Raw genomic sequence first — 112237 nt, 5'->3', positions numbered from 1 at the left:
AATCTGCTGACCCGCATAAAAATAAATAGTGGGAGTACTTTTACATGCAAGCGACCAAGCCGACTCACGTCCGCTATTTGATCCTGCTCATGCTGTTCCTGGTGACGACGATCAACTACGCCGACCGCGCCACCATCGCCATCGCAGGCTCCAGCCTGCAAAAAGACCTCGGCATCGATGCCGTGACCCTCGGTTACATCTTCTCCGCCTTCGGCTGGGCCTACGTGGCCGGGCAGATTCCCGGCGGCTGGCTGCTCGACCGGTTCGGGTCGAAAAAAATCTACGCCCTGAGCATTTTCACCTGGTCGTTGTTCACCGTGCTGCAAGGCTATGTCGGTGAATTCGGCCTATCCACGGCCGTGGTAGCGCTGTTCATGCTGCGCTTTCTGGTGGGGCTGGCCGAAGCGCCGTCCTTCCCGGGCAACGCACGTATCGTCGCCGCCTGGTTCCCGACCGCTGAACGCGGCACCGCCTCGGCGATCTTCAACTCGGCGCAGTACTTTGCCACCGTGTTGTTCGCACCGCTGATGGGCTGGATCGTCTACCGTTTCGGTTGGCAGCACGTGTTCATCGTGATGGGTGTGATCGGCATCGTGTTCTCGCTGGTCTGGCTGAAAGTGATCTACAGCCCGCGTCAGCACCCGATGATCAACGAGGCCGAGTTCAACCACATCGCCGCCAACGGCGCGATGGTCGATATGGACCAGGACAAGGGCAAGAAGGCCAAGGGCGACGGTCCGAAGTGGGATTACATCCGCCAACTGCTGACCAACCGCATGATGCTCGGCGTCTATCTGGGCCAGTACTGCATCAACGGCATTACCTACTTCTTCCTGACCTGGTTCCCGGTGTACCTGGTGCAGGAGCGCGGGATGACCATCCTCAAGGCCGGTTTCATTGCGTCCTTGCCGGCGATCTGCGGGTTCATCGGCGGCGTCCTCGGCGGGGTGATTTCCGACTACCTGCTGCGCAAAGGCCACTCGCTGACCTTCGCCCGCAAGGCGCCGATCATTGGGGGCTTGCTGGTGTCCAGCAGCATCGTGGCCTGCAACTACGTGGACATCGAATGGATGGTGGTAGGCTTCATGGCCCTGGCCTTCTTCGGTAAAGGCGTTGGCGCACTGGGTTGGGCAGTGGTGTCCGACACGTCGCCAAAACAGATCGCCGGCCTGAGCGGTGGCCTGTTCAACACCTTCGGCAACCTGGCATCGATCACCACGCCGATCGTCATCGGCTACATCATCAGCGCCACCGGTTCGTTCAAGTGGGCGTTGGTGTTTGTCGGTTGCAACGCGTTGGTGGCGGTGTTCAGCTACCTGGTCATCGTCGGGCCGATCAAGCGTGTCGTGCTCAAGGAACCGACGGCCAAGGACGCCGGCGTCTCCAGTCTGTCCGAAGCGAAATCCTGAAGGAGCGGCGTCAATGCAACTGATTGAACATGCCGATTCGCCCCGTTACATCCGCTTGCACGAGCGCGATAACGTGGTGATCGTCGTCAACGACCAGGGCGTACCGGCCGGGACCGAATTCCCGGACGGCCTGGTCACCGTGGACTTCGTGCCACAGAGCCACAAGGTCACCCTGCAGGACATTCCCGAGGGTGGCGAGGTGATTCGCTACGGCCAGGTCATCGGCTACGCGCTGCAACCGATCCCCCGTGGCAGTTGGGTCAAGGAAGACCAGCTGCGCATGCCCACCGCGCCGCCACTGGACAGCCTGCCGCTGTCCACCGACGTGCCGGCGGCCGATGCGCCGCTGGAGGGCTACACGTTCGAGGGCTACCGCAACGCCGACGGCACCGTCGGCACGCGCAACATCCTGGGCATCACCACCACGGTGCAGTGCGTGACCGGTGTGCTGGACCATGCGGTCAAGCGCATCAAGGACGAATTGCTGCCCAAGTACCCGAACGTCGATGACGTGGTGGCGCTGACCCACAGCTACGGCTGTGGCGTGGCGATCACGGCGACCGATGCGTACATCCCGATCCGCACGGTGCGCAACTTGGCGCGTAATCCGAACCTGGGGGGCGAAGCCCTGGTGATCAGCCTGGGCTGCGAGAAGTTGCAGGCCGGGCAGGTAATGCATGAGGGCGACAGCTCGGTGGACCTCAGCGAGCCGTGGTTGTATCGCTTGCAGGACGCCAGTCACGGCTTCACGGAAATGATCGAGCAGATCATGGAACTGGCCGAGACCCGCTTGAAGAAACTCGACCAGCGCCGTCGCGAAACCGTGCCGGCGTCGGAGCTGATCCTGGGCATGCAGTGCGGCGGCAGCGATGCGTTTTCCGGCATCACCGCCAACCCGGCCCTGGGCTATGCCTCGGACCTGTTGTTGCGCGCGGGGGCGACGGTGATGTTTTCCGAAGTCACCGAAGTGCGCGATGCGATCTACCTGCTGACCTCCCGGGCGCAAACCCGGGAAGTCGCCGAGGAACTGGTGCGCGAGATGGACTGGTACGACCGTTACCTGGCCAAGGGCGAGGCGGACCGCAGCGCCAACACCACACCGGGCAACAAGAAGGGCGGGTTGTCGAACATTGTCGAAAAATCCCTGGGCTCGATCGTCAAGTCGGGTAGCAGTGCGATCAACGGCGTGCTCGGCCCGGGCGAGCGTTTCAAGCAAAAGGGCCTGATCTTCTGCGCCACGCCGGCCAGCGATTTCGTCTGCGGCACGCTGCAACTGGCGGCCGGGATGAACCTGCACGTGTTCACCACCGGTCGCGGCACGCCGTACGGTCTGGCGATGGCGCCGGTGGTGAAGGTCTCGACCCGCACCGAACTGGCCCAGCGCTGGCCGGACCTGATCGACATCGACGCCGGGCGCATCGCCACCGGGCGCGCGTCCATCGAGGAGCTGGGTTGGGAGCTGTTCCACTACTACCTGGACGTGGCCAGCGGCAAGAAAAAGACCTGGGCAGAACAGCACAAACTGTTCAACGACATCACCCTGTTCAACCCGGCGCCGATTACCTGAGCCGGCGTTCATCATGTGGGAGCGGGCTTGCCCGCGAAAGCGGCGGCTCAGCTTGCGTTAATGTTGGATGTGCCGATGTCTTCGCGAGCAAGCCCGTTCCCACATGAATCACCAGACGCCAGTGCCGTGAGTGGCTTATCATTAGCCACCTAACGACACCCCCTCGAAAGGTCCCCGGCATGCTGGCAATTTTCCTCGAAACCCTGAACATCACCGCGCCGGTGTTTGCCATGTTGTTTCTGGGGGTGTTGCTCAAGCGCGTCTATTGGATCAACGACAACTTCATCCACATCGCCTCGTCCCTGGTGTTCAACGTCACCATGCCGGCGCTGTTGTTCCTCGGCATCCTCCACGCCGACCTGCACGCGGCGTTGCAGCCGGACCTGCTGATCTATTTCTCCATCGCCACCCTGGTGAGTTTCGCAATGGCCTGGGGCTGGGCGATCTGGCGTTGTCCGCGCCAGGATCGCGGCATCTACACCCAGGGCGCCTTTCGTGGCAACAACGGTGTCATCGGCCTGGCATTGGCGGCGAGCATGTATGGCGACTACGGGATTTCCCTGGGTGCGATTCTCGCGGCGTTGGTGATCCTGTTCTACAACACCCTGTCGACCATCGTGCTGGCGGTCTACAGCCCGGTGATCAAGTCCGACCCGTGGAGCATCTGCAAGAGCGTGATCAGCAACCCGCTGATCATCAGCGTGATCAGCGCCGCGCCATTCGCCTATTGGCAGATCGGCCTGCCGACCTGGTTCGAGACCTCAGGCAAGTACCTTGCGCAGATGACCTTGCCCCTGGCGCTGATCTGTATCGGCGGCACCCTGTCGCTGGCCGCCCTGCGCAAGAGCGGCAGGATGGCCATGAGTTCGAGCCTGGTGAAGATGGTCGGCCTGCCCGTTCTGACCACCCTGGGCGCCTGGCTCTGGGGCTTTCGCGGGGCGGAGCTGGGGATTCTGTTCCTGTACTTCGGCAGCCCCACCGCGGCGGCCAGCTTCGTCATGGCCCGGGCGGCCGAGGGCAATCATGAGTTGGCGGCGGCGATCATCGTCATCACTACGCTGATGGCGGCGATCACCACCAACCTGGGGATCTTTGTATTGCAGTGGGGTGGGTGGATCTGACGCTGTTTTTTTGAGGGCTCGCCAGATCCCATCAAACGGTCACTCAGGTTTCTGATAACTGTCGATCACTTCCTGCGCTGCCCGGAACGCATCGATCGCCGCCGGCACGCCTGCGTACACCGCACAATGCAGCAACGCCTCGCGAATTTCCTCCACCGTGCAGCCATTGTTCAGCGCGCCGCGCACGTGGCCCTTGAGTTCCTGCGGGCACTTGAGGGCGGTGAGGGCGGCGAGGGTGATCAGGCTGCGGGTTTTCAGCGGCAGGCCTTCACGGCTCCAGACACTACCCCAGGCATGTTCGTTGACGAAGTCCTGCAACGGCTGGGTGAATTCGGTGGCGTTACCCAGGGCGCGGTCGACGAATGCGTCGCCCATCACTTGTCGACGCATGTCCAGGCCGGTCTTTGGCGTGTCGGTCATGGCAAATCCCTCTTGTGGTGTTGGCGGCGCCAGGCGCGCACGGAGGTGAACAACAAGTACGTGAGCAACACCGGCAGCACATAGAACAGCATCAAGCGTTCCAGTTGGCTGGCCAGTGGCATGCCGGTGGTGAACGACATCACGTGTAGCCCATACGCCACATACAAGCCCAGCAACAGCAGGCCTTCGGCACGGGTGACGCGGTAGCCGGAATAGAACACCGGCAGGCACAGCACCGCCACGCCGAGCATCACCGGCAGGTCGAAGTCCAGCGCGTTGGGTGAGACCGAAAGTGGCGTGGGTGCGGCGAGGGCGGTGACGCCGAGCACGCCCAGCAGGTTGAACAGATTGCTGCCGATCACGTTGCCCACGGCAATGTCCCGCTCGCCGCGCAGGGCAGCGATCAGCGAGGTGGCGAGTTCCGGCAGCGAAGTGCTGACGGCGACGATGGTCAGGCCGATGATGCGCTCCGACAGCCCCAGGTCCATGGCCACTTCCACCGCCGCACCCAGCAGCAGGTGCCCGGCGAAAATCAGCATGGCCAGGCCCAGCAGGATCATCGCCACGCTCTTGAACCAGGACGCCCGAAAGCCCTCGACCGCCACGGCGTGCGGGCGAGCGCGATGCCGCGACTGACGCAGCAGCAGGCCCAGGTACACCGCCAGGGCGATCAGCAGCCACACGCCGTCGAGTCGCGTCAGCTCTTCGTTCCAGGCCAGCACGAACACCAGCAGGCTGGCGCCGATCATCAGCGGGATGTCCAGGCGCACCAGTTGGCGCGAGACGCGCAACGGAATGATCAGCGCCGACAGCCCGAGGGTGACGAGGATGTTGAAGATGCTGCTGCCGATCACGCTGCCCACGGCAATGTCGGCGTTCTGCGCCAGGGTCGCTTGCAGGCTGACGACCATTTGTGGCGCGCTGCTGCCGAAGGCGACGACGCTCAGGCCAATGATCAACGGCCGTACCTGCAAGCGCGCCGCCAGTCCCACGGCGGCACGTACCAGCAGCTCGGCGCCGGCGATCAGCAACAGCAGGCCGCCGGCCAGTTCGATCAGGCTGAGCAGCGGTAGGGCGCTAAGGAGAGGAATGGCCGGGGCTCCGTCTGTCAGTCGTCGAGGGCTTGCACGCGCACTCGCGCGGTGCCGCTGCGCAACATGCCCAGTTGTTCGGCTGCTTCGCGGGATACGTCGATCAACCGGCCTCGAGTATAGGGGCCGCGGTCGTTGATGCGGACCACGACACTGTCGTTGTTGCCCAGGTTGGTGATCTTCACCCGTGTGCCGAACGGCAACTGGCGATGGGCGGCGGTCAGGCTGTGCTGGTCGAAGCGCTCGCCACTGGCAGTGCGCTTGCCGTGGTGCCTGGCACCGTAATAAGAGGCGATGCCGGTCTGATCATAGCCGTGTGGATCGACCGTCCCGCTCTGGCTGGCGCAACCGGCCAGCAGGGACAGCAGGGCGCAGGCGCCGAGGAGACGCTTCATGTTGGATTTTCCAGATGCAAATGTGGGGGCAAGGTCTGTGGGAGCAAAGCTTGCTCGCGGCGAACGATCACGCGGTCCACTGATGGATTGAGGTGCCTTCATCGCGAGCAAGCTTTGCTCCCACAGGTTCCCACACAGGGGAATGGAGCCAGGCTTGATATCTGGCTCCATGGCCATCAGCCCTCGAGCTTGCTTTTGAGCAGTTCGTTGACCTGTTGCGGGTTGGCCTTGCCCTTGGAGGCTTTCATGGCCTGGCCGACGAAGAAGCCGAACATCTTGCCGCGCTTGGCTTCGTCTGCCGCGCGGTACTGCTCGACCTGCTCGGCGTTGGCCGCGAGCATTTCATCGAGCACGGCGCTGATGGCACCGGTGTCGGTGACTTGCTTCAAGCCGCGCTTGTCGATGATCTCGTCGGCGCTGCCTTCGCCATTGGCCATGGCTTCGAAGACCATCTTGGCGATCTTGCCGGAGATGGTGTTGTCCTTGATCCGCAACAGCATGCCGCCCAGTTGCTCGGCCGAGACCGGCGACGCGTCGATTTCCAGGCCCTGCTTGTTCAGCAGGCTGCCCAACTCGACCATCACCCAGTTGGCCGCCAGCTTGGCGTCGCCGCCGATGCTCACGACTTTCTCGAAGTAGTCGGCCTGCTCGCGGCTGGTGGCCAGGACGTTGGCGTCATAGCTCGACAGCCCGAACTGTGCCTGGAAGCGCTCGCGTTTTTGCGGCGGCAGTTCCGGCAGGGTCGCGCGCACCTCGTCGAGGAACGAGTTCTCGATGACCACCGGCAACAGGTCCGGGTCGGGGAAGTAACGGTAGTCGTTGGCTTCTTCCTTGCTGCGCATCGGACGGGTCTCGTCCTTGTTCGGGTCGTACAGGCGGGTCTGCTGGATGACCTTGCCACCGTCCTCGATCAGTTCGATCTGGCGCTGGATCTCGCTGTTGATCGCCTTCTCGATGAAGCGGAACGAGTTGACGTTCTTGATCTCGCAGCGGGTGCCGAACTCGGCCTGGCCTTTCGGGCGGACCGACACGTTGCAGTCGCAGCGCAGCGAACCTTCGGCCATGTTGCCGTCACAGATGCCCAGGTAGCGCACCAGCGCATGGATGGCCTTGACGTAGGCCACGGCTTCCTTGGCACTGCGCATGTCCGGCTCGGAGACGATTTCCAGCAGCGGCGTGCCGGCGCGGTTCAGGTCGATGCCGGTGGCACCGTTGAATTCCTCGTGCAGGCTCTTGCCGGCGTCTTCTTCCAGGTGCGCGCGGGTGATGCCGACGCGCTTGACCGTGCCGTCTTCGAGGGCGATGTCCAGGTGGCCCTTGCCAACGATCGGCAATTCCATCTGGCTGATCTGGTAGCCCTTGGGCAGGTCCGGGTAGAAGTAGTTCTTGCGGGCGAACACGTTGTGCTGGCCAATCTCGGCGTCGATTGCCAGGCCGAACATCACCGCCATGCGCACCGCTTCGGCGTTGAGCACCGGCAGCACGCCGGGCATGCCCAGGTCGACCAGGCTGGCCTGGGTGTTGGGCTCGGAACCGAAGGTGGTCGAGCTACCGGAAAAGATTTTCGACCGGGTGGTGAGCTGGGTATGAATCTCCAGCCCGATCACGACTTCCCATTGCATGTGTTTCTCCTCAGAAGCCGGTTGGGGTGCGGGTGTGCCAGTCAGTGTTCAACTGATACTGGTGGGCAACGTTCAACAGGCGGCCTTCCTGGAAATATGGCGCGAGCAACTGCACGCCCACCGGCAGGCCATCGACGAAACCGGCCGGCATGGACAGGCCCGGCAAGCCGGCGAGGTTGGCGGTGATGGTGTAGACGTCTTCCAGGTACTCGGCGACCGGGTCGCTGGTCTTGGCGCCGAGTTTCCAGGCCGGGTTCGGCGTGGTCGGGCCGAGGATGATGTCGACCTCATTGAAGGCGGCCATGAAGTCGTTCTTCACCAGGCGACGGATTTTCTGCGCCTTGAGGTAGTAGGCATCGTAGTAGCCAGCGGACAACGCGTAGGCACCGACCATGATCCGGCGCTGCACTTCGGCACCGAAGCCTTCGCCACGGGAGCGCTTGTACAGGTCCGTCAGGTTTTCCGGGTTTTCGCAGCGATAGCCGAAGCGCACACCGTCGAAGCGCGACAGGTTCGAGGAGGCTTCCGCCGGGGCGATCACGTAGTACGCAGGAATGGCGTGCTGCATGTTCGGCAGGCTGATTTGCTTGATGATCGCGCCGAGTTTTTCCAGCTCTTTGACGCTGTTATGCACCAGCTCGGCGATGCGCGGATCGAGGCCGGCGCTGAAGTATTCCTTCGGCACGCCGATGCGCAGGCCTTGCAGCGAGCCGTTGAGGCTGGCGCTGTAGTCCGGCACCGGTTCGTCGATGCTGGTGGAGTCATTCGGGTCGAAACCGGCCATGCCTTGCAGCAGGATCGCGCAGTCTTCGGCGGTGCGGGCCAGCGGGCCACCCTGGTCGAGGCTGGAGGCGTAGGCGATCATGCCCCAGCGTGATACACGGCCGTAGGTGGGTTTCAGGCCCGTGAGGTTGGTGAATGCCGCCGGTTGGCGAATCGAACCGCCGGTGTCGGTGGCTGTGGCGGCCGGCAACAGGCGCGCGGCCACGGCAGCGGCGGAACCGCCGGACGAACCGCCCGGTACGTGTTCCAGGTTCCACGGGTTCTTCACGGCGCCGTAGTAGCTCGACTCGTTGGCCGAGCCCATGGCGAATTCGTCCATGTTGGTCTTGCCCAGGGTCACGGTGCCGGCAGCGGCCAGCTTGGCGACCACGGTGGCGTCATAGGGCGCCTTGAAGTTGTCGAGCATCTTCGAGCCGCAGCTGGTGCGGATGCCCTGGGTGCAGAACAGGTCCTTGTGGGCAATCGGTGCGCCGAGCAGGGCGCCGCTCTCACCGCCTGCGCGACGGGCGTCGGCGGCCTTGGCCTGGCTCAGTGCCAGCTCTTCGGTGAGGCTGATGAAACTGTTGAGCTGTGGGTCGAGCTGGGCGATACGCGCCAGCAGAACCTTGGTCAGCTCTTCGGAGGAAAATTTCTTGTCGGCGAGTCCGCGGGCGATCTCGGCCAGGGTCATGTGATGCATGAGAGGCTCTTTCCCTTTAGTCGATGACTTTCGGAACCAGGTACAGGCCGTTTTCGACCGCCGGTGCGATGGACTGGTAGGCCTCGCGATGATTGGATTCGGTCACGACGTCTGCGCGCAGGCGCTGGCTGGCTTCCAGTGGGTGGGCCAGCGGTTCGATACCGTCGGTATTGACCGCCTGCATCTCGTCGACCAGGCCCAGAATGCTGTTCAGGGCAGCGGTGATTTGTGGAAGATCGGCTTCATTGAGGCCCACGCAGGCCAGATGAGCGATTTTTTCCACGTCGGAGCGTTCAAGCGCCATGGGATTCTCCAGTGGAAAACAAAACGGACGCTGTCTGTCCGTGAGTTGGATTATCGGAACACTACCGCAGTTTTACGGTCCTACGGCCGCATTTGTAGGGTTTGGTGCACAGAAAAGCGGCCAATTTACCATATTGGCGCCTTGCCCAAAATCCCTGTCGTTGTTAGAGTTTGCCGCACTTTTTTACCCACGCGTTGCCTAGGGTCCCTTTCCCATGTTCAAGAAACTGCGTGGCATGTTTTCCAGCGATCTTTCCATTGACCTGGGCACTGCCAACACCCTTATTTACGTGCGCGAGCGCGGTATCGTCCTGAATGAACCCTCGGTCGTGGCCATCCGCACCCACGGCAACCAGAAGAGTGTCGTGGCCGTCGGTACGGAAGCCAAGCGCATGCTGGGCCGTACGCCGGGCAACATCGCCGCCATCCGCCCGATGAAGGACGGCGTGATCGCCGACTTCAGCGTCTGCGAAAAGATGCTGCAATATTTCATCAACAAGGTTCACGAAAACAGTTTCCTGCAGCCCAGCCCTCGTGTGCTGATCTGCGTGCCATGCAAGTCCACCCAGGTAGAGCGTCGCGCCATCCGTGAGTCGGCCCTCGGTGCCGGTGCCCGTGAAGTGTTCCTGATCGAAGAGCCCATGGCGGCTGCCATCGGTGCCGGCCTGCCGGTAGAGGAAGCCCGTGGCTCGATGGTCGTCGACATCGGTGGCGGTACCACCGAAATCGCCCTGATCTCCCTCAACGGTGTGGTCTATGCCGAATCCGTGCGTGTGGGCGGCGACCGTTTCGACGAAGCGATCATCACCTACGTGCGTCGCAACTACGGCAGCCTGATCGGCGAATCCACCGCCGAGCGCATCAAGCAGGAAATCGGCACGGCCTATCCGGGCGGTGAAGTGCGCGAAGTCGATGTTCGCGGCCGTAACCTGGCCGAAGGCGTACCACGTGCTTTCACCCTCAATTCCAACGAAGTGCTCGAAGCACTGCAAGAGTCGTTGGCGACCATCGTCCAGGCGGTCAAGAGCGCCTTGGAACAGTCGCCGCCGGAACTGGCGTCGGACATCGCCGAGCGCGGCCTGGTGCTGACCGGTGGTGGCGCGTTGCTGCGTGACCTCGACAAGTTGCTGGCCCAGGAAACCGGGCTGCCGGTGATCGTTGCCGAAGACCCGCTGACCTGCGTTGCCCGCGGCGGTGGTCGTGCATTGGAAATGATGGACAAGCACACCATGGACCTGCTCTCCAGCGAATAAGCCTGTCGAGCCCATGTTGTTCGCTCCCGGGCAGCACTTTGCAGTGCTGCCCGTTGGCGTTTATCTTCTGTCATTCGTATCCAGGCCGGTTCGATACCGTATGAATAAAGAGAACGTTTGCCTGGGAGGAGCGGCTTATTAAACCGCTTTTCGCCAAGGGCCCCTCACTGGGTGTGCGCCTGCTGGTGCTGGCCGTGCTATCGGTCGCGCTGATGGTGGTCGATGCCCGCTTCACGCTGCTCAAACCCGTGCGCAGCCAGATGTCGCTGGTATTGATGGAAGCCTACTGGATCACCGACCTGCCGCAACGGTTGTGGCAAGGTGTGGCCAGTCAATTTGGCAGCCGGACTGAACTGGTCGCCGAAAACGAAAAACTCAAGACCGAAAACCTGCTGTTGCAGGGGCGCATGCAGAAACTGGCGGCCCTCACCGAGCAGAACGTGCGGTTGCGCGAGTTGCTCAATTCTTCCGCGCTGGTCAACGAGAAGGTCGAAGTGGCCGAGTTGATCGGCATGGACCCCAACCCTTTCACCCACCGCATCCTGATCAACAAGGGCGAGCGCGACGGCGTCTTCCTCGGCCAGCCGGTGCTCGACGCCCGTGGCCTGATGGGCCAGGTGGTGGAGTTGATGCCCTACACCGCCCGCGTGCTGTTGCTGACCGACACCACCCACAGCATCCCGGTACAGGTCAACCGTAACGGCCTGCGCGCGATTGCCAGCGGCACTGGCAACCCGGAACGCCTGGAGCTGCGGCACGTGGCCGACACCGCCGACATCAAGGAAGGCGACCTGCTGGTCAGTTCCGGTCTCGGCCAGCGCTTCCCAGCCGGTTATCCGGTGGCGACGGTCAAGGAAGTCATCCATGACTCCGGCCAGCCGTTTGCCATCGTGCGCGCGGTGCCCACGGCCGCGTTGAATCGCAGTCGCTACCTGTTGCTGGTGTTCAGCGACAACCGCACGCCCGAGGAACGCGCCAACGACGCCGCCGTGGCCCAGGAAGCGCAGGACCGGCAAGGTGCCGAGTCGGCTGCTCCGGCGCCCGCGGCCCCCGTTCCAGCCATCGTGCCCAAGCCTCAAGCGCCTGCGCCGGCCACCGCGCCAGCGCCAGCCGCTGCACCCGCCACACCGGCTGCGCCGCCGGCTCGCTCGGCCACTCATGCCCCGGCCACCACCCAGCATGCCCGGCCCGCCGCCAAGCCGCCTGCCGCGCCAGCCAACAGGGGAGAACGAGAAGAATGAGCACCACTCACTCGGGTAACGGCTGGATGGTTTGGCTGACCTTTGCCCTCGGCCTGCTGCTGAGCGTTTCGCCGCTGCCGCAGTTCATGGAGATCCTGCGGCCGTTGTGGCTGGCCTTGCTCCTGGCCTTCTGGGCGCTGGCCTTGCCGCACAAGGTCGGCATGGTCACCGCGTGGTGCCTGGGGCTGGCCGAAGACGTGCTCTACGGCACGTTGCTGGGACAGAACGCGCTGATCCTGACGCTCATTACCTTCCTGGTGCTGTCGCTGCAACAACGCCTGCGGATGTTCCCGATGTGGCAGCAAAGCCTGGTGATCCTGGTGATTTTCGGCCTGGCGCAATTGGTGCAGTTGTGGCTCAGCGCGCTGACTGGTAACCGTCAGCCGACCCTGGCGCTGGTACTCCCGGCCTTGGTCAGTGCCTTGCTCTGGCCTTGGGTCAGCTTCGGTTTGCGCGGCTTGCGCCTGCGATTCAAAATCAACTGATTCGGTCAGGCATTGACCCGCACCTTGAGAGGGACATGTCTTGATGAAACCGCTTTACCTCGCCTCCGGTTCGCCGCGTCGGCGTGAATTGCTCACCCAGATCGGCGTGCCGTTCACCACCGTCAGTGCGGACATCGACGAAACTCCCCTGGCTCACGAGACCCCTTCGGCCTATGTCGAGCGCTTGGCGCGTGGCAAGGCCGCGGCTGGGCGTCGCGCCTTGAGCGCCGCCCAGCAGGCTTGCGTGCTAGGCGCTGACACGGCCGTGGTGCTCGAGGGACGGATTCTCGGCAAGCCGCTGGACCAGGCCGATTCCCTGGCGATGCTCTCGGCCCTGTCGGGGCGTGATCACGAAGTGCTGACCGCCATCGCCGTACTGGACGGCCAGCGTTGCGAATCCCTCGTGGTGCGCAGCCGGGTGCGTTTTCGCGCCATCTCTGAACAGGAAGCGCTGGCCTACTGGGCCAGTGGTGAACCCCGGGACAAGGCGGGCGGCTATGGCATCCAAGGACTCGGGGCGGTGTTCGTCGCCGGGCTTGAAGGCAGTTATTCGGCCGTGGTCGGTCTACCGCTGTGCGAAACCGCGCAACTGCTGGGCCATTTCGGCATACCCTGTTGGCAAACCTCGAGCGCGCTAAGCGCTGTCTGACAGATGCGGCCATAATCGTGAACATGCCTGAACGAGACCCTGCCATGAGTGAAGAGATCCTGATCAACATCACGCCGATGGAATCGCGCGTGGCGGTGGTTGAAAACGGTGTGTTGCAAGAAGTGCATGTCGAGCGCACGCAAAAGCGCGGCATCGTCGGCAATATCTATAAGGGCAAGGTGGTACGGGTCCTGCCGGGCATGCAGGCGGCGTTCGTCGATATCGGCCTGGATCGCGCGGCGTTCATTCATGCCTCGGAAATCTCCATGCGCGAAGGGCCGGCCGTGGAGAGCATCGGCGCCTTGGTCCACGAAGGCCAGAGCCTGGTGGTGCAGGTCACCAAGGATCCCATCGGCTCCAAGGGGGCGCGGCTGACCACGCAGTTGTCGATTCCGTCGCGCTACCTGGTGTACATGCCGCGCACCGCCCATGTCGGTATATCGTTGAAGATCGAAGATGAAGCCGAGCGCGAGCGCCTCAAGCAGGTGGTCAGCGACTGTGTGGAAAAAGAAGGCATCAAGGAGGCCGGCGGGTTCATCCTGCGCACCGCCGCCGAAGGGGCCGGGGCCGATGAAATCCTCATGGACATCCGCTACCTGCGCCGGCTTTGGGACCAGATCGCCGCACAGATAAAGACCATCGCCACCCCCAGCGTGATCTATGAAGACCTGGGCCTGGCGCTGCGCACCCTGCGCGACCTGGTCAGCCCGAAGATCGAGAAAATCCGCATCGACTCGCGGGAAACCTTCCAGAAAACCACGCAGTTCGTGGCCGAGCTGATGCCGGAAATTGCCGACCGCCTCGAGCATTACCCCGGCGAGCGACCGATCTTCGACCTGTACGGCGTCGAGGATGAAATCCAGAAGGCCCTCGAGCGCAAAGTGCCGCTCAAGTCCGGTGGTTACCTGGTGGTGGATCCGGCCGAGGCCATGAGCACCATCGACGTCAACACCGGGGCGTTCGTCGGGCACCGCAACCTGGAAGAAACCATCTTCAAGACCAACCTGGAGGCGGCCACGGCCATCGCCCGCCAACTGCGCCTGCGCAACCTGGGTGGGATCATCATCATCGACTTCATCGACATGGAAGATGAAGAGCATCAGCGCCAGGTGTTGCGCACCCTGGAAAAACAACTGGAGCGCGATCACGCCAAGACCAACATCATCGGGATTACCGAACTGGGCCTGGTGCAGATGACCCGCAAGCGCACTCGCGAAAGCCTGGAGCAGGTACTGTGCGAGCCGTGCGTCAGTTGCCAGGGCCGGGGCAAGCTCAAGACCCCGGAAACCGTATGTTACGAAATCTTCCGGGAAATTCTCCGGGAAGCGCGCGCCTATCAGGCCACCGGCTATAGAGTGTTGGCGAACCAGAAAGTGGTGGATCGCCTGCTTGATGAAGAGTCGGGCAATGTCGCTGAGTTGGAGGCTTTTATCGGACGCACGATACGTTTCCAGGTCGAAACCATGTATTCCCAGGAACAATACGACGTGGTGCTGCTCTGAAGGGCTCGGGAAGCGGAGAGTCCGCAGTTTTGATCATTTTTGCCGGGGGAGGCCACTGACATGGAGCGTCTGATACGCTTTTTGGCTGCGCTGACCCGCTGGGGGCTGGGCCTGTGTGCATTGCTGCTGGTGCTGGTGGCGTTGTACGTCAGCCTGGGGCGGGAGTTGGTCCCGCTGGTGGCGGAATACCGCGTCGAGGTCGAGAGCCGGGCCGCGCAAGCGCTGGGCCTTCCCGTGCATATCGGCAGCCTCGACGGTGGCTGGAGTGGCCTGGCGCCGGTGTTGGCAGCGCGTGACGTGGTGGTCGGCGACGACGCCAATGCCCTGCACCTGGATCAGGTGCGGGCCGTGCCCGACCTGTGGCAAAGCCTGTTGGCGCGCCAGGTGCGCATTGCTCACCTGGAACTCAGCGGCTTGAAGATCAGCCTCAAGGAGGGCGCCGATGGCAAGTGGGCGCTGGAAGGCCTGCCGGTGCAGGGGGATCAGCCGCTCGACCCGCAACAATTGTTCGATCGCATGCAAATGGTTGCCAAGCTGTCGGTGCTCGATAGCCAGGTCACCTTGCAGCCGCAGGATCAATCACCGCTGACCCTGACCTACGTTGGCCTGAGCCTGCGCACCGGGGTCACGCGCCAGCGCCTGGACGCCCGCTTGACCTTGCCGGACGGCCAGCCCGTGGCGCTGAACCTGCGCACCCGCGTCCGCGCCAGCGACTGGCAGAACGGCGAGGCCGAGGCCTATTTGAGCCTGCCGCAGAGCGACTGGTCCAAATGGCTACCGAAACGTCTGACCCAGCAATGGCATTTTTCCCAACTCCAGGCCGGCGGCGAGTTTTGGTTGAGTTGGGGGCAGGGCGTATTGCAAAGCGCCGCCATGCGTTTGAATGCGCCGCAACTCCAGGGAGGTTACGCCGAGCGTAAACCGGTGCAGATCCATAACCTGGCGCTCAACGGGTACTTCCAGCGCAGCAGCGAAGGGTTCACCGCGACGTTCGATTCCCTGGCGATGAGCCTGGGGGAAACCCGCTGGGAATCGCGTCTGCAACTGCAGCAAAGCAACGCCAGCGAGAAGACCGAAGAGCGTTGGCATCTGCAGGCCGATCGCCTCGACCTGACACCGATCACCCCGCTGCTCAACGCCTTGGCGCCGCTGCCCGAAGGCGTCGCGACGGCCATCGAACGGCTCAAGTTCACCGGCGCCCTGCGTAACGTCCTACTGGACTACCGGCCGCAGAACAGTGGCGACCGGAAAGTCAGTTTCGCCACCAACCTGGACACCGTGGGCTTCGATGCCTATCACGGTGCCCCGGCCGCCCGCAACGTCTCCGGCAGCTTGAGTGGCGACCTGGGGGGCGGTGAGCTGCGCATGGACAGCAAGGATTTCTCCCTGCACCTGGACCCGATTTTCGCCAAGCCCTGGCAATACCTGCAGGCTAACGCCCGGTTGACCTGGAAGCTGGACCAGCAAGGGTTCACCCTGATCGCGCCGTACCTGAAAGTACTGGGCGAAGAAGGGCGGATTGCCGGCGATTTCCTGATCCGCCTGCATTTCGACCACAGCCAGGAAGACTACATGGACCTGCGGGTCGGCCTGGTGGATGGCGACGGCCGCTACACCGCCAAGTACCTGCCGGCGGTCCTCAGCCCGGCGCTGGATGAGTGGTTGCGTACGGCCATCGTCAAGGGCGCGGTGGACCAGGGCTTTTTCCAGTACCAAGGGTCGTTGAACCACGGTGCCGAGGAAACCGCGCGCAGCATCAGCCTGTTTTTCAAAGTGCATGACGCCGAACTGGCGTTCCAGCCGGGCTGGCCTTCGGTCGGCAAGGTCAGTGGCGATGTCTTCGTCGAGGACAGCGGCGTGCGCATCTTCGCCAGCCAGGGCCAATTGCTGGACACGCAGGTCAAGGATGTCTCGGTGAACATTCCCCGTGTTCCCAGCGGGCAGAGTTCCCACCTGTTGCTCGAGGGTGGCTTTGTCGGCGGGCTGGGCGACGGATTGAAAATCCTCCAGACGGCACCGATCGGTACGGCCCAGACATTTGCCGGGTGGGAAGGCGAGGGTGGCCTGCAAGGTAGCGTCAAGCTCGACATCCCGTTGGTCAAGGGCGAACAGCCAAAGATCCTGGTGGATTTCGCCACCGACAAGGCCCGGCTCAAGCTCAGCGAGCCCGTGCTGGAGCTGACTCAACTCTCGGGCAATTTCCGCTTCGACAGCGGCAAGGGCTTGAGCGGCAAGGGCATCACCGCCCAGGTATTCGAGCGACCCGTAACCGCGCAGATTTTTGCCGAAGGCCGTGCCGGCGCGCTCAATACCCGTGTCACCGCTTCCGGGCGGGTGGAAGCCAAGAAGCTCGCCGATTGGCTGAATGTCACTCAACCGCTGCCGGTGTCCGGCGTCCTGCCGTACCAATTGCAAGTGATCCTCGATGGCGCCGACAGCCAGTTGTCGGTCAGCTCCAACCTCAAGGGGGTGGCGGTGGACCTGCCTGCGCCCTTCGGCATGGCCGCCGATGCGGGGCGCGACACGGTGTTTCGCATGACCCTGCAAGGGTCGGAGCGACGTTACTGGGTCGATTATGGCGACCTCGCCAGCTTCACTTACGCCGCGCCGGGCGGCAAGGTCGCCGAGGGCCGCGGTGAGCTGTTGCTGGGCACAGGTGATGCGGTGCTGCCAGGGGCCAAGGGGTTACGGTTACGCGGCGAACTGTCGGAATTGGACGTGAGCCCCTGGCAGGACTTGGTGAACAAATACGCTGGCCAGGATCCGGGGGGCAGTGCCAAGCAATTGCTCAGCAGTGTCGACCTGACCGTTGGCAAGCTTACCGCCCTGGGCACGACCCTGGAGCAGGCCAAGGTGCAACTGGACCGCAAGCCGGATGCCTGGGCGTTGCGGCTCGACAGCCAGCAGGCCAAGGGTAATGTCAGCCTGCCGGATGCGAAGGCCGCACCGATTGGCATCAAGCTTGACTATGTCCGCCTGCCGGCCACAGACCCGACGGTCCAGGCGGATGAGAACTCACCGGACCCGCTGGCCTCGGTCGACCCGACCAAGATCCCGGCCATGGATATCGCCATCGACCAGTTGTTCCAGGGGCCTGATCTCATCGGTGCCTGGTCATTGAAAGTGCGTCCGACCGCCAAGGGCATCGCGTTGAACAGCCTGGACATGGGTCTCAAGGGCATGGTGTTGAATGGCAGTGGCGGCTGGGAAGGCGTGCCCGGTTCCACCAGCAGTTGGTACAAGGGCCGTATCGGCGGCAAGAACCTGGGCGATGTGCTCAAGGGCTGGGGATTCGCCCCCAGCGTGACCAGCCAGGAATTTCGCATGGATGTCGACGGTCGCTGGCCCGGTTCGCCAGCGTGGGTCGCCACCAAGCGGTTTTCCGGCAGCCTCGATGCGTCCCTGAGCAAAGGCCAGTTTGTCGAGGTCGAAGGCAGTGCCCAGGCCTTGCGGGTGTTCGGCCTGCTGAATTTCAACTCCATTGGCCGACGCTTGCGCCTGGACTTTTCCGACCTGTTCGCCAAGGGTCTGAGCTATGACCGGGTGAAGGGGCTGCTGGTGGCGAGCGAAGGCGTGTACGTGACCCGCGAGCCCATTACCCTGACGGGACCGTCCAGTAACCTGGAGCTTAACGGAACGCTGGACATGGTGGCCGATCGGGTCGATGCCAAGTTGCTGGTGACGTTGCCGGTGACCAACAACTTGCCGATTGCCGCACTGATCGTCGGCGCGCCGGCGGTGGGCGGGGCATTGTTCCTGATCGATAAACTGATCGGCGACCGCGTGGCGCGTTTTGCCAGCGTAAAATACGACGTCAAGGGGCCGTGGAAAGAGCCGAAGATCACCTTCGACAAGCCCTTCTGACAGCCAACGGCGGGAGCGAGCCTGTGGGAGCAAAGCTTGCTCGCGATACTAACGACACGGTCCATCGTTCGTCGCGAGCAGGCTTTGCTCCCACAACCGCCACGGACGAGGATAGAGAACGGAGGGAAGCACTATGCCAGTCGCAGTGATTCAAATGGTCAGCCAGAGCGATGTGCTCGCCAACCTGGCTCGTGCCCGGGTGCTGCTGGAACAGGCCGCTGCCGGCGGCGCAAGGCTGGCGGTGCTGCCCGAGAATTTCGCGGCCATGGGCCGGCGGGACATTGCCGACATCGGTCGTGCCGAAGCCATTGGTCAGGGGCCGATCCTGCCCTGGTTGAAACAGGTGGCCCGCGACCTCAAGTTATGGATAGTGGCCGGCACGCTGCCGTTGCCGCCTGTGGACCAGCCCGAGGCCAGGGCCCATGCCTGCTCGTTGCTGGTGGACGACCAGGGGCAGGTCGTGGCGCGTTATGACAAGCTGCACCTGTTCGACGTGGACGTGGCGGACAATCGCGGACGTTATCGCGAGTCCGATGACTATGCTTACGGTGCCAATGTAGTGGTAGCCGACAGCCCCGTGGGGCGTGTTGGCCTGACGGTCTGTTACGACTTGCGTTTCCCGGAGCTCTACAGCGAGCTGCGGGCCGCCGGGGCCGAGCTGATTACGGCCCCCTCGGCGTTTACGGCGGTGACCGGGGCGGCCCATTGGGACGTCCTGATTCGCGCCCGGGCCATCGAGACCCAGTGCTATGTGCTGGCGGCCGCCCAGGGTGGCGTGCATCCGGGGCCTAGGGAAACCTTTGGCCATGCCGCGATCGTTGACCCTTGGGGGCGCGTGCTGGCACAACAGGAACAAGGTGAGGCGGTGCTGCTGGCCGAGCGCGACAGCAACGAACAGGCGTCCATCCGGGCGCGCATGCCGGTGGCCAGCCATCGGCGCTTTTTCTCGCAGGGCGCCCGACAGCGGCCTGTCCAAGATGACGAATTCAAGGCGTAGAACATATGAGCGGGTTGTTGTCCTCAGTCAGTGAACACCTCTTGGCCCCCGGTGGCGTCACCCTCGAAAGCCTGCAAGGCGTGCTGGGTGATCTGGCCGGCCCCGGCATCGACGCCGCCGACCTGTATTTCCAGGGCCAGATCTCCGAGTCCTGGTCGCTGGAGGACGGTATCGTCAAGGAAGGCAGCTTCAACCTCGACCAGGGCGTCGGCGTACGGGCCCAGTCGGGCGAGAAAACCGGTTTCGCCTACAGCAACGCCATCACCCTCGAAGCCCTCGGCGCTGCGTCCCGTGCCGCCCGCTCGATCTCCCGGGCCGGGCAGAACGGTACGGTCCAGGCCTTCAGCAGCCAGGACGTGGCACAACTCTATGCCCCGGATAACCCGCTGGAAGTCATGAGCCGTGCCGAAAAAGTCGAACTGCTCAAGCGGATAGATGTGGCGACCCGCGCCCTCGACCCGCGTATCCAGCAGGTGTCGGTGAGCATGGCCGGCGTCTGGGAGCGAATCCTGGTGGCCTCCACCGACGGCGGCCTGGCGGCGGATGTCCGGCCGCTGGTGCGTTTCAACGTCAGCGTGATCGTCGAGCAGAACGGACGTCGTGAGCGCGGTGGCCATGGCGGTGGCGGGCGTACCGACTACCGCTACTTCCTCAACGAAGACCGCGCCATGGGCTACGCCCGCGAAGCGCTGCGCCAGGCGCTGGTCAACCTCGAAGCCATCCCCGCTCCGGCGGGCACGTTGCCGGTGGTGCTGGGTTCGGGGTGGTCCGGCGTGCTGCTGCACGAGGCGGTGGGTCACGGCCTGGAAGGCGATTTCAACCGCAAGGGCAGTTCGGCCTACAGCGGACGGATGGGGGAAATGGTTGCCTCGAAACTCTGCACCATCGTCGATGACGGCACCCTGGCCGGGCGACGCGGCTCCCTGAGCGTCGACGATGAGGGCACTCCGACCGAATGCACCACGCTGATCGAGAACGGCGTGCTCAAAGGCTACATGCAGGACAAGCTCAACGCCCGATTGATGGGTGTGGCCCGCACCGGTAACGGTCGTCGCGAATCCTATGCGCACCTGCCGATGCCGCGCATGACCAACACCTACATGTTGGGCGGCCAGAGCGATCCGGCGGAAATCATCGCGTCGGTGAAAAAAGGCATCTATTGCGCCAACCTCGGCGGTGGCCAGGTGGACATCACCAGCGGCAAATTCGTGTTCTCCACCAGCGAGGCCTACCTGATCGAGGACGGCAAGATCACCGCACCGGTCAAGGGCGCGACCCTGATCGGCAATGGGCCGGAGGCGATGAGCAAGGTGTCGATGGTCGGCAACGACCTGGCGCTGGACAGCGGTGTGGGTACTTGCGGCAAGGACGGGCAATCGGTGCCGGTGGGCGTCGGCCAGCCGACCCTGAAGATCGATGCGATTACCGTGGGTGGCACAGGCGCATAAAAGAACTGATTCAAATCATTGTGGCGAGGGAGCAAGCCCTCTCGCCACAGGGGATTAGAGGCTGTGAGGATCAGCGCAAACCGCGTTGAGTCTCGTCCAGCTCACGGATGTACTTGAAGATTTTACGGCTCGAGGCCGGTGGCTTGTTATGCGCCAGTTCGTGCTGGGCCTGACGGATCAGGGAGCGCAGTTGCTGGCGATCGGCCGCCGGGTAGTCGATGACGAATTTTTCCAAAGTGCCGTCGTCGCCTGCGATCAGGCGATCGCGCCAGCGTTCCAGGTTATGGAAGCGTTCGTTGTACTGCCGGGTGGAGGCATCGAGTTGATCGAGCAGGACCAGGATGGCGCTGGTGTCCTGGTCGCGCATCAGTTTGCCGATGAATTGCAGGTGCCGTTTACGCGCGATGTTCGCGGTGTGCTTGGGCGCATCGGCCAGGGCCCGGCGCAAGGCGTCGGTCAAGGGCAGTTTGGCCAGCAAGTCAGGCTTGAGTGTCGTCAGGCGCTCGCCGAGGTCTACCAGAGCATGCAGCTCGCGTTTGACCTGGGATTTGCTTTTTTCACCCTCGTAGAGGGAGTCGTCGTAAGAATCAACCATGGGGGCAGTCCGCAAAGAAACGCCGCCATGATAACCAGTCGGGGGCCGCTTGTCCGGCCCGGTCGCTAGAAGGCCGAGGGTTTGTACGAAAAATGCCGCAGGCCATTTTCGTATAGAACCCGACCGAAAGCAGAATTTGAGTGGAGATCACCATGAGTGCAGTTCAGAGCGTCGGCCCGCAAGCGTTGCCGGCACTGCAGGAACAAGTCGAGCAGATCCTCGCCGAGGCCAAGCGGCAGGGCGCTAGTGCGTGTGAGGTGGCGGTGTCGCTGGAGCAGGGCCTGTCGACGTCGGTACGCCAGCGCGAGGTGGAAACCGTCGAATTCAATCGCGACCAGGGGTTTGGCATTACCTTGTACGTAGGCCAGCGCAAGGGCTCGGCCAGCACCTCGGCCAGCGGCCCGGAGGCCATTCGTGAAACTGTCGCCGCCGCACTGGCGATTGCCAAGCACACCTCCGAAGACGAAGCCTCGGGCCTCGCCGATGCTGCGCTGATGTGCAAGGAGCAGAAAGATTTTGACCTGTTCCATGCCTGGGACATCAGCCCCGAACAGGCTATCGAGCAGGCGCTGCGCTGTGAAGCGGCGGCTTTCGACGCCGACAGCCGGATCAAGAACGCCGACGGCACGACGCTCAACACCCACCAGGGCTGTCGGGTCTACGGCAACAGCCACGGCTTCATCGGCGGTTATGCGTCGACCCGCCACAGCCTCAGTTGCGTGATGATCGCCGAAGCCGACGGCCAGATGCAGCGCGATTACTGGTACGACGTCAATCGCCAGGGCGCGTTGCTGGCCGACCCGATCAGCATCGGCCAGAAGGCCGCACAACGGGCCGCCAGCCGCCTGGGCGCGCGACCGGTGCCGACCTGCGAAGTGCCGGTGCTGTTTTCCGCCGAGCTGGCCGGTGGCCTGTTCGGCAGCTTCCTGTCAGCGGTGTCCGGCGGCAACCTGTACCGCAAATCGTCGTTCCTCGAAGGCGCCCTGGGCCAGAAGCTGTTCCCGGAATGGATGACCATCGACGAGCGTCCGCACCTGATGCAAGCCATGGGCAGCTCGGCGTTCGATGGCGATGGCCTGGCCACCTATGCCAAGCCGTTTGTCGAGCGCGGCGAGCTGGTGTCCTACATCCTCGGCACCTATTCGGGCCGCAAACTGGGCATGCCAAGCACCGCCAATGCCGGTGGCGTGCATAACCTGTTCGTGACCCATGGCGAAGAAGACCAGGCCGCCCTGTTGCGGCGGATGGGGCGAGGCTTGCTGGTGACCGAACTGATGGGCCATGGCCTGAATATGGTCACCGGGGATTACTCCCGTGGCGCCGCGGGATTCTGGGTCGAGAACGGCGAGATCCAGTTCCCGGTCCAGGAAGTGACCATTGCCGGTAACCTGCGCGATATGTTCAAGCAGATCGTGGCCGTGGGCAGCGATCTGGAACTGCGCAGTAACATTCGCACCGGTTCGGTGTTGATCGAGCGGATGACGGTGGCGGGTAGCTGACTCGACTGCAATGAAAAAGGCGCGCCATCCCTTGGGTGGCGCGCCTTTTTTGTGCCCGCTGAACCTCTTGTGGCGAGGGAGCCTATCAACCGCCCTCGTCGAAGTAGTTGTTGATCAGTGCCACCAGGGCATCCATCGCTTCCTGCGCCTGTTCACCTTCGGTTGCCAGGTGGATCTTGGTGCCCTTGCCGGCGGCCAGCATCATCATCGCCATGATGCTTTTACCGTCGACCGTGGTCTCGGGCGTGCGGCCGACCCTGATGGTGGTGTCCTTGAACTGACCTGCAACCCCGACGAACTTGGCCGACGCCCGGGCATGCAGACCCAACTTGTTGATGATTTCAATTTCCCGAGCAGGCATCGCGATGTGGATCCTTTAGCTGAGGTCGCGGTGGCGAACCTGGACGTTCTTCAGGGACTGTTGCAGGAGCTGACCCAGGCGTTCGGTCAGGTAGACGGAGCGGTGATGACCCCCGGTACAACCGATGGCGATCGTCACGTAGGCGCGGTTGCTCGCGGCAAAGCGCGGCAGCCATTTGAGCAGATAGTTGGAAATGTCCTGGAACATCTCTTCGACATCCGGCTGGGCGGCCAGGTAGTCGATTACCGGCTTGTCGAGTCCGGACTGCTCACGCAATTCCGGCTTCCAATAAGGGTTGGGTAGGCAGCGCACGTCGAACACCAGGTCGGCGTCCACCGGCATGCCACGCTTGAAACCGAACGACTCCACCAGAAACGCCGTGCCCGGCTCCGGTTGGTTCAACAGGCGCAGCTTGATGGTGTCACGCAACTGATACAGGTTCAGGTTCGTGGTGTTGATCTTCAGGTCCGCCAGGTCCGCGATGGGGCCCAATAATTGGCTTTCGTCATCGATGGCTTCGGCCAGGGAGCGGCTGGCGTTGCTCAGCGGGTGGCGGCGACGGGTTTCGGAAAAACGCTTGAGCAGGGTTTCTTCGTCGGCGTCCAGGTACAGCACGTCGCACTGGATATGCCGGCTACGGACTTCTTCGAGCAATTGCGGGAAGCGCGACAGATGGCTCGGCAGGTTGCGGGCATCGATGGACACCGCCACCAGCGGTTGCGCCAGCTCGGTGTGGATCAAGGCGCGTTCGGCCAGCTCCGGCAGCAAGCCGGCCGGCAGGTTGTCGATGCAATAGTAGCCGTTGTCCTCGAGGACATTGAGGGCGGTACTTTTACCGGAGCCGGAGCGGCCGCTGACGATGATCAGGCGCATGTTCAGTGACCGTTCTGCTCGTCCAGGACAACCTGGTACAAGGCTTCGTTACTCGCTGCGCTGCGCAGTTTTTCACGCACTTCCTTGCGGTCCAGCATGCTGGCAATCTGGCGCAGCAGCTCAAGGTGCGCATCGGTCGCCGCTTCCGGGACCAGCAGTACGAACAGCAGGTCGACCGGTGCGCCGTCGATGGCGTCGAAATCTATGGCGGCTTCAAGGTGCAGTAGCGCACTGATCGGCGCGGTACAACCCTTGAGGCGGCAGTGGGGAATGGCGATGCCGTTGCCAAAACCGGTGGAACCGAGTTTTTCACGGGCAACCAGGGCCTCGAAGACATCCTGCATTCCCAGATCCGGTACTTCCCGGTGGATCAGGTTGGCGATTTGTTCGAGGGCTTTTTTCTTGCTGCCTCCCGGCGCGTTCACCTGGGAACGGCCGGGGGTCAGGATGGTTTCTAGTCGGATCATGGATTGAGGGGGTTAACGACCGGTCGCGCCCTGAAGGAGGCTCTGGGTCTTTTCCTTATGCTTTTTAAGTTGGCGATCCAGCTTGTCGGTCAGCAGATCAATCGCGGCATACATGTCTGTGTGCTCTGCGTTGGCAACCACTTCTCCGCCGGGGATATGCAGCGTGGCTTCGATTTTCTGCAGCAGCTTCTCGACGTTCATCGTGACTTGCACATTGGTGATCTTGTCGAAATGCCTTTCCAATCGGTCGAGTTTTTCGCCGATATAGGTGCGCAGGGGTTCGGTCACTTCCAATTGGTGTCCACTGATGTTGACTTGCATACAGCTTCTCCTTCGTTGCCAGTGCATAAAGCGGCAGGCAGAAATGCCTGCCACTGGAACGCTGTGGCGGGGCCCGTTACATCAACCGCTTGCGTTCGCTCGAAGGCGCGATCCCGAGGGATTCACGGTACTTGGCGACGGTACGGCGGGCCACCTGAATGCCTTGTGCCTCCAGTAAACCAGCGATCTTGCTGTCGCTCAACGGCTTTTTCTGATTTTCCGCCGCCACCAGTTTCTTGATGATCGCGCGGATGGCCGTGGACGAGCATTCGCCGCCTTCGGAGGTACTGACGTGGCTGGAGAAAAAATATTTCAGCTCATAGATACCACGGGGGGTATGCATGAATTTCTGGGTGGTCACCCGGGAAATCGTCGACTCGTGCATGCCCACCGCTTCGGCGATGTCATGCAGGACCAGCGGTTTCATCGCTTCGTCGCCGTACTCCAGGAAGCCGCGCTGATGCTCGACGATCTGGGTGGCCACTTTCATCAGGGTTTCGTTGCGGCTTTGCAGGCTCTTGATAAACCAGCGTGCTTCCTGCAACTGGTTGCGCATGAAGGTGTTGTCGGCGCTGGTGTCGGCGCGCCTGACGAAGCCTGCGTACTGGGCGTTGACCCGCAGCTTGGGCACCGACTCCTGGTTGAGCTCCACCAGCCAGCGGTCGTTGTGCTTGCGCACGATCACGTCGGGAACCACGTATTCGGGTTCGGTGGACTCGATCTGCGAGCCCGGACGCGGGTTGAGGCTCTGGACCAGTTCGATCACCTGGCGCAGTTCGTCTTCCTTGAGCTTCATGCGCCGCATCAGCTGGCTGTAGTCGCGGCCGCCCAGCAGGTCGATGAAGTCGGTGACCAGTCGCTTGGCTTCGGCCAGCCACGGTGTCTTGGTGGGCAATTGGCGCAATTGCAGCAGCAGGCATTCGCCCAGGTTGCGGGCTGCGACACCGGCCGGTTCGAACTGCTGGATGCGGTGCAGGACGGCTTCGATCTCGTCCAGCTCGATATCCAGTTCGGGGTCGAAGGCTTCGAGGATTTCCTCGAGGGTCTCGTCCAGGTAGCCCTGGTTGTTGATGCAGTCGATCAGGGTGACGGCGATCAGGCGATCGGTATCGGACATCGGCGCCAGGTTCAATTGCCACAGCAGGTGGCTTTGCAGGCTCTCGCCAGCGGACGTGCGGGTGGTGAAGTCCCACTCATCGTCATCACTGCTCGGCAGGCTGCTGGCGCTGGTCTGGTAGACGTCTTCCCAGGCCGTGTCCACGGGCAGGTCGTTGGGGATGCGCTCGTTCCACTCGCCATCCTCGAGGTTGTCCACCGTCGGGGCGGCTTCCTGGTAGGACGGTTCCGGCGTTTCGGTATTGGGCTTCTGCTCGACGTTATCGGCCAATGGGTCGGAGTTGTCGAAGTCGTCGCCTTCTTCCTGGCGTTCGAGCATCGGATTGGACTCCAGCGCCTCCTGGATTTCCTGTTGCAGGTCCAGGGTCGACAATTGGAGCAGGCGGATGGCCTGTTGCAGCTGCGGTGTCATCGTCAGCTGCTGGCCCATTCTCAAGACTAGCGATGGTTTCATGGCAGGGGCTTAACACCTTATTCGCCGGCGCACATGCGCCATCCACTACAGGGCGCCGGGGCGCCAAACTTAAGCAAATTATATGCCTGAAACTGAAGTGTTTGCCTAGGGCGCCGCCATAATAAAATTTAGCGGCGCCGGGACGATTTGCCAGACACTTTGCGCTTACAGGCGGAACTCATGGCCCAGGTACACTTCCTTGACCAGGTCGTTGGCCAGGATGGTTTCGGCATCGCCTTCGGCGATCAGTTGGCCGTCGTTGACGATGTAGGCGGTTTCGCAGATATCCAGCGTCTCGCGCACGTTGTGGTCGGTGATCAGCACACCGATCCCCTTAGCCTTGAGGTGGTGGATGATCTGCTTGATGTCGCCCACCGAGATCGGGTCCACGCCGGCGAAGGGTTCGTCGAGCAGGATGAATTTCGGTGCGGTGGCCAGGGCCCGGGCGATCTCCACTCGACGTCGCTCGCCACCGGACAGGCTCATGCCGAGGTTGTCACGGATGTGGCTGATGTGGAATTCCTGCAACAGGCTTTCCAGTTCCTGGCGACGACCGGCCTTGTCGAGTTCCTTGCGGGTCTCGAGGATGGCCATGATGTTGTCGGCGACCGACAGTTTGCGGAAGATCGACGCTTCTTGCGGCAGGTAGCCGATACCCGCCTTCGCCCGGCCGTGCATCGGCTGGTGGCTGACGTCCAGGTCGTCGATCAGCACGCGACCCTGGTCGGCCTGGACCAGGCCGACGATCATGTAGAAGCAGGTGGTCTTGCCCGCGCCGTTGGGGCCGAGCAGGCCGACGATCTGGCCGCTGTCGATGGACAGGCTGACATCACGTACGACTTGACGGCTCTTGTAGCTCTTGGCCAGGTGCTGAGCTTTCAGAGTTGCCATTACTGGGCCTTTTGCTCGGTTTTCTTTTTAGGCTGGATCACCATGTCGATCCGTGGACGCTGCTCGGTCACCTTGTTGCCGGTGGCGCGACCGGCGCTGGCCAGTTTCTTGTTGGTGTCATAGACGATTTTCTCGCCCTGGGTCACGTTGCCGTCCTTGTCGACGACCTTGGCGCGGTCGATCAGTACGACGCGGTCCTGGGAGGCGTGATACTGGATGGTCACCCCGTAACCCTGCACTGGCTTGGTGTCGCCTGCGGTTTGCAGTTGTTCGAAATAGGCCAGGTTGCCCACCGAGGTCACCACGTCGATGTCGCCGGACTGGGTGCGGGTGATGGTCACGGTATTGCCGGTCACCTTCATTGAACCCTGGGTGATGATCACGTCGCCCTTGTACGTGGCTACGCCGTTCTTGTCGTCCAGTTGCGCGTCGTCGGCCTGGATGCGGATCGGTTGGTCGCGGTCGGTGGGAAGAGCCCAGGCGCTCGCGCTTCCCAGTGCTGCGCCCAGACTGAGCAAAATAGGGAGGGTTTTAGCGAGCTTCATACTGTCCTCTTACGTTCGATAGCAGGTGTATCCTGCTTTCCTTCAAATACGCCTTCATTCCCGTGCCGGTCGATACCCCCCCGGCGCCGTCGATTCTAACGGGTTGCTGGGTCTGCGCATATTGCTGCTGTGGGAACACGGTCATGCGCGTGCTGGTGATGATGGTCGTGCGGTTTTTCTCATCGGTTCGCGCAACGCGCACCGAGTCGATCAGCTCCACCTCGGTGCCGCCGGAATTGACTTCGGCGTGCTCGCTCTGCACGTGCCACGGGAATGCGGTGCCGCGGAACATGTTCAGGTCCGGCTTGGTAACCAGGGTGATGTCGGTGGCCTTGACGTGATCGACCTTGTCGGACGTCATTTCGTACTGCACCTTGCCATCGGGCAGGTATTGCAGGGTATGGGTGTTGGTCGCATACCAGTCGATGTGCTCCTCGACCGTGGCTGCCGGCTGGTCGAGAAAGCGTTCCGGGCTGATGTTCCAATAGCCGACCGCCGCGAATATCGCCGCGATACAACCGAACACCACGAGGGTGCGAATCTTTTTGCTCAGCATAAATGGCTCACAGGTACGCGGCGTTGGCCGCTTCGAGGCGGCCCTGGGCGCGCAGGATCAGTTCACAGAATTCACGGGCCGCACCTTCGCCGCCTCGTGCCGTGGTGACGCCGTGGGCGTGTTCGCGTACGAAACCGGCCGCGTTGGCGACCGCCATGCCCAGGCCGACCCGGCGAATCACCGGCAGGTCCGGCAGGTCGTCACCCAGGTAGGCGACCTGTTCATAGCTTAGATTGAGCTGCCCCAGCAGTTCGTCCAGCACCACCAGTTTGTCCTCGCGACCCTGGTAAAGGTGGGGGATGCCGAGGTTCCTGGCGCGCCGCTCGACCACCGGGGTCTTGCGGCCGCTGATGATGGCTGTTTGCACGCCAGCGGCCATCAGCATCTTGATGCCCTGGCCGTCGAGGGTGTTGAACGTCTTGAATTCGCTGCCGTCTTCGAGGAAATACAGGCGGCCGTCGGTCAGCACGCCGTCCACATCGAACACCGCCAGCTTGATCGCCTTGCCGCGTTGCAACAGGTCTGTGTTCATTTACATCACTCCCGCACGCAGCAAATCGTGCATGTTCAGCGCGCCTACCGGCCGGTCCTCTGCGTCGACCACCACCAAGGCGTTGATCTTGTGGTCTTCCATGATTTTCAAGGCCTCGGCGGCGAGCATTTCTGCGCGGGCGGTCTTGCCGTGGGGGGTCATGACCTGGTCGATGGTCGCGCTGTGGATGTCGATGGTGCGGTCCAGGGTGCGGCGCAGGTCTCCGTCGGTGAAGATCCCGGCGAGCTTGCCGTCGGCTTCGAGGATCACCGTCATGCCCAGGCCCTTGCGGGTCATTTCCATGAGCGCGTCCTTGAGCAGCGTGCCGCGTTGCACCTGCGGCAGTTCCTGGCCTGCGTGCATGACGTTCTCGACTTTCAGCAGCAGCCGACGACCCAGTGCTCCACCGGGGTGGGAGAAGGCGAAGTCCTCGGCGGTGAAGCCCCTGGCTTCCAGCAGGGCCACGGCCAGGGCGTCGCCCATGACCAGGGCGGCGGTGGTGGAGGAGGTCGGCGCCAGGTTCAATGGGCAGGCTTCATGCTCGACATGGACGTTGAGGTTCACCTCGGCGGCCTTGGCCAGTGGCGAATCCGGATTGCCAGTGATACTGATCAACTGGATGCCCAGGCGCTTGATCAAGGGCAGCAGGGTGACGATCTCATTGGTCGAGCCGGAGTTGGACAGGGCCAGGATGACATCCTCACGGGTGATCATGCCCATGTCCCCATGGCTGGCTTCGGCCGGGTGGACAAAGAACGCCGTGGTACCGGTGCTGGCCAGGGTGGCGGCGATCTTGTTGCCGATGTGCCCGGACTTGCCCATGCCGACCACGACTACGCGGCCCTTGCTGGCCAGAATCATCTCGCAGGCACGTACGAAATCAGCGTCGATATGGGGCAGCAAGCCTTGCACGGCTTCGAGTTCGAGGCGGATGGTACGTTGTGCCGATTGAATCAGGTCGCTGGATTGGCTCATGTCAGAAGTCGTATAGCCTGATGAAAAGGCGGCGATTATAGCGGCAATGAACGATTCCCTCACGTAAGTTCGTCATGGGGTTGCCCGAAGGGCGCGCAGGGGCCGACATAGAATGTTGCTTTTTACCTTAAACCAGGCTTAACAGGCGCGGTGGTGGCCTTGGGCGCAGGGCTGTTGCAGTGATATAGTTCGCCGCCGGTTCGCGTGCCCGGCGGTACCGTCGTATGTCGGCTGGCCAGGGCACTCGAACGTGAGGCTGCATCGCAAGGAGTTTAGATGAGTGCCGACAACGCCTACGCGGTCGAGCTGAAGGGATTGTCCTTCAAGCGAGGGACGCGCAGCATTTTCAATGACATCGATATTCGCATCCCCCGCGGCAAGGTGACCGGCATCATGGGGCCTTCCGGGTGTGGCAAGACCACCCTGTTGCGGCTGATGGGTGCCCAGTTGCGCCCCAACGCCGGTGAGGTCTGGGTCAACGGCCAGAATCTGCCCACGCTGTCGCGCGGTGACCTGTTCGACGCGCGCAAGCACATGGGCGTGCTGTTCCAGAGCGGTGCGCTGTTTACCGACCTCGATGTCTTCGAGAACGTGGCGTTTCCCCTGCGGGTCCATACCGACCTGCCGGAGGAGATGATCCGCGACATCGTCCTGCTCAAGTTGCAGGCCGTCGGGCTGCGTGGCGCCCTCGACCTGATGCCGGACGAACTTTCCGGTGGCATGAAGCGCCGGGTCGCCCTGGCGCGGGCGATTGCCCTGGACCCGAAGATCCTCATGTACGACGAGCCCTTCGTCGGCCAGGACCCGATCGCCATGGGCGTGCTCGTGCGCCTGATCCGCCTGCTCAACGATGCGTTGGGCATCACCAGTATCGTGGTCTCCCACGACCTGGCCGAGACCGCCAGTATTGCCGACTACATCTATGTGGTAGGCGATGGCCAGGTGCTGGGGCAGGGCACGCCCCAGGAATTGATGAATTCCGACAACCCGCGCATCCACCAATTCATGAAGGGGGATCCGGACGGCCCGGTGGCGTTCCATTTTCCGGCCACGGATTACCGCACCGACCTGCTGGGGAAGCGCTGATGCGCAAGAAATCACTGATAGAAAGAATCCGCCTGTTCGGTCGCTCCGGTATCGACGTGCTGGCCGTGCTGGGCCGTTCCTCGCTGTTCCTGATGCACGCCTTGCTGGGGCGCAACTCGACGGGTGGAGGTTTTGGCCTGCTGGTCAAGCAATTGCACTCGGTGGGTGTGATGAGCCTGGTGATCATCGTGGTCTCCGGGATCTTCATCGGCATGGTGTTGGCGCTGCAGGGGTTCAACATCCTGTCCAGCTACGGTTCGGAGCAGGCGGTCGGGCAGATGGTTGCGCTGACGTTGCTGCGTGAGCTCGGTCCGGTGGTGACCGCGTTGCTGTTCGCCGGCCGTGCCGGTTCGGCGCTAACGGCCGAGATCGGCAACATGAAGTCCACCGAGCAGTTGTCCAGCCTGGAAATGATTGGTGTCGACCCGCTCAAGTACATCATCGCCCCACGCCTGTGGGCCGGTTTCATTTCCTTGCCGGTGCTGGCGATCATCTTCAGCGTCGTGGGGATCTGGGGCGGTTCCTGGGTGGCTGTCGACTGGCTGGGGGTCTATGAAGGCTCCTTCTGGTCCAACATGCAGAACAGTGTCGATTTCCTCGACGATGTACTCAATGGCGTGATCAAAAGCGCCGTATTCGCCTTCGTGGTGACTTGGATCGCCGTGTTCCAGGGTTATGACTGTGAACCCACGTCAGAGGGGATCAGCCGTGCCACAACCAAGACCGTGGTGTACGCCTCGCTGGCAGTGCTGGGCCTTGACTTTATTCTGACCGCCTTGATGTTTGGAGATTTCTGATGCAAAACCGCACCCTGGAAATCGGTGTCGGCCTTTTCCTGCTGGCTGGCATCCTGGCTTTGCTGCTGCTGGCCCTGCGGGTCAGTGGACTGGCGCCGACCGCGAGTACCGATACCTATAAACTTTATGCCTATTTCGACAATATCGCCGGTTTGACTGTCAGAGCAAAGGTGACCATGGCCGGCGTGACCATTGGCAAGGTCACGGCAATCGATCTGGATCGCGACAGTTTCACTGGCCGCGTGACGCTGCAGTTGGAAAAGCGCGTGGATAACCTGCCGACCGACTCCACTGCATCGATCCTCACGGCCGGCCTGCTGGGCGAGAAGTACATCGGCATCAGCGTGGGCGGGGAAGAAACCCTGCTCAAGGACGGTGGGACCATCCACGACACGCAGTCGTCGCTGGTGCTCGAGGACCTGATCGGTAAATTCCTGCTCAATACCGTTAGCAAAGACGCCAAATGAGGAGCTTTCGAATGATCTCTATCCTGCGACGTAGCCTGCTGGTGTTGCTCGCGGTGCTGCCGATGATGGCCAATGCCGTGGCCGCGCCGTCGGCCCACGACATCATCCAGGACACTACGACCCGGTTGTTGGCAGACCTTTCCGCCAATAAAGAGCGTTACAAACAGGACCCGGGCGCGTTCTATGACGCGCTCAACGGTATCGTGGGGCCCGTGGTGGACGCCGACGGCATCTCCCGGAGCATCATGACCGTCAAGTTCTCGCGCAAGGCGACCCCAGCGCAGATGACCCGTTTCCAGGAGAACTTCAAGCGCAGCCTGATGCAGTTCTATGGCAACGCCTTGCTCGAATACAACAACCAGGGCATCACCGTTTCGCCGGCCAAGGATGAAAGCGGCAGCCGTACCAGTGTCGACATGCAGGTCAAGGGCAACAATGGTGCGATCTATCCGGTGTCCTACACCCTCGAGAAAGTCAGCGAAGAGTGGAAGGTCCGCAATGTGATCATCAACGGCATCAACATTGGCAAGTTGTTCCGTGACCAGTTCGCCGATGCGATGCAGCGCAATGGCAATGACCTGGACAAGACCATCGATGGTTGGGCCGGGGAAGTCGCCAAGGCCAAGGACGTCGCCAAGGATGCCCAGGAGAAGCAGGCGCAATGAGTGACTTGGCAAGTGAGTCGGCTGTACGCCTGGGCGAGGCCGGCGAATTGTTGCTCAGTGGCGTGCTGGATTACCGCACCGGCCCGGCCCTGCGCAAGCAGGGCCAGGCGCTGATCAAGTCCGCGCGCGCCGCCGAAGTGGTGATCGATTGCTCGGCGGTGCGCAAGTCCAGCAGCGTCGGCCTGTCGTTGCTGCTGTGCTTCATGCGTGACGCCAAGGCTGCGGGCAAGACCTGGAGCATCCGAGGGATGCCCGAAGACATGCGCGAAATTGCCCAGGTCAGCGAACTGACCGAGCTGTTGGCGCATCCCTGACCCACGTCCGTTGCAAAGCCCTCTGTCAGAGTCCTGCTGCGCGGGGTTCGCAGTCGCGGGGCTTTTTTGTATGATGTGCGACCCGTGCGCACAGGGCGCCGATTGAGGTTGAGCATGCAGGCCAACGAAGTAAAGAGCTTCCTTGAAGCAAATTTGCCCGGAGCTCAGGTAGAAGTTGAAGGCGAAGGCTGCAACTTTCAGCTGAACGTGATTAGCGACGACCTGGCGGCATTGAGCCCGGTCAAGCGTCAGCAGAGCATCTATGCCCATTTGAACCCGTGGATCGCCGATGGCAGCATCCATGCGGTCACGATGAAATTTTTCAGCCGCGCGGCCTGGGCCGAGCGCACCTGAGCCCAAGGGCCTCGAGATTCTTATGGATAAACTGATTATTACCGGCGGCGCTCGTCTTGATGGCGAAATCCGTATTTCCGGGGCAAAGAACTCCGCCCTGCCGATCCTGGCCGCGACCCTGCTGTGCGATGGCCCGGTGACCGTGGCCAACCTGCCGCACCTGCACGACATCACCACGATGATCGAGCTGTTCGGCCGCATGGGCATCGAGCCTGTGATTGACGAGAAGCTCAGTGTCGAGATCGACCCGCGCACCATCAAGACTCTGGTCGCCCCGTACGAGCTGGTGAAAACCATGCGCGCATCGATCCTGGTGCTGGGCCCGATGGTCGCCCGTTTCGGTGAAGCCGAAGTCGCGTTGCCAGGCGGTTGCGCCATCGGCTCGCGTCCGGTGGACCTGCACATCCGTGGCCTGGAAGCCATGGGCGCGGTGATCGATGTCGAAGGCGGCTATATCAAGGCCAAGGCGCCTGAAGGCGGCCTGCGCGGTGCGCACTTCTTCTTCGATACCGTCAGCGTGACCGGTACCGAGAACATCATGATGGCTGCGGCGTTGGCCCGGGGGCGTAGCGTGCTGCAAAACGCCGCCCGCGAACCTGAAGTGGTCGACCTGGCGAACTTCCTGATTGCCATGGGCGCCAAGATCAGCGGTGCCGGTACCGACACCATCACCATCGATGGCGTCGAGCGCCTGCATTCGGCTACCTACAAGGTGATGCCGGACCGGATCGAGACCGGTACCTACCTGGTAGCCGCTGCCGTGACCGGTGGCCGCGTGAAGGTCAAGGACACCGATCCGACCATCCTTGAAGCCGTCCTTGAGAAACTCAAGGAATCCGGCGCCGAAGTCACCTGCGGCGAAGACTGGATCGAAGTGAACATGCACGGCAAGCGGCCAAAAGCCGTCAACGTGCGGACCGCTCCGTACCCGGCGTTCCCGACCGACATGCAGGCGCAGTTCATCTCCCTCAACGCCATTGCCGAAGGCACCGGCGCCGTGATCGAGACGATCTTCGAAAACCGCTTCATGCACGTCTACGAGCTGCACCGCATGGGCGCCAAGATCCAGGTCGAAGGCAACACCGCCATCGTCACGGGCGCGGACAAGCTCAAGGGTGCTCCGGTGATGGCCACCGACCTGCGGGCCTCGGCCAGCCTGGTGATCTCGGCCCTGGTTGCTGAAGGCGATACCCTGATCGATCGCATCTACCACATCGACCGTGGCTATGAGTGCATCGAAGAAAAACTGCAGATGCTGGGCGCCAAGATCCGTCGCGTTCCGGGCTAGTTGATGCAGGGAAAAGTTGCGCAGGCACTTTTCGTTGGACGCAGGGAGGCGTCCGTTGATTTCGTTCCAGGTCGAGGGTGGTTGCACCCTCGATGCGTGTCTGGCGCCATTTGCGACCAGGCATGAGTACCTTGATAAGGACTGACGTTACCCATGTTGACCATCGCACTGTCCAAGGGCCGCATCCTTGACGACACCTTGCCGCTTCTGGCCGAAGCGGGCATCGTGCCGACCGAGAATCCGGACAAGAGCCGCAAGCTGATCATCCCCACGACCCAGGCCGACGTCCGTTTGCTGATCGTGCGTGCCACCGACGTGCCAACGTATGTCGAACATGGCGCCGCCGACCTTGGCGTCGCCGGCAAAGACGTGTTGATGGAATACGGCGGCCAGGGCCTGTACGAGCCCCTGGACCTGAAGATCGCCCGCTGCAAGCTGATGACCGCCGGTAAAGTCGGCGCGCCAGAGCCCAAGGGGCGCCTGCGGGTGGCGACCAAGTTCGTCAACATTGCCAAGCGTTATTACGCCGAGCAGGGCCGTCAGGTCGATATCATCAAGTTGTACGGCTCGATGGAGCTGGCGCCGCTGATTGGCCTGGCGGACAAGATCATCGACGTGGTCGACACCGGCAACACCCTGCGGGCGAACGGCCTGGAACCCCAGGATTTCATCGCGGACGTCACCTCCCGGCTGATCGTCAACAAGGCATCGATGAAAATGCAGCACGCCCGCATCCAGGCTCTGATCGATACCCTGCGCCAGGCAGTGGAATCGCGACACCGCGGCTGATACACCCGCGCGACCTTGCGTCGCGCCCGTCTATCCGTGTCATAGCCAATTTTCTCAGGTGCCCACGCGAATGGACTGGTAGCTTAGGGCGCCTGAGCATTTGCCATTAATGAGGCCCTCGCTATGACCGCTCCCACTTCGATTCGCCGACTCAACGCTGCCGACCCGGATTTCGCACATCATCTGGATCATCTGCTGAGCTGGGAAAGTGTGTCTGACGACTCGGTCAACCAGCGGGTACTCGACATCATCGACGCCGTGCGCGAGCGTGGCGACGAAGCCCTGGTGGAATTCACCCAGAAATTCGACGGCCTGCAAGTGGCGTCCATGGCCGACCTGATCCTGCCGCGCGCGCGCCTGGAGCTGGCCCTGACCCGCATCACCGTGGCCCAGCGCGAAGCTCTGGAAAAGGCTGCTTCCCGGGTGCGCAGCTATCACGAAAGACAGAAGCAGGACTCCTGGAGCTACACCGAGGCCGACGGCACGGTGCTGGGCCAGAAAGTCACGCCGCTGGATCGCGCAGGCCTGTACGTGCCGGGCGGCAAGGCGTCCTATCCGTCCTCGGTGTTGATGAATGCGATCCCCGCCAAAGTGGCTGGCGTGACTGAAGTGGTCATGGTGGTGCCGACGCCGCGCGGTGAAATCAACGAACTGGTGCTGGCCGCTGCCTGCATCGCCGGCGTGGACCGGGTGTTCACCATCGGTGGCGCCCAGGCCGTGGCCGCACTGGCCTACGGTACCGAAAGCGTCCCGAGGGTCGACAAGGTGGTCGGGCCGGGCAATATCTACGTGGCCACCGCCAAGCGCCACGTGTTCGGTCAGGTTGGCATCGACATGATCGCCGGGCCTTCGGAGATCCTGGTGGTGTGCGATGGCCTGACCGACCCGGACTGGATCGCCATGGACCTGTTTTCCCAGGCCGAGCACGACGAAGACGCCCAGGCGATCCTGGTCAGCCCGGACGCCGAGTTCCTCGACAAGGTCGCCGCCAGCATCGACAAGCTGCTGCCGACCATGGACCGCGCCGCGATCATCAACACCTCGATCAACGGCCGTGGCGCGCTGATCAAGGTCGATGACATGGCCCAGGCCATCGAGGTCGCCAACCGCATTGCGCCGGAACACCTGGAGCTGTCGGTCGCCGACCCGCAGGCCTGGCTGCCACAGATCCGCCATGCCGGGGCGATCTTCATGGGCCGCCACACCTCCGAGGCCCTGGGCGATTATTGCGCAGGCCCCAACCACGTGTTGCCGACTTCCGGCACCGCGCGCTTCTCGTCGCCGCTGGGGGTGTATGACTTCCAGAAGCGTTCGTCGATCATCTTCTGCTCCGAGCAGGGCGCGTCCGAACTGGGCAAGACCGCTTCGGTGCTGGCCCGTGGCGAATCGTTGAGCGGCCACGCCCGCAGCGCCGAATATCGCATTCTCGATGAGCAATCCAATGCAGGGCAGGGGAACTGAAATGAGTAAATTCTGGAGCCCGTTCGTCAAGAACCTGGTGCCCTACGTACCGGGTGAACAGCCGAAACTGACCCGGCTGGTCAAGCTCAACACCAACGAGAACCCTTACGGCCCGTCGCCCAAGGCGCTCGCGGCGATGCAGACCGAGCTGAACGACAACCTGCGCCTGTACCCGGATCCCAACAGCGACCTGCTGAAAAGCGCCGTGGCCCGGTATTACGGCGTGCAGGCCAACCAGGTGTTCCTGGGTAACGGTTCGGACGAGGTGCTGGCGCACATTTTCCACGGCCTGTTGCAGCACGACCAGCCGCTGTTGTTCCCGGACATCAGCTACAGCTTCTATCCGGTGTATTGCGGGTTGTACGGCATCCAGTTCGACGCGGTGCCGCTGGATGAGCAATTCCGGATCGACCCGGCGGATTATGCCAAGCCTAACGGCGGGATCATTTTCCCCAACCCTAACGCGCCGACGGGCTGCCTGCTGGCGTTGGAGGCGGTGGAGCAGATCCTCAAGGCCAACCCGGATTCGGTGGTCGTGGTCGACGAAGCCTACATCGACTTCGGCGGCGAGACGGCCATTGGCCTGGTGGACCGTTACCCGAACCTGCTGGTGACCCAGACCCTGTCCAAGTCCCGTTCGCTGGCGGGGCTGCGGGTGGGCCTGGCGGTGGGGCATCCGGACCTGATCGAGGCGCTGGAGCGGATCAAGAACAGCTTCAACTCCTACCCACTGGATCGCCTGGCGAATGTCGGCGGCGCGGCAGCGTTCGATGACCGCGAGTACTTCGACAAGACCTGCCGGTTGGTCATCGAGCACCGCGAGTGGGTGGTGGCGCAATTGCAGGCCAAGGGCTTCGAAGTGCTGCCTTCGGCGGCGAACTTCATCTTTGCTCGCCACCCCGGGCACGATGCGGCCGTTCTGGCGGCGAAACTGCGGGAGCAAGGCGTGATCGTGCGGCACTTCAAGCAGGAGCGGATTGCCCAGTTCCTGCGGATCAGCATCGGTACGCCGGAGCAGAACCAGGCGCTGATCGACGCCCTCGGCGAACTCTGAAGCCCGGCGCTGGCTCTCGTGCCGACGAGAGCCAGCGGCCAGGCTCAGACACGCTTGCGTTTGCCATCCAGCGGATCGACGTCCGCCATTTCCGCTTCGTCCAGCCCGTCGCCACCGCCAATATCGTTTTTACCCACTACGCTCAGGTCCCAGTCCGCCCGCTCGTCGGCACCCGCTTCGTGGGCGTCCCTGGCGCCGTCTTCGCGGATCAGGGTCTCGGGGCTCAAGTCGTCTTCGGTCGATTGATGATCGTCCATGGACCCGCCCGTCATGCCCGCTTCGCGGACCCGTTCGCGCGGGATCAATTGCTTGCGTTCCTTCTCTGGCAGTTCGTCGCCGATTCGCGCGCCGGGCTCTTCGTCGAACTCCAGCTCGCGCATCGAGCCCATGCGGTCTTCGTTGTCGTCGATGGGTTCCGGTTGTGTTGCGTTGAAGGGGCGTCGTGAATCATTCATGGTCATTCCTCATACTGTGGGCTTACTCATGTCCGACATAGGGTGGACCGGTAGCCACGCCGAGAATTCCAGCGGCTTTGCCGAAGTGACCTCGGCGAGCGGTCTGTTGTCAAAGTGGGGCACTAATCTCGAGGGCAAGACGGCATGAACGAATTACAAGATCTGATTGAGAACAACGCGCGCTGGGCCGATGCAATCAAGCAGGAAGATCCTGACTTCTTCGCCAAGCTCGCTCGTCAACAGACCCCGGAATACCTGTGGATCGGCTGTTCCGATGCGCGGGTGCCGGCCAACGAGATCGTTGGCATGTTGCCCGGCGACCTGTTCGTGCACCGCAATGTGGCGAACGTTGTGCTGCACACCGACCTCAACTGCCTGTCGGTGATTCAATACGCGGTGGACGTGCTCAAGGTCAAGCATATCCTGGTCACCGGTCACTACGGTTGTGGCGGCGTGCGAGCAGCCATGCAGGACCGTCAGCTGGGCCTGATCGATGGCTGGCTGCGCTCGATTCGCGACCTCTACTACGAACACCGTGAAGCGCTGGGGCAATTGTCGAACGAAGAGGAACGGGTGGACCGCCTGTGCGAACTCAACGTGATCCAGCAAGTGGCCAACGTCGGCCATACCAGCATCGTGCAGAACGCCTGGCACCGTGGGCAGAGCCTGTCGGTCCATGGCTGCATCTACGGCATCAAGGATGGTCGCTGGAAGAGCCTGGACACCACGATCAGTGGTTTCGAGCAGTTGCCGCCGCAGTATCGGCTGCGTCCGGTCGGCGCGCCTTGATCGGGTTCCTCCCTCCCTGGTGACAGCCATGGCGCCAGGGAGGGAGGACAGCAGCCTTTTTATCCGGTGAGGATCGCCGAGGCCTGAGGCGCCTCCCGCGTCAACGCAAGGTTGCGCAAGAAGGCGCCTCAGGGGTCAGGCGTGCTCGGCATGCTCGGCCGGTAGCGGCATGGGTGTTTTCAGTTGCGGCAATTGCGACTTGATCTCCGGCGTTGCGCATTTTTTCGCCGCTTCATCCGGCGTCAATTTGCGAACCGAGGTGTAGAACAGTTCGCAAGTCTGCTCTTTCTGCGTGACCTGCCAGGTTTGCGTGCATTGGTTCAACTGCTGGGTCGGATCGGTGCCCGGCTTGCTGCCCATGCCGGCTTGCCAGCACGCCGCACTGAGGTCCTGGCCCATGACTTTCAGGCCGGCCGCATCGGCCTTGGCCTGGTCGCCGTCATAGTTTTCCGGATCCGCGGCGTACCAGATGTAGCTAGGGTGGTTGGACCCCAGGACCGGCACCTTGAGCCCCGCTGCCGGGGTGATCGTCGCCAGGCCCAGCACGCCGACGGTCTGGCCATACTGCGTCTTGATCCAATTGCGGACGGGGGCGCCGAAGGCCACCATCGGCAAGGCGGCTCCGCTGGCCGTCTGGCTGACTTGCTTGACCATGGTGGTCTGGTAATCGTTGAAGTAATCGTAGACGCCTTCCAGCGCCTGGCCGGCATTGGACGGGGCGGCAATCGGGGCGATGTCGATGATGGTCTGGTAGGCCGGCGTCTGAGTGGCAGCGATGCCGTTGACGGTCAGCAGCGTGGCCCAGCGATCGGTGGTGGCCGATTCCAGGTAATCCTGGGCCTGGGTCAGGGAATAATCCGGCGGGAAGTGCAGCAACTCGACGCTCTTGCGGTTTTCCAGGGCCATCCCCAGCGGTAGGAACAGGTACCAGTTGTAGGCCCATTTTTTATCGCTATTGAGCTTGCTGGCGCCGTTGTAGGCTAGGTCACCGGCGTTGAGCAGGGCGCTCAGCGGTTGGCCGTAGCTCTTCGGTACGCCGCTGATGTGGGCATGGACGATGTTCTTGGTGCTTTTGACGCTGACCTTGGCTGTGCTGTAACCGTCGCGCTGCACGCTTTGGGTCAGGTAATGCTCGACGGTTTGTTCCAGCGTCCAGTTGCGAAAACAGATGACATTGCAGTTGTTGGGGTAGGCGAAGAGACGGGTGACGCGTTCTTTACTGCCCAGTTGGACGTCGATGTCGGCGGCGTGGGCTGCGGCACTGAAGGCCAGGGCGGCAAGAGGAAGTACGGCGAGTTTGGACATGCTCAGATCCTTTTCAGCGTGTGGACCCCTCGGACGGGGTGCACCCATACTGAAACAGACCGAGCCGAAGAAAAAGTGGGCCGATGGAAATATTGGCCCTTTTTTATGGCTTTATGGCATCACTGGTGGCAAATAAGCCAATGTCGTGCCCAAAGCCGTGGGAACGCTCCAATGATCTTGCACGGTCCGAGGGGTTCGAGGGCGCCGAGGATTATTTGACAGATGGATCCACAGCGCTCTTCAGAAAAAAAATGCCGGGCCGATGGCAAGGAAACAAGCCATCCAACTCTCCTCCTGCCGGAGCATCCCCATGTTCAACAACCGCTTGAAGCAGGAGCTGTCGGCTCTTCGCCAAGAACTGTCCAGCCTCATGCAAGTGAAGGAGAGCCTGGATCGCGAAATGCTGGCGCTCACCCTCGATGCCAATGGAAAGGTGCAGTCGGTCAATCAGAATTTTCTCGACGAGATGCACTACAAGAGCCAGGACTTGATCGGGCGGTCCGTTGAGGATCTGGTTCCGGCCTATTTGAAAACCAATGAATTCCAGGTCCGATTCAAGGCGGCGCTGAGCCGGGGCGAACATTTCTCCGGTGCGGTGCGCCTGTTGCGAGGCAATGGCAAGGAGGCCTGGTTGCGTTCGATCCTCCAGCCGGTGCGGGCTGCCGATGGACATGTCCGTTATTTCTCGATGTATTCCAATGATTTGACCCGCACCATCGAGGGCTCGCGAGAGCATGAAAACCTCATTGGCGCATTGTTGCGTTCCACGGCGGTCATCGAGTTCGACCTGGGCGGTCACGTGCTCTCGGCCAATGATCGCTTCCTGAACGCCATGGGCTACAGCCTGGCGCAGATCAAGGGCAAGCATCACCGTACCTTTTGTGAGCCAGAGGAATACAACAGCGAGGCTTACCAGCAGTTCTGGAAGCGCCTGAACAACGGCGAATTCGTTGCCGGGCGCTTCAAGCGCATCGACAGCAACGGTCGTGAGGTATGGCTGGAAGCGTCCTACAACCCGGTGCTCGATGCCAACGAGCGACTGTATAAAGTGGTCAAGTTCGCCACCAACATCACCGATCAGGTCAACCAGGAAAAAGCCGTCGCCGAGGCAGCGAGCATTGCCTACAGCACCTCGTTGCAAACCGACAGCAGCGCCCAGCGCGGCACGACGGTGGTGACCCAGGCCGTGGACGTGATGCGTGACCTGGCCCGGCACATGCAGAGCGCCGGCGAAGGCATCGAGGCGTTGAACGAGCAATCCCTGGTGATCGGCACCATCGTCAAGACCATCAGCGGCATCGCCGAGCAAACCAACCTGCTGGCGCTCAACGCCGCCATCGAAGCGGCCCGTGCCGGTGAGCAGGGGCGGGGCTTCGCGGTGGTGGCTGACGAGGTGCGGCAACTGGCATCGCGTACCAGCCAGGCCACCGATGAAATCGTGGGTGTGGTCCGCCAGAACCAGGACATGGCGCGCAATGCCGTGTCGCTGATGACCGACGGCCAGCACCAGGCCGAACAGGGCCTGGCCCTGGCGGCCGAGGCGGGATCGGTGATCGTCGAGATCCAGGACGGCGCGAAGAAGGTGGTGGATGCGGTGAGCCAGTTTGCCAATCAGCTGTCAACGTGAGGTGAGGGATTATCGTTTTTTACACATTAATTATTGTTTTACGATAATTTAACGACTATGTTTTGGGCTCCTTCTGTTCTCTTGGAGCCTTACATGCATTCCAATCGTCTTGCCGAGTACAGCCAGCGCATGGCTGCCATAACGCTTGTTCTCATTGTCGCGATGATGGCCCTCAACGCCGCTGCCTGGCTGTTTCCTGAGATGGCGTCGCAGTACGGTCTGGGGTTCGCCCTGACCGAGCGGCAGTTGTCGAGCCTGTCTGAAGGTACGAGCAGGTTGACGGGGTGGCAGTGCCTTGGGGGGATTGTTCTGTCGAGTATCCCTCTGCTGGCGCTGGCGTCCGGGCTGGCCAATCTGCGGCAGTTGTTCAAGCGGTATGCCCAGGGCCTGTATTTCTCCAGCGAAGCCGCTGTGTACCTGGGGAAGGCGGGGCGTGCGGTCGCGCTATGGGTACTGCTGGATTTCCTCTGTGAGCCGGTTCTCAGCGTGCTGATGACGATTCATGCACCGGTCGGCCAGCGATTGCTGACCTTCAGTATCACCGCCCCCTCCTTTGTCGCTTTGTTTCTTGCCGCCTGTATTGCGATCGTTGCGCGGATATTGTCCCAGGCCAGTGAAGTGGACTCGGAAAACCGAACTTTCGTTTGAGGCACCCATGCCTATCATTATTCAACTGGATGTGATGCTGGCGACGCGCAAGGTCAAGTCCAAGGACCTTGCCGCCGCCATTGGCATCACTGAAGCGAACCTCTCCTTGCTGAAACAAGGAAAGGTCAAAGGCATACGCCTGGCGACCCTGGAAGCCATTTGCAGCTATCTGCAATGTCAGCCTGCCGATCTGCTGGTCTACCAACCACAGGACGAATTGGATCAGTCTCCCAGCGCTTGACCCTCGCGCCGCGGATCCGCGCCACCGGCCAGTGAAACCTTCCCTTGCGCATCACGCACCCGGACGATGGCCTGGGTGCCGCTGTTCATGTCGACTTCGCTGACGTTGTGACCCTGGGCTTTCAGCGCCTGGATCAGCGCTGGGCTGAATTGGCCTTGTTCCAGTTCGGTGGGGCCGTTGCGGCTACCGAAATTGGGCAGGTTGATGGCGGTTTGCGGATCCAGGTTCCAGTCCAGCAGGCCGATCACCGACTTGGCGACGTATTCGATGATCTGTGAGCCGCCCGGTGAACCGACGGCGGCCAGCAGTTCGCCGCTCTGGCGATCGAAGATCAGCGTCGGCGCCATGGACGAGCGTGGGCGTTTTCCGGGCTCGACGCGGTTGGCGACTTTTTGCCCGTTCTCTTCGGGGATGAACGAGAAATCGGTCATCTGGTTGTTGAGCATGAAACCCTGGACCATCAGGTGTGAGCCGAACGCCGACTCCACGGTGGTGGTCATGGACACCGCGCCGCCCTGGTCATCCACCGCCACCACTTGCGAAGTGGAAATGCGCAGCGGCGAACGGTCCGGGGCGTAGGCCACCTTGATTCCCGGTGGTGTGCCGGGTTTGGCGATGCCCATGCTGCGCGGACCGATCAAACTGGCGCGGCTGGCAAGGTAACCGGGTTCGACCAGGCCTTTGACCGGCACTGGCACGAAATCCGCGTCGGCGACGTATTGGGCGCGGTCGGCGTAGGCCAGGCGTTCGGCTTCGGCGATCAGGTGGACCGCTTGCGGCGAAGGTTCGAGGCCTGCTGGTTTGTCTGTCTTGACCGGCTTCAGGGGCGCGAGGGCATTCCGGTGGTCGCGCTGTTCCAGGGCTTGCAATGTCCCGAGGATCTGCGCCACGGCAATCCCGCCTGAAGACGGTGGCGCCATGCCGCAGACTTGCCAGCGCTTGTAGTCGTTGCACAACGGCGCCCGCTCCCGGGCGGCATAACCCTTGAGGTCGTTCAGCGAGAGGCTGCCGGGGTTGGCGTGGCCTTGCACCTTGGCGACGATCTCCTCGGCCAGCGGTCCCTGGTACAACGCATCGGGGCCTTCATTGGCGATGCGCTTGAGTACGGCGGCCAATGCCGGGTTTTTCAGCACGGTGCCGACGGCTTTCGGGCTGCCGTCGCTGTTCAGGAAGTACGCGGCCATGTCTGGCGAACCCGGCAAGGACGGGTCGCTGGCAATCAATGCATGCAGCCTGGGGGAGATGGCGAAACCATGCTCCGACAGGGCAATGGCCGGCTCGAACAGCGTCGCCCATTTCAGGCGCCCGTGCTTGCGATGGGCCAGTTCCAGCGCCCGCAACACGCCTGGGGTTCCCACCGAACGACCGCCGATCTGCGCGGCGGTAAATGCCATGGGCTTGCCGTCGGCTTGCAGGAACAATTTCTCGGTGGCGCCGGCCGGTGCCGTTTCGCGACCGTCGTACGTGCGCACGGTCTTGCCGTCCCACAGCACGATGAACGCACCGCCACCGATGCCGGAAGATTGCGGCTCCACCAGCGTCAGCACCGCTTGCATCGCAATCGCCGCATCGATGGCCGAGCCGCCGCGCCGCAACATCTCCCGACCGGCCTCGGCGGCGAGAGGATTGGCTGCGGCGGCCATGTGCTTGTCGGCGTGGCGGGTTTGCAGATCGGTGCGGTAGCCGGCAGCGATTTCCGGTGGTGCGGGCAATGCGGACGGGGTTGTGGAGGAGGGCGGGGCCTTGCAGGCGATGAGTGTCAGGGCAACCGCCAGCAGCGAAGCGGCTGACAGACGATGAAGAGTCGGTTTCAGATCGGTACGCATGTGTCGCTCCATCCGTGGGTCTGGGGTAGCGATCGACTGTAGCGATGTGGGGCGCTTGGCGCAAATCAGCGGGAGGTCGCCAATCTTGTGGTGAGAGGGAAGCAATGCTGTGCTGTTAGCTCGGTTGCTTTTCTCGAGACATAAAAAAACGGCTTATCTTTCGATAAGCCGTTTTTAGTACTTGGTGGCTACACAGGGACTTGAACCCCGGACCCCAGCATTATGAATGCTATGCTCTAACCAACTGAGCTATGTAGCCAAGTGGCGCGCATTATTCGCTGGTAACGAAGATGTGTCAAGCGCAAATCTGAAATATTTCTCTGCGCTTTCAACCGCTTATCCGTCTCGCTGCAAATGCGGGTCAACCGAGTTGAAATCTCCCCGTGTTGGCACTCAATGCCTGGCTGCCCTGGCTCAAGCTATCCGCCGCCAGATTCACCGCCCGTGCGCCGTCGAGCAGGCGCATGGCGGCCTGGTCGACCTGCTGGATATTGCCGCTGACTTCATCGGCCACGCTGGCCTGTTCGTCCACGGCGGTGGCGATTTGCGCCAGGGTGTCGGTGACACTTTGCACGGCGCTGGCGATTTCGCCCAGTCGCTCACCCAGGCCGGTCACCGCTTGTGCGTCGCTCTGGGCCTGGCCGCAGGCGGCCTCCATCAAGCTGACCGCTTCGTTCACCGTGGCGCGCAGGCTGTCGACGGTGCCGGCAATCTGTTGCGTGGAGGACTGGGTGCGTTGCGACAGGCTGCGTACCTCGTCGGCCACTACCGCGAAACCTCGGCCCTGCTCACCGGCGCGGGCGGCCTCGATGGCAGCATTGAGGGCCAGCAGGTTGGTCTGCTCGGCGACGCCACGGATGGTATCGACCACCAATTGGATCTGCTGCCCCTGCTCACTGACCCGGCCTAGTGCCGCGGCGGTTTCGTTGAGCCGTTGGTTGAGCTGCTGGATGCTCGTGGTGGTGCGTTGGCTGTCGCGGCTGCTGTCGGCGGCGATGCGCCGGGTCTGTTGGGCGCTGCCGGAGGCCTGCTCGCAACTTTTTGCCACGCCCTGAGAGGTGGCGGCCAGTTGCGTCGCGGCGGCCGCGATCTGGCTGATCTGTAGCTGCTGGGCTTCGACTTCGCTCAAGGCGCCGCTGGAATGGGTGTTGAGGGTGCGCACGGCATCGCTCAGCTGCAACGTTTCGTGGTCCACCCCCAGCAAGCTGTTGCGCAATTGCACCACCGCCACGTTGAGGGCGGTGCTGATGGCCGCCAGTTCGTCGCGACCCTGCACCGGAACCTGCAAGCTGAGATTGCCGTCACGCAGGGCTTCGGCGAGCAGGGTGATGCCGCTGGCGCTGCGCCGGATCGAGGCTTGCAGGCAGATGAACAGGTAGAGCGCCGCCAACAGCAGGCAGCCAAGCACCGTCGCCACCAGGCTGAACTGGCGGATCGCCGAGCCGTGGTAGTGATCCAGGCGAGTGTCCAGCGCGACCAGGGACTGTTGGCGCAGGGTCGCGAGGTCGGCCAGGAGGGCGTCCATGTGTTTTTCGAAGTCTTCCGGCTTGAGCGTGATGGAACCGCCGAACACCCCGTCATCCAGCACCTTCAAGCCTGTATCCAGGCGCTTGAGGCTGTCCTGGAACTGGCCGGCCCAGGTTTGCAGTTCGCTGGGCAGGCGGGTTTGCAGCAAAGCGCCGGTCTTGACCAGTTGATCCCGGGCGTCGCCGATGCGACTGCGCAGGTCCCGCAGTTGCAGGCGGCTCTGCAAAGTGAACTGGCCCGACACCACGGAGGCCTGGCCGACGCTGGCCAGGCGGCCGACTCGTTCGATCAGATCGGGCGTCTGTTGGGTGGCGATCTGCGTCAGCAGATAAGTCTCCAGCCACGAGGCGAGGGTCAGGCGATTGTCCATGACCATTTGCTCGCGCAACGCTTGCAGGGCGCTGAGGGCCGCGGTGAAGCGGTCGTAGCCATCCGGCCACCAACCCACGGTACCCAGGCTTTTCGAGTCGAGGCCATTGAGGCTGTTTTGCAGGGCCTGGTAGCGGGCGAGGGTATCGGCAGGGGCACCTTCGTTTTGCAAGGTCGTGCCCAGGTCGCTGGCGGCCTGGTTGAGGGCCGGTTGCACGGCATCGAACGCGGCCACGGCGGCGAGCGTCGCCGGCGTCGGTTGTCGATTGGTTTCGGTGGCGCGCCAGCGGGCGGCGCGGTCGCGTTGGGCGGTGAGCAGGTTGTCCAGGTTATCCAGCGCCAGCAACTGGCGTACCCCGGCGCGTTCCCCGGAGATCAGGTTGAGTTTGTCGCGATAGTCCTGTCCGATCAGCCACAGGCTGCCCATGAGGGGCAGGATGAAGAGCAAGAACAACAACTGGAATTTGCGGGCAAAGCCGAAACGCCCCAGCAATCCGATTCCCGGTGATAGAAAAGCCTGCATGCCCATACTCCCCCGGACACCCTTTGCACTCTTATTGTGCGTTTCTACACACGTGCTGAAACGGGTGCCCTTTTAAAAGGCTTCGAAAGTTTGTCCAAATCGGCTCGGTAGGCCAGCTCTGTAGCGAAACTTCCCATTCTCGGTCCCCTTTGTAAGAGGCCGCGTTCTCGGTCATTGACAAGGCAAGATTCAGACCATGGCGTTGCGCTATCACCTTGGATTCGGACAATATTTCGGTTCGATAGCAAGCTAAGGGGATGGCCTTGTTGCACTGAAAAATGGCACATTGGCGCACCTGCCCGCGTGCACCCATCTGTCGTATGGAAACTTCCCATGGCTATCAGCGATAACCAGGCCGCCCTCCGGTCCACTCCCGCCACGTCTCAAGGCAGTCCGTTGGTGCTACGCATCATCGGCGCCGTGGCGCTGGCGCACTTGATCAACGATTTGATCCAGGCGGTGCTGCCCTCGATCTATCCGCTGCTCAAGGCCAGCTATGGCCTGACGTTCACCCAGGTGGGCCTGATCACGCTGACGTTCCAGCTGACCGCTTCGCTGTTGCAGCCCTGGGTCGGCTACCACACCGACCGGCATCCCAAGCCATGGCTGCTGCCCACCGGGACGGTGTGCACGCTGATTGGCATCGTGATGATGTCCATGGTCGGCAGCTTCCCCTTGATCCTGCTGGCCGCCGCGCTGATCGGCATCGGCTCGTCGACTTTCCACCCGGAAGCCTCGCGTATCGCGCGGCTGGCCTCGGGTGGACGCTACGGCCTGGCGCAGTCGACGTTCCAGGTCGGTGGCAACGCCGGTTCTGCCTTCGGTCCGTTGCTCGCCGCCGCCATCATCATTCCCTACGGGCAAGGCAACGTAGCCTGGTTTGGGTTGTTCGCCCTGTTTGCGCTGGTCGTGCTGTACCGCATCAGTCGCTGGTACGCCAACCACCTCAGCCTGTTCAAGCTCAAGCAGGGACAGGCAGCCACCCACGGTTTATCCCGAGGCCGGGTCCTGAGTGCTCTGGTGGTACTGGGGCTGCTGGTGTTTTCCAAGTATTTCTACATGGCTAGCTTCACCAGTTACTTCACCTTTTACCTGATTGAGAAGTTCGACCTGTCGGTGGCGTCTTCGCAACTGTATCTGTTCCTGTTCCTCGGCGCGGTGGCGGCGGGAACCTTCTTTGGCGGCCCGATCGGTGACCGGATCGGACGCAAGGCGGTGATCTGGTTCTCGATCCTCGGCGTGGCGCCATTCACCCTGATCCTGCCTCACGTTGATCTGTTCTGGACGAGCATCCTCAGCGTGGTCATTGGTTTCGTCCTGGCTTCGGCGTTCTCGGCCATCGTGGTGTACGCCCAGGAGTTGGTGCCGGGCAACGTCGGGATGATCGCCGGGGTGTTTTTCGGGTTGATGTTCGGTTTCGGCGGGATCGGTGCGGCGCTGCTCGGCCATCTGGCAGACATCCATGGCATCGAGTATGTGTATTGGCTGTGCTCGTTCCTGCCGTTGCTGGGGGTGTTGGCGATTTTCCTGCCACGCACCGGCAAGGCCTGAGCCGCGTGGCGTGCACGCGCTCATTGCGACTAAAGTACTGTTTTGTCTAAGTCTTAAGTTGATTTTGTATCAAGTTTGAGCGTGCTAACTTGTCCTCGTGGTTATTGGTTTGAATGGACTCTGCGGCCTTATTCGAGGGTGACCCTGTGGTTACGGTAAAAGCAGGTTTCACATTCTTTCCAACCATCGCCCTTATTCTCCCGGAGATAAGGCCTTCGGTTTTTCCTTGAATACCCTGCCGGCCACTTTTGTTGGCTGGCGGTGAATCTGCGCCCCCATCTGCCACGTTGCAATGCCTTTAAACCAGCTGTATCGCCTCGGTGCGGTAAAAGCAGCATTGATTGTTATTTGTCGCGTCGTGCACAAGTTGGATGCTGCCGTCTTTGACGTTGGCCATACATAGAATCAGGCAGGGGTCGATATGAAGTTCAGGTCATTGCAGGCACGTATATGTGTCACGGCAGGCGTATGCCTGTTTGTTTCGTCGGTCAGTCTGATTGTCTATGGGCTCTTTTCTGCCCGTGCGAGTGAGCAGTACGTTGCCAGCGAAGTTTCGGCACTGGTTGAAAAAGCCACGATCCGGGAAATCCAGAACCTGGCCGAATCCCGGGCCAATGCCATCCAGGCTAAATTGCAAAATGCGCTGGATGCGGCCCGCACCATGGCTAACACCTTTGCCGCCGGCAAGGCCTCGCAAAGCCCCCTGGCCTTGGGGCGCGAGCAGATCAATAGCGTCTTGCTCGGCGTGCTCAAGGACAACCCGGATTTCAACGGCACCTATTCCTGCTGGGAGCCCGACGCGTTGGGTGGGCAGGACCTCGCCTTCCGTAATGCCGCGGACGGCAGCAATGCCCAGACCGGACGCTTCACACCTTACTGGACACGCGGTGCCGGGGGGCACCTGGCCGTTCAGCCGCTGGTGGAATACGACTCGCCGGACCGTCATCCGAACGGGGTGCCGAAAGGGGGCTGGTACACCGGCCCGCGCGACACCCTGAAGGAAAGCGTGCTGGACCCCATCCCCTACGTGGTCCAGGGCAAGAATGTATGGCTGACCACCTTGTCGGTGCCAATTGTGGTCAATGGCAAGTTCTATGGTGTGGTCGGGGCGGACTTCGATATTGCGTTTATCCAGAAGCTCAGCGAACAGATGTCGGCCGGCCTCTACGATGGCCAGGGCGCGGTGTCGATCATCAGCAACCAGGGGCTGGTGGTCGCGGACAGCCGGCGTACCGACTTGATCGGCCAACCCCTCAAGGCCCTGTTGCCCGAGGCCTGGGAGAAAGTGCTCGGCGATGTTCGCGAGGGACGTGGCAACGGCCAGCTCAATCCGCAGACCCAGGACATCGAAGTGTTGATGCCCATCGAGCTGGGTCGTACAGGCAAACCCTGGGCGGTGCTGATCCGCCTGCCCAAGGCCGTGGTCATGAGCCAGGCGATTGCCCTGGAGCAGGCGTTGCAGGCGCGCAGTCTCGACAACAGTATCTGGCAGGTCTCGGTCGGGCTGGGCATCTCGTTACTGGCCCTGGCTGCCCTGTGGTTTGCCGCTGCGAAAATCGTCGGGCCGATTCGCGAGGCGGCGGCTTTGGCGGCGAATATCAGCCTGGGCGACTTTTCCCGGCGTCTGGTGCAGAAGTCCGAAGATGAAGTCGGGCAGTTGTCTGTCGCTCTTAACGACATGTCCGAAAGCCTGCAACGGCAGGTGCGGGTGGCCGAACGTATTTCCGAAGGTGACCTGGACCTGGAGGTGCGGCTGTCTTCGCCCAACGACACCCTGGGCAAGGCGCTGGAGAAGATGGTCAGCAACCTGAACCAACTGATTTCCGAGGTCCAGGCCAGTGCCACGCAGATCACCTGTAGCTCGGCGCAGGTCACCGACCTGAGCCAGTCGTTGTCCGAGGGCGCGTCCAACTCGGCCTCGTCCATCACCGAAATCAGCGCCGTGATGACGCAAATGGCCGCCCAGACCCGCGACAACGCCGCCAACGCCAAGCAAGCCGATGAGCAATCCCAGGCGTCACGCGCCGACGCGGGGGAGAGCGACAAGTTGATGAGCGAGCTGATTGCCGCCATGGCGGAAATCGACAATTCGGGCAAGGACATCACCGCGATCATCACCACCATCGACAACATCGCCGCCCAGACCAATCTGCTGGCGTTGAACGCCGCCATTGAAGCTGCCCGAGCGGGTGAACTCGGGCGCGGGTTTGCCGTGGTGGCCGATGAGGTGCGCAGCCTGGCGGCCCGCAGCGCTGAGGCCGCGCAACAAACTGCCGCACTGATTGCCGACTCCTCGAGCAAGACCCAGCGCGGCATGATCATCGCTGGCCGGACCGCTGAGTCGCTCAAGAACATCGTCAAGGGCACCGGTGCGGTGTCCAGCCTGGTGTCGCTGATCTACCAGGCCTCCAGCGAGCAAGCGTCGGGTTTGCAACAGGCCAGCGTCGGGCTTGAGCAGATCGATGAAGTCACCCAGAAAAACCAGTCCAGTTCGCAGGAGTGTGCGGTGGCGGCGCGGGATCTTTCGGAGCGGGCATCGCTGATGCAGCGGGTGTTGGGGCGTTTCAAGGTCAAAAGGGTTTAGCGTCCTTGTGTTGGAAGGCCAGGGATGCCTCGCCCTGTGGACAAGTCCTTGCCCACCAGTGACGTCGGACACAGGGCCATCCCGAGGTCATCGACCCTTTCTCAAGATGCCGGTGCCCCGTATTGTTGTACTTGGGGGCCGCTTCAGCCAGCAAATGAGCGGATCTGAACGAAGCTTCTTGCTATCCTGACCTCCTCTTTCATGGATGAGTACTGAGACCCGCCATGGCTAACCACACCCCGTCACGCCTCGGGAATGTATTGCTGGGCCTGCTGTTTGCCCTGATTGGTATTGGCCTGTTGGGCATTGCTGCCAACCTCTCCCTTGATCGACGCGAGTTCCTCGCTTACGCACGGACCGCCGATGGTATCGTCAGCCACCTGAATGCCGGTGGCTCGCACCCCGAGATTGTCTTTACCACAGACACTGGCGAAAAAATCTCTTACCCCCAGGGGGGCTTGATCTTTGGTTATCACCAGGGAGAGGCGGTACGGGTGCATTACTTGCCTGAGCAGCCGGCCGGCAGCGCTGTCATCGATGATCCAGGTGCATTGTGGGGGCCTTCCGGGCTGCTGGGGGCCCTCGGTCTGATGTTTGCCTTGGCTGGTTGGGTAAAAGCCATTCGCCAGCGCGGTCGCGGTGCGGTTCATTCACATAAAGGACTTTGAAGCATGAGCTACAACATTCCGATCCCGGTCAATGAGAGTCGCTGGCAGTACCAGACCGCCAGCGGCGGCGGCCTGACCGTCGCGCTGGTGGCGGGCAGTGGCGGTTCGATCATCCTGCGTTCACCAGAAGGCAAGGACGTCAGCTACCGCTATGGCGGTGTCGGGGTAGGGGCCGGATTTGGCGCGCGGCTGCCGCGTTTCGGCAAGGTCAATATCCAGATCAAGGGCAAGAGCGTGGGGGCGGCCGGTGCGGCAGAGGCTTTTCCCAGCTTTGGCAAGGTGTTTGTCAGCGACGCGCTGGCCAGTCGTGACTTGACCGACGACGACATCACCGGGCCCTGCATCTACACCGAAGTGGGCGGTGGCCTGGTGGTGGGCGGTTCGGCCACGGCCCTGTTGTTCGGGCTCGATCCCAAGTTGCTGGCGTTATCGGTGGCCTTGAACGCCAGTCCCGCGACGTCGCTCATTGCTTCCAGTACGGTCAACCGGCAGTTGCTGCAGTCGGCAAAGGGCGCGGTGGTAATGGCTGGCATGAATGCCGGCGTGCAGGCCGGTGGTGGCGCGGCGATCTATATGGGGTATCTGTTCTAACCGCGCACCAGGACGGGACAGCCGCCCACGAAAAAGCCGCGGATCAACGCGGCTTTTTCGATACCAACGACGCTTAGACGTTGAAGCGGAAGTGCATCACGTCGCCGTCCTTGACGATGTATTCCTTGCCTTCCAGACGCCATTTGCCGGCTTCCTTGGCACCGGCTTCGCCCTTGTACTGGATGAAGTCGGCGTAGGCGATGACTTCGGCGCGGATGAAGCCTTTTTCGAAGTCGGTGTGGATCACGCCGGCGGCTTGGGGGGCGGTGGCGCCGACGCGAACGGTCCAGGCGCGGACTTCTTCAACGCCAGCGGTGAAGTAGGTCTGCAGGTTGAGCATGGCGTAGCCGGCGCGGATCACGCGGTTCAGGCCAGGCTCTTCCAGGCCCAGGGCCTCGAGGAACATGTCCTTCTCTTCACCGTCGTCCAGCTCGGCGATCTCGGCCTCGATCTTGTTGCAGACCGGAACGACCACGGCGCCTTCTTCTTCGGCGATGGCCTTGACCACGTCCAGGTGCGGGTTGTTCTCGAAGCCGTCTTCAGCGACGTTGGCGATGTACATGACCGGTTTGGTGGTCAGCAGGTGGAAACCCTTGATCACCAGTTTTTCGTCGGTGCTCATGTTTTTCATCAGGCTGCGGGCAGGCTTGCCTTCGGTGAAGTGAGCGATCAATTGCTCCAGCAGGCCTTTCTGGACCACGGCGTCCTTGTCGCCACCCTTGGCGTTGCGCGCGACTTTCTGCAGTTGCTTTTCGCAGCTGTCGAGGTCGGCGAAGATCAGTTCCAGGTCGATGATCTCGATGTCGCGTTTCGGGTCGACGCTGTTGGAAACGTGAATCACGTTCTCGTCTTCGAAGCAGCGCACCACGTGGGCGATGGCGTCGGTTTCACGGATGTTGGCCAGGAACTTGTTGCCCAGGCCTTCACCTTTCGAGGCACCGGCCACCAGGCCCGCGATGTCGACGAATTCCATGGTGGTCGGCAGGATGCGCTTGGGATTGACGATGGCTGCCAGTGCATCCAGGCGCGCGTCGGGCATCGGCACGATACCGCTGTTCGGCTCGATGGTGCAGAAGGGGAAGTTCTCCGCCGCGATACCGGATTTGGTCAGGGCGTTGAACAGGGTGGACTTGCCGACGTTAGGCAGGCCGACGATGCCGCAATTGAATCCCATGGTATTTCCCCAAGGAGTTAGAGTCAGGCCTTCTGGCTGTGCAGGTTTTTCATCGCGCGGTTCCATTCACCGGCGAGGATATCCGGCAGCACGCCGAGGGCAAAGTCGATGCTGGCATCGAGTTTTTCCTGTTCGGCGCGAGGCGCACGACCCAGGACAAAGTTTGAAACCATGCTGGCAACGCCTGGATGGCCAATGCCAAGTCGCAGGCGGTGAAAGGTGTTCTGGTTTCCCAACTGCGCGATGATGTCGCGCAGCCCGTTGTGACCGCCATGGCCGCCGCCCTGCTTGAGCTTGGCAACGCCCGGAGGCAGGTCGAGTTCGTCGTGGGCCACCAGGATCTCTTCAGGCTTGATGCGGAAGAAACCTGCCAATGCCGCCACGGCCTGGCCGCTGCGGTTCATGTAGGTGGTGGGGATCAACAGACGAACATCCTGACCCTGGTGCGAGAAGCGCCCGGTCAGGCCGAAATATTTGCGATCGGCTGCCAGGCTGACGCCATGTGCGTGCGCGACGCGCTCAACAAAAAGGGCCCCTGCGTTATGCCGGGTCTGTTCGTATTCGGCGCCTGGATTTCCCAGGCCAACGATCAGTTTAATGGCAGTCACGATAGGGGCCCTTCCTGGAGTGTGGATAACAAGGTCGCGATCCGGTGAGGCGACAGTGGACGAAAATGGCGAATCTACCGTTAAGTAAACTTCGCGTGCTCGCCCGCTGTTTCGCTACGTTCCAGTCCGCGATGTTTCCGCTCACTCCGGCGACAGAGTGAAATTACTCTGCTGCGCCTTCAGTAGCTTCTGGAGCAACACGTGGAGCGTGGACGTTGGCAACAGCCTTGTCATCGCCGTGCGCCAGGGCAACGAACTCAACGCCTTTAGGGGCTTTGAGGTTGGACAGGTGAATGATCGTGCCGATTTCGGCGTCAGCCAGGTCGACTTCGATGAATTCAGGCAGGTCTTTCGGCAGGCAGGAGATTTCCAGTTCGGAAGTCACGTGCGAGATTTCGCCGCCTTTCTTGATTGGAGCTGCTTCGTTGATGAAGTGCACTGGAACGGTAGCGGCCAGTTTCTGGCCAGCCACGACGCGAACGAAGTCAGCGTGCATGATGAACTGCTTGGCCGGGTGACGCTGCATCGCTTTAACGATGACGTTCTGCTTCTTGCCATCAACGTTCAGTTCGATCACGTGGCTGAAAGCAGCCTCGTCTTCGAACAGCTTGGCCACTTCTTTGGCCAGCATGGTGATGGACTCAGGGGCCTTGTCACCACCGTATACAACGGCAGGAACTTGGCTGGCGATACGACGCAGGCGGCGGCTCGCACCTTTCCCCAGGTCGGTACGCGCTTGGGCGTTCAGGATGAAATCAGTCATTTTGTATCTCCAAAATAGCCATTCCGGGTGACGTCTGCGACCGACGTCAAAGCGGATGGGCAAAAAAGCCCCGCCCCAACATGAGTGTTGGGGCGGGGCGCGTTTCGTCAGCGGGATGTCATCGCCAGGGCAGCGCCCTTAGCGGAACATCGCACTGATCGATTCTTCGTTGCTGATGCGGCGAACCGCCTCGGCAACCACCGGCGCGATATCCAACTGGCGGATACGTACGCAGGCTTGTGCGGCAGCGGACAGCGGGATGGTGTTGGTCACCACCAGCTCGTCCAGCACGGAATTTTCGATGTTCTCGATCGCTCGACCCGACAGCACAGGGTGTGTGCAGTAGGCAAAGACCTTGGCTGCGCCATGCTCTTTCAAGGCCTTGGCCGCGTGGCACAGGGTGCCGGCGGTATCGACCATATCATCGACCAGAATACAGGTACGCCCTTCGACGTCACCGATGATGTGCATCACTTCGGAGTGATTGGCTTTCTCACGGCGTTTGTCGATGATACCCAGATCCACGCCCAGGGATTTGGCAACGGCCCGTGCACGCACGACGCCACCAATGTCCGGAGACACGATCATCAGGTTTTCGAAGCGCTGGTCTTCGATATCGTCCACCAGGACCGGGGAGCCGTAGATGTTGTCCACGGGGATATCGAAGAAGCCCTGAATCTGGTCAGCATGCAGATCAACCGTGAGGACACGGTCGATGCCGACTACGGTCAGCATATCAGCCACGACTTTCGCGCTGATTGCCACACGTGCGGAACGCGGACGGCGATCCTGACGGGCATAACCAAAGTAAGGAATAACAGCAGTGATACGAGTAGCCGAGGAACGGCGGAAGGCATCAGCCATCACGACGAGTTCCATCAGGTTATCGTTGGTCGGAGCGCAAGTCGGCTGAATAATGAAGACGTCTTTACCGCGAACGTTTTCATTGATCTCGGCAGTGATTTCGCCGTCGGAGAACTTACCGACAGAAATGTCACCGAGAGGGATATGCAGCTGACGTACGACACGCCGAGCCAGATCGGGGTTGGCGTTCCCCGTAAAGACCATCATCTTGGACACGCGCAGTACCTGAAGGCTGAGGGTAACCTGGATGAGTATAGGAAAATGGCAGGGGCGGCTGGATTCGAACCAACGCATGGCAGGATCAAAACCTGCTGCCTTACCGCTTGGCGACGCCCCTGTATCTGTTGCTGCGAGTGCCCAGCACTCGGTTCCTTTTAGAGCAGGTCTTGCAGCTTGCGATGCAACATCGAGATGTTGCTTCCTTTTGCTACAAACCCTGTAAGGGTCTCTGTAAGAAGGGCCGAGACTTTATCAGCTTCAGCTTTGCTTGGGAAGCCCCCAAACACACAACTTCCAGTTCCGGTGAGTTTTGCTTCGGTAAAATTACCTAACAAATCCAATGCGTTACGAACATCTGGGTAACGCCTTGTTACCACCGGTAAGCAGTCATTTCGACTGTTTCCCTTGGGAACGGGGCGCACTTTAATGGGAGGAGAGTTACGTGTCAACAGTGGATCTGAAAAAATTTCTGCTGTACTTACAAATACTTGCGGCACCAGTACCACGTACCAAGGTTCTTCGGGTTCTACCGGCGTGAGTTTTTCCCCAACGCCCTCGGCAAAAGCAGCGTGTCCACGCACGAAAACCGGGACGTCGGCGCCCAGCGTCAGGCCCAGGGCTGCGAGGCGATCCTCGTCCCAGCCGAGTTGCCACAAGTGGTTGAGGCCGAGCAGGGTGGTCGCCGCATTGGAGCTGCCACCACCGATGCCGCCGCCCATGGGCAGGATTTTTTCGATCCAGATATCGATGCCCAGTGGGCAACCGGATTGCTCCTGGAGTTTTTTCGCGGCCCTGACGATCAGGTTGCTGTCGTGGGGAACACCTTCGAATTCGGTGTGCAGGCGAATCACGCCGTCGTCGCGCACGGCAAAGGTGATTTCGTCTCCGTAGTCCAGGAACTGAAAAATCGTCTGCAACTCGTGATAACCGTCCGGACGGCGGCCGAGGATGTGCAGCATCAGGTTGAGCTTGGCCGGGGAAGGCAGGGTCAGGCGGGCGGCGGTCATGTCATTGCCCCAGCTTGCGTGGCTGCCATTGCTTGATCACCAGGGTGACGTCCAGGTCGCTGCCGTGCAGTTTGATCCGCTCGGGCAGCCAGTAGCCGTTCTGCTGGGCATAGCTGAGGTATTCGATCTTCCAGTCGTCCTGTTCCAGGTTGGACAGGCGGCTGTCGGTGTCCAGAGTCAGGCGACTCTTGCTGTCCGGTGCGGGCAACCCGCGGACCCACCAGGTCAAATGGGACACCGGTAATTGCCAGCCCAGCTGTTCTTCCAGCAGCGCCTCGGGTGTGGGCGCCTCATAGCGGCCCTGGTTGGCGACTTCCAGCGAGACCTGGCCCGGACGGCCGGTCAGCCGCGCCGCACCGCGCCCCAGTGGGCCGGACAGGCGGATGTCGTAGTAATCCTGGCGTTGCAGCCAGAACAGCGTGCCGCTGCCGGAGTCCTTGGGGGCACGTATGCCGATCTTGCCGTCGATCTGCCAGCCGTCGAGGGCGGCGAGTTGTTCCTTGTGTGCGCGCCACTGGGCCGGGTTGCCGTGGCCCTGGACGGATTCGCGGGTGCCCAGGCCGGTACAGCCGGCGAGCAGGGCGATGAGACTGACAACGATGAAATGGCGCAAGAACATAATCTTAAAGGGTCTCGGATCCGGTCAGGCGTTTGATGGTGCTGCGCAGGGCGGGGCTGTCGGGCTGTTCCTTGAGGAACTTGCTCCAGACCTGCCGGGCCTCGCGTTGTTTGCCGTTGGCCCACAGGACTTCGCCCAGGTGCGCGGCGACTTCCTGATCGGGAAAGCGCTCCAGGGCCTGGCGCAGCAGGCGTTCGGCCTCGTCGAGATTGCCCAGGCGGAAATTCACCCAGCCGAGGCTGTCGAGCACCGCAGGGTCTTCCGGATTGATCTGGTGGGCCTGTTCGATCAGCACCTTGGCTTCGGCGTAGCGGGTGGTACGGTCCGACAAGGTGTAGCCCAGGGCGTTGAGGGCCATGGCGTTGTCCGGGTCGCGCTGGATGATCAGGCGCAGATCCTTCTCCATCTGGGCCAGGTCATTGCGTTTTTCCGCCAGCATCGCCCGGGTGTACAGCAGGTTCAGGTCGTCCGGGTACTGCTTCAGGGCCTGGTGCAGTACGTTCCAGGCTTTGTCGCCCTGGTTGTTGGCCGAGAGGGTCTCGGCTTCGATCAGGTACAACTGGATCGCGTAGTCAGGTTGGGCGTCGCGCTGTACCGCCAGGCGACTCTGGGCGTCGGAGGTCTTGCCGTTGCCCATCAGGATATCGGCCTGGCGCAACTGCGCCGGCAGGTAGTCATTGCCCGGTCCGACCTGGGCGTACTCGATGAGTGCGCTCTCGGGATCGTTGCGTTCTTCGGCGATGCGCCCCAGGTTCAGGTGCGCCGAATCGACGTGGCTTTCCCGGGCGATCAGGTCCTCCAGGTAACCCTTGGCCTCTGCCCAGGCCTTGGCTTCCAGGCAAACCAGCGCCAGGGAATAACGCAATTCGTCATCCTCCGGGTATTGCTGGAGCAGGCTGGAGAACTCCACCTTGGCGTCGTCCATGCGGTTGTTTTCCACCAGCATGCGGGCGTAGGTGAGGCGCAGGCGTTTGTCGTCCGGGTACTTCTTGATGCTTTTTTCCAGCAGCGGCAGGGCTTCCTCGCCGCGTCCCAAGCCTTGCAGCAGGCGTGCGCGCAGCAGGATCGGCGCCACTTCGCCGGCTTCCGGCGGGTTGTCTTCGAGCAGGGCAAGGGCGCCCTGGCTGTCGCCGTCCTGCTGCAACAGCAGGGCCTTGCCAAAGATCAGCTGGCCGTTGTTCGGGTGGCGTTGCAACAGGCGATCGAAGCTCTTCATCAGGCCGCTACGGGTTTCCTGGTCCGTGTCGGCAGCGGACAGCGCCAGGAAATCGAAGTGGGTGTCGCCCTTGCCCTGCAGGACTTTTTCCATATAGGTCATGGATTCGTCGTAGCGTCCGGCGCGGGCCAGTTGTACGGCGGCGGCCCGTTGCGCTTCAAGATCGTCCGGCGCGTTTCGGGCCCAGATCAGCGCGGTATCCAGCGCGGGCTGGTCGGCGCCCAGGTATTCGGCGATGCGAAACGCCCGCTCGGAGATGCCCGGGTCCTGGGTGTTGATGGCCTGGGTCACGTAGTTGTCCAGGGCAATGTCGAAGCGATTGCGCTGGCCTGCCAGTTCGGCGCTCAGCAGGCTGAAGATGGTTTCTTCGCTGAACGAGCCGTAGACCTTGGGTTTTTCAGGGGCTTGCGTGCTGTCGTCGACCGGCGGCGTACCGTCCGTCGAAACGGGGGCCATGGACTGGCAGCCGCTGAGCAAGGCAAGAGCGAGGAGCAACGCGGAAGATCTATTCATATAGGAAGAGGACGACTAACCTGCGGTCGGATCATCATGACACAAGCCTTGGGTCAAACATAACCGCCCCGTCGATTTACCATCCCCTGGGCCGGGCGATAGAAATCGGGTGGTTGTCCTGAATCTGACGAAGTAGGACAATTGCCGGCTTCACGTCACCATCAGCGACCTTGAATGGCCTTCCTTGCACTTGGTATCAACCACAAGACTGCTTCCGTAGACGTCCGCGAGCGCGTGGCCTTTACGCCTGAGCAGCTGGTCGAGGCCCTGCAGCAGCTCTGCCGGCTCACCGACAGCCGCGAAGCCGCGATCCTCTCCACCTGCAATCGCAGCGAGCTCTATATAGAACAGGATCACGTTTCGGCGGATACCGTGCTGCGCTGGCTGGCCGATTATCACCAACTGAGCCTGGAAGAGCTGCGCGCCAGTGCCTATGTGCACGAGGACGATGCGGCAGTTCGTCACATGATGCGTGTCGCCTCGGGGCTCGATTCGCTGGTACTGGGCGAGCCGCAGATCCTCGGTCAGATGAAGTCGGCCTACGCGGTGGCGCGTGAGGCCGGCACGGTCGGCCCGTTACTGGGGCGGCTGTTCCAGGCCACGTTCAACGCCGCCAAGCAGGTGCGCACCGATACGGCCATCGGGGAAAACCCGGTATCCGTGGCGTTTGCCGCCGTCAGCCTGGCGAAACAGATCTTCAGCGATTTGCAACGCAGCCAGGCGCTGTTGATCGGCGCCGGCGAGACCATCACCCTGGTCGCCCGTCATCTGCACGACCTGGGCGTGAAGCGTATCGTCGTCGCCAACCGCACCCTGGAGCGGGCCAGTACCCTGGCCGAGCAGTTTGGCGCCCACGCGGTGCTGCTGTCTGACATTCCGGCCGAACTGGTGCACAGTGACATCGTCATCAGCTCCACCGCCAGCCAGTTGCCGATCCTGGGCAAGGGCGCGGTGGAAAGCGCCTTGAAACTGCGCAAGCACAAGCCGATTTTCATGGTGGACATTGCCGTTCCCCGGGACATCGAGCCGGAAGTCGGCGAACTCGATGACGTTTACCTCTACAGCGTCGACGACCTGCACGAGGTGGTGGCCGAGAACCTCAAGAGCCGGCAGGGCGCGGCCCAGGCGGCCGAGGAAATGGTCAACATTGGCGCCGAGGATTTCATGGTGCGCCTGCGCGAGCTGGCGGCGGTCGACGTGCTCAAGGCGTATCGTCAGCAGAGCGAGCGCCTGCGCGACGAGGAATTGCAAAAGGCCCAGCGCCTGCTGGCCAATGGCGCCAGCGCCGAAGACGTGCTGGCGCAACTGGCCCGTGGCCTGACCAACAAGTTGCTGCATGCGCCGAGCGTCCAGCTCAAGAAGCTGACCGCCGAAGGCCGCCTCGATGCGCTGGCCATGGCCCAGGAACTCTTTGCCCTCGGTGAGGGTTCACCGGATAGCTTTTCGGATAAAAAACCGCAATGAAAGCGTCACTGCTCAACAAGCTGGAGACCCTCCAGGACCGTTTCGAAGAATTGACCGCCTTGCTGGGTGACGGCGAAGTCATCAGCGACCAGAACAAATTCCGCACCTATTCCAAGGAGTACGCGGAAGTCGAGCCGATCGTCGCCGCGTATAAACAGCTGGCCAAGGTGCAGGGCGATCTCGAAGGCGCCCAGGCCTTGCTCAAGGACAGCGACCCGGACCTGCGCGACATGGCGCTCGAGGAGGTACGCGAAGCCAAGGAGCAGTTGGTCGAACTGGAAAGCAACCTGCAACGCATGCTGCTGCCCAAGGACCCGAACGACGGGCGCAATGTGTTCCTCGAGATTCGCGCCGGTACTGGCGGCGACGAGGCGGCGATTTTTTCCGGCGACCTGTTCCGCATGTATTCGCGCTACGCCGAGCGTCGTGGCTGGCGAGTGGAGATCCTTTCGGAGAACGAAGGCGAACACGGCGGCTATAAGGAAGTGATCGCGCGGGTCGAGGGCGAGAACGTCTATGGCAAGCTGAAGTTCGAATCCGGCGCCCACCGCGTACAGCGTGTGCCGGCCACCGAATCCCAGGGGCGGATCCATACTTCGGCCTGCACCGTGGCGGTACTGCCCGAGCCGGACGAACAGGAAGCCATCGAGATCAACCCGGCGGACCTGCGGATCGATACCTATCGCTCCTCCGGCGCGGGCGGCCAGCACGTCAACAAGACTGACTCGGCGATCCGCATCACGCACTTGCCGTCGGGTATCGTGGTCGAGTGCCAGGAAGAGCGCTCCCAGCACAAGAACCGTGCACGAGCCATGGCCTGGCTGTCGGCCAAGCTCAACGACCAGCAGACGGCTGCCGCGGCCAATGCCATCGCCAGCGAGCGCAAGCTGTTGGTGGGCTCGGGTGACCGGTCCGAGCGTATCCGTACCTACAACTTTGCCCAGGGTCGGGTCACCGACCATCGCGTCAACCTGACCCTGTATTCGCTGGATGAAATTCTTGCCGGCGGTGTCGAGGCGGTGATCGAGCCCTTGCTGGCCGAATACCAGGCCGATCAATTGGCGGCCATTGGCGAGTGAGCGCAGGTGAATCAATGACCATCATCGCCAGTCTGCTACGCGCCGCCGAGCTACCGGATTCGCCCACGCCACGGCTCGATGCCGAGCTACTGCTGGCCGCTGCCCTGGGCAAGTCCCGCAGCTTCCTGCACACCTGGCCGGAGCGGATCGTGCCGAGCGAGGCGGCCCTGCTATTTTCCGAATACCTGCGCCGCCGCCGTTCCGGCGAGCCGGTGGCCTACATCCTCGGGCAGCAAGGTTTCTGGAGCCTCGACCTGGAAGTCGCACCGCATACGTTGATTCCGCGTCCCGATACCGAGCTGTTGGTGGAAACCGCGCTGGCCTTATTGCCGGCCACGCCGGCCCGAGTCCTGGACCTGGGCACCGGCAGCGGCGCGATTGCCCTGGCCCTGGCCAGCGAGCGCCCGACCTGGACGGTCACGGCAGTCGACCGCGTACTGGAAGCCGTTGCCCTGGCTGAACGCAATCGCCAGCGCCTGGACCTGGCTAACGTCACGGTGTTGAGCAGTCACTGGTTCAGTGCCCTGGAGGGCGAGCGTTTTCAGTTGATCCTCAGCAACCCGCCGTACATCCGCGCTTGCGACCCGCATTTGGCGGAAGGCGATGTGCGTTTCGAACCGGCCAGTGCGCTGGTGGCCGGGCAGGACGGGCTCGATGACTTGCGCCAGATCATCGCCCAGGCTCCGGTTCACCTGGAGCCGGGGGGCTGGCTGATGCTGGAGCACGGTTACGATCAGGCGGGCGCGGTGCGTGAATTGTTGCAAACCCAAGGGTTCGCCGAGGTCCACAGTTGCAAGGACCTGGGCGGTCATGAACGCATCAGCCTGGGACGACTGCCGTGCTGAACGACCAAGAACTGTTGCGCTATAGCCGGCAAATCCTCTTGCAGCACGTCGACATCGACGGGCAGGTGCGCCTCAAGCAGAGCCGTGTGCTGATCATCGGCCTCGGTGGCCTCGGAGCGCCGGTGGCGTTGTACCTGGCGGCCGCCGGAGTGGGTGAATTGCACCTGGCCGATTTCGACACCGTCGACCTGACCAACCTGCAACGCCAGATCATCCACGACACCGACAGCGTCGGCCTGACCAAAGTCGATTCGGCGGTGCGGCGCCTGGCGGCGATCAACCCCGAGATCCGGCTGGTGCCCCATCCGACGGCCATGGACGAAGATTCCCTGGCTGCCACCGTTGCGACGGTGGATCTGGTGCTCGACTGCTCCGACAACTTTTCCACCCGTGAAGCGGTGAACGCGGCGTGCATCGCGGCGGACAAGCCGCTGGTCAGCGGCGCGGCGATTCGCCTGGAGGGGCAGTTGTCGGTATTCGACCCACGGCGCCCTGAAAGCCCTTGCTACCACTGCCTCTACGGCCACGGCAGCGAAGCCGAGCTGACTTGCAGCGAAGCCGGTGTGCTCGGGCCGGTGGTGGGGCTGGTGGGCAGCCTGCAAGCCCTCGAGGCGCTGAAATTGCTGGCTGGTTTCGGCGAGCCGCTGGTGGGGCGCTTGCTGTTGATCGATGCGCTGGGTACGCGGTTCCGTGAACTGCGGGTCAAGCGTGACCCGGGCTGCAGCGTCTGTGGTGGCCAACATGCGTGAAGCGCCGGTCGGTGTGCTTGATTCGGGCGTCGGCGGGCTGTCGGTGCTGGGGGAGATCCGTCGGCTGCTGCCCAATGAATCGCTGTTGTACGTAGCGGATTGTGGGCATATCCCCTACGGCGAGAAGACTCCGGACTACATCCGACAGCGCTGCGCGATCATTGCCGACTTTCTCTTGGGGCAGGGCGCCAAGGCGCTGGTGGTGGCCTGCAACACTGCAACGGTCGCCGCCGTGGCCGATTTGCGGCGGGATTTCCCGCACTGGCCCATCGTCGGCATGGAGCCGGCGGTCAAGCCGGCCGCCGCCGCGACCCGCAGTGGTATCGTCGGCGTACTCGCCACCACCGGCACCTTGCAGAGCGCCAAGTTCGCTGCGTTGCTCGACCGTTTCGCCGCCGATGTCCGGGTCATCACTCAACCGTGTCCAGGGCTGGTGGAGTTGATCGAAGCGGGTGACCTGCACAGCCCGGCCCTGCATCAACTGTTGCAACATTACGTCGAGCCCTTGCTCGCCGCCGGCTGCGACACGCTGATCCTGGGTTGCACGCATTATCCGTTCCTCAAGCCCTTGCTCGAACAGATGATCCCCTCCCACATCAGCCTGATCGACACCGGTGCCGCCGTGGCCCGACAACTCCAGCGGTTGTTGGCTGAGCGGGAATTGCTGGCCACTGGGCCTGCCCGCGAAACTCAATTCTGGACCAGTGCCGATCCGCTGCATTTAAGAAAAATCCTACCTACGCTATGGCATTCGTCCGGCATTGTGCGAAGCTTCGATCTGTAAGAAAACGTGAAAAATCTGTGAAATGGGCTGAACTTCCGTTTCAGCGTGGATTTCTATAATTTCGTCTATTTGTAACAAAAAACTAAATCGAGTCGGTCCGAAAAGGATGTTGCTAATGAAGCGCTTATTCTGCTTTGCCGCGATTGCGGCTGCGTTGGTGGGGCACGCTTATACCGCACAGGCGGCGGGTGTGGAGTTCGGGGTTGGCCAGACCAGCGATTCGACCATGACCTATCGCTTGGGGATGCAGTTCGATTGGGACAAGAGTTGGTGGCAGAGCGACGTGGGTCGCCTGACGGGCTACTGGAGTGGTGCGTACACCTATTGGGAAGGTGACAAGACTTCCAGCAATCACAGCCTGTCGTTCTCGCCGGTGTTTGTGTATGAATTTTCCGGGCAGAACGTGAAACCTTATATCGAGGCTGGAGTGGGCGTTGCGTTGTTCGATCACACCGAAGTGGAAGACAACCAGCTGGGCACCGCCTTCCAGTTCGAAGATCGCATCGGCTTCGGCCTGCGCTTCAATGGCGGGCACGAAGTAGGCATTCGCGCCACCCATTATTCCAACGCCGGTATCAAATCGACCAACGACGGTGTGGAAAGCTACGCGCTGCACTACACGATGCCGTTGTAACCCTGAACCATTTCCGGGGGCGCTGTGTCAGGCGATCGGCCTGTTCAGGGACGCCCCTTGAGCGGTGACCAGGCGCCGGTCCGGTGCGGCGCGTCTGCTCGCGTCGTCTGGGCAGAAGAGGGTAGGGGCCAGAGCTCCGTCATGGAGGAAACGGGCAGTGCCACTTCGGCTGGCCTTTCGATCAATCGGCCCAGGACATGAGCCGCGGCCTCATCTGCTGACCATTGGCTCGGCGCTGGAAGGCAGCCGGACGAGGTGTTGAAGCCGGGGTGAACCAGCGTGACGTCGATCCCTGCCTGGGCGAATTCGCCACGCACCGATTCAAACAGATGACGTATCCCGACGCCTGCTTCGGCCTGTGACGGCGGCAGGTAGGTCGCCGGACTGGCGATGCCCACCAGATGGGGTTCGGTTCCGACACGCAACAGCGGTGTGGCCACTTCGATGCAGAAGCTGGCGGCCAGCAGATTACTGCGCACGATGTGTTCGATCAGGTCGGGGGCGCCGGGTTGCCCTTCGACGTATTCGGCGGTTCCAGCATTGATGATGACCTTGTCCAGGGTGCCCCATTGTCGGGCTATCCGCTCGCCGATTTCGCGCACGGTCTGACCGTCGGTCAAATGGCCCGGTACCGTCAGCACTTGTCCCGGATAGCGCGCTGAAAGGGCATCGCACCCTTTCGCCGAGCGTGAACTGACGGCCAGGTGGGCACCTGTCAGCAGTATCGCTTCGGCCAACGAACTGCCAATGCCGTCGCCTGCCCCGGTGAGCCAGTATCGCTGTGGCATCCTCAGACCCATTCGTGACTCCTCTCCTTCGGATGGTGCGTTATCTCGGGTAGCAAGACTTGCTCGATGAAAGCTCGGCGATTGGTATGACTATATGTCAGCCATGGGAAAGTGCATTCCATGGGAAGCAATTTCATGTGCGCTCATCGCCCGGATTTTCCCAGGCCGCCTCACGTCGCGCCGACAGGTTCCTGAATGCCGCCAGTGCGCGACCTCGGGACGAGCCTAGATCGACGATCGGAGCGGGATAATCCGCTATGCCAAACAATCGACCCCGGGAGTTTGGGGAATGGACCTCTTGTCTGTCGAGATCGTTCAGTTGGGGAAGCCACTGCTTGATGAACAGGCCTTCCCGGTCAAACCTCTCCGATTGGCTCAATGGATTGAAGATCCTGAACCAGGGGGCCGCGTCGGTGCCGGTGGACGCGCTCCACTGCCAACCGCCGTTATTGGCGGCCAGGTCGCCATCGATCAGATGCTGCATGAAGAAGCGTTCGCCCTCGCGCCAGTCGATCAGCAGGTTCTTGGTAAGGAACATGGCGACCACCATCCGCAACCGGTTGTGCATCCAACCGGTTTCCATTAGCTGACGCATGGCCGCATCGATAATGGGCAGGCCTGTGCGTGCCTCCTTCCAGGCTTGCAGTTCTTGCGGTGCGTTGCGCCAGGCCAATGCTTCGGTTTCGGGGCGGAAGGCGCGATGGCGCGACACGCGCGGATAGCCCACCAAAATGTGTTTATAGAACTCACGCCAGAGCAATTCATTGATCCATGTCACTGTTCCGGCATTTCCACTCTCCCATTCCCCCTGGTTGGCCCGCAGCGCAGCGTGCAGGCACTGGCGCGGCGAGACGACGCCAGCCACCAGGTAAGCCGACAGTTGGCTGGTGCCTGGCTTGGCCGGGAAATCCCGCTGGTGCTGGTAATCTTCGAGGTGCTGCTCGACAAAGGTATCCAGACGCCGCTGGGCGTGCTGCTCACCGGCGGGCCAGAGCGCGCGCAATGCCTGGCTGGGCGGGGTGAACCCGGCGACTTGGGTGGGTACCGGGTCACTGGCGATGCCGATGGGCGCCTGTCGGGGCGCGGTGGCGATCAGACTCGGCAGCGAGGCATGCAGCCGGCTGTAGCAAACCTTGCGGAACTGGCTGAACACCTGGAAATAATTGCCGGTCTTGGTCAGCACGCTGCCGGGCTTGAACAGCAGTTGGTCCAGATGACTGTGAAACTCAATGCCCTCACTCTTCAAGGCCTGGGCAACCGCGGTATCGCGACGGCTTTCATTCAGGCCGTACTCTTCATTGACATGAACGGCAGCGACCTTCAGTTCGCGACACAACTTCAATAGCACGTGTGGCGCCTGGTTCCACTGCGGTGCGTCACGGACCAACAGTGCGATGTTCAGGTCGTTCAGGTCCGTGCTCAACGAGGCGAGGTTGCGCAACCAGAAATCGATCTTGCACGGTGCATCGTCATGGTCGCGCCATTGTTCGGGGCTCAGCAGGTACACCGCCACGCATGGCCCTCGGCTTGCGGCCGCCGCGAGGGCGGTGTTGTCGCGCAGGCGCAAGTCGCTGCGCAGCCAGATCAGTTGCAGGTGATTTTTCATCTAGAGAAGTGCTCTGCGACTCAGTTCGCGGTAAGCCGATAACGGGTCTTCGGCCCAGGACATGTCGACCGCAGGGTAACTGCGTTGACACCGGTTTGCCGGGCGACCTCACGGATGGGCAGCCAGCCTTGTTCCAGGGCCTTGGTGAAGTCGACCTCTTGCGTTTGGCTGGCGGAATTGTCTTGGTCGTTCATCAGATCGCGTTTCGCAGGCTGAGGTTTTCCGGATGCGGTTGCAGGTAGGCCTGCTGCATGAGGTAAGGATCGGGGTGCCGGCGCAGGTGGTGCTTGAGCAACATCAGCGGAACCACCAACGGGACGATGCCCAGGCGATACTGGCCGATGAGGTGCTGCACTTCCTGTTTGTCCTGCGCGGTGATGGCCCGCTTGAGGTAGCCGCTCAGGTGTTGCAGCACATTGGTGTGGGTGCGCCGGGTGGCGCATTTTTTCAACGCGGCCATCAGTTCGCTGAAGTAGCGTGGACCCAGCTCGTTGGGATCGGCCTTGCCCATGTTGCCCAACCAGTTGCCCAACGTGTGGTACTGCGCCGGATTGTGCGCCATCAGCAGGTATTTATAGCGCGAGTGGAATTCAATCAGGTCCCGTCGGGTCAGCCCCCGGCGGCGCAAGGGTTGCCAGGCCGCGTAGACGAATACCCGGTTGAGGAAGTTTTCCCGCAGCACCGGATCATTGAGCCGACCGTCTTCTTCCACGGGCAGGTCGGGGTGATGTTCGCAAAAGGCCCGGGCATAAATACCGCGGCCGCCGCCGTCCTGGGGCACGCCGTTGTGGTTGTAGACCTTGACCCGTTCCAGTCCGCAGGAGGGCGACTTCTGCATGAAGATGTAGCCGCAGATGTCGTCCAGCTCCGCAGCCATTTGTCGACCGTAATCGGTCAGTGGCCGGGTCACGTTGAGGCTGTGATTCACCGTGCCCAGCGCGTCGGGCCGTTCGGGGTTGCCTGCCAGTCGGATCGGTTCCCGGGGGATGCCCAGGCCAATGGCAACCTCGGGACATACCGGCACGAAATCGAAGTACTCGACCAGGGTACGGCTGCACAGTTGCGATTGCTTGTGCCCCCCATTGAAGCGAACTTCGGCGCCCATCAGGCAAGCGCTGATGGCGATTTTCGGTTTAGCGGCGGCTTCGCTGGGCATGGGTAACCTCGGACGACATAATCTTGTACGGAATATCTGACTTGTACAATATTTGTATCATAGGTGAGGGCGTGCCCAAGTCAACACGAATGTATGTGGTGGCAGTGGTGTCGATGGTTTTCGCAGATGGGCTGCTGCCCGGGTCGACAGCAGCGGGTGGCGCGGGACGTTGCGGATTACTGCAGGCTGGCATGCAACCGGCGGGCTGCTTCCTGGCCGCTGAGCCAGGCGCCTTCGACACGGCCGGACAAGCACCAGTCGCCGCAGACATACAGGCCCAGGTCGGCATCGCCCAGGGCGCCCCATTCGTGGTTGCCGGCCGGGCGGGCGTAGAGCCAGCGGTGGGCCACGCTGAAGCTCGGTGCGGGCATTGCGCTGTGCAGCAGTTCGGCGAACGCGCCGTGCAGATGTTCGATCACGGCATCCTTGGACAGGTCGATGTGTTGCCGGCTCCAGTCGCTGGTGGCGTGCAGCACCCAGGTGTCGAGCTTGCTGTCGCGTCCCGGTTTGCTGCGGTTGCGGGCCAGCCAGTCCAGCGGGCTGTCCTGCACGAAGCAGCCTTCCATGGGGGTGTCCAGCGGTGTTTCGAAGGCCAGGGCCACTGCCCAGGTCGGGTCCATCTTCACCCCGGCTGCCACGCCGGCCAGTTTGGGTACAGCCGCCAGCAGTGCGGTGGCCTGGGGCGCGGGCGTGGCGATCACCACCTGGCCGAACGGGCCGTGGGTGAAGCCTTCGGCGTCCTGCAAATGCCAGTGTTCCTGGCCACGGTACACTTCGGTGATCCGGCAGGAGAACTGCACTTGCAGCTTGCCGAGCAGGGCGCGGGTGATGGCGCTCATGCGTGGCGTGCCGACCCAGCGGGTCTGCTCGTCCGGCGAAGGGGCCAACTGCCCGCCCTGGAAATTATAGAGTTGCGGATTCCACTCCGCGGCCCAGCCATTGGCTTGCCAGCGCTGGACCTCCATGACGAAACGGCGATCGCGGGCGGTGAAATATTGCGCGCCCATGTCCAGCGCGCCGGCGTCGCTGCGCTTGCTCGACATGCGTCCGCCGCTGCCATGGCTTTTATCGAAGAGTTGAACGACATGCCCGGCCTCCGTCAGGGCCTGGGCGGCTGAAAGTCCGGCGATGCCGGTGCCGATGATTGCGATAGGTACAGTCATGAGGGCCTCGTTTACCTTTCTGTACAGACTACGCCGTCGTTTAAACCTGTACAGTTCGGGTTTTTGGTATAAGTCTTACCGTTCGCTTTCGGACAGGTTGTCCTATTGTTAAACACAGACCCTGTTCGATACGAAAAATCCCTGCTTATAAAAATAGACTAATGGGCCGGGTAAAACGCGATACGAGGAACACCTCATGCACATATTGCTGACCGGCGGTACTGGATTGATCGGACGTCAGCTCTGCCGTCACTGGCTGGGGCGGGGCCATCGCTTGACGGTATGGAGTCGTCGGCCTGAAGAGGTGGCGAAAATCTGTGGGACCCAGGTGCGGGGAATCGCCAGGCTCGACGAGATCAGCGAGCCGGTGGACGCGGTGGTCAACCTTGCAGGCGCGCCGATTGCCGACCGGCCCTGGACGCATAAGCGCAAGATGCTGCTGTGGAGCAGTCGCATCACCCTGACGGAGGTCTTGCTGGCGTGGCTGGAGCGTTGCGAGCAAAAGCCACGGTTGTTGATTTCCGGTTCTGCGGTGGGTTGGTATGGCGACGGTGGCGAGCGCGAGTTGACCGAGGCATCGGGGCCGGTGAGCGAAGATTTCGCCAGCCAGTTGTGCATCGCCTGGGAGGAGACTGCGCAACGGGCCGAGGCCATGGGCATCCGGGTGGTGCTGGTTCGTACCGGCCTGGTCCTGTCTGCCGAGGGCGGCTTTTTGTCGCGGCTGCGGCTGCCGTTCAAACTGGCACTGGGCGGGCCTCTCGGCACTGGCCGGCAGTGGATGCCGTGGATTCACATTGACGATCAAATCGCCTTGATTGATTTTCTTCTGCACCGCGACGACGCCAGCGGTCCTTATAATGCCTGCGCGCCGAACCCGGTGCGCAACCGCGACTTTGCCCATGCCTTGGGGCGCGTGTTGCATCGGCCGGCCGTGATGCCGATGCCGGAGCTGGTGTTGAAAGTCGCGCTGGGGGAATTGTCCTTGCTGTTGCTCGGCGGGCAGCGCGCCACGCCGGCCCGATTGCAAGCGGCGGGATTCACCTTCCGCTTCACAGATTTGCCTGCGGCCCTGGACGATTTGTCCGACCGCCTTTGAAATAGGATGTTGCATGACCGATCACGCGTTGCTTCTGGTGAATCTGGGTTCGCCTGCCTCCACCTCGGTGGCCGATGTGCGCCGCTACCTCAACCAATTCCTGATGGACCCGTACGTCATCGACTTGCCATGGCCGGTGCGGCGCTTGCTGGTGTCGCTGATCCTGATCAAGCGGCCCGAACAGTCGGCCCACGCCTACGCGTCGATCTGGTGGGAGGAGGGTTCGCCGCTGGTGGTGCTCAGCCGACGCCTGCAACAGGCCATGAGCGCGCAATGGAGCCACGGGCCAGTGGAACTAGCGATGCGCTACGGCGAGCCGTCCATTGAATCGGCGTTGGTGCGACTGGCCAGCCAGGGGCAGAAGAGGATCACCCTGGCGCCGCTGTATCCGCAGTTTGCCGACAGCACCATGACCACGGTGATCGAGGAAGCCAAGCGCGTCGTGGGGGAAAAGAAGCTCGATGTGCAATTCTCGATACTCCAGCCGTTCTACGACCAGCCGGAATACCTCGACGCCCTGGTCGCCAGCGCCAAGCCGTACCTGATGCAGGCGCATGATCATCTGCTGCTCAGTTTCCACGGCTTGCCGGAACGGCACCTGACCAAGCTTGATCCGACAGGTTTTCATTGCTTCAAGGACGCCGACTGCTGCAAGAACGCTCCGCCGGAGGTCATGGCGACGTGTTACCGCGCCCAGTGCATCCGTACCGCCGAGTTGTTCGCCCATCGCATGGGGCTGAAGGATGGCCAGTGGTCGGTGTCGTTCCAGTCGCGACTGGGGCGCGCCAAGTGGATCGAACCCTACACGGAGACGCGCCTGGATGAACTGGCCCGCAGCGGCGTGAAGAAGGTATTGGTGATGTGCCCGGCGTTCGTGGCCGACTGCATCGAGACCCTGGAGGAAATCGGTGATCGCGGGCGCGAGCAGTTCCGCGCGGCGGGAGGGGAGGAGTTGGTGCTGGTGCCATGCCTGAATGATTCGCCGCAGTGGGTCGAGGCGTTGAGCACGCTCTGCGAACGGGCGCCGATCGCTTTGTAAACCTCGAAAAGCATCGCGGGCAAGCCTTGTTCCCACAGATTCTGTCCTGGCCACCTGAGCATGGACGACTCAAAACCTGTGGGAGCAAGGCTTGCCCGCGATGACGTTACTGCAGGCGATAAAAACGAGGCGCTTTACAGCAGCGGCTCATCCCCCTTCTTCTGCTTCCAGCCGTCATTGCCTGGCAGGATCAGGTTCAACGCAATCGCCACGATTGCGCACAACGCGATGCCCTTGAGGCCGAAATCCTCCGGTCCGGTGCCGGTGCCCACCAGCACGCCGCCGATGCCGAACACCAGCGTCACCGAAACGATCACCAGGTTGCGTGCTTCGCCAAGGTCGATCTTGTGGCGGATCAGCGTGTTCATGCCCACCGCCGCAATCGAGCCGAACAACAGGCAGAGGATCCCGCCCATCACCGGCACCGGAATGCTTTGCAGCAGCGCGCCGAACTTGCCGATGAACGCCAGGGCTATGGCGAAGATCGCCGCCCAGGTCATGATCTTCGGGTTGTAGTTCTTGGTCAGCATCACCGCGCCAGTCACTTCGGCGTAGGTGGTGTTGGGTGGGCCGCCGAACAGGCCGGCTGCGGTGGTGGCGATGCCGTCACCGAGCAGGGTGCGGTGCAGGCCGGGTTTCTTCAGGTAGTCGCGGCCGGTCACGCTGCCCACGGCGATGACGCCGCCGATGTGCTCGATGGCCGGCGCCAGGGCCACGGGGACGATGAACAGGATCGCTTGCAGGTTGAACGCCGGTGCGGTGAAGTTCGGCAGGGCCAGCCACGGTGCGGCGGCGATTTTCGCGGTGTCCACCACGCCGAAGAAAAATGCCAGGGCGAAGCCCACCAGCACGCCGGAAATGATCGGCACCAGGCGGAAGATCCCTTTGCCGAACACCGCGACGATCAGGGTGGTGAGCAGGGCCGGCATGGAAATCAACATCGCGGTCTGGTAGCGAATCAGCTCAGTACCGTCGCCGGCCTTGCCCATGGCCATGTTGGCGGCAATCGGCGCCATCGCCAGACCAATGGAAATGATCACCGGGCCAATGACCACCGGCGGCAACAACCGGTCAATGAAGCCGGTGCCCTTGATCTTCACCGCCAGGCCCAGGAAGGTGTAGACGAAACCGGCCGCCATCACCCCGCCCATGGTTTCGGCTAGGCCGAACTGCCCCTTGGCGAGGATGATCGGGGTGATGAACGCGAAGCTCGATGCCAGGAACACCGGCACCTGGCGCCCGGTGACGAGCTGGAACAGGATCGTGCCCAGGCCGGCGGTGAATAGCGCTACGTTCGGATCCAGTCCGGTGATCAATGGCATCAGGACCAGTGCGCCGAAGGCGACGAACAACATCTGCGCGCCAGACAGCACCTGGCGCCAGAGCGGGTCGTTGAACTCATCCTGCATGCTCAGGCATCCTTCTGCTTGGTGCCGAAGATCTTGTCGCCGGCGTCGCCCAGGCCGGGAATGATGTAGCCATGTTCATTGAGTTTCTGGTCGATGGACGCGGTGTAGATAGTCACGTCGGGGTGGGCGTCCTGCACGACCTTGATGCCTTCGGGCGCGGCGACCAGCACCATGGCGCGGATGTCGCGGCAACCGGCTTTCTTCAAAAGATCAATGGTGGCGACCATGGAACCGCCGGTGGCGAGCATCGGATCGATGATCATGGCCAGGCGCTCGTCGATTTCCGGCACCAGTTTTTCCAGATAGGTGTGGGCTTCCAGGGTCTGCTCGTTGCGCGCCACGCCCACGGCGCTGACCTTGGCGCCCGGGATCAGGCTCAGCACGCCTTCGAGCATGCCGATGCCGGCGCGCAGGATCGGCACTACGGTGATCTTCTTGCCGGCGATTTTTTCCACTTGGACCGCACCGGCCCAGCCGTCGATTTCATAGGACTCCAGGGGCAAGTCCTTGGTGGCTTCGTAGGTGAGCAGGGCGCCGACTTCCTGGGCGAGCTCGCGGAAGTTTTTTGTGCTGATGTCGGCACGGCGCATCAGGCCGAGTTTATGTCTGATCAGCGGATGGCGAATCTCGAGGATGGGCATGGGAAAGGGCTCCGGCGGCGGGCAAAAAAACCGGCCTAGGTTAATCTATCCGAGGGTCACAATACAGAACGTTAGTCCACAAACGCTTGATCTGGCCGGGCGGGATGCGTACCTTTGCCCGCTTTCCGAATCTGTCCTACCCGTCAACTTCCCCTGGAGAGCGCCATGTCCGCTGATCTCGAGCATATCCGTCAAATCATGCGCGAGGCCGACTGCCTCTACAGCGAAGCCGAAGTCGAAGCGGCCATCGCCCGTGTCGGCGCGCAAATCAACGAGCAACTGGCGGACTCCAACCCCGTGGTGTTCTGCGTCATGAACGGTGGCCTGATCTTTTCCGGCAAGCTGCTGACCTACCTGAACTTCCCGCTGGAAGCGTCCTACCTGCACGCCACCCGTTACCGCAATGAAACCAGCGGCGGCGACCTGTTCTGGAAAGCCAAGCCGGAAGTTTCGTTCATCGACCGCGACGTGCTGATCATCGACGACATCCTCGACGAAGGTCACACCCTGGGTGCCATCATCGACTTTTGCAAACACGCCGGCGCTCGCGCGGTGCACACGGCCGTGTTGATCGACAAGGACCACGACCGCAAGGCGCGGCCTGACCTGAAGGCCGATTTCGTCGGCCTGCCGTGCGTCGACCGCTACATCTTCGGCTACGGTATGGACTACAAAGGTTACTGGCGCAACGCCAATGGTATTTTTGCTGTCAAGGGCATGTGAGCCAGGGACCTTTGGGAGCAAGGCTTGCCCGCGATGAGGGCGATGCGGTTTTTCAGACATCCAGGTATCTGTTTCACGAGCAAGCTTTGCTCCCACACTGTTGGGCATGATCAGGCAAACTTTGGATGGGCGGCATCATGTTCGGCCAGCCAATGCTCACTCTTGACCCGTGCCTGCTCCAACGTCTGCACATACGCCAATTGCCGCCGTTCGCGATGAATGCCGGCGCGGCGCAGCTTCAGGCGTACCCGTGGCGCGGTCCCCACCAGGATCAGGCCGATGCCGTGCTTGCGGTAGTCCTTGAGGATATTTTCGAACGCGGCCAGGCCGGTCATGTCCAGCATCGGTACTGCGCTCATTTCCACGATCACCACGCGTACGTTCGGATCGAACCGGCGCAGCACATCCAACGCCTTCTCCGCTGCACCAAAGAACAGCGGCCCGCGAATCCCATAGCAGCGAACGTGCTCGGGCATGTCCTGCAAGGCTTGATGGAAATGGCGCGGCAGTTCGGCGCTGTCGGTCAGTTCGCTCATGCGCTTGATGAACAGCCCCGCGGCCAGCAGCAGGCCGACGGCGACGGCCAGGACCATGTCGAACAGTACCGTCAGGCCCAGGCAGGTCAGTAGCACCAACACGTCGCTGCGCGGGGCGATGCGCAAGGTGTGCAGCACGTGCCCGGCTTCGCTCATGTTCCACGCCACCATCACCAGCAGCGCCGCCAGCGCGGCCATGGGCAAGTAGCTGAACAGCGGTGCCAGCAGCACAATCGCCCCCAGCACCATCAGGCTGTGGATGATCGCCGCCAGGGGTGAAGACGCGCCGCTGCGCACATTGGTGGCGCTGCGGGCGATGGCGGCGGTGGCGGTGATGCCGCCGAACAGCGGTGCTACCAGGTTGCCCAGGCCCTGGCCCAGCAGCTCGGCGTTGGGGTCGTGCTTGCTGCCGGTCATGCCGTCCGCGACCACGGCGCACAGCAGCGATTCGATTGCGCCGAGCATGGCGATGGCGAAGGCTGGCCCGAGCAACTGGCGAAACAGGTCGTAGGACAGGTTCAGCGGATGTCCCTGGCCGTCCGGCAGGTTCCACGGCCAATCGAAGCTGGGCAGGAACGGTGGGATGCCGGGGTGGCGGATGCCATCGACGACATAACTGAAGCGTTCGCCCAGCGTCGCAATCGGCCAGCCGCCGCGCTCCAGCGCCAGCCCCAGCAGCGCGCCCACCAACAGCGCGACCAGGTGCCCCGGGACCCGCGGCACCCAACGTGGCCAGACAATCAGCACCGCCAGGCAGGTGGCGCCGATGATGCCGTCGCTGAAGTGGGCGCCGGGCAGCGCGACGATCAATTCGCCCAGTTGCTCGATATAGTGCCGGGCCTGGCCGGCGGTGGTCAGGCCCAGCAGATCCTTGAGTTGCAAGGTGGCGATGACCACGCCGATCCCGGCGGTGAACCCGAGGATGACCGGGTACGGGATGTACTGAATCAGCCGTCCGGCACGCATCAGCCCCAGTGTGATCAAGATCAGGCCGGCCAGCATCGTGCATAGCAACAGGCCACCCAGGCCGTATTGTTGGGTGATGGGCAGCAGGATGACCACGAACGCCGCCGTCGGCCCGCTGACGTTAAAACGCGAGCCGCCGGTGAGGGCGATCAGGGGCGCGGCCACCAACACCGTGTACAAGCCATGTTGCGGCGGCACGCCAACGGCAATCGCCAGGGCCATGGCCAGCGGGATGGCGATGATGCCGACGGTCAGCCCGGCCACCAGGTCGCCACGCAGGCGTTCAAGGGTATAACCGGCGCGCCAGGCCTGGCGCCAGGCGGCAAACAACGGTGGGGCGGAGAAAGACATGAATACTCCTCGCAAGGGGGGACTGGCACTGCCCCTGTGGCGAGGGAGCAAGTTCCCTCGCCACAAAGGCGTGCACCGCTAGACCGGGGCTGATGGCTCTTTGAGTATGCCGTGCTCGTTGCGCGGATGTATTGATCTGGATCGTTATTTTTACCGCCCAGGCTCATGCTAGAGTGCCCGGCCAGGACCTACGGAGCTTGTCATGCGTGTATCGATCCGCCGCTGTGCCACTTTGCTGTTGATCTCCAGCCTGCCCCTGGCCGCTGTCGCCGCGCCGATGCACAGTCAGTTCCTGCCGCCCGATGACCTGGCGGTACGCCAGGAGCAGCCTGAACAGCAGCAGTTGCTGCAGGTCACCGAGTATTCGGTGGTGCTGGGCAATCAGCGTCAGTCCAACCAGCAGCCGATCCCGGTGACGTCGCCGTTGCTGGTGCGCCTCAAGGGCAAACCCTTGAACAAGGGCGCCATCATCAACCAGGTGATCCTCAACTTCGACGGCGAAAGCAAAAGCCTGAAGAAGCCGACGTTCGACGAAGCGACCAAGACCCTGACCCTGTCTTATCCACAGGCCCAGTACCGGGTGGTGATCGATCTGTTGCGCAACCACACGGTGTACGTGCAGTTCCTCACTTACGCCAACGGTCACGTCTGGGCTGACCTGCACACCGGCGCCGAACGCTCGCGTTGAGCCCCGGGGCCCGCCGGGGGTACACTGCCTGCCCCGTGAATTGTGCGAGTTGGAGCCGGCAATGCGTAAAGACAAGAAACAAGTGATTGGTGATGAGATTGGCGACGAACAGATCAAGCTGTTCCTCAATTTCGAACCGGTCGACGCCACCTCGCCGTCGCTGCACAAATTGATCAAGGGCTACCGTGGCTTGCGGATCGACGATTTCGAACGGTTCCTGACGTTCTTCGTCGAGGCCGGCTACGACCTCAATGGCAAGGATGAGCGCGGCAACGATTTCGTGGCGCTGGTTCGCGACCAGCGTAATGCCGAGGAATACATCGAGTTGATCGAGAAAGCGCGTGGCTGATTGATCCTGGGCCTGCTTCGCTGGCCAGCGGGAGCAAGCGTCCTCGCCACGAAAGCTTCTCCCATAAAAAACGCCCCGCTCTCATGGAGAACGGGGCGTTTTTTCATGCGGTCGAATCAAGCGTAGTTTTGCGCTTCGTTGCTTTCTTCAACCAGCTCCAGCGCGATGTTGTTCTGCGCGTTGATCTTGCGATACAGCGCCGCGTCGGTTTCCAGCACTTTTTCCCGGGCCGGGAAGATTTCCGCGAGCTTGGCGGCCCACTCACCCTTGGCCTTGGCCGGGAAGCAGCGTTCGATCAGCTCCAGCATGATCGACACGGTCACCGAAGCTCCTGGCGAAGCGCCGAGCAAGGCGGCGAGGGTGCCGTCCTTGGCGGCCACCAGTTCGGTGCCGAACTGCAGGATGCCGCCTTTTTTCGGGTCTTTCTTAATGATCTGCACCCGTTGCCCGGCCACTTCCAGGCGCCAGTCCTCGGCTTTCGCCTCGGGGTAGAAGCGACGCAGGGATTCCAGGCGTTGTTCCATGGACTGCATCACTTCGCTGATCAGGTACTTGGTCAGGTCCATGTTGTCCCGGGCCACGGCCAGCATCGGGCCGATGTTGCTGGCACGTACCGACATCGGCAGGTCCATGATCGAACCGTGCTTGAGGAACTTGGTGGTGAAACCGGCGTAGGGCCCGAACAGCAGGGATTTCTTGCCATCGACCACACGGGTGTCCAGGTGTGGCACCGACATCGGTGGCGAGCCCACCGCAGCCTGGCTGTAGACCTTGGCCTGGTGATGCTTGACCACTTCCGGGTTGTCGCAACGCAGCCACTGGCCGCTGACCGGGAAGCCGCCGAAGCCCTTGCTTTCCTCGATGCCCGAGGCTTGCAGCAGCGGCAACGCCGCACCACCGGCGCCCAGGAAGACGAACTTGGCGTCGACGTCACGGCTGGCGCCGGAGTTGACGTCCTTGATGCTCACGGTCCAGCCATCGCCCTTGCGCTTGAGGCCGGTGACGCGCTTGCAGTATTTGACCTGGGTGTCCGGAGCGCTGGTCAAGTGCTTGAGCAGCTGGTTGGTCAGAGCGCCGAAGTTGACGTCGGTGCCATTCATGACGCGGGTAGCGGCGATGACTTCGTCGGCTGGACGACCAGGCATCATCAGCGGCATCCACTCGGCCATCTTGGCCTTGTCTTCGGTGTATTCCATGTCGGCGAAGGCGTGATGCCGGTGCAGCAGTTCGAAGCGCTTCTTGAGGAACGAAACGCCTTTCTCGCCTTGCACGAAGCTCAGGTGCGGCACCGGGGCGATGAAGGATTTCGATGAGCCGAACGTGCCTTTTTTGGTCAGGTACGTCCAGAACTGCTTCGACACCTCGAACTGGGTGTTGATGTGCACCGCTTTCTTGATGTCGACACTGCCGTCGGCGGACTGGGGCGTGTAGTTCAGCTCGCACAGCCCAGCGTGACCGGTACCGGCGTTGTTCCATGGGTTGGAGCTTTCCGCGGCCCCGGAGTCCATCAGCTCGACGACTTCCAGCGAGATCGCGGGGTCGAGTTCCTTGAGCAGTACGGCCAGGGTGGCACTCATGATGCCGGCCCCTACCAGAATTACATCGACTGCTTCGTTATGCGCCATTTAACGCGTCTCCAAAATCTGCAGCACCAAATTGTCGGCATAGCGGCCAGGAGTGGCGGGGCAAGTGGGTGGTGCCCCAGGTTTTCCGTGGCCAGGATCGCCATGTCCGAATCTTCGTCATTTTTTGCAACTACTGCGGATGCATGCAGCCTGGCCTCAAGAGTGCTATGAACTCATTTAAGCGCCGGGCAGGCAATTCGACTTATGGCCGAGACATCCGTTCGTGCAACCAAATCCGTAGCGGACAGGCTTCAGGCGCCGGTTCTTGAGCGATATCCGGTCCTGTGTCGTTGGGCTGTTTCAGACGCCAATGGTGCTTGTTCAGACGCAAAACTCTTCATTTGCTCGCCACACTCTCGTGAAGTTGTGAAAACCCGTTTTTTTCACGCTCTTTTGAAGACGTGAACCTCAAAAAAGGGCTGTCCCAGCCTGGCACTGCGCCCGGTTTGGTTGCCTCCATGTAATACATGACAGGCAAAACGGGCAGACAGCTCAGTGACCGAGCGTAATGACAGCTCTGCAGATTCGGGAAAAGCGGTGGTTTTGCCCGGAAACAGCAAGCGCGCCAGCTTCACTCGATCTGTGTGGGCGGCTCTCTGTGGGCGTTGCGAGGTTGCCAATACCAACGTATCGGCGGTGTTGCGGGGCCCGATCAGGAGACGTCCTTATAATCGGGGGGAGATTGTATCGAAGAAACGCAGGGAAATGGTCGTGTTTAATGACTTTTATTAGCCGTCCGGTCAGATGGTCAACAGGAGTCGATGGCGTGCACGAGTGCCAAGTGGTTGCACGCGGGCGCTGGCGGGCAATGGCTGGTGCAGCCAGTTGAGACGGATTTCTTCGATTTCCACCCAGCCTTCACCCATGGGCTGCAGGCTGCATTGCTTGAAGGCCTGGCAATGACCGTTGCGGTCCAGCAGTGCGAAGGTGCGATGATGGGGACGCGGGGTGAACAGGGAAATAAGGAAGCGCATGATCGGATACCGGGTCAGGGAGCTTGCGACAAGCCTGACAGCGGGCGATGACATACCGGTGTAAGGCGCATGACAACGCGGTGACAGGAGCCGGCCTCCCGGGTGTGGGTCATACATCTCGATAATCATGCTAGTTCGCCGCCCTGGCGCGCCGCTATACTGCGAGCATTGTCAGTGCCCGATTCTGGAGAAATAAGCATGTTGCAACGCCTGTTGTTCGGTTTGATCGCTGTGACCACTCTGACCCTCGTCGGCTGCGCCCATAGCCCGCAACAACTTAACCCAGAGCCCCGGCTCAACGCCCAGCTGGCGCCAGTGGGGCATGGCCAGCCAGTGGTGGTGCGGGTAGTGGACGGTCGCCCGTCGCCGACCCTCGGCACCCGTGGCGGCCTGTACCCGGAAACCAGCGTGATCACGGTGCAGGGCGCGCAGATCCTGCCCAAGCTGCAAGCCCAGGCTGAAGCCGCGGTGCGCCTGCTGGGCTTCACCCCTACGGCCAATGCGCTGAATGCACCGCAGTTGACCGTGACCCTGGCCGAGCTCAAGTACCAGTCGCCCAAGGAAGGCATGTACGTGACCGAAGCCACCATCGGCGCGACCTTCCGTTCCGACGTGCAGAACGCCAACCGTCGCTACAGCGGCCGCTACGGTGCCTCGCTGGACCAGCGTTTCGGCATGGCGCCCAACCAGGACACCAATACCAAGCTGGTCAGTGACGTGCTGAGCGATGCCCTGACTCGCCTGTTCAAGGACCCGACTATTGGTCAGGTGCTGGGCGAGTAAGGTTTCATCTGCATGACCCTGGGCTGCAATGGCCCAGTGGTTGCGATGCGACTTATGAAAGCAAGGCTTGTTTAAAGCAAAACCTGTGGGAGCAAGGCTTGTCCGCCATCGCGGGCAAGCCTTGCTCCCACAGAGCTTTTTACAGAGCAATTTCTTCACGCCGCCTGGGAATACAACTCCAGCACGCTGATCCCGGTCAGCAGGTCGGTCTCTGGCAGGTCCTCATGTGGATGGCCGCCCAGGGCGCAATACACCAGCCAATGCCGGTCCTGGACGTTAAACGACAGGCTGTCGACAAGGTTCTGTTGCTCGTCGCTCGGGCTGATGAGATAGAGACGATCCTGGTTTTCGGCGTGGAGCATGACGGGGTCCGTGCGGGGTCGAAGGGCGACAGGGTGGCCTATCCAGATGACGAAACCGTGACGGGGAGATTAATCCCACAGCAACGAAGTCCTGCTCCCACAGGTCGGAAAAAATGGGGCAGGGTCGCCGGCTTTCGGTAGAATCCGCGCCCTGTCCGAAGGTCCCGCCTGTTTTGCTTGAGGTTTGTGATGTCGCTGCATCTGCTTTCGTTGTTCGCTGCCCACCCGGCCAAACTGATCAACCTGCTCGCGCTGCTGTTTGCCTGCCCGGGCGGCTGGGTACTGCATGCGACGCGCCGCCGTGAACTACGGGCGCGAGCCAGTTTGCAAACACGCAGCGGCAATGGCGAGGAACGCTTCGAAGCGCTGCTGGACCTGGCGACCCAGCGCATGAACCGGTTCTTCTATCGGTTCGGCTTTGGCTGCCTGGCGCTGGCGTTGCTGGTGTCGTGGATCAGCACGCAAATCAGCTGAGCCACAACAAGCTCCCTTACCACAAGGGAGCTCACTCTTCGGATTTGGCGATTACAGCGCCAACCCCGCCTTGACCCGATGTTGATTACGCACCGGCGTCGCATATTGCTGCACCAGAAACGGCCGGTGTTCCGCCGGGCAGGCGTCGAGCCGGCGTTGCCATTCCTGCTGGGCCTTGGCCAATTCATCGGCACCAAACACTTCGGCCGCCGTCGGCACCTGTAGCTGCGGGTCAGCGTCGGCCCATTGGGCGTAAGCCAGGTAATGCACCGGGAACAGGCGATAACCGCCAAGGATCTGCCGGTCCATTTCCTGGGCCAGTTGCTTGGTGTCCTCGAACAGCTCGGTAATCGGCGCGGCGAAGTTCACGTGGACCCGGCCCTTGTAGCCGGTGATGCCCTTGGCGATGCTCACGTCATCCTCGCCCGGAACCTTGGTGTAGGTACCGGTGGTGGCGCGGATGTACAGCTCGCGGGCCTTGTCCTGGTCGCACGGGTCGTATTCGTAGCTGATCGACACCGGCGTCAGGTTCAGCGACTGAATCACCTCGCCGAACGGCTCGTCCTTGCGGCTCATATGGAACATCTTGAGGATCGCCGACTCGGTACGGTCGTCGCCGTCCTTGGCGCGTCCTTCGGCCTGAGCGATCCATATCGAGGCGCAATCGTTGCGGATCGAATGGTTGATGTACGCTGACAGCAGTTGGTACGCCGCCATTTTCTCCCGTCGCCCGGTGATGGAGCGGTGCACGATGAAGCTTTTGTTCAGGCGCATCAGGTCGCTGACAAAAGGTTTTTGCAACAGGTTGTCGCCAATGGCGATGCGCGGCGTCGGCAAGCCGGCGTGATAGACGGCGTAGTTGACGAAGGCCGGGTCCATGACGATGTCGCGGTGGTTGGCGATGAACAGGTAGGCACTGCCGGACTTGAACTGCTCCACTCCGGTGTAGGTCACGCCGTCGGTGGCGCGCTCGATGGTGTGGTCGACGTAGAACTCCACTTTGTCCTGCAAAGTGGCCACGGATGTCACACCGGCGAACTCACGCCGCAATCTTTGCGCTATAAGAGGTTTGAGCATCCAGCCGAAGGCGCCGGCCAGGCGCGGGAAGCGGAAGTGGGTGAGGATATCTAGAAACGCCTTGTCGCCGAGCAGCCGGGCCAGCACCGCTGGGACTTCGCTGTCGTCGTAAGGTCGGATGGCATCGAATTCGCCCATCATGCTCTCTTGTTGGAAACGGCTAGGGTAAGTAAAGGTTGGATCAAAAAATGACAGGGCATGGCCTAGGTTTTGTACGAAAAGTGCCTGCGCGACGATCATGCTGCGTTGAAAACAGGCTCGGAATGCTCATTGACAACCAGTCAACTCCGCTTCCTCGCCTGTTTTCGCCTTGCCTGATCGCCGCTCGGCGACTTTTCGTACAAAACCTGGAAGACACACCAGGCAACAATAGCCCTGCAAATAGACCGGCGATTATACGCACAAGTCACCTGGGAGACCGCGATGCTGGAAACCGCTCTTTATGATTGTCCGTACTGTGGTGAGGAAATCGAGACGACCGTTGACTTGTCGGGAGGGGATCAGACCTACATCGAGGACTGTCAGGTCTGCTGTAAACCAGTGACGTTCGTGCTGCAGGTCCATGGCGAGGAGTGGCATCTGGAAGTCTTTGGCGAAAACGACTGACGGGGGCGTCCATGCAAAGGATCTACGAGCTGGAAAGCCTGATGGAGGGCGAGTTGCTGCAGGGCATGCTCGCCAGCGAGGGAATCACGGCGCACCTGGTGGGCCGTGACCTGCTGGGCGCCGTCGGCGAGTTGCCGATGCAGGGCCTGCTGGGATTGGCGGTGGACGACGCCCAGGCGCAATACGCCCGGGAGCTGATCGCCGCCTACAATGCCGCGCTGCCGCTGCCCGGCGATGAGTCGCCGGATAACTACAGCGGCACGCTGGTCTGTTAGGTTTTGCACGAAAAGTGCCTGCGCGCCGATCATGCTGCGTTGAAAACAGGCTCGGAATGCTCATTTACAACCTGTAAACTCCGCTTCCTCGCCTGTTTTAGCCTTGCCTGATAGCCGCTCGGCGACTTTTCGTACAAAACCCGGGCTGGCGGCCGTTCGATCAAGAGTCATGTTGCCCCATGTGTGGACGTTATGCCCTGTTTCGCTGGAATCCCGCCTTTGCGGCCTTGCCCGGCTTCCCTGCCGACCAGAAGGCCCAATGGAATATCTCGCCCAATGATTCGGTGCTGATATTGCGCGCCGACGCCGAGGGCCGGCGCGAACTGGCCCGAGCGCGCTGGGGGTTGACGCCGGCATGGCTGACCGACCTGTCCCGCACCCCGGCCCATGCCCGGGCGGAGACCGTGGCCGAGCAGCCGATGTTCCGCGAAGCCCTGCGCCTGCGTCGCTGCCTGTTGCCGGCCAATGGTTTCTACGAATGGCGTGGCGGGACGCGCAAGCGTCCCTACTGGCTGACGCCGGGTGAGGGCTCCTCGCTGTTCTTGGCCGCGATCTGGGAAGCGTATCCGGTGCAGGAACAGGTGTGGTTGAGCACTGCAGTCATTACCCAGCCGGCGGCGGGCCAGCGCCGGCCGTTGATTCTCGATGAAGAAGGCCAGCGCCTGTGGCTCGATCCCGAGACGCCCCTGCATGCCTTGCAAGGCCTGTTGGCCAGCGAACCGGCGCCACTGCGCGAGCGGGTCCTGGCCAACCTGGTCAATGATCCGAAACTCAATGGGCCGGAGTGCCTGACTCCGGCTTGAGTCTGCGGGCCTTCGGATCAGACCCGGAGCGGGCCGCTTCGATGGCGCCGAAGTTGAGTCCTCGAATTGGCCACACAGGCCACTGGCGCCGATATCCATCAACGCCTAGGATACGCCGATGTTTCCAGGGAGCTTCTTTTTGTATGAACAAGACATTGAGGGTGTGTGCACTGAGCGCGGCTTTGCTGCTCGCCGGTTGCCAGTCGGTCAATACCACCAGCGGCGGAGCCGTGGGCGTGGAGCGCAAGCAGTACATGTTCAGCATGCTGTCGAGCGCGGAGGTCAACCAGATGTATGCCCAGTCTTATCAGAAGACCGTGGGCGAGGCGAACACCCAGGGTGTGTTGGACAAGACCAGCAACGATGCCAAGCGTCTCCAGACGATTTCCGACCGACTGATCGCCCAGGCTCCGGTGTTCCGCCCGGATTCGGCGCAATGGAACTGGGAAGTGAACCTGATCAAGAGCGACGAGCTCAACGCCAACTGCGGTCCTGGCGGCAAGATCATTTTCTACACCGGGCTGATGGACAAACTGAAGCTTACCGATGCTGAAATCGCCGCGATCGTGGGCCACGAAATCGCCCACGCCCTGCGTGAGCATGGCCGTGAAGCCATGTCCAAGGCCTATGGCATCGAAATGGCCAAGCAAGGGGCCGGCGCCTTGTTCGGCCTGGGTCAGGACAGCCTGGCGCTGGCCGACACCGTGGCCAACTACGGCATGACCTTGCCCAACAGCCGTGAAAACGAGAACGAAGCCGACCTGATCGGCCTCGAACTGGCGGCCCGCGCGGGCTACGACCCGAACGCCGCGATCACTTTGTGGAACAAGATGGCCAAGGCATCGGAAGGCGCGCCACCGGAATTCATGAGCACCCACCCGTCGTCGAGCAGCCGGATCGCTTCGTTGCAGGCGGCGATTCCGAAGGTCATGCCGCTTTACCAACAGGCGCGCAAGTAAGGCTCGTCGTGGGAGCAAAGCTTGCTCGCGACAAGGGCGACGCAGACCTCAATCAGACCGCGTCATCGTTTATCGCGAGCAAGCTATGCCCCCACAGTTGTCCCTGCTAAAGGTAATGGTATAGGTTCAAACCCACCCGCTGCTCTGCATCGCCTTGTACACCGCGACGATAGCCAGCACAAAAAACGCCGAGGCGGCCAGGCGGCGGATCAGGTTCAGGGGCAGTTTCTCGGCGGCGAAGTTACCCGCCAATACCACCGGCACGTTGGCAATCAGCATGCCCACGGTGGTGCCCAGGATCACCAGCCACAGATGCGAGTATTGCGCGGCGAGCATCACCGTGGCGATCTGCGTCTTGTCGCCGATTTCCGCCAGGAAGAACGCAATCAGGGTGGTCAGGAACGGGCCGAACCGGCGGGCCGTGCTGGTTTCTTCATCGTCCAGCTTGTCCGGAACCAGGGTCCACAGCGCCGTGGCGGTGAAACTGGCCGCGAGGATCCAGTGCAAGACTCCGTCCGAGAACAGGTTGCCGACCCAGGCGCCCACGGCGCCGGCCGCCGCATGGTTGGCCAGGGTGGCGGCGACGATGCCGGCGATGATCGGCCAGGGTTTGCGAAAGCGAGCCGCCAGGATGAGCGCGAGCAGTTGCGTCTTGTCGCCGATTTCGGCAAGGGCGACGATGGCAGTGGGTACGAGGAAAGAGTCCAGCATCAGGTGATTCCTAGAGGGGCGGGTCGACACGGCTATGACACGTACAACCTTCCCGCCCCGGGTAAGGTGTGCGTGTCATAGGTCTTGTCAAACCCAGCGACCATTTTGAATGGCCGCTTGGGTCGCATGCGCCATGGTCTGTGGACCAAGTATGTTGACGCACGCCGGACGAGCAGGGCGCTCGTGGGAGACTACTCCCCTAGGACGGAGCGGATTCTGCCTAGGCAAAACCGATTGGGCAAGTGCTGTTTTCTAGAAGATGTTTCAGCCGCGCTTGGCCTGGTAAATGCGGAAGCCCTGACCCTCGGCCTTGATCGCGCACGAGCCCAGGTGTTCCTCGATCAATGGCTGGTACTTGAGGAAACTGTTCGCCACCAGTCGCAGTTCGCCGCCGTTTTTCAAATGTTTGCCGGCTTTTACCAACAAGTTCTCCGTGGCTTGGTAATCGGTGTGCACGCCGGTATGAAAGGGTGGATTGCTCAGGATGGCGTTCAAGCCCATGGGCGCGGCGTCGATTCCGTCACCGGTCAAAACCTCGGCCTCCAAACCGTTGGCGGCCAGGGTCAGGCGGCTGCTGGCGGCAGCAAAGGCGTCCACGTCCAGCAGCGTGAGCGTGTTGTGCGGGTAACGACGCTTGATCGCCGCCCCCAGTACACCGGCACCGCAGCCAAAGTCCAGCACGTGTCCGCTGGGTAGTTTGTCGAGGTGTTCCAGCAACAGCGCCGTGCCGCGATCCAGGCGACCGTGGCTGAACACGCCCGGCAGGCTGACTACTTTCAATGGGCCTTCGGCCAGGGGCAGCTCGTAGGTCTGGGCCAGGCTTTGCAAGGGCTTGGCCTCGGGAGCCGTGGCGACGGTGACCTGCCAGAGCTGGCAATGCCGGGCGCTGTCGAGCTTGCGCGGCTTGCCGAACGGGTTGAGCTGCTTGGACGCACCTTCGATGCCGGCGCGCTTTTCCCCCACCAGATACACCTCGCGGCCAGCCAGGCGCGCGGCCACGGCGTTGAGCAGGTAATCGGTCAGGTCCTTGGCCTTGGGCAAGAACACCACGGCGCTGTCGAATCCGCGCTGTGGTGCCTCGACGCCAAAGTGGCAGCGTCCGGGGAAGCGGGCCTCCAGCGCGGCCTGATCGCCCGCATGCCAGCACCAGCCATGGGCGTCGGGCAGGCGGCCGAGCAGGTCGTCGGCAGGCAGGCCGACCAGCAAGACCGAACCCTGGAATAAATCGGCCTGACGAAGCAGTACTTCACTGCGCGGGTCCATGGTCTGCTCCTTGAGAAAGCTGGTAAAAAAAGGCGGCAGTTTATCAACTGACGACCCGCAGCGCTGTACCGGTGAAAAAGCCCTGGGCGTTTTCGCTCATTTGCCCGACGATCCGTTGCCGTGCTTCGCGGCTGCCCCAAGCGTTATGAGGCGTGACGATCAGCCGGGGGATGTCGGCGGCCAACAAGGGGTTGCCGTGGGTGGGCGGCTCCACGCTCAGCACGTCGGTGGCGGCACCGCCTAGGTGACCACTGCGCAGCGCGTCGGCCAGGGCCTGTTCGTCGATCAGGCCGCCGCGTGCCGTGTTGACCACGAAGGCGCCGGGCTTGAGCAGCGCCAGTTCCCGGGGGCCGATGAAGTTCCGGGTGTGCTCGTTGAGCGGGCAGTGCAAAGTCAGGGCATCGACTTGCGAGAGTAATTCGTCCAGCGGCAAACGATCGGGGCGAGCCGGGCGCCCGGGCACCTGGCCCAACAGCACGCGCATGCCGAAGGCTTCGGCCAATCGCCCGACGGCGCTGCCCAGCTCACCGTGGCCGAGCAAGCCGAGGGTCTTGCCTTCGAGTTCGACGATCGGATAGTCCAGCAGGCAGAACTGCGATGCCTGTTGCCAGCGACCTTCGCCCAGCGCTTTCTGATAATCGGCCAGGCGTGTTGCCAGGTTCAGCAACAGCATGATCGTGTGCTGGGCCACCGAGGGCGTGCCGTAGCCCTGGCAATTGCATACGGTGATGCCGTGGTGCCGGGCGGCAGCCAGGTCGACGTTGTTGGTACCGGTGGCGCTGATCAGGATCAGCTTCAGCCCCGGGTTGGCGGCCATGGCCTGCGCATCGATCACCACTTTGTTGGTGATCGCCACTGTGGCGCCCTTGAGTCGTTCGGTCACCTGGTCCGGGGTGGTCCGGGCGAACAGTTGCAGTTCGCTGAAGCAATTGCGCAGCGGTTCCAGGTCCAGATCACCGAGGTCCAGGGAGGGATGGTCGAGGAAAACGGCGCGGGCGGTGTTCGTCATCAACTGTACCTTTTAACTCAAGAATCGAAGGCGTAATGTGGCGAGCCTATCAGAAGAATCGGCTGCCCTTGCCACGGTATTCATATGGCAAGGCCTGTCCTCCCGGGAGCCCCCATGTACCTCACCGAATTCCTCACCGTCGCCCTGATCCACCTGCTGGCCGTTGCCAGCCCCGGGCCGGATTTTGCCGTAGTGGTGCGCGAAAGCGTGACCCATGGCCGGCGCGCCGGCACCTGGACCGCGCTGGGGGTCGGCACGGCGATTTTCCTGCATGTCGGCTATTCGCTGCTGGGCATCGGCCTGATCGTGTCGCAATCGATCATGCTGTTCAACGCGCTGAAGTGGGCCGCCGCGGCCTACCTGTTGTACATCGGCTTCAAGGCATTGCGGGCGCAACCGGCCAAGTCGACCGAGGATGACCTGCACAAGGAGGCCGGCGAACGTACGGCTCGCGGCGCGTTCACGGCGGGATTCGTCACCAACGGCCTGAACCCCAAGGCCACGCTGTTCTTCCTGTCGTTGTTTACCGTGGTCATCAATCCCCATACTCCGCTGGCGGTCCAGGCTGGTTACGGCGTCTATCTGGCGGCGGCGACAGCGGTCTGGTTCTGCCTGGTGGCGATGCTGTTCAGCCAGCAGCGGGTGCGCGCCGGTTTTGCCCGCATGGGGCATTGGTTCGACCGGACCATGGGGGCGGTGCTGGTGGCCATCGGCGTGAAACTGGCGTTTACCGAAATGCATTGACCGAGCCGGAAAGACTCATACGGACCGGAGCTGGCGTTCACGGGCATAGGCCAGGAAGGCGTCGAGGTCGTCGCTGCACAGCAATGGCGAGATCGCCTTCACTTCCTCCGTCGGCCATTCCCACCACGCCGATTCGAGCAGTGCTTGCCGCATCGGCTCCTCAAAGCGCCAGCGAATGAAACGGCATGGGTTGCCGCCGACGATCGCATAAGGTGCGACATCGCGAGTGACCACCGCGCTCGCAGCGACCACGGCGCCATGGCCGATGGTCACGCCGGACAGGATCATCGTTTCGGCGCAGATCCAGCAGTCGCTGCCAATCACCACATCGCCCTTGGTGGGATTGCTGCCGGGAATATGCCTGGCTTCGTCGATGATCCGCGGGAACGGAAAAGTGCTGACCCAGTCGGTGCGGTGCCCGCCTCCCAACAGGATCTTCACCCCTTGGGCAATCGACGTGTAGGAACCGACCTTGAGGACCGTGTCGTCGCCAAACTCCATGACCTCGGGAATGCCATACGTGCCGGTGCCGATCTCATAGTTCGGATAACGTAGGCGGATCTTTTCCGGCGCTCTTTCGAGTTTTTCCAGGCGCTTGAGGCGTTTTCGCTGCTGGCGCTCCTTGAGTTTCTGGAGAAGCTTCATGGGCGGGGCCTTGTCGGCGTGCGATGCAAGACCAATCGCTTGAAGCGCTTGAAGCTGAGTTTGTTCAGGTATTTCCACGGAATGCTGCGTAACAGCGCCCAGGCTTCCTTCTTGTCTTCGACTACCGCGTATTTCAGCGCCTTATGCACCAGCGCCGTGCGGGCTGCTCCATAGGCGGGATGCTCCCGATAAGGTTCGATGGCCAGCAGGTCAGCTTCCAGCATCACCCGGTATTTTCTCGACAGGTTATGGGGATGGCGTCGATAGCGCGTGACGCAGATGGGCAGCTCATGAATGTCGTAGCCCTGGTAGGCGATACGCAGGGTCATCTGAAAGTCCTGGACCCGTAGCCGAGGGTCGTAGAAACCGGCGTCCTGCAGCGCGCTCATGCGATACAACGCCGTCGGTGCGCCGATCACGGTGGCTTCACGCAGGATATCGTCGAAGGCATAGACCCTGATCTGGTCGCGCCGTTGCTCCTTGATGGCGCGGCCATCGCTGTCGATGTAGGTGATCAACGCGCCCACACAGCCCACTCTGGGATGCTGGTCCAGGTATTGCGCGCGGACTCGGATCGAGTGGGGCAGCATCACGTCGTCCAGGTCCGGGGTCGATACGTAGACACCCTTGGCGTACTTCAACCCATGGTTGAGCGCGGCGCTGACGCCTTGGTTGGCCTGGGTATACAACTGGAAGTCGTAGGTCTGCTGCAACTGCCGGAGCAGGGCGAGGCTGTTGTCGGTCGAGCCGTCGTCGACCACGATGACTTCAACGTTCGGATAATCCTGGGCGAACAGACTGTGCATCGCTTCCTCCAGGTATTTCTCGGCGTTGTAGCAAGGCGCCACGATCGATACCAAGGGGGGCGTTGGCGTCCTGCCAGCCTGGGGGAGGGATGTTTCGGTGCTCATTGTTCTCTGCAAAGGACTGTGTCGTCGGGTGAGTGCATGAGGGCTCAGCCGTCACGGTTTCTGTAACAGGGGCGGTACGTATGCTGGCCCTTGGATCCGCTTCTGGCAAGGGTTAGTGCATAACGTTTGTAAAACGCCAGAAGTGTGGCTAAAGGCTAGTATTTGCGCGGGTATCAAATCATTCCTTTGGCTGATTTGATCGGTGTATAAGCGCTCTAGAGTTCTTACTTCCAGACACGACCGTGCAGTCAGAAAAGGGATGCTTATGTTGCAGACTCGCGTTATTCCTCCAGCCGAAGGTGCTTATCAATACCCGCTGCTGATCAAGCGGCTGCTGATGTCCGGTACGCGTTACGAGAAAACCCGCGAGATCGTCTACCGTGACCAGTTGCGCTACAGCTACCCGACGTTGATCGAGCGGGTGGCGCGCCTGGCCAATGTGTTGACCGAGGCCGGGGTCAAGGCCGGTGATACCGTGGCGGTGATGGATTGGGACAGCCATCGCTACCTGGAATGCATGTTCGCCATCCCGATGATCGGTGCGGTGATCCACACCGTCAACGTGCGTCTTTCGCCGGAGCAGATCGTCTACACCATGAACCACGCCGACGACCGCTTCGTGTTGGTCAACAGCGAGTTCGTCGGGTTGTACCAGGCGATTGCCGGGCACCTGACGACGGTGCAGAAAACCCTGCTGCTGACCGACCTGCCGGAAAAAACCGCCGACCTGCCCGACCTGGTGGGCGAATACGAACAACTGCTGGCCGCCGCCAGTCCTGTCTACGACTTCCAGGACTTCGACGAAAACTCCGTCGCCACGATGTTCTATACCACCGGTACCACGGGCAACCCCAAGGGCGTGTACTTCACTCACCGCCAACTGGTGCTGCACACCCTGGGCGAGGCGACCATCATGGGGGCCATCGACAGCGTGCGGTTGCTCGGCACCAACGACGTGTACATGCCGATCACGCCGATGTTCCACGTCCACGCCTGGGGCCTGCCCTACGTGGCGACCATGCTCGGGCTCAAGCAGGTCTACCCGGGCCGCTACGACCCGGAGTTCCTGGTCCAGTTGTGGCAAAAGGAAAAGGTTTCTTTTTCCCACTGTGTGCCGACCATCCTGCAAATGCTCCTCAACGCCAAGGGCGCCCAGGGCACCGATTTCGCCGGTTGGAAAATCGTCATCGGTGGCAGTGCCCTGAACCGTAGCCTGTACGAAGCGGCCAAGGCACGGGGCATACAGCTCACGGCGGCCTATGGCATGTCGGAGACCGGCCCGTTGATCTCCTGCGCCCACCTTAACGAGGAGTTGATGGCCGGCAGCGAGGACGAACGCATCACCTACCGGATCAAGGCCGGTGTCCCGGGGCCTCTGGTGGAAGCGGCCATCGTCGACACCGAGGGCCGTTTCCTGCCCGCCGACGGCGAGACCCAGGGCGAGCTGGTGTTGCGTGCGCCCTGGCTCACCGAAGGTTATTTCCGCGAACCGCAGAAGGGCGCCGAGCTCTGGGCTGGTGGCTGGCTGCACACCGGCGACGTCGCCACGCTCGACAGCATGGGGTTCATCGACATCCGTGATCGCATCAAGGATGTCATCAAGACCGGTGGCGAATGGATCTCGTCCCTGGACCTGGAAGACCTCATCAGTCGTCATCCGGCGGTACGCGAGGTAGCAGTGGTCGGTATTCCCGATCCGCAGTGGGGCGAGCGGCCGTTTGCCTTGGTGATCGTTCGTGAAGGCCATCAGATCGGGGCGCGCGAGATCAAGGAACACCTCAAGCCGTTCGTTGAGCTGGGGCACCTGAGTAAGTGGGCGATCCCGAATCAGATAGCCCTTGTTACAGAAATTCCCAAGACCAGCGTCGGCAAGCTCGACAAAAAGCGCATCCGCGTCGACATCACCGAATGGCAGAGCAACAACAGCACTTTCCTGTCGACCCTCTAACGCTTCTGCCGTGCCTGAAAAGGGCGCGGCAGAGCCTTCACGCCAGCGTTTTCCTTGCCAAACGGTAAAAATCAGCCATCCTTGCCGGGCCGACATCTGTCGGCCTGGCGAAAGGAATATTCCAGAGTGGTCGCGGGCTGCAAATCACACTTTAGAGGGATCAAGCCGTACTACCTGCTGGCTATAGTCCGCGTCAGAAATTTCAAAAACGGTACGCTCGTGCCAAGCGAGCGACACAGCTTTGGGTGGAGGGTGGGGTATGTCATTCCCGCCGCTCAAGGTGTTCTTGAAAGTTCTATCCGCCATAACAATAAGCACATGGAGTAGCGTCGATGACCTCAGCAACCACGTTCTGGCGCCGGGCAAAACTGCCTCTGGCGGTCAGTCTCGCCTCTTCGCTCGCCGGCCCGGCATTCGGCGTCAGTTTCAACATCGGTGAAATCGAAGGCCAGTTCGATTCGTCCTTGTCGGTGGGGGCAAGCTGGTCCACGGCCAACCCGAACAAAGACCTGATCGGCGTCAACAATGGCGGCCGGGGCCTTTCACAGACCTCCGATGACAGTCACCTGAACTTCAAGCGCGGGGAAACCTTCTCGAAGATCTTCAAGGGCATCCACGACCTGGAGTTGAAGTACGGCGATACTGGCGTATTCGTGCGGGGCAAGTACTGGTACGACTTCGAACTCAAGGACGAGGATCGCCTGTACAAGGACATCAGCGACAGCAACCGCAAGGAAGGCGCCAAGTCTTCCGGTGGGCAGATTCTCGATGCCTTCGTGTATCACAACTACGCCATTGCCGATCAGCCGGGCTCGGTGCGCCTGGGCAAGCAGGTCGTCAGCTGGGGTGAAAGTACCTTCATCCAGGGCGGCATCAACTCCATCAACCCGGTCGACGTGTCCGCGTTCCGTCGCCCCGGTGCCGAGATCAAGGAAGGCCTGATCCCGGTCAACATGTTCTATGTGTCCCAGAGCCTGACCGACAACCTGTCGGCCGAGGCGTTCTACCAATTGGAGTGGGACCAGACGGTTGTGGATAACTGTGGGACGTTCTTCTCGCAGCCGGATGTGATTGCGGATGGGTGTACGGATAATCTGCGGGTGTTGAATAAGCGTTCCAGGATTCCTGGCGCTGCCTTGCCGACCTTGACCGCGCTCGGCGTGGATGCCAATGAGGAAGGGGTTCTGGTCCGTCGTGGTCCTGACCGCGACGCCCGTGACAGCGGCCAGTGGGGCGCGTCCATGAAGTACATGTTCGAGCCTTTGGACACTGAGTTCGGTGCCTACTTCATGAACTATCACAGCCGAGCGCCGATTTTCAGTGCTACGGGAGCGGCGTCACGGTTCTATACGATGCCGTTGGGACCATTGGCGGCATTGCGTCCTCTGATCGTGGCGGGCAACTCCAATTACTTCGTTGAATACCCCGAAGACATTCGACTGTATGGCTTGAGTTTCTCCACCACCTTGCCCACTGGTACGGCGTGGAGCGGCGAGCTGAGCTATCGGCCGAATGCACCCGTGCAGCTCAGCACCACCGACATTCTTTTCGCTGGGGTTACACCGATCACGGGATTTGGCAACGCCTCGGTGCTCCAGGGCGCCCCGGGCCAGGACTTGCACGGCTACCAGCGCAAGGAGATCACCCAATTCCAAACCACCTTTACCCACTTCCTCGATCAGGTCATGGGCGCCAGTCGCCTGACGTTGGTGGGTGAAATCGGAGTGACCCATGTGGGCGGCCTGGAAAGCAAATCGGATGCTCGCTACGGCCGTGACCCGGTGTTCGGTCCGGGGGAACTGCCCAATGGCTTCTGCAATACGCTCAACGCCTCGACTGCGGCAGGCGGCGGCCAGACTGCCGGCAACGTCAACAGCAACTGCAACAACGACGGCTTCACCACCGCCACCTCCTGGGGCTATCGCGCACGGGCCATCTGGGAATACCCGGACGTCTTCGCCGGCGTGAACCTCAAGCCCAACGTGGCCTGGTCCCATGACGTCAAAGGCTACTCGCCAGGCCCTGGCGGCAACTTCGAAGAGGGCCGCAAGGCCGTCAGCCTCGGGTTGGATGCCGAATACCAGAACACCTACAACGCGAGCCTGGCCTACACCAACTTCTTTGGTGGCGACTTCAGCACCGTGGACGATCGCGACTTCCTGGCGCTCAGCGTCGGCGTGACCTTCTAAGCACCGTATTTCAGGATGAGCACAATGAACATAACCAAGAATCTGTTGCAGGTCGGTGCGCTGGGGCTTTCCCTGCTGGCCGCCAGCGTCATGGCGGCTGTGCCGGCCGCCGAGGCCGACAAGCTGGGCAAGAGCCTGACGCCGATGGGCGCCGAGATGGCCGGCAATGCCGATGGTTCGATCTCGGCCTGGAAGCCCATGGCCAAGAACGCCGGCGCCGTGGATAGCAAGGGCTTCCTTGCCGACCCGTACGCCAGTGAAAAACCGCTGTTCACCATCACCGCTCAGAACGTCGACCAATACAAGGACAAGCTCGCACCGGGCCAGTACGCGATGTTCAAGCGCTACCCGGAAACCTTCAAGATGCCGGTCTACCCGACCCACCGTGGCGCCACCGTGCCGGACGAGGTGTTCGCCTCCATCAAGAAGAATGCGGTCAACACCAAGCTGGTGTCCGGCGGCAACGGTCTGGAAAACTTCGAGACGGCCATCCCGTTCCCGATTCCCCAGAACGGTGTGGAAGTGATCTGGAACCACATCACCCGCTATCGGGGGGGCAGCGTGACCCGCCTGGTGACCCAGGCCACGCCGCAACCCAACGGCTCGTACAACCTGGTGTACTTCCGCGACCAGTTCGTGTTCCGCGACAAGATGAAGGATTTCGATCAGGCCAACCCCGGCAACATTCTGTTCTACTTCAAGCAGCAAGTGACCGCGCCGGCGCGCCTGGCCGGTGGCGTGTTGCTGGTGCACGAGACCCTCGACCAGGTGAAGGAACCGCGTTCGGCCTGGGTCTACAATGCCGGCCAGCGTCGCGTGCGTCGTGCGCCCCAGGTCTCTTATGATGGCCCGGGTACTGCCGCCGATGGCCTGCGTACCTCCGACAACCTGGACATGTACAACGGTGCGCCGGATCGCTACGACTGGAAGCTGGAAGGCAAGAAAGAGCTGTATATCGCCGCTAACAGCCACAAGATCGACTCACCACAACTCAAGTACGCCGACATTCTCAAGGCCGGCCACATCAACCAGGACCTGACGCGCTACGAGCTGCGTCGCGTCTGGCACGTGACCGCGACCCTGAAGGAAGGCCAGCGCCACATCTACGCCAAGCGTGACTTCTACATCGACGAAGACACCTGGCAGGCTGCGGTGATCGACCATTACGATGGCCGTGGCCAACTGTGGCGCGTCGCCGAGGCCCATGCCGAGAACTACTACGACAAGCAAGTGCCGTGGTACGCCCTGGAAACCCTCTACGACCTGCAATCCGGTCGCTACCTGGCGCTGGGCATGAAGAACGAAGAAAAATCGGCCTACGACTTCGGCTTTACCGCCTCCACCGCCGAATTCACCCCCAACGCATTGCGCCAGGACGGCATTCGCTAGAACGCTTTACCCGAGGCCGCATCCTCGAAGAAACGCCCCGACTGGTTCGGGGCGTTTCTTTTCGGCCAACATCACATGACCTGAATGAGGGCTCTGTGGGAGCAAAGCTTGCTAGCGATGCAGGCGCCTCGATGTTGGAAAGATCGAGTTGCCTGTATCGCGGGCAAGCCTTGCTCCCACAAAACGGTGTGTTGTGTCAGTCGGTCTGTAGTCTTTTTGTAGCCATTTGTAGCACTCCCTTCAATACCTCCTCGTTTACCGCTAGTCTGCGGACAACTGCTATGCCGTCACCTCGTATGTTCACAAGAGCCGGCCATGACTGATTTGTCCTCACTTCCGGATTCTGCCCGCGCAGCCATCGCGGTACAGGACGGGCGCTTCTATCGCCCGCCCTTGCCCGACGGCTATGTCTTGCGGCCGCGCTTGTGCGAGCGCCTGGGGGCGGGGCTCGGTGGTCGCCTGCTGTTGATCAGCGCTCCGGCGGGGTTCGGCAAAAGCTCGCTCGCGGTGGAGTTCTGCCAGGGGTTGCCGGCCCAATGGCAGAGCCTGTGGCTGGGGCTCAGTGCCCGGGACAACGACCCGGGGCGCTTCCTGGAGCGCCTGCTCGAAGGGCTCCAGGCATTCTTTCCCCAGTTGGGACGGCGGGCGCTGGGGCTGTTGAAGATGCGCCAGCGCCATCAGCCCTTCGCTTTCGAAGAATGGCTCGATGGGCTGTTGGATGAGTTGTCCACGCACCTGTCGTCCCGTGCGCCATTGTTGCTGGTGCTCGACGATTACCATCTGGCCCAGAGCCCGGTGCTGGATCGTTGCCTGCAGTTTTTCCTCAATCACCTCCCCGAAGGGTTATTGTTGCTGGTCACCAGCCGGCAGCGCCCGGACTGGCACCTGGCGCGCCTGCGCCTGTCGCGGCAATTGCTCGAACTGAACGAACAGGACCTGCGCCTGACCCATGACGAAGCCGTGACCCTGCTTCGGCATCACAGCAGTTCGTTGCGCGGAGAAGCGTTGGAGAGCCTCCTTCTGCGCAGTGAAGGCTGGGTGGCCGGGTTGCGTTTCTGGTTGCTGGCGGCGTCCGAGGCCGGCACCGACGGCTTGCGGCCCCAGGCGCTGCATGGCGGGGAAGGCTTGATTCGCGATTATCTGCTTGAGGAAGTCATCGATTGTCTGCCTGCGGAGGTGCAGGCATTTCTCTACGAAACCGCTCCCCAGGAGCGTTTTTGCAGCGAACTGTGCGATGCGGTGCGCGAAGCCCACGACAGTGCCGAAATCCTGCGGTATCTGGCGGCCCATCAAGTGTTCCTGGTGCCGTTGGACGAACACGGCCATTGGTATCGCTACCACCATCTGTTTTCCGATTTGCTGCGCAGTCGTCCCACGGTACCGGCGACGGTGCCGGCCGCGACCCTGCACTTGCGGGCCTGCCGCTGGTTCAACGCCCAGGGTCTGATCGACGAAGCGGTGGAGCAGGCGTTGCGGGCCGGGCACTTGGACGTCGCGGCGAACCTGGTGCAGAACCTTTCGGAAGAACAACTGCTGGCCGAGCAGAACGTCGGCATGTTGCTGCGCTGGAAGATGGACCTGCCCGACAGCCTGCTCATCAGCACGCCTCGGCTGATCGTGCTCTATAGCTGGGCGCTGGGACTGGCCTGCCAACTGGACGCCGCCGAGGAACTGGCCGCGCACTTGAGTCGTTTCCTGCCGGCACCGTCGGCCACCGCGCAGAGGTCCATGCTGGCCCAGTGGCTGGCCCTGAGCGGGATCATCGCCCGTGGCCGTGGGGATCGCGCGGCCACACTACGCTATTGTGGCGAAGCCCTGGAAAGCTTGCCGGCAAAGCGCTACGGCCAGCGGTTGGTGTGCCTGTCCACGCTGTCGAACCTGGCAATTGCCGACGGTGACCTATGGCAGGCCAGGCGTTTGAACCGCGATTCCCTGGAGCTGGCGCAGCGGGTGGGTAATCCATTGTTCGAGGCCCTGGCCCACTACGATCGCGCCCGGGTGTTGCAGGCCCGTGGGGAAATCCTGCGGGCCCTGGACGAAGTGCACCAGGGCTTGCAACGCTTGCATTCGCTGTCGCCCCAGCGGCTGTATGCGGTGCGGGCGCGGTTGATTCTCTACGAGGGATTCCTGCTGACCTTGCGCATGCAGCCTGAGGTTGGATTGATACGGTTGCAGGCAGGGCTCACCGAGGCGCGAGCCTGCCGCGATATCAGTGTGTTGATCGGCCATTGTGTGATCGCGCGGATAGAAGGTTGTAATGGCGAATTCGCCCGGGCCTTTGCCGAACTGGCAGAAGCCGAGCGCTTGATGCACATCTGGGATGTACCGCCGATCTATTATCTGGCGATGATCACCCTGGTCAAATGCGAACTCTGGCTGGCCCAGGGCCGCATCGAGCTGGCGGAGGCCTGGTTGGCGCGCCTGGGGCAGACCTACACCGGCGAACGGGCTGCCGCGCCGCCGGAGTTCCATCCGCAATTGCCGTTGCATGTCGAGCTGCAACAAGCGGTGCTGGAGGCCTTCCGGGGGCAACCGATGCAGGCCGAAGGGCGGCTCAATGCCTTGCTCGAACACGGCCAGCAAACCGGTCGGCAGATGCTCAGCGTGATGGCACTCAACCAGAAAGTGGCCCTGCTGTTGAGCCTCGGCCGTGAGCCCGAAGCTCGCAGCACCCTGGCCCAGGCATTCGAGGCCGCTGCCGGTGGCGTGCTGCAACCTTTCGAAATGTTACTTGGCGAGCACCGTGAATGGCTGCGTGAACAACTGCTGCAAGCCCCACCCGGCCCCTTTCGTGAGCATCTGCTGGAACGCGTACCCTCGACCGTAGCCCCGACTGCCGACTCCGCGGCACCGGTCGAAACCCTCAGCAGCCGCGAGCGGGCGGTGCTGCAATTGATCGCCCAAGGGTGTTCGAACCAGGAAATCAGCGAGCAATTGTTCATCTCGCTGCACACCGTCAAGACCCACGCCAGCCACATCAACAGTAAACTCGGCGTGGAGCGCCGCACCCAGGCCGTGGCGCGGGCGAAGGTGCTGGGGTTGTTGGGGTGAGCAAAATAAGGAGTGTTCGATGTTACCCCTCTACAAAACCATCCAATCCCCGGTGGGCCAACTGATCCTCGTTGCCCGTGGCCCCAAGCTGGCGGCCATCCTGTGGGAAAACGAACGGCTCAACCGGGTGCGCCTGGGGCCTTTGGAGGAGGATCGTGAGCATCCGACCCTCAGGGAAACCGAACGCCAGCTCGGTGAGTACTTTGCCGGTCAACGCCGCCGTTTCGAGCTGGAACTGGACTTTGTCGGCACCGATTTCCAGGTCCGGGTCTGGCAGGCACTGCTGACCATCCCCTTTGGTCAAACCCGCAGCTACCGCGACATTGCCGTCCAGATCGGCCAACCGACCGCAACGCGGGCGGTGGGCGCCGCCAATGGCCGCAACCCCATCTCGATCATCGCCCCTTGCCACCGTGTCATCGGCACCTCTGGCAGCCTCACCGGTTTCGCCGGCGGCCTGGAGGCCAAGCAGTTCCTGCTCAGCCTCGAAGGCCAACAGAGCCTGTCACTGGCGTTCTGACCCCCGGTTTCTTCAGGGTTGTGGGGATTTTGGGGGGAGCATGCGCGTGGCGGGCTGGCCGTCGGCGTTGTGTTGATAGATCCGCGCCGGCTGCCCTTGCTCATTGAAGAACACCTGCCCGATCCCCGCGCTGTTCCACAATCGTTCGCCCGCTTCGGCGTGCTCCGGGGTGTGGGGGATGATGCGCATGCGTCGGCGCTTGGTGAACCAGTTCAGGGGCGAGCGCGGGGCGTAGAGCCAGCGGTTCAGGCGGTCGAACCATTCCAGCAGCGCGGGTGGGAATTCATTCTTGATGCCGCTGCTGGTGATCTGCCAGATGCGCGGACCGCCCTTGCGGTGTGGGATCAGCACCTCGTAGACGAAGGAATAATGCACATCGCCTGACAGCACCACGTAGTTACCGGGCGTTCGCGAGTGTCGGAAAATATTCAGGATCACCTGGGCCGCGCCGCGATGGGCCATCCAGTTTTCCGCGTCCACCAGCAGCGGATAGCCGCACCAACTGAACACCCGCTGCACGGTCTCGATCAGTTTCACCCCAAAGATCGGCGCCGGAGAGACGATGATCGCCGAAGGGTGATCCAACAGTTCCTGTTGCAGCTCGCTCAAGGCTTCCCAATCCAGCAGGCCGGAAGGCTGCTTGAGGTTGTTCTCGCTACGCCAGCGACGGGTGCGGGTGTCGAGCACCACCAGGGCCGGGGTGCTCGGCAACACGTAATGCCACTGCTGGAAGCCCAGGAGCGTGTCGATCAGGCGATCCTGGGGGGCGCTGTCGAGGTAGCGGTCGTGGGCGGTGTCGCTCAGCGCCACGGTTTGCCGGATGACGTCGACAAAAGCATCCGGGTTGTTGCCCCAGCCCTGGCAGAGCAGGTAGGCGATCAACGCGTTGCCGATGATTCGTTTGGAGAACGGATGACCATAGGCCGTTTCCTCCCACTGCGCAGACAGGTTCCAGTCGTCGGTGATGTCGTGATCGTCGAAAATCATCAGGCACGACAGGTGGGCAAACACCCGCGCGGCGCCACCCAGCCCAGCCTTGAAGCCGTCGATGCGCTGCTGCTCCAGGTCGTAGCGCTGGCGTTGCGCGGTGGGCAGCGCGGGTGCTTGCGGGGCGATCAAGGTCCAGGGCACTGGCGACCATGCCAACAGGTACATCGCCATGACTTCGGCGAAGGTCACCAGGTGATTGTCGGCGCTGCTGCTGGTGAAAATCGGTTTGCGCGCGCCACCGAAGAATCGCTCGCGCAGGGTTTCGTTGCTTTCCAGTGCCGGTAGCAGATCGGCGCGGTGGTAATAACTGGCCGGGTGGCGGTAGAGCTTGGCGCTGTCCTCCACGACCGCGCCTTCCAGGCGTTCCTCGAACAAGCCCAAGCGCTCGATCAGCCCATGGATCGCCCGCAACATCGGCCCGGCGACATCGTCGGCATAGACCTGGTCACCGCTCATCATCAGCAACGCCGGGCGTTGCGTCGAGGCCTGGGCCAGCAACCGGTCGACGCAGAGCAAACCGTCATTGGCCGGGTAGTGGGGCTTGCGGCAGGAGCCGTGGACCAGTTGTTCGATGCGCGAATGCAGCATGAAGTTTGGGCGCGGCGCCTCGCCATACAACAGATGCGGCGCCCACTCGGCGATGGGGGCGCCGTCCACCCGCAGGTCGTAATCGATCGTCACATCCTGGGGCAGGGGATTGTCGAGGTGCACGTCGATCAGGTGCACAAACGCCTGCTGCCCCACCGGTACGACCGTGCAGCGCTTCGCATTGAGTTCAAGATCGCCAACACCGTCCAGCCACAAGGTCAACGCCAAGGGGCGCGTACCCACCAGCCACATCACCAGCCGTGTCGGCTCCAGTCGCCGCAAGAGCGGACCGACCAGGACAGGGGGCAGGGTTGTGGTGGCATCGGCGGTGGACAGCGGCATTCGAGGGTAAAGCTCTGGCTCAGGGAGGAGCGCAGATCATAGCGCAAAGTGCTTTGTCGCCGGGTTTGTGGATGCAGCTGTGCAGATGCCTTTGTGGCGAGGAATAAATCCCCTCGCCACAGGCATTGGTCTGCGCAATCGCGCGGCGGCCACTCCTTCACCACAAAAACAGTGTCGAGGCGGGTTACGTCACGGTGCCTTGTTAGAAGCCTCTGCCGCCTTGATCAGGTCCGGCCCGATTTCCTTTTCGAACTTCGCCCATACCGGTTTCATCTTGTCGCGCCAGACCTCGCGTTCCTGTGGCGTGAGGCTGATGATCTCGGTGGTCTTGGCGTCCAGGACGCGCTGCCTGTCCTGCTGGTTCAACCGCTCTGCGGCCTGGTTGGCGTAGGCGGTGGATTCCACCACGATCTTGTCCAGCTCGCTGCGGATGTCCGGTGGCAAGCCGTTCCAGAAGTCGGTGGTGGTGATCAACATGTAGTCCAGTACGCCGTGATCGGTTTCGGTGATGTACTTCTGCACCTCATTGAGCTTCTGGCTATAGAAATTCGAATAGGGGTTTTCCGCACCATTGACCACGCCTGTGCGCAAGGCCTGGTACGCCACCGAGAAAATCATCGGCTGTGCCTTGGCGCCGATGGCCTTGAATTGCTCTTCCAGCACGGCGGAAGCCTGGATCCGGAACGTCAGGCCCCGGGCATCCTCGGGCTTGCGCAGCGGCTTGTTGGCCGATAACTGTTTCATGCCGTTGTGCCAATAGGCCAGGCCGGTGATGTTCTTGCTTTCCATGGATTTGAGCAGCTTCTGACCCTCGGGGCTTTGCTGGAAACGGTCGACTGCGGCCATGTCGTTGAACAAGAACGGCAAGTCGAACAACTGCACGGTCCGCGTGTATTGCTCGAACTTGGCCAGCGACCGCGCAATGATCTGCACGTCCCCCAGCAGCAAGGCTTCCATTTCCTTGTCATCGCCAAATAACGTGGAGTTAGGGTACACCTCTACCTTCACCTTGCCCGGCAGTCGTTCGTCCACCAACTTCTTGAACATCAACGCGCCTTGGCCTTTGGGGGCTTGTTCAGCGACGACATGGGAGAATTTGATCACGATGGGGTCGGCCGCCATGACGGTCCCCCACGTACCGAAGGCCAGAACACAGGCGAGTACTCTGCACACAGGTTTGAGCATTGCGAGTTCCCTTTGCGTTGTTATAGGTATGGGGGTGTGTCAAAAGTGAAACACCTCCAGTCTAGGAGAGAAATCGCTGCTTGCTCCGGGACCACTGTGAGAAGTGCTCCTACTAGTTACGCTTCCAGCACTCCGCAAACCGCGCGCACACACCGTAACGCTCATCCATCTGCGCCATGCGCTCCAGGTGATGGCCTACCGCTTCGACCGTCACTCCGTTTCCGATCCGGAAGTATTCCACCATCATCGCGACGTCCAGATCGACCTCGGCTTTCTCTGGCTTGGCATTGCTGTTTTTTGGCAATGCCCACTGTTCCAACTGCTCGTCCTTCACCTGCCGCAGGCGTGTCTGGTATTCGTCCTTGAAACGCTCCATCGAATGCGCCTTGCTCTGCGCCATGTCATCGCCAAACGTCTTCAGGTTTTCCCGGTACAGCGTCCAGTAGTCGGCCGGCAGCTCGAAGCCGAGCTTGGCCTTGCGCTCGCTGATCAAGGTGTCCAGTTTCTCTGGCGAATAACTCTCGACTTTTTCCTTGGACGGATCGGTTTTTACGGTGACGACCAGGCTTTTATCGATGACCCGGCTCATCAGCTCCAGGCGATGGGGGGTGTCCGGATAGGTCTTGGGAAACAGCGCATTGCGACCGGCGCAGGCGGGAAAGTCTTTTTTCAGGATCGGGATCGGGGTGCGCACGTCCTTGCCGTCGACCCGTTGCAAGCGCTGCAACTGAGTCAGGCAGAAGTTCTTTTCGGACTTGAACGTCACCTCGTATTCGGCATTGGCCTCGGGCGTAAAGTTGAAGCCCTTGCCACACACGGCGTAACCGCTGTTCATGTTGGTGCGCAGGTAGATCGGCTCACCGGGCTTGAGCTTGACCTCCAGATACCCCTTGGCATCCTTGGGTGCCGGAACGCTCATCCCCACCCGCCGCGCGGTATCGCTCAGCAACAGATTGTTAAGAATGCCCGTGGTTTGCCCGTCGCAATGGGCGGCATCGAAATAATCCAGCGTGGCGTTGCTGGTATTGGCGACGAACCGCAACTTGGCGGCGTCCGGTTCGATGGCGTCGGGGTAACTGCCATTGACACTGCAACCGCCGAGCCATAAAGACAACGCGGACACGACGAGTAATGGCAAAGAGCGACGGGGCAGAGCGAGCATGGGTCATCCTTGAGAGGAGGGATAAAGTCGACGAATGCTACTGAAGTGCCACTATTGCGTCTACCGTCGCCACTTCCCTGCGGGAGCAAGCCTGGCGCGCACAGTTTTCCGGGTTGTTCACAAGCATCGCATACACCCCAGAATCTTGTGGGAGCCAAGCTTGCTCGCGATGACGCCGGCACATTCAACATCACCGATCCAGACAGACCGCTATCGCGAGCAAGCTTGGCTCCCACAATGTTGCACCAGCACTGGCCAGACGAAGTTCAGGACGCCAACGCTGGTCCCTTCAATTCAATCTGGTTCCCGTCCGGATCGAAGCAATAAATCGACCAACCCTCGCCCTCCGCGCCGTAACGCTTCTGCGCTTTCTCGACGCTCAACCCGGCTGAATTCAAATAGGCGAGTAGAGCTTGCTCATCGAACGGCTCGATACGCAGGCAAAGATGATCGACGTTGTGCCCTTGCTTACCAGCAGCCGGCCCACCCTGGCGCCCCAGCGGCCCGTCGACAGCCACCAGATCGATCATTGAAACCCCGGTACTCAAATGAATCATGCCCAGATCGTCCCGACGCTTCTTGAGCTCGCAACCGAGCACCGACGTGTAAAAAGCGAGACTGCGCTCGATGTCTTTTACGCGCAGGACAATGTGATCGATCCGTTGAATCGTGAAATTCCTCATACGGGCCTCCAGCGGCTTTGCAGTCATCTTTTGCTAAGGCCGACTACTTGCCCGGCCATTTCTGCCAATCGACGCCGACGCGAAATGTTCCGCGTCGGATGAACAAACCATCGATCGGGGCCAACATCTTTGCCATGTCCTGCTCGGTTTGGGCGCCGCTTTCGAAGATTTTGGCCAACTCTTTCAATTGGCTGTTCTTGGGCGCCTTTTTCAACATGTAGGCCGCGTCGAAGGCTTGATGCAGGCGTTTGGTGTAGCGGTCGCGCATGCACCACGTCAGCAAAGGAAAGGCGGCCTCGTGCGGAGGTTCGCGTAAATAAGCCGCTAGGTTGCTGGGGCCTCTGAAGTCGCCCTGTCTTGCCAGAAAGGCAACACTGATGGCGTTGGACGGTTCGCCATCGCGATCGAACAGATACTCCCAAAGATAGCGTTTATGACCCTCCTCCGTGCTAAACAGCGTGGGGCTGGAAAGGCTGGCCTGATGGGACAACAGCTTGCCTCTGCTGATCCAGCGTTTGATGTCTTTGTAGAGGTCACCCGCCTTGAAGCCTTCCAGGGCATTGCCCACCAGGTACCACTGGATCCTGTGAGTGAACTCGCCATGCTGGGCGCCGGCCCCCAGGTCCTTGAACGGGCGTCCACTCTCCAGTTGCAGGTTGAACAGAGATTTAGGATTACCGATCAGAATATCTGCCGGTCGGCGACCGCCCAGCATCCAGGAATGATCGACGTCGAATCCATTATCGTGCTCCCAGCGGCCCAGGACGTCGCTGAGCAGCTTGCTGAACAGTTCTTTAGCGAGCTTGGACAATGAAGAGACTTGGGGGGCATCCAATGAGGTGCCAAAGCGGTTCGTTCGCACCCCTGCCAACGTTCCGAACAAGTCTGCCAGAGCCTCTTGGGCAATCGTGCCGCCGACTTCCTTGACGATCCGGACACGAATATCCGCCAGCCGATGCTCAAGGATGACCTGCATTTCATCATTCAGCCTCTGCAGTTCGCGCTGGCAGTTGTCGGCTGAAGACAAATAAGCGCCGATCTGGCAGTACATGTCGAAATAGGGGCTGGCGGCAAACTTGTCGGAAAACAGCTGTTCGAGCTCGGTCTTGACCTCTTCAACACTCTGTCCCATGAGTAGTCTCCTGAAACGGTGGCGATCCATCGATGACAGCGTAGTAGTGCCGATATGAATTGCCATGAGCAGCTCGGCTCAAAAGCGCAGCGTTGAAAAATGGCGACCGGGTTGGCGCTCGTCTACTTTGATGGGCACTGTCACCGTCTACTCGGAGCAACACCCATGTTTACCATCTTCCAGGCACACCCGATGATTCGATGGGAAGGGCAGAGCGATCTGTTCGGCGGGCCCACGCCATGAAAAAAGCAGAACTGGAACACCTCATCCAAACCCTGAAAACCCGCTTCGAACAAAACCCGAGCCGTCACCCAGACATCCCCTGGTCCACCGTCCAGACCCGACTGGAAGCCAACCCCAATGCCCTGGCATCTCTCCAGGCCATGGAAGCCACCGGCGGTGAGCCCGACGTGATCGGCCTCGATCCGAAAAGCGGCGCTGTCACCTTCTGCGATTGTGCCAAGGAGAGCCCGACCGGTCGTCGGAGCCTGTGCTACGACCGCGCGGCCCTGGATGCGCGCAAGAAGAACAAGCCTAAAGGCAGTGCCGTTGAAATGGCCGAAGAAATGGGCGTCGCCTTGCTGACGGAAGAGCAATACCGCGCCCTGCAAACGCTCGGTGAGTTCGATGCCAAGACCTCCAGTTGGCTGGCAACCCCTCCAGCGCTTCGCGCGTTCGATGGGGCGATTTTTGGCGACTACCGTTATGGCCGGGTGTTCATCTACCACAACGGTGTGCAGTCGTATTACGCGGCGCGCGGGTTTCGCGGGTTGTTGTGCATCTGAGCTAACCCCAGGGGTGGGAGTCTGTTCCTGCCGCGCTGCGCTACAGCCCAGAAAGTCGGGACGCAAAAAGTGTCTAGACTCAGGCATTCACGCGGGATGCATCATCGGGAGGGACTCCAATGAACCAGCTCAATGACTACGCCGACCTGGATGAAGCGCTGAATAAGAAAATCATGGCGTTAGCTCCCAAGGAGCGGCGCGACGGCAAGAAAACCACGTTGTTTTTTACGCCGGATACAGCGTTCGATTCAAAACCCATGACCCTGAGTACCGGTAGCTATCCGTTTACGCCGATAGGCAGCCTTGGCATCACCCAGGTAGACACCTCGGGAATGGAGTGGAGGCATGTCCGAGCCCAAATGACCAACAGGCACGGCATTCCCACGGACCCTGGAAACTCCGGCCGGGCCGATCAGTTGATTCTGCTGGATACCCAGGACGCGGTGAAGATCAAGGAAGCCGTGGCGCGTGACAAACAATTCACCAAAGGCAGCTTCTACCACCCCGATGTCAAGCAAATGTTTGGGACAACCAACCCGATCACCACCTACGCCGCCGAGCAGGTCCTTGTGCGCAGAGCCGCGTTGGCCCTGACACCCCCTGATCCGATCGCGCTGAACTATTGGAACCTGCTCCAATCGGACCCGGCCGCTCACGCCAAGGTTTATAACTGGCTACAGAACTACGGCGGAATTTCCCATAAATTTTCCGTGCATGACAAAAAATCAGGCGACCGGATTCATAACCACTTCCACAACCTGGAAAACTCGAACGCTGTGCATTTTGCCAGCGAAACCCGGGGCGAGTATGCCGCTGCCAAATTGCTGATTACCGTCCTCGGCATCGAATACCAGATGAAGATCGGCAAGGCCTCTTCAGGGCGCAATAACGGCATCGACCAGATCTGGGTCAAGCGCAATCTGCAAAGCGGAGTGGTCGAGGAATACATTATTGTCGAATGCAAAGGCAGCAAGGAGGCGGAACTTGGCGAAGCCAAGTACGGCTGGCAAATGTCGCCTTGTTGGGTCTTTCACTGTCTGATTGGCTTGCTGGGAACCAACGGCAATCTCGCCAGCACTTCAACGACGGATGTCTATGCGAAGACCTCCATGGTCAGGAAAATCCTCAACGCGTTGATCAACCCTGGTCCACCCGTGGTCAAGGGCCTGGTCATCCAGCCAATGACCAAGTCAGTCACAGCGCCCAACACCATCGAAATGAGCGATCTAGGCACCTATGACCTGGTCGAACAGTATACGAACGCGTCGGCCGGGCATTCGAAGTTCCATAATGCCCAGCTGTTTAACGGTTCCATGTTCTAGGCTTCTTTTGGTAAACAACTTACTCAAAAACCAGAACCTCACACCCCTTGGCCTCAAGCATCTGCGCAAACGCCGGCAACCGCGCCACGAACTCCGTCTCGAACGCCAGGTACCGATCCTGTGCCGCCAGGTAACGAACGTCCGGCTTGACCCGTGGAATGTCCTTGGTCGACAGCTTCAGCACCTCATGGCTGCGCTGATTCCAGAACCAGGCCAGGGTGTGGGTGCCGAACGTATTGGCGCGGTACTGCCACACCCACCAATCGCCATGCCCCCGGGACACCTGAAGTTCTCCATGAAAAGTGCGCAACGTGATGACCTGCTTGGGCTGTGTGACGAGCAGGCGCGTGTCCTGGCGCAGCTCACTGCCGAAACCGTCCAGCGTCGTCTTCGTCGTGGCGCCTGTCATGAAATTGAAGCGCCACGCCAACAGCAGCGTCTCCTGATAACCCGAATGCTCGACGTTCTGCCGCGCGCCTTCACTGAACAGCAGCACCTCGTCATCCCCCAGGTAGGCGCTTGACGCGCGCAGCCTGTAGCCCTCAACCGGCAGCGGCTGGGCGGCGATGGCCGGGGGCGGCGAGTCCTGGTTCCAGACCCAGCACAGCGGGCCGTTGTGCTGCATGAACAGCAAGCGGCGTGGGCCGATGGGCAGGATGGTCAGCTCATCGGCGTACTCGAAGATCACCTCGCTGCTGTCCGCCGTGATCCGCCAGATCCGCGTCAAATGCTCGGGCTCATAGAGGCGCTGACGCTCGAAAATCTCCGAATCCATCACCACGCAAGGCTCTTCAAACTCTGGCCAACGCTCCCCGGCAGGGCCGAAACCCTGGATGTCATCGCCTTGGCGAATCTCGTACTGATAACGGTCATCCGCGCTGTAGGCACCACTTTCAACCCGCCGTCGCCACAAGGTGTGCTGGGTATTCGCATCGATGAGTAAAAGGTCCGCGCCATCGACCCCATCGGTTCGGTGTTCGAGCATGTCCTGCTCGGTGGGCGGCCACGGGTTGTAATCGACCAGAAAGCACAGCCACCGGTCCTCGTCCTGCTCGGTGATGGCCGCCCAACCGTTGCGGTAGTTGTAGTCATGGACATACGTGGGGGCGGGGTAGTCATGGATATCCTGCAACCACTTCAACTTACTGCGCTTGGATTTGGCGGGTTTGGGCGCGGCGACAGGCTTCGGTGGCTCGATCAGCGTCGCGGTGAACGGCGGCTCCCCGTGCTGGTTTTGCCAGTGCCGGGCAAACGCCTCGCGCTGATCGATTGCAACAATCACCGGTCGATAATCATCGCCACCGGCGTCCAGATTCCACAAATCAAAACCCTGGCGCGCCAACACCGGCGCCAACGCTTCGAAGCAGACCTCGGGCATCTCATTGGACAGCTCATCCAGCAACGCCTCGAACCCCGGCCCGGCAAACACACCGATGTCGGGATAGTAATGCTGCAACAACGCCAGCAACTCACCGCCCGGAGTTTTCCAATCGATATGAACCAATGGATTGAATTGCGATTGCATCAGACCTGTCTTCCCTGTGATTTCGCCGCTGCGCCATCTTAGCCGCACCCCACGACAAAAGCGCCCGCCCCCTGTGGCGAGGGGATTCAGCGAAACGTCGCACCGCCCCGCTGGGCTGCGAAAGCAGCCCCAACTCACCGAACACACCCCCAGGAAAATGGCGCCCAACCCACCCCTCGTCTACTGTCACCATAACCACACCACCGGAGATCCCCTCATGTTCACCTTCCCCCGAGCCCACCAAAGCAGAAGATGGGAAGGCCAAGGCGCCCTGTTCGGCGGGGCGATACCCTGGTTTGGCGGGGATGGCCTGGGCGTGTGCTTCGGTTTCAGCACGCTATGGGTCAAGATCGGCGCGCCCTACAATTGCTTCGACGCACTACAGGCTCGCAAGGATGCGATCGCCGAGGCCCAGCAGGGGCTGAGTGACAATATGATCTACGACGTGAGCATGGCGCTGGACACCACCGCCGAGTCGATCATCGGCCGTGGTTCGACCCGGGAAACAAGTTACGTCGGCGGCATCGCCAGCCACATCGTCCTCGACATCCTCCAGGCGGCCGGGGCCCGTCATTTCGTCATCTCGTTCTACTACGTCGATGGTCCGCAGGGCAGTGGCGGCCATGCGATCGGCGCGTCCTTCGACGCGGGCCAGACCGGCAGGCTCTTCGACCCCAACTACGGCATCGGTTCCTATCAATCGAGGTCCGACCTGTGCAACGACCTGCATGCGCTGCTGGCGAGTTATGTCGTTCCCGGCGGACACGTGACCGAGAGCTACCTTCTGGAGTTCGATCACGAAGCCGACAGCGACGATGAGTTTGGTGATTTCCAAGGGGCAGCCGCAGTACCCCACTAAACGAAAGCGGACGCTGTTCCAACGCCGCTACAAAAACACCCGTGGCGAGGGAGCTTGCTCCCGCTGGGTCGGTCCGCCCGCTTCGGGCGAAGCAGCCCCAACCCCCTATAACCCAGATAGATAACAAACCGGCGAACTCCCCTCCGCCCGCTTCTCCACCTCATCCTCCAACCACTGCGCCAACACCACGGCATTATTCTCGACCGTGGACTTCGCGGCATAAACCAGCGTCAGCGTCCCACCCTGCGCAACACCGACCAGCTTCCACCAATGCTCCGGCCGCGCCGTCAGCTCCTTGCGATAAGCCACCCGAAACTGATCAAAAGAAACGTCCCCCGCCTTGAACGCCTTGCGCAGCTCATGGGAAGGCGCCACCTCCGGCAGCCACTCGGCAATGGATAGTTCGTCCTTACGACAATTGCGCGGCCACAACCGGTCCACCAGAACCCGCACGCCATCCCCGACGCTGGCTGTTTCATAGGCACGTTTGCACTGGATCATGATGGCCGCCTGTCAAAGAGAAAACCCCGTCAGCATAGGCCGTCAGACGTTGGCCAACCAACACCCAGCAACCCACGTCGCCTTGCGCCTTTGCCTACAACTACGCCAGAATCCGCCGGCTTGTTCGCCTTGGGCAGTATCGGTAGTTTGAGTCGGGTCACTGCTCATCAGTGATCGGGTTTAGTCGCCCGTCTCAACCTAAGGCGTATCACGTCATTGTCCGTCAGGCTTTGCTGTTCCTGTACCGATGGTGGCTGTGCGCAGGGCGCCCTCGGGCGCGCCGGGATTCTTAGGTTCACCGGTCGACTAACCTGCGTACAGCTGCCGCCCTCTCGTTTAGTCGCGAGGTGGTTTCAGCCTCACTTAAAGGAACCTAAGTCGATGGCTAAAATTACGCCGAATCCTCCAGTAACAGACGAACCCACATCCCGCGCCCAATCGGCGCGCAACCAAAAACTCGACGAAGCTGCCACTCGTGCCCTGGATTTCTATCTGAAACCCAAGCCCGAGAAAGAAACGTCTGACAACCCCAACAGCATTTTCCGCATTGATCCTGCTGTTGATTCCGAATGCCTGCTTGCGAATCTCAGTGAAAACCTCGCTTCGGCAAATGCCATGATCAGCGATCTGGCGTTCGACCTGGATGGGTCGCGGCGGCGGGTTGCGTTGGGGATTTTGCAGGTGATTGAGGTGAGCGAGCTGTTGGCGAATCGGGCTTTGGATATTGCGGCGTTTTTCAAGGTAGTTGTCGCGTCAGCCATCAAACTATGCAGCTTGTTCGAGGTGCTGTTGCTCTTGATCAG

General features: G+C 61.6%; 107 protein-coding genes, 2 tRNA genes, 4 pseudogenes and 1 riboswitch. Of the genes and pseudogenes, 59 read left to right on the top strand and 54 right to left on the bottom strand.

Features of this window, described 5'->3' with window-relative positions; translation table 11 throughout:
• Window positions 1-44: 44 nt before the first annotated feature.
• The 3 genes from N4Q37_RS19315 (at window position 45) to N4Q37_RS19305 (ending at window position 4097) form a co-directional block, all read left to right on the top strand.
• Window positions 45-1409 carry an MFS transporter gene (locus N4Q37_RS19315; protein ID WP_260961141.1) on the top strand — a complete coding sequence of 455 codons (1365 nt, stop codon included), beginning with the start codon at window positions 45-47 and terminating at the stop codon, window positions 1407-1409.
• Between the two features lie 13 nt (window positions 1410-1422).
• Complete coding sequence (garD, locus tag N4Q37_RS19310) at window positions 1423-2976, top strand: galactarate dehydratase (RefSeq protein WP_260961140.1); 1554 nt, start codon at window positions 1423-1425, stop codon at window positions 2974-2976.
• A 179-nt stretch (window positions 2977-3155) separates the two neighbouring features.
• Window positions 3156-4097 carry an AEC family transporter gene (locus N4Q37_RS19305; protein ID WP_260961139.1) on the top strand — a complete coding sequence of 314 codons (942 nt, stop codon included), beginning with the start codon at window positions 3156-3158 and terminating at the stop codon, window positions 4095-4097.
• Window positions 4098-4136: 39 nt separating this feature from the next.
• Here N4Q37_RS19305 and N4Q37_RS19300 read toward each other — a convergent pair whose 3' ends face one another.
• From N4Q37_RS19300 to gatC, 6 genes are all read right to left on the bottom strand, one after another.
• Window positions 4137-4517, bottom strand: a complete 381-nt coding sequence (locus N4Q37_RS19300) for a carboxymuconolactone decarboxylase family protein (RefSeq protein WP_003177973.1) — start codon at window positions 4515-4517, stop codon at window positions 4137-4139.
• Complete coding sequence (locus N4Q37_RS19295) at window positions 4514-5575, bottom strand: calcium/sodium antiporter (RefSeq protein WP_260961159.1); 1062 nt, start codon at window positions 5573-5575, stop codon at window positions 4514-4516. The genes N4Q37_RS19300 and N4Q37_RS19295 overlap by 4 nt, the downstream gene beginning before the upstream one ends.
• Before the next feature lie 50 nt (window positions 5576-5625).
• A complete protein-coding gene (locus N4Q37_RS19290; RefSeq protein ID WP_260961138.1) occupies window positions 5626-6003 on the bottom strand; it encodes a septal ring lytic transglycosylase RlpA family protein in 378 nt (125 codons plus the stop codon).
• A 176-nt stretch (window positions 6004-6179) separates the two neighbouring features.
• A complete protein-coding gene (gene gatB, locus N4Q37_RS19285; protein ID WP_260961137.1) occupies window positions 6180-7625 on the bottom strand; it encodes an Asp-tRNA(Asn)/Glu-tRNA(Gln) amidotransferase subunit GatB in 1446 nt (481 codons plus the stop codon).
• A gap of 10 nt (window positions 7626-7635) precedes the next feature.
• A complete protein-coding gene (gene gatA, locus N4Q37_RS19280; RefSeq protein WP_260961136.1) occupies window positions 7636-9087 on the bottom strand; it encodes an Asp-tRNA(Asn)/Glu-tRNA(Gln) amidotransferase subunit GatA in 1452 nt (483 codons plus the stop codon).
• A gap of 16 nt (window positions 9088-9103) precedes the next feature.
• Complete coding sequence (gene gatC / locus N4Q37_RS19275; protein ID WP_260961135.1) at window positions 9104-9391, bottom strand: Asp-tRNA(Asn)/Glu-tRNA(Gln) amidotransferase subunit GatC; 288 nt, start codon at window positions 9389-9391, stop codon at window positions 9104-9106.
• Between the two features lie 214 nt (window positions 9392-9605).
• On the opposite strand from gatC, the gene mreB reads away from it, so the two are divergent.
• From mreB to tldD, 8 genes are all read left to right on the top strand, one after another.
• Window positions 9606-10643: a rod shape-determining protein MreB gene (gene mreB, locus N4Q37_RS19270; RefSeq protein ID WP_002555108.1), complete on the top strand. Its 1038-nt coding sequence runs from the start codon at window positions 9606-9608 to the stop codon at window positions 10641-10643.
• Window positions 10644-10780: 137 nt separating this feature from the next.
• Entirely contained in the window at window positions 10781-11884 is a 1104-nt protein-coding gene (mreC, locus tag N4Q37_RS19265) for a rod shape-determining protein MreC (RefSeq protein ID WP_260961157.1), read from the top strand.
• The gene (gene mreD / locus N4Q37_RS19260; RefSeq protein ID WP_260961134.1) at window positions 11881-12369 is read left to right on the top strand and encodes a rod shape-determining protein MreD; all 489 of its coding nucleotides are present in this window, start codon (window positions 11881-11883) and stop codon (window positions 12367-12369) included. Before mreC ends, mreD begins: the two co-directional genes overlap by 4 nt.
• A 43-nt stretch (window positions 12370-12412) precedes the next feature.
• Window positions 12413-13018: a Maf family protein gene (locus N4Q37_RS19255; RefSeq protein ID WP_260961132.1), complete on the top strand. Its 606-nt coding sequence runs from the start codon at window positions 12413-12415 to the stop codon at window positions 13016-13018.
• Between the two features lie 44 nt (window positions 13019-13062).
• Window positions 13063-14520, top strand: coding sequence for a ribonuclease G (rng, locus tag N4Q37_RS19250; protein WP_260961131.1), 1458 nt, complete (start codon window positions 13063-13065; stop codon window positions 14518-14520).
• A 60-nt stretch (window positions 14521-14580) separates the two neighbouring features.
• Window positions 14581-18384: a YhdP family protein gene (locus tag N4Q37_RS19245; RefSeq protein ID WP_260961130.1), complete on the top strand. Its 3804-nt coding sequence runs from the start codon at window positions 14581-14583 to the stop codon at window positions 18382-18384.
• 133 nt (window positions 18385-18517) lie between these two features.
• On the top strand, window positions 18518-19381 hold the full coding sequence (locus tag N4Q37_RS19240) for a carbon-nitrogen hydrolase family protein (RefSeq protein ID WP_260961129.1): 864 nt from the start codon (window positions 18518-18520) through the stop codon (window positions 19379-19381).
• A 5-nt stretch (window positions 19382-19386) separates the two neighbouring features.
• On the top strand, window positions 19387-20829 hold the full coding sequence (gene tldD, locus N4Q37_RS19235; RefSeq protein WP_260961128.1) for a metalloprotease TldD: 1443 nt from the start codon (window positions 19387-19389) through the stop codon (window positions 20827-20829).
• A 70-nt stretch (window positions 20830-20899) separates the two neighbouring features.
• On the opposite strand, the gene yjgA is transcribed toward tldD, so the two are convergent.
• Window positions 20900-21424, bottom strand: a complete 525-nt coding sequence (yjgA, locus tag N4Q37_RS19230; RefSeq protein WP_260961127.1) for a ribosome biogenesis factor YjgA — start codon at window positions 21422-21424, stop codon at window positions 20900-20902.
• 152 nt (window positions 21425-21576) lie between these two features.
• Between yjgA and pmbA the strand changes: the two genes are divergently transcribed.
• The gene (gene pmbA, locus N4Q37_RS19225) at window positions 21577-22923 is read left to right on the top strand and encodes a metalloprotease PmbA (RefSeq protein ID WP_260961126.1); all 1347 of its coding nucleotides are present in this window, start codon (window positions 21577-21579) and stop codon (window positions 22921-22923) included.
• Between the two features lie 85 nt (window positions 22924-23008).
• Here the strand turns inward: pmbA and N4Q37_RS19220 are convergent, their stop codons facing one another.
• The 10 genes from N4Q37_RS19220 to N4Q37_RS19175 form a co-directional block, all read right to left on the bottom strand.
• Window positions 23009-23284 (bottom strand): HPr family phosphocarrier protein, encoded by a 276-nt coding sequence (locus tag N4Q37_RS19220; protein WP_260961125.1) that lies wholly within the window; start codon window positions 23282-23284, stop codon window positions 23009-23011.
• 15 nt (window positions 23285-23299) lie between these two features.
• A complete protein-coding gene (rapZ, locus tag N4Q37_RS19215; protein ID WP_260961123.1) occupies window positions 23300-24157 on the bottom strand; it encodes an RNase adapter RapZ in 858 nt (285 codons plus the stop codon).
• A 2-nt stretch (window positions 24158-24159) separates the two neighbouring features.
• Window positions 24160-24624, bottom strand: coding sequence for a PTS IIA-like nitrogen regulatory protein PtsN (ptsN, locus tag N4Q37_RS19210; RefSeq protein WP_260961121.1), 465 nt, complete (start codon window positions 24622-24624; stop codon window positions 24160-24162).
• Window positions 24625-24636: 12 nt separating this feature from the next.
• Complete coding sequence (gene hpf / locus N4Q37_RS19205) at window positions 24637-24945, bottom strand: ribosome hibernation-promoting factor, HPF/YfiA family (RefSeq protein ID WP_003178005.1); 309 nt, start codon at window positions 24943-24945, stop codon at window positions 24637-24639.
• A gap of 76 nt (window positions 24946-25021) precedes the next feature.
• Complete coding sequence (locus tag N4Q37_RS19200; RefSeq protein WP_260961120.1) at window positions 25022-26515, bottom strand: RNA polymerase factor sigma-54; 1494 nt, start codon at window positions 26513-26515, stop codon at window positions 25022-25024.
• 165 nt (window positions 26516-26680) lie between these two features.
• Entirely contained in the window at window positions 26681-27406 is a 726-nt protein-coding gene (gene lptB / locus N4Q37_RS19195; RefSeq protein WP_260961119.1) for an LPS export ABC transporter ATP-binding protein, read from the bottom strand.
• Window positions 27406-27951, bottom strand: a complete 546-nt coding sequence (lptA, locus tag N4Q37_RS19190; RefSeq protein ID WP_260961118.1) for a lipopolysaccharide transport periplasmic protein LptA — start codon at window positions 27949-27951, stop codon at window positions 27406-27408. The genes lptB and lptA overlap by 1 nt, the downstream gene beginning before the upstream one ends.
• A complete protein-coding gene (gene lptC, locus N4Q37_RS19185) occupies window positions 27938-28507 on the bottom strand; it encodes an LPS export ABC transporter periplasmic protein LptC (RefSeq protein WP_260961117.1) in 570 nt (189 codons plus the stop codon). Before lptC ends, lptA begins: the two co-directional genes overlap by 14 nt.
• A 7-nt stretch (window positions 28508-28514) precedes the next feature.
• Complete coding sequence (locus tag N4Q37_RS19180; RefSeq protein ID WP_260961116.1) at window positions 28515-29039, bottom strand: KdsC family phosphatase; 525 nt, start codon at window positions 29037-29039, stop codon at window positions 28515-28517.
• Window positions 29040-30014, bottom strand: coding sequence for a KpsF/GutQ family sugar-phosphate isomerase (locus N4Q37_RS19175; RefSeq protein ID WP_260961115.1), 975 nt, complete (start codon window positions 30012-30014; stop codon window positions 29040-29042).
• A 276-nt stretch (window positions 30015-30290) separates the two neighbouring features.
• Between N4Q37_RS19175 and N4Q37_RS19170 the strand changes: the two genes are divergently transcribed.
• The 10 genes from N4Q37_RS19170 to hisC all read left to right on the top strand — a co-directional run bounded on the left by N4Q37_RS19170 (window position 30291) and on the right by hisC (window position 38289).
• Window positions 30291-31100 carry an ATP-binding cassette domain-containing protein gene (locus tag N4Q37_RS19170; RefSeq protein ID WP_260961114.1) on the top strand — a complete coding sequence of 270 codons (810 nt, stop codon included), beginning with the start codon at window positions 30291-30293 and terminating at the stop codon, window positions 31098-31100.
• Window positions 31100-31897, top strand: coding sequence for a lipid asymmetry maintenance ABC transporter permease subunit MlaE (gene mlaE, locus N4Q37_RS19165; protein WP_260961113.1), 798 nt, complete (start codon window positions 31100-31102; stop codon window positions 31895-31897). The genes N4Q37_RS19170 and mlaE overlap by 1 nt, the downstream gene beginning before the upstream one ends.
• Entirely contained in the window at window positions 31897-32364 is a 468-nt protein-coding gene (gene mlaD, locus N4Q37_RS19160) for an outer membrane lipid asymmetry maintenance protein MlaD (protein ID WP_039592228.1), read from the top strand. The genes mlaE and mlaD overlap by 1 nt, the downstream gene beginning before the upstream one ends.
• Before the next feature lie 11 nt (window positions 32365-32375).
• Window positions 32376-33029, top strand: a complete 654-nt coding sequence (locus tag N4Q37_RS19155; protein ID WP_260961111.1) for an MlaC/ttg2D family ABC transporter substrate-binding protein — start codon at window positions 32376-32378, stop codon at window positions 33027-33029.
• Window positions 33026-33343, top strand: a complete 318-nt coding sequence (locus N4Q37_RS19150) for an STAS domain-containing protein (RefSeq protein WP_260961110.1) — start codon at window positions 33026-33028, stop codon at window positions 33341-33343. The genes N4Q37_RS19155 and N4Q37_RS19150 overlap by 4 nt, the downstream gene beginning before the upstream one ends.
• A 114-nt stretch (window positions 33344-33457) precedes the next feature.
• Window positions 33458-33697 carry a BolA family protein gene (locus N4Q37_RS19145; protein WP_260961109.1) on the top strand — a complete coding sequence of 80 codons (240 nt, stop codon included), beginning with the start codon at window positions 33458-33460 and terminating at the stop codon, window positions 33695-33697.
• A gap of 22 nt (window positions 33698-33719) precedes the next feature.
• The gene (gene murA, locus N4Q37_RS19140; protein ID WP_260961108.1) at window positions 33720-34985 is read left to right on the top strand and encodes a UDP-N-acetylglucosamine 1-carboxyvinyltransferase; all 1266 of its coding nucleotides are present in this window, start codon (window positions 33720-33722) and stop codon (window positions 34983-34985) included.
• 153 nt (window positions 34986-35138) lie between these two features.
• The gene (gene hisG, locus N4Q37_RS19135; RefSeq protein WP_260961107.1) at window positions 35139-35774 is read left to right on the top strand and encodes an ATP phosphoribosyltransferase; all 636 of its coding nucleotides are present in this window, start codon (window positions 35139-35141) and stop codon (window positions 35772-35774) included.
• A gap of 123 nt (window positions 35775-35897) precedes the next feature.
• Window positions 35898-37235 carry a histidinol dehydrogenase gene (gene hisD / locus N4Q37_RS19130; protein WP_260961106.1) on the top strand — a complete coding sequence of 446 codons (1338 nt, stop codon included), beginning with the start codon at window positions 35898-35900 and terminating at the stop codon, window positions 37233-37235.
• Between the two features lies 1 nt (window position 37236).
• Window positions 37237-38289, top strand: a complete 1053-nt coding sequence (gene hisC / locus N4Q37_RS19125; RefSeq protein WP_260961105.1) for a histidinol-phosphate transaminase — start codon at window positions 37237-37239, stop codon at window positions 38287-38289.
• Window positions 38290-38333: 44 nt separating this feature from the next.
• Here the strand turns inward: hisC and N4Q37_RS19120 are convergent, their stop codons facing one another.
• On the bottom strand, window positions 38334-38744 hold the full coding sequence (locus N4Q37_RS19120; protein WP_260961104.1) for a serine kinase/phosphatase: 411 nt from the start codon (window positions 38742-38744) through the stop codon (window positions 38334-38336).
• A 144-nt stretch (window positions 38745-38888) separates the two neighbouring features.
• Between N4Q37_RS19120 and can the strand changes: the two genes are divergently transcribed.
• Window positions 38889-39533 carry a carbonate dehydratase gene (gene can / locus N4Q37_RS19115; RefSeq protein ID WP_260961103.1) on the top strand — a complete coding sequence of 215 codons (645 nt, stop codon included), beginning with the start codon at window positions 38889-38891 and terminating at the stop codon, window positions 39531-39533.
• Between the two features lie 135 nt (window positions 39534-39668).
• Here can and N4Q37_RS19110 read toward each other — a convergent pair whose 3' ends face one another.
• Entirely contained in the window at window positions 39669-40838 is a 1170-nt protein-coding gene (locus N4Q37_RS19110; RefSeq protein WP_260961102.1) for a hypothetical protein, read from the bottom strand.
• Window positions 40839-41100: 262 nt separating this feature from the next.
• Here N4Q37_RS19110 and N4Q37_RS27940 point away from each other — a divergent pair.
• The 4 genes and pseudogenes from N4Q37_RS27940 to N4Q37_RS19095 all read left to right on the top strand — a co-directional run.
• Window positions 41101-41925, top strand: a pseudogene (locus tag N4Q37_RS27940) (PAS domain-containing protein); the annotation flags it as partial.
• 108 nt (window positions 41926-42033) lie between these two features.
• Window positions 42034-42465 carry a methyl-accepting chemotaxis protein gene (locus N4Q37_RS27935; protein WP_390897947.1) on the top strand — a complete coding sequence of 144 codons (432 nt, stop codon included), beginning with the start codon at window positions 42034-42036 and terminating at the stop codon, window positions 42463-42465.
• A 93-nt stretch (window positions 42466-42558) separates the two neighbouring features.
• On the top strand, window positions 42559-43113 hold the full coding sequence (locus tag N4Q37_RS19100; protein WP_260961100.1) for a DUF2975 domain-containing protein: 555 nt from the start codon (window positions 42559-42561) through the stop codon (window positions 43111-43113).
• A gap of 7 nt (window positions 43114-43120) precedes the next feature.
• Entirely contained in the window at window positions 43121-43354 is a 234-nt protein-coding gene (locus N4Q37_RS19095) for a helix-turn-helix domain-containing protein (protein WP_260961099.1), read from the top strand.
• On the opposite strand, the gene ggt is transcribed toward N4Q37_RS19095, so the two are convergent.
• The 3 genes from ggt to N4Q37_RS28130 all read right to left on the bottom strand — a co-directional run bounded on the left by ggt (window position 43336) and on the right by N4Q37_RS28130 (window position 47599).
• The gene (ggt, locus tag N4Q37_RS19090) at window positions 43336-45180 is read right to left on the bottom strand and encodes a gamma-glutamyltransferase (protein WP_260961098.1); all 1845 of its coding nucleotides are present in this window, start codon (window positions 45178-45180) and stop codon (window positions 43336-43338) included. The genes N4Q37_RS19095 and ggt overlap by 19 nt on opposite strands.
• A gap of 182 nt (window positions 45181-45362) precedes the next feature.
• Window positions 45363-45439: transfer RNA gene (locus tag N4Q37_RS19085), tRNA-Met, on the bottom strand.
• A gap of 102 nt (window positions 45440-45541) precedes the next feature.
• The gene (locus N4Q37_RS28130; protein WP_260961096.1) at window positions 45542-47599 is read right to left on the bottom strand and encodes a methyl-accepting chemotaxis protein; all 2058 of its coding nucleotides are present in this window, start codon (window positions 47597-47599) and stop codon (window positions 45542-45544) included.
• Between the two features lie 333 nt (window positions 47600-47932).
• Here N4Q37_RS28130 and N4Q37_RS19075 point away from each other — a divergent pair, with 333 nt between their 5' ends.
• From N4Q37_RS19075 to N4Q37_RS19060, 5 genes and pseudogenes are all read left to right on the top strand, one after another.
• A complete protein-coding gene (locus tag N4Q37_RS19075) occupies window positions 47933-49150 on the top strand; it encodes an MFS transporter (protein WP_260961094.1) in 1218 nt (405 codons plus the stop codon).
• A gap of 421 nt (window positions 49151-49571) precedes the next feature.
• A pseudogene (locus N4Q37_RS27925) lies at window positions 49572-50834 on the top strand (HAMP domain-containing protein); the annotation flags it as partial.
• Window positions 50829-51734, top strand: a complete 906-nt coding sequence (locus N4Q37_RS27920; protein ID WP_390897945.1) for a methyl-accepting chemotaxis protein — start codon at window positions 50829-50831, stop codon at window positions 51732-51734. The pseudogene N4Q37_RS27925 and the gene N4Q37_RS27920, both read left to right, overlap by 6 nt.
• Window positions 51735-51958: 224 nt before the next feature.
• Window positions 51959-52402: a DUF3592 domain-containing protein gene (locus N4Q37_RS19065; RefSeq protein WP_260961092.1), complete on the top strand. Its 444-nt coding sequence runs from the start codon at window positions 51959-51961 to the stop codon at window positions 52400-52402.
• A 3-nt stretch (window positions 52403-52405) separates the two neighbouring features.
• Window positions 52406-52993 (top strand): hypothetical protein, encoded by a 588-nt coding sequence (locus N4Q37_RS19060; RefSeq protein WP_260961091.1) that lies wholly within the window; start codon window positions 52406-52408, stop codon window positions 52991-52993.
• Window positions 52994-53066: 73 nt separating this feature from the next.
• On the opposite strand, the gene ychF is transcribed toward N4Q37_RS19060, so the two are convergent.
• From ychF to N4Q37_RS19020, 8 genes are all read right to left on the bottom strand, one after another.
• Window positions 53067-54167 (bottom strand): redox-regulated ATPase YchF, encoded by a 1101-nt coding sequence (gene ychF / locus N4Q37_RS19055; RefSeq protein ID WP_260961090.1) that lies wholly within the window; start codon window positions 54165-54167, stop codon window positions 53067-53069.
• A gap of 23 nt (window positions 54168-54190) precedes the next feature.
• Window positions 54191-54775, bottom strand: a complete 585-nt coding sequence (gene pth, locus N4Q37_RS19050; protein ID WP_260961089.1) for an aminoacyl-tRNA hydrolase — start codon at window positions 54773-54775, stop codon at window positions 54191-54193.
• Between the two features lie 163 nt (window positions 54776-54938).
• Window positions 54939-55538: a 50S ribosomal protein L25/general stress protein Ctc gene (locus N4Q37_RS19045; protein WP_260961088.1), complete on the bottom strand. Its 600-nt coding sequence runs from the start codon at window positions 55536-55538 to the stop codon at window positions 54939-54941.
• A 138-nt stretch (window positions 55539-55676) separates the two neighbouring features.
• Window positions 55677-56618, bottom strand: a complete 942-nt coding sequence (locus N4Q37_RS19040) for a ribose-phosphate pyrophosphokinase (RefSeq protein WP_003205529.1) — start codon at window positions 56616-56618, stop codon at window positions 55677-55679.
• A gap of 46 nt (window positions 56619-56664) precedes the next feature.
• A tRNA-Gln gene (locus N4Q37_RS19035) sits at window positions 56665-56739 on the bottom strand.
• Between the two features lie 37 nt (window positions 56740-56776).
• Complete coding sequence (gene ispE / locus N4Q37_RS19030; protein WP_260961087.1) at window positions 56777-57628, bottom strand: 4-(cytidine 5'-diphospho)-2-C-methyl-D-erythritol kinase; 852 nt, start codon at window positions 57626-57628, stop codon at window positions 56777-56779.
• A 1-nt stretch (window position 57629) separates the two neighbouring features.
• Window positions 57630-58247, bottom strand: coding sequence for a lipoprotein insertase outer membrane protein LolB (gene lolB, locus N4Q37_RS19025; protein ID WP_260961086.1), 618 nt, complete (start codon window positions 58245-58247; stop codon window positions 57630-57632).
• Between the two features lie 4 nt (window positions 58248-58251).
• A complete protein-coding gene (locus N4Q37_RS19020) occupies window positions 58252-59976 on the bottom strand; it encodes a tetratricopeptide repeat protein (RefSeq protein WP_260961085.1) in 1725 nt (574 codons plus the stop codon).
• A 174-nt stretch (window positions 59977-60150) separates the two neighbouring features.
• On the opposite strand from N4Q37_RS19020, the gene hemA reads away from it, so the two are divergent.
• The 6 genes from hemA to N4Q37_RS18990 all read left to right on the top strand — a co-directional run bounded on the left by hemA (window position 60151) and on the right by N4Q37_RS18990 (window position 65531).
• Window positions 60151-61440: a glutamyl-tRNA reductase gene (gene hemA, locus N4Q37_RS19015; RefSeq protein WP_260961084.1), complete on the top strand. Its 1290-nt coding sequence runs from the start codon at window positions 60151-60153 to the stop codon at window positions 61438-61440.
• Window positions 61437-62519, top strand: coding sequence for a peptide chain release factor 1 (gene prfA / locus N4Q37_RS19010; protein WP_260961082.1), 1083 nt, complete (start codon window positions 61437-61439; stop codon window positions 62517-62519). Before hemA ends, prfA begins: the two co-directional genes overlap by 4 nt.
• A 14-nt stretch (window positions 62520-62533) precedes the next feature.
• On the top strand, window positions 62534-63364 hold the full coding sequence (gene prmC / locus N4Q37_RS19005; protein ID WP_260961081.1) for a peptide chain release factor N(5)-glutamine methyltransferase: 831 nt from the start codon (window positions 62534-62536) through the stop codon (window positions 63362-63364).
• Window positions 63358-64113 carry a molybdopterin-synthase adenylyltransferase MoeB gene (locus tag N4Q37_RS19000; protein ID WP_260961080.1) on the top strand — a complete coding sequence of 252 codons (756 nt, stop codon included), beginning with the start codon at window positions 63358-63360 and terminating at the stop codon, window positions 64111-64113. The genes prmC and N4Q37_RS19000 overlap by 7 nt, the downstream gene beginning before the upstream one ends.
• Complete coding sequence (gene murI, locus N4Q37_RS18995; RefSeq protein ID WP_260961079.1) at window positions 64106-64897, top strand: glutamate racemase; 792 nt, start codon at window positions 64106-64108, stop codon at window positions 64895-64897. Before N4Q37_RS19000 ends, murI begins: the two co-directional genes overlap by 8 nt.
• A gap of 115 nt (window positions 64898-65012) precedes the next feature.
• Window positions 65013-65531 carry an acyloxyacyl hydrolase gene (locus tag N4Q37_RS18990; RefSeq protein ID WP_260961078.1) on the top strand — a complete coding sequence of 173 codons (519 nt, stop codon included), beginning with the start codon at window positions 65013-65015 and terminating at the stop codon, window positions 65529-65531.
• A gap of 44 nt (window positions 65532-65575) precedes the next feature.
• On the opposite strand, the gene N4Q37_RS18985 is transcribed toward N4Q37_RS18990, so the two are convergent.
• The 5 genes and pseudogenes from N4Q37_RS18985 to N4Q37_RS18965 form a co-directional block, all read right to left on the bottom strand.
• The gene (locus N4Q37_RS18985; RefSeq protein WP_260961077.1) at window positions 65576-66331 is read right to left on the bottom strand and encodes an SDR family NAD(P)-dependent oxidoreductase; all 756 of its coding nucleotides are present in this window, start codon (window positions 66329-66331) and stop codon (window positions 65576-65578) included.
• 121 nt (window positions 66332-66452) lie between these two features.
• Window positions 66453-67913, bottom strand: coding sequence for a deoxyribodipyrimidine photo-lyase (gene phrB, locus N4Q37_RS18980; RefSeq protein ID WP_260961156.1), 1461 nt, complete (start codon window positions 67911-67913; stop codon window positions 66453-66455).
• 77 nt (window positions 67914-67990) lie between these two features.
• Window positions 67991-68119 (bottom strand): annotated as a pseudogene (locus tag N4Q37_RS18975) (MerR family transcriptional regulator); the annotation flags it as partial.
• A complete protein-coding gene (locus tag N4Q37_RS18970) occupies window positions 68119-69081 on the bottom strand; it encodes a YbgA family protein (protein WP_260961076.1) in 963 nt (320 codons plus the stop codon). The gene N4Q37_RS18970 and the pseudogene N4Q37_RS18975, both read right to left, overlap by 1 nt.
• Before the next feature lie 176 nt (window positions 69082-69257).
• On the bottom strand, window positions 69258-70244 hold the full coding sequence (locus tag N4Q37_RS18965; RefSeq protein WP_260961075.1) for an NAD(P)/FAD-dependent oxidoreductase: 987 nt from the start codon (window positions 70242-70244) through the stop codon (window positions 69258-69260).
• Window positions 70245-70440: 196 nt separating this feature from the next.
• Here N4Q37_RS18965 and N4Q37_RS18960 point away from each other — a divergent pair, with 196 nt between their 5' ends.
• The gene (locus N4Q37_RS18960) at window positions 70441-71340 is read left to right on the top strand and encodes a TIGR01777 family oxidoreductase (RefSeq protein ID WP_260961074.1); all 900 of its coding nucleotides are present in this window, start codon (window positions 70441-70443) and stop codon (window positions 71338-71340) included.
• A gap of 13 nt (window positions 71341-71353) precedes the next feature.
• Window positions 71354-72379, top strand: coding sequence for a ferrochelatase (gene hemH / locus N4Q37_RS18955; RefSeq protein WP_260961072.1), 1026 nt, complete (start codon window positions 71354-71356; stop codon window positions 72377-72379).
• Window positions 72380-72513: 134 nt separating this feature from the next.
• Here hemH and N4Q37_RS18950 read toward each other — a convergent pair whose 3' ends face one another.
• Window positions 72514-73788, bottom strand: a complete 1275-nt coding sequence (locus tag N4Q37_RS18950) for a uracil-xanthine permease family protein (RefSeq protein ID WP_260961071.1) — start codon at window positions 73786-73788, stop codon at window positions 72514-72516.
• Window positions 73789-73790: 2 nt separating this feature from the next.
• Window positions 73791-74429 (bottom strand): uracil phosphoribosyltransferase, encoded by a 639-nt coding sequence (upp, locus tag N4Q37_RS18945; protein WP_260961070.1) that lies wholly within the window; start codon window positions 74427-74429, stop codon window positions 73791-73793.
• A gap of 165 nt (window positions 74430-74594) precedes the next feature.
• Here upp and N4Q37_RS18940 point away from each other — a divergent pair, with 165 nt between their 5' ends.
• Window positions 74595-75152 carry a hypoxanthine-guanine phosphoribosyltransferase gene (locus N4Q37_RS18940; RefSeq protein WP_260961069.1) on the top strand — a complete coding sequence of 186 codons (558 nt, stop codon included), beginning with the start codon at window positions 74595-74597 and terminating at the stop codon, window positions 75150-75152.
• 110 nt (window positions 75153-75262) lie between these two features.
• Here the strand turns inward: N4Q37_RS18940 and dauA are convergent, their stop codons facing one another.
• Window positions 75263-77005: a C4-dicarboxylic acid transporter DauA gene (gene dauA, locus N4Q37_RS18935; protein WP_260961068.1), complete on the bottom strand. Its 1743-nt coding sequence runs from the start codon at window positions 77003-77005 to the stop codon at window positions 75263-75265.
• Between the two features lie 202 nt (window positions 77006-77207).
• Here dauA and N4Q37_RS18930 point away from each other — a divergent pair, with 202 nt between their 5' ends.
• Entirely contained in the window at window positions 77208-77693 is a 486-nt protein-coding gene (locus tag N4Q37_RS18930; RefSeq protein ID WP_260961067.1) for a hypothetical protein, read from the top strand.
• A 61-nt stretch (window positions 77694-77754) separates the two neighbouring features.
• Window positions 77755-78042, top strand: a complete 288-nt coding sequence (locus N4Q37_RS18925) for a PA4642 family protein (RefSeq protein ID WP_260961066.1) — start codon at window positions 77755-77757, stop codon at window positions 78040-78042.
• 116 nt (window positions 78043-78158) lie between these two features.
• Here the strand turns inward: N4Q37_RS18925 and mqo are convergent, their stop codons facing one another.
• The gene (gene mqo, locus N4Q37_RS18920; RefSeq protein ID WP_260961065.1) at window positions 78159-79667 is read right to left on the bottom strand and encodes a malate dehydrogenase (quinone); all 1509 of its coding nucleotides are present in this window, start codon (window positions 79665-79667) and stop codon (window positions 78159-78161) included.
• 740 nt (window positions 79668-80407) lie between these two features.
• On the bottom strand, window positions 80408-80641 hold the full coding sequence (locus N4Q37_RS18915) for a hypothetical protein (RefSeq protein ID WP_260961064.1): 234 nt from the start codon (window positions 80639-80641) through the stop codon (window positions 80408-80410).
• A 198-nt stretch (window positions 80642-80839) separates the two neighbouring features.
• Here N4Q37_RS18915 and N4Q37_RS18910 point away from each other — a divergent pair, with 198 nt between their 5' ends.
• The gene (locus N4Q37_RS18910) at window positions 80840-81424 is read left to right on the top strand and encodes a YajG family lipoprotein (protein WP_260961063.1); all 585 of its coding nucleotides are present in this window, start codon (window positions 80840-80842) and stop codon (window positions 81422-81424) included.
• 155 nt (window positions 81425-81579) lie between these two features.
• Here N4Q37_RS18910 and N4Q37_RS18905 read toward each other — a convergent pair whose 3' ends face one another.
• Window positions 81580-81786, bottom strand: a complete 207-nt coding sequence (locus N4Q37_RS18905) for a hypothetical protein (RefSeq protein ID WP_260961062.1) — start codon at window positions 81784-81786, stop codon at window positions 81580-81582.
• A 189-nt stretch (window positions 81787-81975) separates the two neighbouring features.
• On the opposite strand from N4Q37_RS18905, the gene N4Q37_RS18900 reads away from it, so the two are divergent.
• A complete protein-coding gene (locus N4Q37_RS18900; protein WP_260961061.1) occupies window positions 81976-82260 on the top strand; it encodes a hypothetical protein in 285 nt (94 codons plus the stop codon).
• A gap of 51 nt (window positions 82261-82311) precedes the next feature.
• Here the strand turns inward: N4Q37_RS18900 and N4Q37_RS18895 are convergent, their stop codons facing one another.
• On the bottom strand, window positions 82312-83475 hold the full coding sequence (locus N4Q37_RS18895; RefSeq protein ID WP_260961060.1) for a 1-acyl-sn-glycerol-3-phosphate acyltransferase: 1164 nt from the start codon (window positions 83473-83475) through the stop codon (window positions 82312-82314).
• 285 nt (window positions 83476-83760) lie between these two features.
• Here N4Q37_RS18895 and N4Q37_RS18890 point away from each other — a divergent pair, with 285 nt between their 5' ends.
• From N4Q37_RS18890 to N4Q37_RS18875, 4 genes are all read left to right on the top strand, one after another.
• Entirely contained in the window at window positions 83761-83943 is a 183-nt protein-coding gene (locus tag N4Q37_RS18890; protein ID WP_260961059.1) for a CPXCG motif-containing cysteine-rich protein, read from the top strand.
• A gap of 11 nt (window positions 83944-83954) precedes the next feature.
• Entirely contained in the window at window positions 83955-84218 is a 264-nt protein-coding gene (locus tag N4Q37_RS18885; RefSeq protein ID WP_260961057.1) for a DUF2007 domain-containing protein, read from the top strand.
• A 179-nt stretch (window positions 84219-84397) separates the two neighbouring features.
• Entirely contained in the window at window positions 84398-85021 is a 624-nt protein-coding gene (locus N4Q37_RS18880; protein ID WP_260961056.1) for an SOS response-associated peptidase, read from the top strand.
• Between the two features lie 143 nt (window positions 85022-85164).
• On the top strand, window positions 85165-85980 hold the full coding sequence (locus N4Q37_RS18875) for a M48 family metallopeptidase (RefSeq protein WP_260961055.1): 816 nt from the start codon (window positions 85165-85167) through the stop codon (window positions 85978-85980).
• A 126-nt stretch (window positions 85981-86106) separates the two neighbouring features.
• Here N4Q37_RS18875 and N4Q37_RS18870 read toward each other — a convergent pair whose 3' ends face one another.
• The 3 genes from N4Q37_RS18870 to N4Q37_RS18860 form a co-directional block, all read right to left on the bottom strand.
• A complete protein-coding gene (locus N4Q37_RS18870; protein WP_260961054.1) occupies window positions 86107-86691 on the bottom strand; it encodes a TMEM165/GDT1 family protein in 585 nt (194 codons plus the stop codon).
• Between the two features lie 89 nt (window positions 86692-86780).
• Window positions 86781-86904, bottom strand: a riboswitch (yybP-ykoY riboswitch).
• Between the two features lie 51 nt (window positions 86905-86955).
• Window positions 86956-87954 (bottom strand): class I SAM-dependent methyltransferase, encoded by a 999-nt coding sequence (locus N4Q37_RS18865; protein WP_260961053.1) that lies wholly within the window; start codon window positions 87952-87954, stop codon window positions 86956-86958.
• A 43-nt stretch (window positions 87955-87997) separates the two neighbouring features.
• The gene (locus N4Q37_RS18860; RefSeq protein ID WP_260961052.1) at window positions 87998-88963 is read right to left on the bottom strand and encodes a 2-hydroxyacid dehydrogenase; all 966 of its coding nucleotides are present in this window, start codon (window positions 88961-88963) and stop codon (window positions 87998-88000) included.
• A 114-nt stretch (window positions 88964-89077) separates the two neighbouring features.
• Here N4Q37_RS18860 and N4Q37_RS18855 point away from each other — a divergent pair, with 114 nt between their 5' ends.
• A complete protein-coding gene (locus N4Q37_RS18855; protein WP_260961051.1) occupies window positions 89078-89707 on the top strand; it encodes a LysE family translocator in 630 nt (209 codons plus the stop codon).
• Between the two features lie 15 nt (window positions 89708-89722).
• Here the strand turns inward: N4Q37_RS18855 and N4Q37_RS18850 are convergent, their stop codons facing one another.
• Both N4Q37_RS18850 and N4Q37_RS18845 read right to left on the bottom strand, forming a co-directional pair.
• Window positions 89723-90352: a CatB-related O-acetyltransferase gene (locus N4Q37_RS18850; protein WP_260961050.1), complete on the bottom strand. Its 630-nt coding sequence runs from the start codon at window positions 90350-90352 to the stop codon at window positions 89723-89725.
• Window positions 90349-91263: a glycosyltransferase family 2 protein gene (locus N4Q37_RS18845; RefSeq protein ID WP_260961049.1), complete on the bottom strand. Its 915-nt coding sequence runs from the start codon at window positions 91261-91263 to the stop codon at window positions 90349-90351. The genes N4Q37_RS18850 and N4Q37_RS18845 overlap by 4 nt, the downstream gene beginning before the upstream one ends.
• A 265-nt stretch (window positions 91264-91528) precedes the next feature.
• Between N4Q37_RS18845 and N4Q37_RS18840 the strand changes: the two genes are divergently transcribed.
• The 5 genes from N4Q37_RS18840 (at window position 91529) to N4Q37_RS18820 (ending at window position 100360) form a co-directional block, all read left to right on the top strand.
• On the top strand, window positions 91529-93211 hold the full coding sequence (locus tag N4Q37_RS18840) for a fatty acid--CoA ligase (protein WP_260961048.1): 1683 nt from the start codon (window positions 91529-91531) through the stop codon (window positions 93209-93211).
• Window positions 93212-93543: 332 nt separating this feature from the next.
• A complete protein-coding gene (locus N4Q37_RS18835; RefSeq protein ID WP_260961046.1) occupies window positions 93544-95400 on the top strand; it encodes a DUF1302 domain-containing protein in 1857 nt (618 codons plus the stop codon).
• Window positions 95401-95424: 24 nt separating this feature from the next.
• A complete protein-coding gene (locus N4Q37_RS18830; protein ID WP_260961044.1) occupies window positions 95425-96789 on the top strand; it encodes a DUF1329 domain-containing protein in 1365 nt (454 codons plus the stop codon).
• Between the two features lie 315 nt (window positions 96790-97104).
• Window positions 97105-99840: a LuxR C-terminal-related transcriptional regulator gene (locus N4Q37_RS18825; protein WP_260961043.1), complete on the top strand. Its 2736-nt coding sequence runs from the start codon at window positions 97105-97107 to the stop codon at window positions 99838-99840.
• A 19-nt stretch (window positions 99841-99859) separates the two neighbouring features.
• A complete protein-coding gene (locus N4Q37_RS18820) occupies window positions 99860-100360 on the top strand; it encodes a methylated-DNA--[protein]-cysteine S-methyltransferase (protein ID WP_260961042.1) in 501 nt (166 codons plus the stop codon).
• 12 nt (window positions 100361-100372) lie between these two features.
• On the opposite strand, the gene N4Q37_RS18815 is transcribed toward N4Q37_RS18820, so the two are convergent.
• The 5 genes from N4Q37_RS18815 to N4Q37_RS18795 form a co-directional block, all read right to left on the bottom strand.
• The gene (locus tag N4Q37_RS18815) at window positions 100373-102280 is read right to left on the bottom strand and encodes an alkaline phosphatase D family protein (protein ID WP_260961041.1); all 1908 of its coding nucleotides are present in this window, start codon (window positions 102278-102280) and stop codon (window positions 100373-100375) included.
• A 189-nt stretch (window positions 102281-102469) separates the two neighbouring features.
• Window positions 102470-103465, bottom strand: coding sequence for a TRAP transporter substrate-binding protein (locus N4Q37_RS18810; RefSeq protein ID WP_260961040.1), 996 nt, complete (start codon window positions 103463-103465; stop codon window positions 102470-102472).
• Between the two features lie 112 nt (window positions 103466-103577).
• Window positions 103578-104627 carry a hypothetical protein gene (locus tag N4Q37_RS18805; protein ID WP_260961039.1) on the bottom strand — a complete coding sequence of 350 codons (1050 nt, stop codon included), beginning with the start codon at window positions 104625-104627 and terminating at the stop codon, window positions 103578-103580.
• Between the two features lie 266 nt (window positions 104628-104893).
• Window positions 104894-105310 carry a VOC family protein gene (locus tag N4Q37_RS18800; protein ID WP_260961038.1) on the bottom strand — a complete coding sequence of 139 codons (417 nt, stop codon included), beginning with the start codon at window positions 105308-105310 and terminating at the stop codon, window positions 104894-104896.
• A 43-nt stretch (window positions 105311-105353) separates the two neighbouring features.
• The gene (locus N4Q37_RS18795; protein ID WP_260961037.1) at window positions 105354-106442 is read right to left on the bottom strand and encodes a LirA/MavJ family T4SS effector; all 1089 of its coding nucleotides are present in this window, start codon (window positions 106440-106442) and stop codon (window positions 105354-105356) included.
• A 239-nt stretch (window positions 106443-106681) separates the two neighbouring features.
• On the opposite strand from N4Q37_RS18795, the gene N4Q37_RS18790 reads away from it, so the two are divergent.
• Complete coding sequence (locus tag N4Q37_RS18790) at window positions 106682-107227, top strand: DUF4256 domain-containing protein (RefSeq protein ID WP_260961036.1); 546 nt, start codon at window positions 106682-106684, stop codon at window positions 107225-107227.
• A gap of 119 nt (window positions 107228-107346) precedes the next feature.
• Complete coding sequence (locus N4Q37_RS18785) at window positions 107347-108549, top strand: hypothetical protein (protein WP_260961035.1); 1203 nt, start codon at window positions 107347-107349, stop codon at window positions 108547-108549.
• 19 nt (window positions 108550-108568) lie between these two features.
• On the opposite strand, the gene N4Q37_RS18780 is transcribed toward N4Q37_RS18785, so the two are convergent.
• On the bottom strand, window positions 108569-110074 hold the full coding sequence (locus tag N4Q37_RS18780) for a hypothetical protein (RefSeq protein WP_260961034.1): 1506 nt from the start codon (window positions 110072-110074) through the stop codon (window positions 108569-108571).
• Window positions 110075-110291: 217 nt separating this feature from the next.
• On the opposite strand from N4Q37_RS18780, the gene N4Q37_RS18775 reads away from it, so the two are divergent.
• Window positions 110292-110933, top strand: a complete 642-nt coding sequence (locus N4Q37_RS18775) for a YopT-type cysteine protease domain-containing protein (protein WP_260961032.1) — start codon at window positions 110292-110294, stop codon at window positions 110931-110933.
• 105 nt (window positions 110934-111038) lie between these two features.
• On the opposite strand, the gene N4Q37_RS18770 is transcribed toward N4Q37_RS18775, so the two are convergent.
• Window positions 111039-111434, bottom strand: a complete 396-nt coding sequence (locus N4Q37_RS18770; RefSeq protein ID WP_260961031.1) for a DUF488 domain-containing protein — start codon at window positions 111432-111434, stop codon at window positions 111039-111041.
• Between the two features lie 381 nt (window positions 111435-111815).
• Here N4Q37_RS18770 and N4Q37_RS18765 point away from each other — a divergent pair.
• Window positions 111816-112160 (top strand): annotated as a pseudogene (locus tag N4Q37_RS18765) (DUF6124 family protein); the annotation flags it as partial.
• Between the last annotated feature and the right edge of the window lie 77 nt (window positions 112161-112237).

Source organism: Pseudomonas citri (genome assembly GCF_025336485.1).
Lineage (GTDB): Bacteria > Pseudomonadota > Gammaproteobacteria > Pseudomonadales > Pseudomonadaceae > Aquipseudomonas > Aquipseudomonas citri.
Note: the sequence above shows the minus strand (reverse complement) of the source record. Positions and strands in the feature narration are given on the sequence as shown.

Bases quoted from the DNA above. Each gene is read 5' to 3' on its own strand.
- N4Q37_RS19315 (WP_260961141.1), top strand. From the start codon at position 45: ATGCAAGCGACCAAGCCGACTCACGTCCGCTATTTGATCCTGCTCATG.
- garD (WP_260961140.1), top strand. From the start codon at position 1,423: ATGCAACTGATTGAACATGCCGATTCGCCCCGTTACATCCGCTTGCAC.
- N4Q37_RS19305 (WP_260961139.1), top strand. From the start codon at position 3,156: ATGCTGGCAATTTTCCTCGAAACCCTGAACATCACCGCGCCGGTGTTT.
- N4Q37_RS19300 (WP_003177973.1), bottom strand. From the start codon at position 4,517: ATGACCGACACGCCAAAGACCGGCCTGGACATGCGTCGACAAGTGATG.
- N4Q37_RS19290 (WP_260961138.1), bottom strand. From the start codon at position 6,003: ATGAAGCGTCTCCTCGGCGCCTGCGCCCTGCTGTCCCTGCTGGCCGGT.
- gatB (WP_260961137.1), bottom strand. From the start codon at position 7,625: ATGCAATGGGAAGTCGTGATCGGGCTGGAGATTCATACCCAGCTCACC.
- gatA (WP_260961136.1), bottom strand. From the start codon at position 9,087: ATGCATCACATGACCCTGGCCGAGATCGCCCGCGGACTCGCCGACAAG.
- gatC (WP_260961135.1), bottom strand. From the start codon at position 9,391: ATGGCGCTTGAACGCTCCGACGTGGAAAAAATCGCTCATCTGGCCTGC.
- mreB (WP_002555108.1), top strand. From the start codon at position 9,606: ATGTTCAAGAAACTGCGTGGCATGTTTTCCAGCGATCTTTCCATTGAC.
- mreD (WP_260961134.1), top strand. From the start codon at position 11,881: ATGAGCACCACTCACTCGGGTAACGGCTGGATGGTTTGGCTGACCTTT.
- N4Q37_RS19255 (WP_260961132.1), top strand. From the start codon at position 12,413: ATGAAACCGCTTTACCTCGCCTCCGGTTCGCCGCGTCGGCGTGAATTG.
- rng (WP_260961131.1), top strand. From the start codon at position 13,063: ATGAGTGAAGAGATCCTGATCAACATCACGCCGATGGAATCGCGCGTG.
- N4Q37_RS19245 (WP_260961130.1), top strand. From the start codon at position 14,581: ATGGAGCGTCTGATACGCTTTTTGGCTGCGCTGACCCGCTGGGGGCTG.
- N4Q37_RS19240 (WP_260961129.1), top strand. From the start codon at position 18,518: ATGCCAGTCGCAGTGATTCAAATGGTCAGCCAGAGCGATGTGCTCGCC.
- tldD (WP_260961128.1), top strand. From the start codon at position 19,387: ATGAGCGGGTTGTTGTCCTCAGTCAGTGAACACCTCTTGGCCCCCGGT.
- yjgA (WP_260961127.1), bottom strand. From the start codon at position 21,424: ATGGTTGATTCTTACGACGACTCCCTCTACGAGGGTGAAAAAAGCAAA.
- pmbA (WP_260961126.1), top strand. From the start codon at position 21,577: ATGAGTGCAGTTCAGAGCGTCGGCCCGCAAGCGTTGCCGGCACTGCAG.
- N4Q37_RS19220 (WP_260961125.1), bottom strand. From the start codon at position 23,284: ATGCCTGCTCGGGAAATTGAAATCATCAACAAGTTGGGTCTGCATGCC.
- rapZ (WP_260961123.1), bottom strand. From the start codon at position 24,157: ATGCGCCTGATCATCGTCAGCGGCCGCTCCGGCTCCGGTAAAAGTACC.
- ptsN (WP_260961121.1), bottom strand. From the start codon at position 24,624: ATGATCCGACTAGAAACCATCCTGACCCCCGGCCGTTCCCAGGTGAAC.
- hpf (WP_003178005.1), bottom strand. From the start codon at position 24,945: ATGCAAGTCAACATCAGTGGACACCAATTGGAAGTGACCGAACCCCTG.
- N4Q37_RS19200 (WP_260961120.1), bottom strand. From the start codon at position 26,515: ATGAAACCATCGCTAGTCTTGAGAATGGGCCAGCAGCTGACGATGACA.
- lptB (WP_260961119.1), bottom strand. From the start codon at position 27,406: ATGGCAACTCTGAAAGCTCAGCACCTGGCCAAGAGCTACAAGAGCCGT.
- lptA (WP_260961118.1), bottom strand. From the start codon at position 27,951: ATGAAGCTCGCTAAAACCCTCCCTATTTTGCTCAGTCTGGGCGCAGCA.
- lptC (WP_260961117.1), bottom strand. From the start codon at position 28,507: ATGCTGAGCAAAAAGATTCGCACCCTCGTGGTGTTCGGTTGTATCGCG.
- N4Q37_RS19180 (WP_260961116.1), bottom strand. From the start codon at position 29,039: ATGAACACAGACCTGTTGCAACGCGGCAAGGCGATCAAGCTGGCGGTG.
- N4Q37_RS19175 (WP_260961115.1), bottom strand. From the start codon at position 30,014: ATGAGCCAATCCAGCGACCTGATTCAATCGGCACAACGTACCATCCGC.
- N4Q37_RS19170 (WP_260961114.1), top strand. From the start codon at position 30,291: ATGAGTGCCGACAACGCCTACGCGGTCGAGCTGAAGGGATTGTCCTTC.
- mlaE (WP_260961113.1), top strand. From the start codon at position 31,100: ATGCGCAAGAAATCACTGATAGAAAGAATCCGCCTGTTCGGTCGCTCC.
- mlaD (WP_039592228.1), top strand. From the start codon at position 31,897: ATGCAAAACCGCACCCTGGAAATCGGTGTCGGCCTTTTCCTGCTGGCT.
- N4Q37_RS19155 (WP_260961111.1), top strand. From the start codon at position 32,376: ATGATCTCTATCCTGCGACGTAGCCTGCTGGTGTTGCTCGCGGTGCTG.
- N4Q37_RS19150 (WP_260961110.1), top strand. From the start codon at position 33,026: ATGAGTGACTTGGCAAGTGAGTCGGCTGTACGCCTGGGCGAGGCCGGC.
- N4Q37_RS19145 (WP_260961109.1), top strand. From the start codon at position 33,458: ATGCAGGCCAACGAAGTAAAGAGCTTCCTTGAAGCAAATTTGCCCGGA.
- murA (WP_260961108.1), top strand. From the start codon at position 33,720: ATGGATAAACTGATTATTACCGGCGGCGCTCGTCTTGATGGCGAAATC.
- hisG (WP_260961107.1), top strand. From the start codon at position 35,139: ATGTTGACCATCGCACTGTCCAAGGGCCGCATCCTTGACGACACCTTG.
- hisD (WP_260961106.1), top strand. From the start codon at position 35,898: ATGACCGCTCCCACTTCGATTCGCCGACTCAACGCTGCCGACCCGGAT.
- hisC (WP_260961105.1), top strand. From the start codon at position 37,237: ATGAGTAAATTCTGGAGCCCGTTCGTCAAGAACCTGGTGCCCTACGTA.
- N4Q37_RS19120 (WP_260961104.1), bottom strand. From the start codon at position 38,744: ATGAATGATTCACGACGCCCCTTCAACGCAACACAACCGGAACCCATC.
- can (WP_260961103.1), top strand. From the start codon at position 38,889: ATGAACGAATTACAAGATCTGATTGAGAACAACGCGCGCTGGGCCGAT.
- N4Q37_RS19110 (WP_260961102.1), bottom strand. From the start codon at position 40,838: ATGTCCAAACTCGCCGTACTTCCTCTTGCCGCCCTGGCCTTCAGTGCC.
- N4Q37_RS27935 (WP_390897947.1), top strand. From the start codon at position 42,034: ATGCGTGACCTGGCCCGGCACATGCAGAGCGCCGGCGAAGGCATCGAG.
- N4Q37_RS19100 (WP_260961100.1), top strand. From the start codon at position 42,559: ATGCATTCCAATCGTCTTGCCGAGTACAGCCAGCGCATGGCTGCCATA.
- N4Q37_RS19095 (WP_260961099.1), top strand. From the start codon at position 43,121: ATGCCTATCATTATTCAACTGGATGTGATGCTGGCGACGCGCAAGGTC.
- ggt (WP_260961098.1), bottom strand. From the start codon at position 45,180: ATGCGTACCGATCTGAAACCGACTCTTCATCGTCTGTCAGCCGCTTCG.
- N4Q37_RS28130 (WP_260961096.1), bottom strand. From the start codon at position 47,599: ATGCAGGCTTTTCTATCACCGGGAATCGGATTGCTGGGGCGTTTCGGC.
- N4Q37_RS19075 (WP_260961094.1), top strand. From the start codon at position 47,933: ATGGCTATCAGCGATAACCAGGCCGCCCTCCGGTCCACTCCCGCCACG.
- N4Q37_RS27920 (WP_390897945.1), top strand. From the start codon at position 50,829: ATGTCCGAAAGCCTGCAACGGCAGGTGCGGGTGGCCGAACGTATTTCC.
- N4Q37_RS19065 (WP_260961092.1), top strand. From the start codon at position 51,959: ATGGCTAACCACACCCCGTCACGCCTCGGGAATGTATTGCTGGGCCTG.
- N4Q37_RS19060 (WP_260961091.1), top strand. From the start codon at position 52,406: ATGAGCTACAACATTCCGATCCCGGTCAATGAGAGTCGCTGGCAGTAC.
- ychF (WP_260961090.1), bottom strand. From the start codon at position 54,167: ATGGGATTCAATTGCGGCATCGTCGGCCTGCCTAACGTCGGCAAGTCC.
- N4Q37_RS19045 (WP_260961088.1), bottom strand. From the start codon at position 55,538: ATGACTGATTTCATCCTGAACGCCCAAGCGCGTACCGACCTGGGGAAA.
- ispE (WP_260961087.1), bottom strand. From the start codon at position 57,628: ATGACCGCCGCCCGCCTGACCCTGCCTTCCCCGGCCAAGCTCAACCTG.
- lolB (WP_260961086.1), bottom strand. From the start codon at position 58,247: ATGTTCTTGCGCCATTTCATCGTTGTCAGTCTCATCGCCCTGCTCGCC.
- N4Q37_RS19020 (WP_260961085.1), bottom strand. From the start codon at position 59,976: ATGAATAGATCTTCCGCGTTGCTCCTCGCTCTTGCCTTGCTCAGCGGC.
- hemA (WP_260961084.1), top strand. From the start codon at position 60,151: ATGGCCTTCCTTGCACTTGGTATCAACCACAAGACTGCTTCCGTAGAC.
- prfA (WP_260961082.1), top strand. From the start codon at position 61,437: ATGAAAGCGTCACTGCTCAACAAGCTGGAGACCCTCCAGGACCGTTTC.
- prmC (WP_260961081.1), top strand. From the start codon at position 62,534: ATGACCATCATCGCCAGTCTGCTACGCGCCGCCGAGCTACCGGATTCG.
- murI (WP_260961079.1), top strand. From the start codon at position 64,106: ATGCGTGAAGCGCCGGTCGGTGTGCTTGATTCGGGCGTCGGCGGGCTG.
- N4Q37_RS18990 (WP_260961078.1), top strand. From the start codon at position 65,013: ATGAAGCGCTTATTCTGCTTTGCCGCGATTGCGGCTGCGTTGGTGGGG.
- N4Q37_RS18985 (WP_260961077.1), bottom strand. From the start codon at position 66,331: ATGGGTCTGAGGATGCCACAGCGATACTGGCTCACCGGGGCAGGCGAC.
- N4Q37_RS18970 (WP_260961076.1), bottom strand. From the start codon at position 69,081: ATGCCCAGCGAAGCCGCCGCTAAACCGAAAATCGCCATCAGCGCTTGC.
- N4Q37_RS18965 (WP_260961075.1), bottom strand. From the start codon at position 70,244: ATGACTGTACCTATCGCAATCATCGGCACCGGCATCGCCGGACTTTCA.
- N4Q37_RS18960 (WP_260961074.1), top strand. From the start codon at position 70,441: ATGCACATATTGCTGACCGGCGGTACTGGATTGATCGGACGTCAGCTC.
- hemH (WP_260961072.1), top strand. From the start codon at position 71,354: ATGACCGATCACGCGTTGCTTCTGGTGAATCTGGGTTCGCCTGCCTCC.
- N4Q37_RS18950 (WP_260961071.1), bottom strand. From the start codon at position 73,788: ATGCAGGATGAGTTCAACGACCCGCTCTGGCGCCAGGTGCTGTCTGGC.
- upp (WP_260961070.1), bottom strand. From the start codon at position 74,429: ATGCCCATCCTCGAGATTCGCCATCCGCTGATCAGACATAAACTCGGC.
- N4Q37_RS18940 (WP_260961069.1), top strand. From the start codon at position 74,595: ATGTCCGCTGATCTCGAGCATATCCGTCAAATCATGCGCGAGGCCGAC.
- dauA (WP_260961068.1), bottom strand. From the start codon at position 77,005: ATGTCTTTCTCCGCCCCACCGTTGTTTGCCGCCTGGCGCCAGGCCTGG.
- N4Q37_RS18930 (WP_260961067.1), top strand. From the start codon at position 77,208: ATGCGTGTATCGATCCGCCGCTGTGCCACTTTGCTGTTGATCTCCAGC.
- N4Q37_RS18925 (WP_260961066.1), top strand. From the start codon at position 77,755: ATGCGTAAAGACAAGAAACAAGTGATTGGTGATGAGATTGGCGACGAA.
- mqo (WP_260961065.1), bottom strand. From the start codon at position 79,667: ATGGCGCATAACGAAGCAGTCGATGTAATTCTGGTAGGGGCCGGCATC.
- N4Q37_RS18915 (WP_260961064.1), bottom strand. From the start codon at position 80,641: ATGCGCTTCCTTATTTCCCTGTTCACCCCGCGTCCCCATCATCGCACC.
- N4Q37_RS18910 (WP_260961063.1), top strand. From the start codon at position 80,840: ATGTTGCAACGCCTGTTGTTCGGTTTGATCGCTGTGACCACTCTGACC.
- N4Q37_RS18905 (WP_260961062.1), bottom strand. From the start codon at position 81,786: ATGCTCCACGCCGAAAACCAGGATCGTCTCTATCTCATCAGCCCGAGC.
- N4Q37_RS18900 (WP_260961061.1), top strand. From the start codon at position 81,976: ATGTCGCTGCATCTGCTTTCGTTGTTCGCTGCCCACCCGGCCAAACTG.
- N4Q37_RS18895 (WP_260961060.1), bottom strand. From the start codon at position 83,475: ATGGGCGAATTCGATGCCATCCGACCTTACGACGACAGCGAAGTCCCA.
- N4Q37_RS18890 (WP_260961059.1), top strand. From the start codon at position 83,761: ATGCTGGAAACCGCTCTTTATGATTGTCCGTACTGTGGTGAGGAAATC.
- N4Q37_RS18885 (WP_260961057.1), top strand. From the start codon at position 83,955: ATGCAAAGGATCTACGAGCTGGAAAGCCTGATGGAGGGCGAGTTGCTG.
- N4Q37_RS18880 (WP_260961056.1), top strand. From the start codon at position 84,398: ATGTGTGGACGTTATGCCCTGTTTCGCTGGAATCCCGCCTTTGCGGCC.
- N4Q37_RS18875 (WP_260961055.1), top strand. From the start codon at position 85,165: ATGAACAAGACATTGAGGGTGTGTGCACTGAGCGCGGCTTTGCTGCTC.
- N4Q37_RS18870 (WP_260961054.1), bottom strand. From the start codon at position 86,691: ATGCTGGACTCTTTCCTCGTACCCACTGCCATCGTCGCCCTTGCCGAA.
- N4Q37_RS18865 (WP_260961053.1), bottom strand. From the start codon at position 87,954: ATGGACCCGCGCAGTGAAGTACTGCTTCGTCAGGCCGATTTATTCCAG.
- N4Q37_RS18860 (WP_260961052.1), bottom strand. From the start codon at position 88,963: ATGACGAACACCGCCCGCGCCGTTTTCCTCGACCATCCCTCCCTGGAC.
- N4Q37_RS18855 (WP_260961051.1), top strand. From the start codon at position 89,078: ATGTACCTCACCGAATTCCTCACCGTCGCCCTGATCCACCTGCTGGCC.
- N4Q37_RS18850 (WP_260961050.1), bottom strand. From the start codon at position 90,352: ATGAAGCTTCTCCAGAAACTCAAGGAGCGCCAGCAGCGAAAACGCCTC.
- N4Q37_RS18845 (WP_260961049.1), bottom strand. From the start codon at position 91,263: ATGAGCACCGAAACATCCCTCCCCCAGGCTGGCAGGACGCCAACGCCC.
- N4Q37_RS18840 (WP_260961048.1), top strand. From the start codon at position 91,529: ATGTTGCAGACTCGCGTTATTCCTCCAGCCGAAGGTGCTTATCAATAC.
- N4Q37_RS18835 (WP_260961046.1), top strand. From the start codon at position 93,544: ATGACCTCAGCAACCACGTTCTGGCGCCGGGCAAAACTGCCTCTGGCG.
- N4Q37_RS18830 (WP_260961044.1), top strand. From the start codon at position 95,425: ATGAACATAACCAAGAATCTGTTGCAGGTCGGTGCGCTGGGGCTTTCC.
- N4Q37_RS18825 (WP_260961043.1), top strand. From the start codon at position 97,105: ATGACTGATTTGTCCTCACTTCCGGATTCTGCCCGCGCAGCCATCGCG.
- N4Q37_RS18820 (WP_260961042.1), top strand. From the start codon at position 99,860: ATGTTACCCCTCTACAAAACCATCCAATCCCCGGTGGGCCAACTGATC.
- N4Q37_RS18815 (WP_260961041.1), bottom strand. From the start codon at position 102,280: ATGCCGCTGTCCACCGCCGATGCCACCACAACCCTGCCCCCTGTCCTG.
- N4Q37_RS18810 (WP_260961040.1), bottom strand. From the start codon at position 103,465: ATGCTCAAACCTGTGTGCAGAGTACTCGCCTGTGTTCTGGCCTTCGGT.
- N4Q37_RS18805 (WP_260961039.1), bottom strand. From the start codon at position 104,627: ATGCTCGCTCTGCCCCGTCGCTCTTTGCCATTACTCGTCGTGTCCGCG.
- N4Q37_RS18800 (WP_260961038.1), bottom strand. From the start codon at position 105,310: ATGAGGAATTTCACGATTCAACGGATCGATCACATTGTCCTGCGCGTA.
- N4Q37_RS18795 (WP_260961037.1), bottom strand. From the start codon at position 106,442: ATGGGACAGAGTGTTGAAGAGGTCAAGACCGAGCTCGAACAGCTGTTT.
- N4Q37_RS18790 (WP_260961036.1), top strand. From the start codon at position 106,682: ATGAAAAAAGCAGAACTGGAACACCTCATCCAAACCCTGAAAACCCGC.
- N4Q37_RS18785 (WP_260961035.1), top strand. From the start codon at position 107,347: ATGAACCAGCTCAATGACTACGCCGACCTGGATGAAGCGCTGAATAAG.
- N4Q37_RS18780 (WP_260961034.1), bottom strand. From the start codon at position 110,074: ATGCAATCGCAATTCAATCCATTGGTTCATATCGATTGGAAAACTCCG.
- N4Q37_RS18775 (WP_260961032.1), top strand. From the start codon at position 110,292: ATGTTCACCTTCCCCCGAGCCCACCAAAGCAGAAGATGGGAAGGCCAA.
- N4Q37_RS18770 (WP_260961031.1), bottom strand. From the start codon at position 111,434: ATGATCCAGTGCAAACGTGCCTATGAAACAGCCAGCGTCGGGGATGGC.